At 56.5% G+C, this 115343-nt stretch carries 101 protein-coding genes and 6 pseudogenes (1 of these 107 running past the window's edge); 50 read left to right on the forward strand and 57 right to left on the reverse strand.

Annotated features, from left to right (window positions below; all coding sequences use genetic code 11):
- Positions 1-257 (forward strand): hypothetical protein (locus LB462_RS05610; RefSeq protein ID WP_224506382.1); only part of this gene is annotated, 257 nt, incomplete at its 5' end.
- A 115-nt stretch (positions 258-372) separates the two neighbouring features.
- On the opposite strand, the pseudogene LB462_RS05615 reads toward LB462_RS05610, so the two are convergent.
- The 3 genes and pseudogenes from LB462_RS05615 to LB462_RS05625 form a co-directional block, all read right to left on the reverse strand.
- A pseudogene (locus LB462_RS05615) lies at positions 373-998 on the reverse strand (tyrosine-type recombinase/integrase).
- Between the two features lie 401 nt (positions 999-1399).
- A complete protein-coding gene (locus tag LB462_RS05620) occupies positions 1400-2272 on the reverse strand; it encodes an NmrA family NAD(P)-binding protein (RefSeq protein WP_224506383.1) in 873 nt (290 codons plus the stop codon).
- Between the two features lie 44 nt (positions 2273-2316).
- The gene (locus LB462_RS05625; RefSeq protein ID WP_224506384.1) at positions 2317-2739 is read right to left on the reverse strand and encodes a DoxX family protein; all 423 of its coding nucleotides are present in this window, start codon (positions 2737-2739) and stop codon (positions 2317-2319) included.
- 117 nt (positions 2740-2856) lie between these two features.
- Between LB462_RS05625 and LB462_RS05630 the strand changes: the two genes are divergently transcribed.
- From LB462_RS05630 to LB462_RS05640, 3 genes are all read left to right on the forward strand, one after another.
- The gene (locus LB462_RS05630) at positions 2857-3762 is read left to right on the forward strand and encodes a LysR family transcriptional regulator (protein ID WP_224506385.1); all 906 of its coding nucleotides are present in this window, start codon (positions 2857-2859) and stop codon (positions 3760-3762) included.
- Between the two features lie 2000 nt (positions 3763-5762).
- Positions 5763-6650: a helix-turn-helix domain-containing protein gene (locus tag LB462_RS05635; protein ID WP_370637073.1), complete on the forward strand. Its 888-nt coding sequence runs from the start codon at positions 5763-5765 to the stop codon at positions 6648-6650.
- A gap of 325 nt (positions 6651-6975) precedes the next feature.
- A complete protein-coding gene (locus LB462_RS05640; protein ID WP_224506386.1) occupies positions 6976-8373 on the forward strand; it encodes a cytochrome P450 family protein in 1398 nt (465 codons plus the stop codon).
- Positions 8374-9065: 692 nt separating this feature from the next.
- Here LB462_RS05640 and LB462_RS05645 read toward each other — a convergent pair.
- The gene (locus LB462_RS05645; RefSeq protein WP_224506387.1) at positions 9066-9437 is read right to left on the reverse strand and encodes a nuclear transport factor 2 family protein; all 372 of its coding nucleotides are present in this window, start codon (positions 9435-9437) and stop codon (positions 9066-9068) included.
- A 211-nt stretch (positions 9438-9648) separates the two neighbouring features.
- Entirely contained in the window at positions 9649-9852 is a 204-nt protein-coding gene (locus LB462_RS05650) for a hypothetical protein (RefSeq protein ID WP_224506388.1), read from the reverse strand.
- Positions 9853-10575: 723 nt separating this feature from the next.
- Between LB462_RS05650 and LB462_RS05655 the strand changes: the two genes are divergently transcribed.
- On the forward strand, positions 10576-10887 hold the full coding sequence (locus LB462_RS05655; RefSeq protein WP_224506389.1) for a hypothetical protein: 312 nt from the start codon (positions 10576-10578) through the stop codon (positions 10885-10887).
- A gap of 496 nt (positions 10888-11383) precedes the next feature.
- Here the strand turns inward: LB462_RS05655 and LB462_RS05665 are convergent, their stop codons facing one another.
- The 3 genes from LB462_RS05665 to LB462_RS05670 all read right to left on the reverse strand — a co-directional run bounded on the left by LB462_RS05665 (position 11384) and on the right by LB462_RS05670 (position 13906).
- Positions 11384-12535 carry an alpha/beta hydrolase gene (locus LB462_RS05665; RefSeq protein WP_224506390.1) on the reverse strand — a complete coding sequence of 384 codons (1152 nt, stop codon included), beginning with the start codon at positions 12533-12535 and terminating at the stop codon, positions 11384-11386.
- A 68-nt stretch (positions 12536-12603) separates the two neighbouring features.
- Positions 12604-12729: a hypothetical protein gene (locus LB462_RS31115; RefSeq protein ID WP_255626489.1), complete on the reverse strand. Its 126-nt coding sequence runs from the start codon at positions 12727-12729 to the stop codon at positions 12604-12606.
- A 25-nt stretch (positions 12730-12754) separates the two neighbouring features.
- Positions 12755-13906, reverse strand: coding sequence for a helix-turn-helix domain-containing protein (locus LB462_RS05670; RefSeq protein WP_224506391.1), 1152 nt, complete (start codon positions 13904-13906; stop codon positions 12755-12757).
- A gap of 379 nt (positions 13907-14285) precedes the next feature.
- Between LB462_RS05670 and LB462_RS31385 the strand changes: the two genes are divergently transcribed.
- Complete coding sequence (locus LB462_RS31385; protein WP_370637074.1) at positions 14286-14414, forward strand: hypothetical protein; 129 nt, start codon at positions 14286-14288, stop codon at positions 14412-14414.
- Here the strand turns inward: LB462_RS31385 and gltS are convergent.
- From gltS to LB462_RS05695, 4 genes are all read right to left on the reverse strand, one after another.
- A complete protein-coding gene (gene gltS / locus LB462_RS05680; RefSeq protein ID WP_224506392.1) occupies positions 14407-15603 on the reverse strand; it encodes a sodium/glutamate symporter in 1197 nt (398 codons plus the stop codon). The genes LB462_RS31385 and gltS overlap by 8 nt on opposite strands.
- Positions 15604-15627: 24 nt before the next feature.
- A complete protein-coding gene (locus LB462_RS05685) occupies positions 15628-18708 on the reverse strand; it encodes an efflux RND transporter permease subunit (RefSeq protein ID WP_224506393.1) in 3081 nt (1026 codons plus the stop codon).
- Complete coding sequence (locus LB462_RS05690) at positions 18705-19793, reverse strand: efflux RND transporter periplasmic adaptor subunit (protein ID WP_224506394.1); 1089 nt, start codon at positions 19791-19793, stop codon at positions 18705-18707. The genes LB462_RS05685 and LB462_RS05690 overlap by 4 nt, the downstream gene beginning before the upstream one ends.
- A 266-nt stretch (positions 19794-20059) precedes the next feature.
- Positions 20060-21646 carry a bactofilin family protein gene (locus LB462_RS05695; protein WP_224506395.1) on the reverse strand — a complete coding sequence of 529 codons (1587 nt, stop codon included), beginning with the start codon at positions 21644-21646 and terminating at the stop codon, positions 20060-20062.
- A gap of 407 nt (positions 21647-22053) precedes the next feature.
- Between LB462_RS05695 and LB462_RS05700 the strand changes: the two genes are divergently transcribed.
- From LB462_RS05700 to LB462_RS05730, 7 genes are read left to right on the forward strand one after another with little or no spacing between them, the layout of a single operon-like run.
- Positions 22054-22587 carry a Na+/H+ antiporter subunit E gene (locus LB462_RS05700; RefSeq protein WP_224506396.1) on the forward strand — a complete coding sequence of 178 codons (534 nt, stop codon included), beginning with the start codon at positions 22054-22056 and terminating at the stop codon, positions 22585-22587.
- Positions 22580-22840, forward strand: coding sequence for an MrpF/PhaF family protein (locus LB462_RS05705; protein WP_224506397.1), 261 nt, complete (start codon positions 22580-22582; stop codon positions 22838-22840). The genes LB462_RS05700 and LB462_RS05705 overlap by 8 nt, the downstream gene beginning before the upstream one ends.
- Before the next feature lie 4 nt (positions 22841-22844).
- Positions 22845-23090, forward strand: coding sequence for a hydrogenase subunit MbhD domain-containing protein (locus LB462_RS05710; protein ID WP_224506398.1), 246 nt, complete (start codon positions 22845-22847; stop codon positions 23088-23090).
- Positions 23087-23434 (forward strand): monovalent cation/H(+) antiporter subunit G, encoded by a 348-nt coding sequence (mnhG, locus tag LB462_RS05715; protein ID WP_224506399.1) that lies wholly within the window; start codon positions 23087-23089, stop codon positions 23432-23434. Before LB462_RS05710 ends, mnhG begins: the two co-directional genes overlap by 4 nt.
- Complete coding sequence (locus LB462_RS05720; protein WP_224506400.1) at positions 23431-24129, forward strand: Na(+)/H(+) antiporter subunit B; 699 nt, start codon at positions 23431-23433, stop codon at positions 24127-24129. Before mnhG ends, LB462_RS05720 begins: the two co-directional genes overlap by 4 nt.
- Positions 24130-24150: 21 nt before the next feature.
- Complete coding sequence (locus tag LB462_RS05725; RefSeq protein WP_224506401.1) at positions 24151-24519, forward strand: sodium:proton antiporter; 369 nt, start codon at positions 24151-24153, stop codon at positions 24517-24519.
- The gene (locus LB462_RS05730) at positions 24513-27596 is read left to right on the forward strand and encodes a proton-conducting transporter transmembrane domain-containing protein (protein ID WP_224506402.1); all 3084 of its coding nucleotides are present in this window, start codon (positions 24513-24515) and stop codon (positions 27594-27596) included. Before LB462_RS05725 ends, LB462_RS05730 begins: the two co-directional genes overlap by 7 nt.
- 808 nt (positions 27597-28404) lie before the next feature.
- Here LB462_RS05730 and LB462_RS05735 read toward each other — a convergent pair.
- From LB462_RS05735 to LB462_RS05745, 3 genes are all read right to left on the reverse strand, one after another.
- Positions 28405-28620 carry a hypothetical protein gene (locus LB462_RS05735; protein WP_224506403.1) on the reverse strand — a complete coding sequence of 72 codons (216 nt, stop codon included), beginning with the start codon at positions 28618-28620 and terminating at the stop codon, positions 28405-28407.
- A gap of 183 nt (positions 28621-28803) precedes the next feature.
- Entirely contained in the window at positions 28804-30102 is a 1299-nt protein-coding gene (locus tag LB462_RS05740) for a chloride channel protein (RefSeq protein WP_224506644.1), read from the reverse strand.
- 1108 nt (positions 30103-31210) lie between these two features.
- On the reverse strand, positions 31211-31543 hold the full coding sequence (locus tag LB462_RS05745) for a hypothetical protein (RefSeq protein WP_224506404.1): 333 nt from the start codon (positions 31541-31543) through the stop codon (positions 31211-31213).
- 109 nt (positions 31544-31652) lie between these two features.
- Between LB462_RS05745 and LB462_RS05750 the strand changes: the two genes are divergently transcribed.
- The 12 genes and pseudogenes from LB462_RS05750 to LB462_RS05805 all read left to right on the forward strand — a co-directional run bounded on the left by LB462_RS05750 (position 31653) and on the right by LB462_RS05805 (position 46161).
- Positions 31653-32375, forward strand: a complete 723-nt coding sequence (locus tag LB462_RS05750; protein ID WP_224506405.1) for a GntR family transcriptional regulator — start codon at positions 31653-31655, stop codon at positions 32373-32375.
- 73 nt (positions 32376-32448) lie between these two features.
- Positions 32449-33555 (forward strand): mandelate racemase/muconate lactonizing enzyme family protein, encoded by a 1107-nt coding sequence (locus tag LB462_RS05755; RefSeq protein ID WP_224506406.1) that lies wholly within the window; start codon positions 32449-32451, stop codon positions 33553-33555.
- 1 nt (position 33556) lies between these two features.
- Positions 33557-34741: a mandelate racemase/muconate lactonizing enzyme family protein gene (locus LB462_RS05760; RefSeq protein WP_224506407.1), complete on the forward strand. Its 1185-nt coding sequence runs from the start codon at positions 33557-33559 to the stop codon at positions 34739-34741.
- Positions 34742-34908: 167 nt separating this feature from the next.
- Positions 34909-36573, forward strand: a complete 1665-nt coding sequence (locus LB462_RS05765) for an ABC transporter substrate-binding protein (protein WP_224506645.1) — start codon at positions 34909-34911, stop codon at positions 36571-36573.
- A gap of 66 nt (positions 36574-36639) precedes the next feature.
- Complete coding sequence (locus tag LB462_RS05770) at positions 36640-37593, forward strand: ABC transporter permease (protein WP_224506646.1); 954 nt, start codon at positions 36640-36642, stop codon at positions 37591-37593.
- The gene (locus LB462_RS05775; RefSeq protein ID WP_224506408.1) at positions 37590-38468 is read left to right on the forward strand and encodes an ABC transporter permease; all 879 of its coding nucleotides are present in this window, start codon (positions 37590-37592) and stop codon (positions 38466-38468) included. Before LB462_RS05770 ends, LB462_RS05775 begins: the two co-directional genes overlap by 4 nt.
- Complete coding sequence (locus tag LB462_RS05780) at positions 38461-40494, forward strand: dipeptide ABC transporter ATP-binding protein (RefSeq protein WP_224506409.1); 2034 nt, start codon at positions 38461-38463, stop codon at positions 40492-40494. The genes LB462_RS05775 and LB462_RS05780 overlap by 8 nt, the downstream gene beginning before the upstream one ends.
- Positions 40491-41522: an Ldh family oxidoreductase gene (locus LB462_RS05785; protein ID WP_224506410.1), complete on the forward strand. Its 1032-nt coding sequence runs from the start codon at positions 40491-40493 to the stop codon at positions 41520-41522. The genes LB462_RS05780 and LB462_RS05785 overlap by 4 nt, the downstream gene beginning before the upstream one ends.
- A 1156-nt stretch (positions 41523-42678) precedes the next feature.
- A pseudogene (locus tag LB462_RS05790) lies at positions 42679-42774 on the forward strand (cytochrome ubiquinol oxidase subunit I); the annotation flags it as partial.
- A 22-nt stretch (positions 42775-42796) separates the two neighbouring features.
- Positions 42797-44710 carry an FUSC family protein gene (locus LB462_RS05795; RefSeq protein WP_224506411.1) on the forward strand — a complete coding sequence of 638 codons (1914 nt, stop codon included), beginning with the start codon at positions 42797-42799 and terminating at the stop codon, positions 44708-44710.
- Entirely contained in the window at positions 44707-44910 is a 204-nt protein-coding gene (locus tag LB462_RS05800; protein ID WP_224506412.1) for a DUF1656 domain-containing protein, read from the forward strand. Before LB462_RS05795 ends, LB462_RS05800 begins: the two co-directional genes overlap by 4 nt.
- A gap of 9 nt (positions 44911-44919) precedes the next feature.
- Complete coding sequence (locus LB462_RS05805; protein WP_224506413.1) at positions 44920-46161, forward strand: HlyD family secretion protein; 1242 nt, start codon at positions 44920-44922, stop codon at positions 46159-46161.
- A 124-nt stretch (positions 46162-46285) separates the two neighbouring features.
- On the opposite strand, the gene LB462_RS05810 is transcribed toward LB462_RS05805, so the two are convergent.
- From LB462_RS05810 to LB462_RS05890, 17 genes are all read right to left on the reverse strand, one after another.
- Positions 46286-46690: a hypothetical protein gene (locus LB462_RS05810; protein WP_224506414.1), complete on the reverse strand. Its 405-nt coding sequence runs from the start codon at positions 46688-46690 to the stop codon at positions 46286-46288.
- Between the two features lie 139 nt (positions 46691-46829).
- Positions 46830-49790, reverse strand: a complete 2961-nt coding sequence (locus LB462_RS05815) for an FAD-binding and (Fe-S)-binding domain-containing protein (RefSeq protein ID WP_224506415.1) — start codon at positions 49788-49790, stop codon at positions 46830-46832.
- Positions 49791-50008: 218 nt separating this feature from the next.
- Complete coding sequence (locus LB462_RS05820; RefSeq protein ID WP_224506416.1) at positions 50009-50947, reverse strand: acyltransferase domain-containing protein; 939 nt, start codon at positions 50945-50947, stop codon at positions 50009-50011.
- 9 nt (positions 50948-50956) lie between these two features.
- Positions 50957-51904, reverse strand: a complete 948-nt coding sequence (locus tag LB462_RS05825) for an AEC family transporter (RefSeq protein ID WP_224506417.1) — start codon at positions 51902-51904, stop codon at positions 50957-50959.
- A gap of 4 nt (positions 51905-51908) precedes the next feature.
- The gene (mdcB, locus tag LB462_RS05830; protein WP_224506418.1) at positions 51909-52778 is read right to left on the reverse strand and encodes a triphosphoribosyl-dephospho-CoA synthase MdcB; all 870 of its coding nucleotides are present in this window, start codon (positions 52776-52778) and stop codon (positions 51909-51911) included.
- Positions 52775-53425: a malonate decarboxylase holo-[acyl-carrier-protein] synthase gene (gene mdcG / locus LB462_RS05835; protein WP_224506419.1), complete on the reverse strand. Its 651-nt coding sequence runs from the start codon at positions 53423-53425 to the stop codon at positions 52775-52777. The genes mdcB and mdcG overlap by 4 nt, the downstream gene beginning before the upstream one ends.
- Positions 53426-53435: 10 nt before the next feature.
- Positions 53436-54152 (reverse strand): biotin-independent malonate decarboxylase subunit gamma, encoded by a 717-nt coding sequence (locus LB462_RS05840; protein ID WP_224506420.1) that lies wholly within the window; start codon positions 54150-54152, stop codon positions 53436-53438.
- Positions 54139-55077 (reverse strand): biotin-independent malonate decarboxylase subunit beta, encoded by a 939-nt coding sequence (locus LB462_RS05845; protein ID WP_224506421.1) that lies wholly within the window; start codon positions 55075-55077, stop codon positions 54139-54141. Before LB462_RS05845 ends, LB462_RS05840 begins: the two co-directional genes overlap by 14 nt.
- Entirely contained in the window at positions 55074-55391 is a 318-nt protein-coding gene (mdcC, locus tag LB462_RS05850; protein ID WP_224506422.1) for a malonate decarboxylase acyl carrier protein, read from the reverse strand. Before mdcC ends, LB462_RS05845 begins: the two co-directional genes overlap by 4 nt.
- Before the next feature lie 13 nt (positions 55392-55404).
- Positions 55405-57048, reverse strand: a complete 1644-nt coding sequence (gene mdcA, locus LB462_RS05855; RefSeq protein WP_224506423.1) for a malonate decarboxylase subunit alpha — start codon at positions 57046-57048, stop codon at positions 55405-55407.
- A gap of 103 nt (positions 57049-57151) precedes the next feature.
- Positions 57152-57937, reverse strand: coding sequence for an alpha/beta hydrolase (locus tag LB462_RS05860; protein ID WP_370637084.1), 786 nt, complete (start codon positions 57935-57937; stop codon positions 57152-57154).
- A gap of 553 nt (positions 57938-58490) precedes the next feature.
- A complete protein-coding gene (locus LB462_RS05865) occupies positions 58491-58922 on the reverse strand; it encodes an organic hydroperoxide resistance protein (protein WP_224506425.1) in 432 nt (143 codons plus the stop codon).
- A 3-nt stretch (positions 58923-58925) separates the two neighbouring features.
- Positions 58926-60746 carry a PAS domain-containing sensor histidine kinase gene (locus tag LB462_RS05870; protein WP_224506426.1) on the reverse strand — a complete coding sequence of 607 codons (1821 nt, stop codon included), beginning with the start codon at positions 60744-60746 and terminating at the stop codon, positions 58926-58928.
- A 74-nt stretch (positions 60747-60820) separates the two neighbouring features.
- The gene (gene cydB / locus LB462_RS05875) at positions 60821-61807 is read right to left on the reverse strand and encodes a cytochrome d ubiquinol oxidase subunit II (protein WP_224506427.1); all 987 of its coding nucleotides are present in this window, start codon (positions 61805-61807) and stop codon (positions 60821-60823) included.
- A gap of 5 nt (positions 61808-61812) precedes the next feature.
- On the reverse strand, positions 61813-63219 hold the full coding sequence (locus LB462_RS05880; protein WP_224506428.1) for a cytochrome ubiquinol oxidase subunit I: 1407 nt from the start codon (positions 63217-63219) through the stop codon (positions 61813-61815).
- Between the two features lie 269 nt (positions 63220-63488).
- Entirely contained in the window at positions 63489-65201 is a 1713-nt protein-coding gene (locus LB462_RS05885; protein ID WP_224506429.1) for a thiamine pyrophosphate-dependent enzyme, read from the reverse strand.
- 116 nt (positions 65202-65317) lie between these two features.
- Positions 65318-66571 carry a serine hydrolase domain-containing protein gene (locus tag LB462_RS05890; protein ID WP_224506430.1) on the reverse strand — a complete coding sequence of 418 codons (1254 nt, stop codon included), beginning with the start codon at positions 66569-66571 and terminating at the stop codon, positions 65318-65320.
- Between the two features lie 149 nt (positions 66572-66720).
- Between LB462_RS05890 and LB462_RS05895 the strand changes: the two genes are divergently transcribed.
- The 6 genes and pseudogenes from LB462_RS05895 (at position 66721) to LB462_RS05920 (ending at position 77324) form a co-directional block, all read left to right on the forward strand.
- The gene (locus LB462_RS05895; protein WP_224506431.1) at positions 66721-69552 is read left to right on the forward strand and encodes an ATP-binding protein; all 2832 of its coding nucleotides are present in this window, start codon (positions 66721-66723) and stop codon (positions 69550-69552) included.
- A 256-nt stretch (positions 69553-69808) separates the two neighbouring features.
- Positions 69809-70540, forward strand: a complete 732-nt coding sequence (locus LB462_RS05900) for a sensor histidine kinase (RefSeq protein ID WP_224506432.1) — start codon at positions 69809-69811, stop codon at positions 70538-70540.
- A 138-nt stretch (positions 70541-70678) separates the two neighbouring features.
- Positions 70679-73531 carry an ATP-binding protein gene (locus LB462_RS05905; RefSeq protein ID WP_224506433.1) on the forward strand — a complete coding sequence of 951 codons (2853 nt, stop codon included), beginning with the start codon at positions 70679-70681 and terminating at the stop codon, positions 73529-73531.
- Between the two features lie 233 nt (positions 73532-73764).
- Positions 73765-74556, forward strand: coding sequence for an SDR family NAD(P)-dependent oxidoreductase (locus LB462_RS05910; protein WP_224506434.1), 792 nt, complete (start codon positions 73765-73767; stop codon positions 74554-74556).
- A 612-nt stretch (positions 74557-75168) separates the two neighbouring features.
- The gene (locus LB462_RS05915) at positions 75169-75747 is read left to right on the forward strand and encodes a response regulator transcription factor (RefSeq protein ID WP_224506435.1); all 579 of its coding nucleotides are present in this window, start codon (positions 75169-75171) and stop codon (positions 75745-75747) included.
- Between the two features lie 57 nt (positions 75748-75804).
- Positions 75805-77324: pseudogene (locus LB462_RS05920) on the forward strand (mechanosensitive ion channel family protein).
- Positions 77325-77345: 21 nt separating this feature from the next.
- On the opposite strand, the gene LB462_RS05925 reads toward LB462_RS05920, so the two are convergent.
- The gene (locus tag LB462_RS05925) at positions 77346-77552 is read right to left on the reverse strand and encodes a hypothetical protein (RefSeq protein ID WP_224506436.1); all 207 of its coding nucleotides are present in this window, start codon (positions 77550-77552) and stop codon (positions 77346-77348) included.
- A 411-nt stretch (positions 77553-77963) separates the two neighbouring features.
- Between LB462_RS05925 and LB462_RS05930 the strand changes: the two genes are divergently transcribed.
- Together LB462_RS05930 and LB462_RS05935 are read left to right on the forward strand one after the other, a co-directional pair.
- The gene (locus tag LB462_RS05930) at positions 77964-78431 is read left to right on the forward strand and encodes a DUF992 domain-containing protein (protein ID WP_224506437.1); all 468 of its coding nucleotides are present in this window, start codon (positions 77964-77966) and stop codon (positions 78429-78431) included.
- A 415-nt stretch (positions 78432-78846) separates the two neighbouring features.
- Positions 78847-80220, forward strand: a complete 1374-nt coding sequence (locus tag LB462_RS05935) for a chloride channel protein (protein ID WP_224506438.1) — start codon at positions 78847-78849, stop codon at positions 80218-80220.
- Between the two features lie 1046 nt (positions 80221-81266).
- Here the strand turns inward: LB462_RS05935 and LB462_RS05940 are convergent.
- The 5 genes and pseudogenes from LB462_RS05940 to LB462_RS05960 all read right to left on the reverse strand — a co-directional run.
- A complete protein-coding gene (locus tag LB462_RS05940) occupies positions 81267-81635 on the reverse strand; it encodes a response regulator transcription factor (protein ID WP_224506439.1) in 369 nt (122 codons plus the stop codon).
- A 68-nt stretch (positions 81636-81703) separates the two neighbouring features.
- Positions 81704-82354, reverse strand: a complete 651-nt coding sequence (locus LB462_RS05945; RefSeq protein WP_224506440.1) for a response regulator transcription factor — start codon at positions 82352-82354, stop codon at positions 81704-81706.
- A complete protein-coding gene (locus LB462_RS05950) occupies positions 82347-82706 on the reverse strand; it encodes an ATP-binding protein (RefSeq protein WP_224506441.1) in 360 nt (119 codons plus the stop codon). The genes LB462_RS05945 and LB462_RS05950 overlap by 8 nt, the downstream gene beginning before the upstream one ends.
- The gene (locus LB462_RS31390) at positions 82703-83455 is read right to left on the reverse strand and encodes a histidine kinase dimerization/phospho-acceptor domain-containing protein (protein ID WP_370637085.1); all 753 of its coding nucleotides are present in this window, start codon (positions 83453-83455) and stop codon (positions 82703-82705) included. The genes LB462_RS05950 and LB462_RS31390 overlap by 4 nt, the downstream gene beginning before the upstream one ends.
- Positions 83456-83485: 30 nt before the next feature.
- Positions 83486-83737, reverse strand: a pseudogene (locus tag LB462_RS05960) (CbbBc protein); the annotation flags it as partial.
- A gap of 386 nt (positions 83738-84123) precedes the next feature.
- Here LB462_RS05960 and LB462_RS05965 point away from each other — a divergent pair.
- The 3 genes from LB462_RS05965 (at position 84124) to LB462_RS05975 (ending at position 86102) form a co-directional block, all read left to right on the forward strand.
- Positions 84124-84639 carry a Dps family protein gene (locus LB462_RS05965; protein WP_224506442.1) on the forward strand — a complete coding sequence of 172 codons (516 nt, stop codon included), beginning with the start codon at positions 84124-84126 and terminating at the stop codon, positions 84637-84639.
- 45 nt (positions 84640-84684) lie between these two features.
- Entirely contained in the window at positions 84685-85527 is an 843-nt protein-coding gene (locus LB462_RS05970; protein WP_224506443.1) for an alpha/beta fold hydrolase, read from the forward strand.
- Positions 85528-85772: 245 nt separating this feature from the next.
- Positions 85773-86102 carry a DUF736 domain-containing protein gene (locus tag LB462_RS05975; RefSeq protein WP_224506444.1) on the forward strand — a complete coding sequence of 110 codons (330 nt, stop codon included), beginning with the start codon at positions 85773-85775 and terminating at the stop codon, positions 86100-86102.
- A 284-nt stretch (positions 86103-86386) separates the two neighbouring features.
- On the opposite strand, the pseudogene LB462_RS05980 reads toward LB462_RS05975, so the two are convergent.
- Positions 86387-86497 (reverse strand): annotated as a pseudogene (locus LB462_RS05980) (HU family DNA-binding protein); the annotation flags it as partial.
- 833 nt (positions 86498-87330) lie between these two features.
- On the opposite strand from LB462_RS05980, the gene LB462_RS05985 reads away from it, so the two are divergent.
- The 3 genes from LB462_RS05985 to LB462_RS31120 are packed head-to-tail and all read left to right on the forward strand — an operon-like array spanning position 87331 to position 90260.
- Complete coding sequence (locus LB462_RS05985) at positions 87331-87729, forward strand: plasmid mobilization protein (RefSeq protein ID WP_224506445.1); 399 nt, start codon at positions 87331-87333, stop codon at positions 87727-87729.
- Entirely contained in the window at positions 87729-90110 is a 2382-nt protein-coding gene (locus tag LB462_RS05990) for a conjugal transfer protein TraA (RefSeq protein WP_224506446.1), read from the forward strand. Before LB462_RS05985 ends, LB462_RS05990 begins: the two co-directional genes overlap by 1 nt.
- Positions 90111-90125: 15 nt before the next feature.
- A complete protein-coding gene (locus LB462_RS31120; RefSeq protein WP_255626494.1) occupies positions 90126-90260 on the forward strand; it encodes a hypothetical protein in 135 nt (44 codons plus the stop codon).
- Positions 90261-90580: 320 nt separating this feature from the next.
- Here the strand turns inward: LB462_RS31120 and LB462_RS05995 are convergent, their stop codons facing one another.
- Positions 90581-90772, reverse strand: a complete 192-nt coding sequence (locus LB462_RS05995; RefSeq protein WP_224506447.1) for a helix-turn-helix domain-containing protein — start codon at positions 90770-90772, stop codon at positions 90581-90583.
- A gap of 232 nt (positions 90773-91004) precedes the next feature.
- Here LB462_RS05995 and LB462_RS06000 point away from each other — a divergent pair, with 232 nt between their 5' ends.
- From LB462_RS06000 to LB462_RS06035, 8 genes and pseudogenes are all read left to right on the forward strand, one after another.
- On the forward strand, positions 91005-91385 hold the full coding sequence (locus tag LB462_RS06000) for a helix-turn-helix domain-containing protein (protein WP_224506448.1): 381 nt from the start codon (positions 91005-91007) through the stop codon (positions 91383-91385).
- A 7-nt stretch (positions 91386-91392) separates the two neighbouring features.
- The gene (locus LB462_RS06005; protein WP_224506449.1) at positions 91393-91578 is read left to right on the forward strand and encodes a hypothetical protein; all 186 of its coding nucleotides are present in this window, start codon (positions 91393-91395) and stop codon (positions 91576-91578) included.
- Entirely contained in the window at positions 91575-92468 is an 894-nt protein-coding gene (locus LB462_RS06010; protein ID WP_224506450.1) for an AraC family transcriptional regulator, read from the forward strand. Before LB462_RS06005 ends, LB462_RS06010 begins: the two co-directional genes overlap by 4 nt.
- Positions 92469-92605: 137 nt before the next feature.
- Positions 92606-92758, forward strand: a pseudogene (locus tag LB462_RS06015) (ATP-binding cassette domain-containing protein); the annotation flags it as partial.
- A gap of 56 nt (positions 92759-92814) precedes the next feature.
- Positions 92815-92973 (forward strand): type 2 periplasmic-binding domain-containing protein, encoded by a 159-nt coding sequence (locus tag LB462_RS06020; protein WP_224506659.1) that lies wholly within the window; start codon positions 92815-92817, stop codon positions 92971-92973.
- A gap of 780 nt (positions 92974-93753) precedes the next feature.
- Positions 93754-94572 (forward strand): tonB-system energizer ExbB, encoded by an 819-nt coding sequence (gene exbB, locus LB462_RS06025; RefSeq protein ID WP_224506451.1) that lies wholly within the window; start codon positions 93754-93756, stop codon positions 94570-94572.
- A 12-nt stretch (positions 94573-94584) separates the two neighbouring features.
- Complete coding sequence (exbD, locus tag LB462_RS06030) at positions 94585-95043, forward strand: TonB system transport protein ExbD (protein ID WP_224506452.1); 459 nt, start codon at positions 94585-94587, stop codon at positions 95041-95043.
- The gene (locus LB462_RS06035) at positions 95043-95945 is read left to right on the forward strand and encodes an energy transducer TonB family protein (protein WP_224506453.1); all 903 of its coding nucleotides are present in this window, start codon (positions 95043-95045) and stop codon (positions 95943-95945) included. The genes exbD and LB462_RS06035 overlap by 1 nt, the downstream gene beginning before the upstream one ends.
- A gap of 3 nt (positions 95946-95948) precedes the next feature.
- Here LB462_RS06035 and LB462_RS06040 read toward each other — a convergent pair whose 3' ends face one another.
- The 6 genes from LB462_RS06040 to LB462_RS06065 form a co-directional block, all read right to left on the reverse strand.
- Positions 95949-97538 carry a GMC family oxidoreductase gene (locus LB462_RS06040; RefSeq protein WP_224506454.1) on the reverse strand — a complete coding sequence of 530 codons (1590 nt, stop codon included), beginning with the start codon at positions 97536-97538 and terminating at the stop codon, positions 95949-95951.
- 1 nt (position 97539) lies between these two features.
- Positions 97540-98532 carry a branched-chain amino acid ABC transporter permease gene (locus LB462_RS06045; protein WP_224506455.1) on the reverse strand — a complete coding sequence of 331 codons (993 nt, stop codon included), beginning with the start codon at positions 98530-98532 and terminating at the stop codon, positions 97540-97542.
- Entirely contained in the window at positions 98525-99412 is an 888-nt protein-coding gene (locus tag LB462_RS06050) for a branched-chain amino acid ABC transporter permease (protein ID WP_112531381.1), read from the reverse strand. Before LB462_RS06050 ends, LB462_RS06045 begins: the two co-directional genes overlap by 8 nt.
- 4 nt (positions 99413-99416) lie before the next feature.
- Positions 99417-100121 carry an ABC transporter ATP-binding protein gene (locus LB462_RS06055; RefSeq protein ID WP_224506456.1) on the reverse strand — a complete coding sequence of 235 codons (705 nt, stop codon included), beginning with the start codon at positions 100119-100121 and terminating at the stop codon, positions 99417-99419.
- The gene (locus tag LB462_RS06060) at positions 100114-100851 is read right to left on the reverse strand and encodes an ABC transporter ATP-binding protein (protein WP_210283554.1); all 738 of its coding nucleotides are present in this window, start codon (positions 100849-100851) and stop codon (positions 100114-100116) included. Before LB462_RS06060 ends, LB462_RS06055 begins: the two co-directional genes overlap by 8 nt.
- An 83-nt stretch (positions 100852-100934) precedes the next feature.
- The gene (locus LB462_RS06065; RefSeq protein ID WP_112531383.1) at positions 100935-102140 is read right to left on the reverse strand and encodes an ABC transporter substrate-binding protein; all 1206 of its coding nucleotides are present in this window, start codon (positions 102138-102140) and stop codon (positions 100935-100937) included.
- Positions 102141-102445: 305 nt separating this feature from the next.
- On the opposite strand from LB462_RS06065, the gene LB462_RS06070 reads away from it, so the two are divergent.
- Positions 102446-103357 (forward strand): LysR family transcriptional regulator, encoded by a 912-nt coding sequence (locus tag LB462_RS06070; protein ID WP_224506457.1) that lies wholly within the window; start codon positions 102446-102448, stop codon positions 103355-103357.
- On the opposite strand, the gene LB462_RS06075 is transcribed toward LB462_RS06070, so the two are convergent.
- The 10 genes from LB462_RS06075 to speB all read right to left on the reverse strand — a co-directional run bounded on the left by LB462_RS06075 (position 103358) and on the right by speB (position 112431).
- The gene (locus tag LB462_RS06075) at positions 103358-104470 is read right to left on the reverse strand and encodes an NAD(P)/FAD-dependent oxidoreductase (protein ID WP_224506458.1); all 1113 of its coding nucleotides are present in this window, start codon (positions 104468-104470) and stop codon (positions 103358-103360) included.
- Complete coding sequence (locus tag LB462_RS06080) at positions 104467-105246, reverse strand: carbon-nitrogen hydrolase family protein (protein WP_224506459.1); 780 nt, start codon at positions 105244-105246, stop codon at positions 104467-104469. The genes LB462_RS06075 and LB462_RS06080 overlap by 4 nt, the downstream gene beginning before the upstream one ends.
- The gene (locus tag LB462_RS06085; RefSeq protein WP_224506460.1) at positions 105243-106043 is read right to left on the reverse strand and encodes an ABC transporter permease; all 801 of its coding nucleotides are present in this window, start codon (positions 106041-106043) and stop codon (positions 105243-105245) included. The genes LB462_RS06080 and LB462_RS06085 overlap by 4 nt, the downstream gene beginning before the upstream one ends.
- Entirely contained in the window at positions 106040-106894 is an 855-nt protein-coding gene (locus tag LB462_RS06090) for an ABC transporter permease (RefSeq protein WP_224506461.1), read from the reverse strand. The genes LB462_RS06085 and LB462_RS06090 overlap by 4 nt, the downstream gene beginning before the upstream one ends.
- Complete coding sequence (locus tag LB462_RS06095) at positions 106891-107928, reverse strand: ABC transporter ATP-binding protein (protein ID WP_224506462.1); 1038 nt, start codon at positions 107926-107928, stop codon at positions 106891-106893. The genes LB462_RS06090 and LB462_RS06095 overlap by 4 nt, the downstream gene beginning before the upstream one ends.
- Before the next feature lie 76 nt (positions 107929-108004).
- Positions 108005-109093, reverse strand: a complete 1089-nt coding sequence (locus LB462_RS06100) for an ABC transporter substrate-binding protein (RefSeq protein ID WP_224506463.1) — start codon at positions 109091-109093, stop codon at positions 108005-108007.
- Between the two features lie 76 nt (positions 109094-109169).
- A complete protein-coding gene (locus tag LB462_RS06105) occupies positions 109170-109820 on the reverse strand; it encodes an amino acid ABC transporter permease (protein ID WP_112531392.1) in 651 nt (216 codons plus the stop codon).
- A complete protein-coding gene (locus LB462_RS06110) occupies positions 109817-110485 on the reverse strand; it encodes an amino acid ABC transporter permease (protein ID WP_112531393.1) in 669 nt (222 codons plus the stop codon). Before LB462_RS06110 ends, LB462_RS06105 begins: the two co-directional genes overlap by 4 nt.
- 3 nt (positions 110486-110488) lie before the next feature.
- On the reverse strand, positions 110489-111286 hold the full coding sequence (locus LB462_RS06115) for a transporter substrate-binding domain-containing protein (RefSeq protein WP_224506464.1): 798 nt from the start codon (positions 111284-111286) through the stop codon (positions 110489-110491).
- 83 nt (positions 111287-111369) lie between these two features.
- Positions 111370-112431 (reverse strand): agmatinase, encoded by a 1062-nt coding sequence (speB, locus tag LB462_RS06120; RefSeq protein WP_112531615.1) that lies wholly within the window; start codon positions 112429-112431, stop codon positions 111370-111372.
- Positions 112432-112644: 213 nt separating this feature from the next.
- Here speB and gcvA point away from each other — a divergent pair, with 213 nt between their 5' ends.
- On the forward strand, positions 112645-113691 hold the full coding sequence (gene gcvA / locus LB462_RS06125) for a transcriptional regulator GcvA (RefSeq protein WP_224506465.1): 1047 nt from the start codon (positions 112645-112647) through the stop codon (positions 113689-113691).
- Positions 113692-113700: 9 nt separating this feature from the next.
- Positions 113701-114876: an aminotransferase gene (locus tag LB462_RS06130; protein ID WP_224506466.1), complete on the forward strand. Its 1176-nt coding sequence runs from the start codon at positions 113701-113703 to the stop codon at positions 114874-114876.
- A gap of 35 nt (positions 114877-114911) precedes the next feature.
- Here the strand turns inward: LB462_RS06130 and ggt are convergent, their stop codons facing one another.
- Positions 114912-115343, reverse strand: partial view of a gamma-glutamyltransferase gene (gene ggt, locus LB462_RS06135; RefSeq protein ID WP_224506467.1) — the 3' portion only. Its footprint extends 1299 nt past the window's final position; 432 of the gene's 1731 nt are visible here — the last part of the coding sequence; its start codon lies off the right edge, out of view; its stop codon occupies positions 114912-114914.

Below are 115343 nucleotides of genomic sequence, written 5' to 3' on the forward strand. Positions count from 1 at the left end.
CCCATTCGCGGTGTCGCATCGCCCCGCGCGAAAAACGCATTTCGTTGATCGCGAACGCTCGTATTGTGGTTCTCTTTCCATCCGGTGCGGTCCTTCTGCAGGTGAGGCCCGCTTTGGGCGCGTTGCAGCCGAAGCTCATTGACAAGGTGAAGAGCAGCTTTCCCGGCGTAGCCCCCCGGCATATGCCAGTCCGTTTCCCACCCCCAAGCTGGACATTCAGCCTGCATAAGGCCACCGGCAGCTTTCAGGAATTTTAGCAGCAGGCTGAACGGCTGGATTCAGGGCGCATAGTCGCTTGATCGCAATGTTTGGAATTGAGAAAGTTTCGTTAACGCGTGCAGCCCCACTGTGCGGGGCTGCACGCGCTCAGATTTAAGTGTGCTCAGCTAGTTCCAGCGCATCCTCAATGTCCACGCCAAGGTACTTGACCGTATTTTCGATCTTGGTGTGCCCCAACAGGATTTGGATCGCGCGAAGATTGCCTGTCGCCTTGTAAATCATTGCGGCCTTCGTGCGCCGAAGCGAGTGCGTGCCGTAGTCTTCGCGCCGCAGCCCAATTGCGGTCACCCATTCATCGACCAACCGGGCATACTGGCGAGTACTCAGATGATCGGTGTGGTCGACTCGACTGGGAAAGCGTAGTCGTCGATTGTTCCACCTCGCCGTTCAAGCCATGCAAGCAAACTTGCCCTCACCTCCGCCGTGATTTCGAACTGAACCGGACGGCTGGTCTTTTGCTGGACGACGATGGCTCGAGTTCGAATTTGCGTTCCTGTCACGAGACTCCCGATTTTCATTTTCACGAGATCGCAGCCCCGCAGTTTGCTGTCGATTGCGAGGTCAAACAACGCACGATCTCTCATGCGTCCCTCCCTATCAAGAAAGAAACGGATCGTCCAAATCTGGCGCTGTTTCAGCGGCTTCTTGACACCGACCTTTCGGCCGGCGCTCCACGCCGGACGGCCCAGGGCGGTAGGATCGTATTGTGCAATACCCATTTCAGGTCTCCTTAGGCCAACATTGGCCGTTAGGAGAACGCACGGGCGCAAGTATTGAAGGGGGCCGAGAGCGGCTGGTCCGCTATGGAATGACCAGACGCGGATAGCGGACATTTGGCTTAGGAATCGCGCCTGCGCGGCAAGAAGCCATGGAAATCAGAAGAAAAGGTTGAGCCTGACCGATGTTTTAGTGTTTCGGTCATATCTTTTGAAAGCGGTAACCTATTGATATCACTGGTTCTAACTCAGTTTGCATGCATCATGAAGCAGAAACTACTAAATCCTCTTGGAGAACAGAAGGTCAGGCGGGAGCGGAGGCGCTTCGCGTTGCTTTGAACTGTTGAGCGCTTCCCGCGACACGTCGCGGGATGTCTGCGTCTCATGCTTGATCCGTCCCGGACTTACGCCTTGGCGGCGTTCTGTGCGGCCTCGAATACATCGCGTGCGGACATCGTACCCGCTACATGCTCCGTACCCTCGACGCCGAGGTCCATCCATCCCGCATTCACGGCTTCGTACATTTCTTCGGCAGGTCCGCTGTGGCCTTTCAGGATGCCGAATTGCTCTAACGCTTCCGCCCACCCCGCACGCGGGATTGCAAAGGCTTTCACGTCGAGATTCAGGACTTCGCCCAATTGCTCCGCGACTTCATCCGCAGTGACCATCGAACCAATCTCGACGATGCGCTGCCCTGACCACGCTGGCCCGGTCAAAAGGGTTGCGACCTCCGCGCCGATGTCGTTCGTCGCGACCATGGTCGATTTCCGGTTTGTCGGATTGTAGAAGGCGGGTAGCGTTCCGCCCTGCGCGACCTGCAAGCCGAAAAGAAAATTTTCGAAGAACCCGCCTGCGCGCACAAATGCAATTGGCGATATCAGGTCGCGAAAACCTTGCTCCAGAAGCGATAAGGCCGTGATCACCCCGTGCCCGCGGGTTCTGTTCGCACCCATTGACGAAAGCGCAACCACTCGCGGCGGCGCTGCCTCGGTGAGCGCCTCGACATAGTTTGCAATCACGCCCTTTGCTTCTTTGTAATCGGGCGAGGGTGCCCAGACAGGGGGCAACATGACGAACGCGCCTTCGACGTCTTTGAGCGCTTGCTCGATGGCTGCCGAATCATTCCAATCGCCGTCGACCAGTTCCACGCCCTGGTTCGCCCAGTTAACCGCCTTCTCGCGGTCGCGGACCAGCGCGCGCACCTTCTTGCCTTGCGCTAGCAAATGCCTTGCCGTCGCGCCGCCCACGTTTCCCGTGATTCCCATTACTAAAAACATGCGTTTTCTCCTGATGTTGGGGACAGAGGACTGCCCCAGTTGGTTCAATGGATGAGCGGTAGAATGGCCCGGATTCGGGGGTCACGCAGATAGAGGCCGCCCCAAGTCATCGCGCCCAGAAGCAGCGAAATGATTTCCGGCGGCGACCCCAACTCACCGATGCGGACATGGGCGCAGATCGCGCCTCCCAAAAAGCCCGTCACCAGGATCGCGCCGAGGACGGCGGTGGCCGGGATGGCGTAAAGGATGGCGCAGGCGAGGATGATCGGACCCACGACATGGGTCAGATCCATCGCGAACCCGGTTTCCTGCAACATGCTTGCGATCTGTGCGGGCGCGAAAAGCTGAATAGTACCGTCTGCCAGCAGAGCGATAACGACAAACCCGCTCATTATTCGGCCGACCCACACGGCGCGATGCAAGATCGTAGTTCCAAGTACCTGACGCTGGTTCATAGTTTCGGACACTTGTCATTCTCCGATTAGAATTTCTAACTCGAAGGTTACTGTGTCTCTCAGGTGTGATAAACAACAGGAATTGGAACTCACTGTTCTATCCAGAGTTAACAATACCGAGGCACGAAAATGCAGAACCTCCAACCCATCCTCATTTTCATAACGGTGGCGGAAATGGGGAGCTTCACCCGAGCAGCCGATAGCCTTGGCATTCAGAAGGGAAGGGCCTCAACGGCGGTCCGGAAGCTGGAAGAAAATATCGGTGTCAGGCTCCTGCACCGGACAACGCGCAGCGTGCTGTTGACGGAGGACGGACGCGCATTTCATGCCCGTGCCCGCGATCTGCTTGCTGAAGTCGATGACCTGCACTCGATGTTCGCAGGCGACCGCGTGGCACTCCGCGGGCGTTTACGGGTCGATCTTCCGACCGAGGTGGCGCGCACAACGATCGTGCCGGCCTTGCCCGACTTCATGGCGGCTCACCCCGAGTTGGAGCTGGAAATGTCAAGTACGGATCGGCAAGTCGATCTGGTTCAAGAAGGGTTCGACTGTGTATTGCGGCTTGGAGCCATAGGGGACGAGACGTTGATTGCCCGCCCACTGGGCCTGTTGCGCATGGTCAACGCTGCCAGTCCCGCCTATCTGGCGCGCTTTGGCGTCCCTCGATCGCTAGAAGATCTCCAGCGTCAGGGACATCGGACAATTCATTTTTCGACAATGCTGGGCGCAAGACCCTATGGATGGGAATATCCGGACGGCGGCAGCTACGCGGCGCTTCAGTTGCCAGGTGCGCTACACGTCAACAGCGCGCAAACCTACGACGCCGCTGCCCTCGCCGGCCTTGGCCTGATTCAAGCCCCACTCTTGGGGATTGGCCAATATTTTGAGAGTGGAGCGCTAGTGGAGATCATGCCCGATTTTCGTCGCCGGGCGATCGCCGTTTCCCTCGTCGTAGCACATCGGAGCAATCTGTCGCGCCGAGTCCGCGCATTCATGAAATGGATTGAAGATGTGCTGACGCCGTATCTGGAATAGCGAAACTAAACTTCTTCTTCCGGCCCCGAAATTAATATTCTGAGTTCTGCCGGTCGGCTGCCTGGCGGTTCAACAGAATGCGACTCTGAAACCGGCGACCTTTGAAGTCCGACATGAGATATCCTCAAACTTTTCCGCCTTCTGTCTCCCTAACGCGATCCCAATGTAACAGAACCATTTCCGTAAGGCAGCAAACGGGCAATCGGAACGAATGGCCGCTTTCGGGACGACTCACTTTGCCCGAGAACGGCGAGGATAAGGGCGCAAAGCAGCCATCGCATCAACGCACGTGCTTAAATTCCTGAACCGTCGAGGTGCTTCGTGTCCTCGCCTTCCCAAGGTGGGGTATAGTACGATCCAGATTGGCAGAGGGCATCGGCAAGCACTTCGCCTAAATCAATCTCCATCCGGGATCTCCACTTTCGAACGATGTTTTTATTTCCGCTTTGCCGTTACATTAGTAGATACTGACTGTGCACGATAAACTGTTTGCCTTGTGCCAGGACTGACACCCAAATATCGGGTAATATATTCCCGGCTTACTCATTTACGGCCGTCGGTACGATGCAATCTAACTGCGGCAAATCTAAACGCGTCAGTCGGGTTTGCATCGCAGCAACGCTAGGGCCATCCATGCCATTCTAGAATTCGGAACCGAAGATGACGTGAGTGTTGGTGGACTGATCATTTGATAAGCACTCAATTTTTATGGTTTAATCATTCGGCTTTTGCGTAACTTTTAGTCACCAGACCAATGATTTTTGACTAGGGTACTGAATGCTATTGCCTGGCTGCAACATTCTCAAATCGGATGATGGGGTACACACACTATCGGATCTACGAAACGGTTGTGGGTGGTGCCTATAAGATGCCTGGAGAACTCAACGGTGGCAAAGCTTGTTTCGCTAATTGTGCTTATATGGGCCCCGGTCGTTCTCGCGGCGGTTATCGCATTTGGCTTGCTGCGGAGACGGAGTTTAAAAAAGCGCCGCACACAAGCATCCGCTCCGAAGAAGCCGGAAAATAAATGACGACCGCTTTCGTTCTCCAAAAGTGGAAAGAGGGGCACCAAGCAAGGCAAGTGCTGAGACAGGAATAATGGCTTGATCAGAACCAGCGGCCGAACCGATAGTTTCCTATATATTCACCCCAGGAAGTTCTCGCGCACGGTACTCGTGACGCCACGACACTTTGATTTATTAGTCCACCGCATTACGGCGGATAGGGCAAGCCATGCATGCCCGCCGCCGCGCTTGCAGCCATGAATCTGGCTCCGTACCCAGCAACGTTTTTTGCACAAGGTGGCCCGCCGGCACTCCGTGCTCAAGATTATCACAAAGGTCGCGACCCTGCTGCCGAGCGTCAGATTTTTAGGCGAAGCCGAGCTTCAAACACAATAAGCCAGAAGTTCTTGCTGGTGTTTAGCGGTTGAGGAGTATTCGATGCTTCATCACAACAAATGCGGGTGAATAATGCCTTTGGGTTTCGCCGCCAAGTTCTGGTGCTATGCTTTGCCGTCGGTCGCGTATAAGTGATCCGGTCGGCTCAGTACTCTACACAATGTAATTTTTTGCGCACGTCATGTAACCGTTACGTACTGTGCGAAACTAGCTGTATGTGCTCGAACATTCTTAATCAGCATTGTTCTTTTATCAGCTTTACGAGAGGTGACGATAATGAACGTTTCATATCCTCAAGTCTCAGTGCAAAGATCCTCCGCTTCTGAGTTTGCATCTGCTGAGGCAAAGACACGACGTGGCATGGCTTACGGCCCTGCATCGGGCAGAAATCCTGATGCCTACGGGGAGGTTCCGGCTCACCGGGATACACAGCCAGCCACCTATACCGAAGCCCACAGCGCGGCAATTTCCGTATTTGAATTGAATGTTGAAAAACTGCCTGAAGAATCTCGGTTCGATGCTTGGCGTCGCAACTTTGCTCCCATGGTTGAGCTAACAGGGGTGGACAATGATCCGGCTCCTTTCGTTGGAAAGCAGAGAATGTGGGACCTGGGTCCCATCGCCCTTACCCATATCAAAACGAACGAGCTGAACTTTGCGAGCGTTCGTGGCCATACACGGCGCGACCCACTTGACCATTGGGCCGTGACCCTCGTGCTCAGAGGAACCACCGAAACGTCGATCTCCTGCCGGACCTTCCGCGGAGGTGCGGGAGTTGTACAGGTCCATCCTCTTGGCGGGTCCTTCGAGGGATCCGTTACTGACAGCGAAATGCTGATCTTGTTCGTTCCGCGTGACTTCTGCCCGGAGGTGGCGCGTGTGCTGGGTGCGATAGAGTTCTCGACGATCGACACGGGCATGGGCCAGTTGTTATCAGATTTCCTGCTTGGTCTTGCGCGAAGGCTCGCGAACCTCGAGGTCACCGATCTGGGTAATCTCGCGGCTGCGACCAAGGCTATGATTCTTGCATGTGCGTCACCGACTGCTGACCGCATTCAAGAAGCGGAAGAACCCATTTCGATGGTGCTTCTGGAGAGGGCACGACGCCTGTTGCAGACCAAACTATTTGATGCTGATTTCCGCATCGACGGCGTTGCCCGCGAACTTGGTGTCTCGCGCACACGGCTATATAGGTTGTTCGAACCCTATGGCGGTGTCGCCCATTACCTGCAGCGCCGGCGTCTCATTGACGCGCATGCTGTCCTTGCGGATCCTTGCGATCAACGTCTGATCGTAGATATCGCCGAACAGCGCTGCTTTACCGACGGAGCAGAGTTTAGTCGGGCATTCAGACGCGAGTTCGGCTACACACCGAGCGATGTTAGGGCCGGTATCCATGGCGGTCTGCCGAATCGGCCCGCGACCGATCTCGCCGCGAACTCTCCGGAAGAGCGATTTGGCATACTCTTGCGCAAACTTCACGGATAACGCCGGCGCAGTGCCTGGATTGACCGCATCCGGATTTTGGGACGCTCGGCCTAACGACGGGATTCCCTACCTAATAACTCATAACCCGAATGTGCTATAGACCCTGGTATCAATCGTCAAATGCGATGAACCTGCATGCTTACGGACACCAGCGTAGGTAAGGGAGGATTTTGCTATGAAACGCAGGACTTTTCTCACAGGGAGCGCTACCTCGGTGGCGGCACTATCAGCGCAACCGGTATTGGCGCATTACCAGCCTCCTTTAAATGATCCACCAGCACCCGGCGAATTGGCAGCAACTGCGGCTCGTTTACGCGCCCAATTCATGAAAGATCTTGACCCAGCCTATATCGAGAACGTGATCGTTCCGCATTTCCTGGTGAGCGTTTTCGAGGGTGAGCGGTCGTTTCTTCCGATGATTGATCTTGCACTCACGAAGGAGAACGCTCTTCCCAACGATTTATGGGGTCTTCTGAGCCGGACATGGAGGCCCGCGCCGGAAGATGGCGTGACGGTATTTCTTCAAGGATTGGAGAAGCGAGGACCGGATAACCGTCGCAAGAGGATTTACATGTCGGCGGTAACGCCAGATCTGTACCGTGATAAGTATGGCGGCAAGGTTACAGCGTTTTTTGACCAGTTAATGTCCGAAGCCAATGCGGGACGGCCGCTGATGCGCGTCTACCTGAATTCGTTTTGGGATCTGTACTGGGATTTGCATCTGGGCGTCTCGGGAGACGAGATACCGGAGCGTGTCCGTCAAATAGGCGAGAGTTTCAACACGGTTCTTGCTTACCGAGACCCAACGACGCGCATCGTCTACGAAAATTATATGATCGTGCGATCCCATCTCGAGTTTTTGAAATCATGGATCGACGAAAAGCTCGCCGATATCGCGTCAGGAAAGACCACAGATCCAGAAAAGACGTTCGCGTGGTACTGGATCAAGAACGGCGAAGAGAGCGCGTATTTCAATCACAAGGACGTGGTGTTCGAATGCTTTCACAACTTCGTGGCATTCAGTCAGTGGGGCAATACCATTTACAATATCATGCTTCGTCTGGCCAATGGTGTGGGTGACCCGGATATCAAGGCTTCTTTCAAGCAAACCATGGAGGGTGATCCGGACAACGCAAACGGTGCCCCATTCACGCCGCTCGAGACATTCGTCATGGAGTTGTTCCGGCTGATTTCGCCAAATGGCGGCAGCATTTCTGCGCTTGGGGAAACGCAAACGCCACAATTCGACCGGCACGGTTACATCATCAGCCCCCACACCTCGACGAGCGTGGACCCCGTGCACTGGACGAACCCCAAAAAATTTGATCCTTCACGATATAAGGATGCTCCCACGAGCTCCGACATCGATGGAGCCAAAGCCAAGCAGATCGGTTTTGCCAAATGCCCATTCGACTTGACATCGTTCGATGTCAAAGACGGTCGCAAGGCTGCGCTGCACAACAGTGGGTTCGGTACTGTTTTCGGTGTCGCTGACGGTAAGCAGCTCCCCGTCTGCGACTATGCAGGCTTTGCGCCTTTTGGCTTTGGTTATCGTCGCTGTCCGGGCGAGCAATTGACCATTCAAGCCTTTGAGGATTTTCTGCGAAAGGTTTCGAAAGACAAGATCGAGTTTATGAAACTTAATATTGCCAACCCTGAGCCTTTGCCGATCGGGCCAACAACGGTGATTGGTGATGATATCGGTTTTGCACGCGTCGTATAGCTGGAACAAACTGATGGTCCGGGAGGCATCGTGAACAGACGAACTTTCTTGTCGACCCTGATTGGCGTGGTCACTTTTGCGGCGATTACCAAATCGTGCCAGTTCTAGCCTTGCCGATGGCGGACGTCGAACCGATAACCTCCGATCGGAGCCAGATGAAAGCGCGAAGGGTCACGCCCCTGATGGCACTCCCGTCGAACTAGCGCAGCAACGCAGTACTTCGCGGCGTTATAGCAACTCTCGGCGTCGGCAGAATCGCAGGCACCATCGACGTACCAGACGGCGGCGTGTTTGCCGGACATATCGTGATGTCTGGGCGCGGAGACGCCGTCGCTGTCGCTGGGTCTATTCTCGGCGATGACAGGTGAGGCAACGTGTGGGAGCCGCGTGCCCGCATGCGAGGGAGGAATGGAACTTTTGGCCAATGATGTCATCACCTTGGAGCGTGCGACGGGCGCTGTACATGGCACGTTGTGATTGGCTGCGTAGTCTCGCTGGCACCATCCATTCCGTTAACGTAGCACCTCGACTTCGGCGTAATGCACCAGTCTACAAAGCATAATGTTTAGCCAAATGTGGCTGGCGTCTGGTTTTGGCGCAACGGCGACCTCAGCGTGGTCGTCGGCAATGTGTGCTTTCAGGCGGTGGCATAACTGACCTCAACAGCCGACATGCGGGCGCAAAGCCGCCCCTCACTCCATTATCTTCCAGTATGAGTCTTTGCGGACTACCTTGCCGTCGCGAAATGTGTAAAAGTCACAACCCCGGACTTCCTTTCTCGCCCCATTGATGGTGGTGCCCGTAAGGGTCCATTTTGAGATGCCAGTCTCGGTATCCGAATCTACAAAATGCTCCTCGTTGCCGTAATGAACATCGGGCAGGCCCTCAAAGCGCGTTGCCAGCGCTTCGCGTACCTTCTGTTTGCCCTCGAAACGAGAATCCCCAGGATTGTTTCCCCGCGGCATCTCCAATACACAATCATCAGAAAAGAACGTCATGATGCGAACAAGATCATGCGCGTTGAAGGCCTCACATAGCTCCTTCAGTGTCGATCGAATATCCATCGCCGCGTCTCCACTCAGTCGGTGTGGCTGGCAATAGAACCACAGTGGCCCATAGGGTTCCATTCGCTCATGTTCCCTATGGGAACCTTGTTCCTCGGATAAGCAGATCTTCGTCTATCCCCGGGGATGCATTCTTCGCCCACCGTTCGGCTCAGGGTTAATACGTTTTGGCGGCACTCCCGCGATATGCCTCCAGAGCAAGTCGAATGCGTCAAACTTGCCGGCCGCGGTTCCGTCGGACGATCATGAGCACGATGAGCACCAGACCAATCGCGATCAGCACAATCCCCAACGTCAGGTATTCGGTCGATCCATCTCGATAGCCAACAGCTGCCAGCAGAAAGCCCAATATGATGGCAATCAACCCACCAAGCTTTTTGAACAATGAGATCGGTTTGTCATCGATTGCAGCCATGATGAACCTCCAATTGCTTTATTTCCAAGGATACCAAGACCCTCAAAACGGGTAGCGTGCATGCTACCAGTGCTCGGGTCGTCGCTCAATAAAACGAGCAAGCGAATGTTCGAGGGCACCGCTAAATACACTCAAAGCGAAGATTCGGGATTCCGCGCACGTCACAGCAGTAGCCGGATCGGCTAATTTTCCGGTAGCGAGGTCCTTTCCAGGGAGATCGGCATGCCAAGGTCTTTCGTCAGGGCACTATACCTTTGTGTTATGCTGTCACCTGTCATTGGGCTCGATATCGCCAACGCCGCTCCGCCTGCTCTTACCGTTGGGACAAGCCTGAATAGGGGGCGTCCAATCGTTTGCGGGTTAGATGCCAATCGGTTGAGACAACGTGGCTTTCACGATGTTTGGCGTGTTGGTTGCCGTGGGCGGTTCTTTGTCTATCGGGCATGGCACGCGGGCCGCCGTTTTGAAATCGCAGTCAATCGCCACAACGGCAGGGTCGTCGACTTACGCAGAATTGGTTGATCCGTCCACAACACTCGCGACATTCAAGACATGACGGTTGGGAGTATTCGACATGAGGGACTACAGAACATCTTCAATCATTCAGTATGTAACCGTTACGTACTGTGCCATGTGCTCTGTCTGTGCTGACCTAATCCCATTGAACTAACGGCAAGGGCGGGACAGCCGTTGTTCTGACCACCAATCGTCGTGGAGGAAAGCTTGGGAAAGAATTTGTTTGTATCGCTGGGACTTGTTCTCAGCCTGTTGATGACGCCTGTGGCGCTGCCTACCGCCGCCATTGCCCAGTCCGTCAGTATCACCATCGGCACCAATCTCAACAGAGGCAGGGGAATAACCTGCAGCCAGGGTGAAAGGCTGCTCCGCAATCGCGGTTTCCACAACATACGGCGCATGGATTGCCGTGGTCGGTTCTTTATTTATCGCGCATTACGTGGAAATTCCCGGTTCGAGATTGCCGTCAGGCAAAGCAATGGCCGCGTCGTCGATGTGCGAAGGATTGGAAGGAGATAGTTCAGGTTCGTTCGGTGCGAACCCGGATAGAGGGCCTTCAGAGGCTGCGAGTCCGTAGCCAAAGCGGGGCACTCCTTCCCTCGCAGGCGCTCTTGACCGCATCGACGGCCTATGGCCCCAATGCCATCAGCCGCTACAACCTGTTCCTGCCGCGGCCGTAAACGGGCAGGCCGCCCCCGGAGCGACAGTATTCGGCGGGCTGATTTTGGGCACGATCGTTGGCCTCCTGATGTAAGGGGAACTGTGAAGCGTCAGCTTTTCGGAATTGGAGAGAACCCCGCGCGAAGCTAGGAGACTAGGCAACGGTTCGCCTGATCGATTAGGATCAGAACCTGTTCATTTGGCATTCGGTAGTCGATAACGATGGCCGCCCGCCGACATGCTTGTGATCGATGGCAACCTCCTTGAGATCACCAACCGCATGAACGAGCCATGAAATACCTGGCTGTCGTCACGAAAGATGGCAGAATAAACAAGAAGTCATGAACGTACGGTCCTATCGACGCACCGTGCTTTCAAAGATGCGGATAGGCGCACTCAGGGCGGCTCCCGTCACCGTGCCGATTGCCAGGCCGGCTTCGACGGCGGTAGCACCAAAATTGCCGGGTATGTTTGGATCGGCGTCAGAGAGTGATTGCCCCCTCAGCAGCCGCTCGCCAAAAAGCCGGACGACTTCGGGGCTTGTCGCAAACTGCGTGTGGTTGAGGCTGTCACCGTTGCGCAGCGCACTGAGGTCATACACCGTAATTCCGGATGCCATCTTTAATTGGGCTTTATAGCTTGCGTCTGTAAGGTCCACTCCGCCAACGCGCGTCACTTGCCCAGATATCAGTCGGGAAAGCCGAAGCGCTCTGTCGTTTGCCGACACGAAGATCGATATATGTGGCCGTTCTTGCCCGATGTCGATCAGCTGCTTCCGAAAGACATCGATATCGAGATCCGGCGAAGCGAGAATGACGTCCGTGATCTTGGGCGATATCCGCCTGCCTTGCATCGCTATGTCACGCAGGGCTTCCATCACCGGCCAACTGCCCATTGAATGAGCCATGATCGTGATCTCGGATACGTCCGGGCTATTGACCGCCTGTTGAATGACGTAGCCCAATTCGGAGCGGGAAAAATTGGTGCTTTCCCTATCGTAGTTGTAGTCAAGCAAAGCCCCACGCGATGGCCAGGAAAACAGCACTGGGGTCACCTCGGCGCGTGAGTCGTGGACAATTTGGGCGAAACGAAAGACCGCGTCTTCGAACCGTGTGTTGAAGCCATGCACGAAGATCAGAACGCGCCTGGCACTCACCGCATGCGACCGATACCAGGTTCGGATGTCCCGAACGTTGATGGTGTCTACGGCAGTGGTCACGAAGTTTCGCTCAGGGTCGCCTGGAAGCCGACGCGGCCATTGGATTGTTCCCGGATTGCGGTTGGGCGGAATTGAGACGACGACGTTGGCGAGGTTAAGATCGTGGCCCCGCTCGCCCGTAAAGAATACGCCCTTTTGCGACGTTGGTGCTCGAGTCGTCGCAACCAGCAAATCAACCTTGGCCGCGCCAGACGCCGCGGTGTTGACGGGCGCAAGGACACCCCGGGCCGGTGACGCACATGCCGCAACGCCGCCCACCAAGATGAGCGTGATTGTACGGAGTATCAAAATGCTTCGACTGAACACCAAGTGCCTATCCAATGCGCCATCGACTGCTGGCACTGCGTCTGCGACCGCTAATACAGGAACCAACCAATTCCGATCGCAGCGGCAACACCGATCAGAAACACTACGGTGAACGTGAAGGGCCCGACGTTCACGCCGAGTTTTCTCAACCGCTCGTCCAGATCATCATGACGCATCGAAATCCTCATCATTTCTTGCAGATCAACCGTGAAGCTTGCGTAGCAGCAACCCAAGGCGTTCTTCAGGAGCTGCCGTGGCGATTTCGCCGGCTGGCCTGATCGGCACACCGCTCTTGCAGCCCGCTCTCACTTCGCTTGGCGTATAGCCGAACTCCCTCTTGAATGCCCGGCTGAACTCTGCGCCATCACTGAAACAGCGCTGCTCAGCGATCTCAACAATACGACGTTTGTCGTTCGGGTCCGCTAACGCTGCGTGTGCATCGAGGAGACGCTGATGCTGCAGGTAATGCATCACGCCGCCGAATGGCTCGAACATCCGATAAAGCCCTGTGCGTGAAATCGCGAGGTCACGCCGCAACGCATTCGCATTGAACGATGGGTCGAACAATCGGGATTGCACTATGCGGCGTGCCTTATCGAGCAACACGCGGGCGATAGGTGCCTGAGCCTCGTCGATGTTGCCTGGAGATGGCAGGAGACACGCCCGGATCATCGCCTGAGTCGCGCTCACGAGTTCAGGGAGATTGTCCGCCTCGACCGCTGGCAGCCGCTTGGCTAGTCCGATGAAGTAATCGGACAATAGCCGGCCCATCGCCGTGTCGACTGTGGAGAACTCGGAAGCACTGAGGACATGTGCCACTTCTGGATCGGAATCTCGGGGAACAAAAAGCACCAGCATTTCACTGTCTGTTGCACTCCCTTCAAACCAACGTCCCAACGAATGGACCTGGACTATACCGGCGCCGCCTTGAAAGCTTCCTGCCGGACCAACGGTGCTGATCGAACCGTCGAGTGGAAGGGTCAATGTCCAGTGATCGAGCGCTTCCCTTCGCGTATGACCAGGAACACTTGCAAACTCGAGTGCGCTGGTTCTGATCCGCGAGAATGCCAGACGACCGAGATCCCAGACGGTTTGCTTTCCTTCAAAGCCGCGGGACCTGTCCCTGCATTCGCTAAACTCGAGCATCGACGAGAAGCTTCTGCGCCAGGATTCATACTGATGGTCAATCGGCACGCCGCTGGTATCGAACTTGAACGCGGGAATAGAGAATGCGCCGGAAGGCGACCGCTTCGGTTGCGGAGGAGGGCAGTTGATGGCAGACGCCGCTGCCGCGTGTGCAAAGTTTCGATCGAGCGATGCATCCGATGGCGCGACTTGATCATGCGCGTTCATGATTTCACCATTTGTCGTACCCGGAACAACGTGCAAATCGGTGGCGTCTCATTGTTAGAGACGAGCATAGTAGTACTTCGATCCATTTTGTTGGGGGAAGTACAGGCATGGCTGCTCCAAAAAACCACAAGAGTAAGGTATCGCGCAGTTACAAATGCTCGACTTCACAAGTGTGGCACAACTCCGGCAGTCTGTTCAGTACGTAACTGTTACGAAACGAGTTGCACAAACGGTGGCCTCTCTACCTGAAGGTGTTCGAAATTAGATCGAAGTTCTGTCAGAATTGTCAAAAGCCTTTGCCGACAGCAACACGGCAATCCATTTCGCCCCGGATGATTTCTCGCAGTAGATGATGAACGCGATGAGAATGGGGACACCAATGAATGCGCCCGGCACTCCCCACATGAAGCTCCAGAAGAACACCGAAAAAATCACGGCGAAAGGCGAGATTGCCGAGGAGGGGCTGATCAACAGAGACGTGCCGCTGGCGCTAACCCTGCTCAATTGACGAGAAAGCCGATCGCGAACGCATTTGCGATATCGATGAAAAAAGCTGACACCAGTGGTAGGATAATGAAGGCCATCGGTGCCGCGCCGTGCAGTTTGGTAATGGCAGTCATATTGGCGATGGCAGTTGGCGTCGCCCCAAGGCTTATGCCACTGAAGCCGCCGGCAATCACCGCGGCGTCGTAGTTGCGACCCATCAGCGGGAATACAACGAAGAGTATGTAGGCAATCGCTGCAACCGTCTGGAGCGCGAGGATCAGAAGCAGCGATGGCCCAAGCCCTCCGAGAGTCCAGAGTTGCATGCTCATCAGCGACATTGCAAGAAAGATGCTCAGCGAAAGGTCGGAGACAAGGGCCAACGCGCGCGTCCGCGTCGGCCAAAACAGGGTCGGCATGATCCGCGGAACGACATTGGTCAAGACGATGGCAGACAGGAGGCAGGCGACGAAGAGGGGTAGACGAAATCCCAAGTCAGCCAATAGCTCATCGACCGTGTAGCCGATAAGGACCGCAACGTTGAGGACGAGGATGGTGCGCAGCAGCGTGATATGGTTGAGGTCGTCTTCTATGACGTCGTTATCCCCTAATCCAATCGAAGGGGCAGCGTCAGGACCTTTAAGCTGGTAGCGCGCAATCAAGAGACCAGCGACTGGCCCACCGACAAGACTTGCAATGACAAGACCTAGAGTTGCCGCCGCCACGCCAATCTCCATCGCGTTGGTGAGACCGAAACGCTCGGCAAGAATCGGTGCCCATGCAATTGTCGTGCCATGTCCGCCAATCAGGGACGCTGAGCCCACAAGAACGGTCATGCCTTCGGGCATTCCGAGGGCGGCGGTGCTTCCGGCGGCGATAAGATTCTGGATGACGAGATAGATCAGCGTCAGTCCAAGCAGGATTAGCAGCGGCTTGCCACCGGCGATCAGATCGGCAAGGCGAGCGTTGAGGCCGATGCTGGTAAAAAAGTAGAGGAGCAACAGGTCGCGCGCCGCGAGGTCAAACGAGATCGCAATCCCCAAAACACGATAAGCGAGAAGGGTTGTCAGAGCCGCGAGCAAACCGCCGGTCACGGCTTCCGGAATGTTCCATTGCCGCAGCACCGCGATCCGGCCGTTCAGTCCAGCGCCGATAAAGAAAACGACAATTGCTATCGTCAGACTGACAAAACCTGGAAACTCGATACTTGTCACTGGCGATCGAACCTCATCTGGAGCCTAGGCCGGATTATGTGAAACAGGCCGCATGGTGGTGGCACTGCTCGTCGGTTCCTTGACCCGGAATGCGGCCACATAGAGGGCTGGCAGGAAGACGAGAGTCAGCACAGTTGCCACCAGCAGCCCGCCCATGATCGCGATCGCCATCGGTCCCCAGAAAATGGTCCAGGCTATCGGGATCATACCGAGGACAGTGGATATCGCGGTCAGCATGATAGGACGGAAGCGCGATACGGTGGCATCGATCACCGCGTTCCACACCTCGGTCCCCTTGCCCCGTTCTGTCTCGATCTGTTCGATCAGGATCACGGCGTTCTTCGCGATCAGTCCGAGCAGTGATAAAATACCGAGAATGGCGACGAAGCCCAAAGGCCTGTTGAAGATGAAGAGCGAACCGACAACACCGATGAGCCCCATCGGGACAACGCTCAGCACCAGAAACAGGCGGCTGAAACTCTTCAGCTGGATCATGAGAATAGTGATCATCAGGAACAGCATGATCGGAACCACGGCGATGACCGAAGCTTGGGATTTGGCGCTTTCCTCGACCGTTCCGCCCGGCACGATCCGATAAGGACCGGTTAGGCTTGCGTTGAGCTTCTCGATCTCCGGTTCGAGTTCCTGAACGATGGCTTCCGGCGAGGACCCGGCTGTGACGTCCGCTTGCACGGTGAGCGTTGGAACGCGGTCGCGGCGCCAGATCACGGGAAATTCCTGATCGACCTCGAATGTGGCGAACTGGCTGAGCGGAACGGTCCGGCCGTTGGCGAGCGGGAACTGCAGCGTGCGCAGATTCTCGAGTGATACGCGCTGTTCATCGGTCGATCGGACGACGACATCGATCAGGTAGATATCATCGCGCACTTGCGTCACGGCTGTTCCGGACACCACAGTGTTCAGGGCGGTGGCCAATGCCTGGGAACTTAGACCCAACAGGCGCGCCTGATCCTGGTCTATATGAACTCGTATCGTGCGTGCCGGTTCGATCCAGTCGAAATTGATGCGCTTCAGCTGCGAATTGCCGCCCAGCATCTGCGCTAGGCGTTGGGCGATAGCGCGAACCTCGTGCGGATCGGGGCCACTGACGCGGTACTGCACTGGCCAGCCAACCGGTGGCCCGAGTTCGAGCAGCGAGACGCGTGAAATGGCACTCGGAACCTTTTCCGCCAGTTCCTCTTCCAGTCGCGCTCGCAGCCTCTCGCGGCCGGGAACATCCTTTGCAACGACAACCGCTTGCGAGAAGAACTCATTGGGCAGTTCGACGTTGAGCGGCAAATAGAAACGTATGGCTCCGCGCCCGACATTGGTACTCCAATGGGCCACATCGGGATCATCCTTCAGAAGCTCGTCGAGTTGGTCCGAGGCTTGCTGGCTCGCCTCGATCGAAGCGTTTTGCGGCAGTCTTATATCGACAAGCAGTTCAGGACGATCGGACGATGGAAAGAACTGCCGCGGCACGAATGGAAGTGCCAGAATCGCGAGCACGAAACATGCGAGTGTCAGCCCGATGGTTAGCCAACGCATGCGCAAAGCGACGAGGAGCAAGCTACGGAAAGAGCGAAGAATGATGGAAGGTTTTCCAGGCTCGGTATTCTCCGGCTTCTTGAGCAGGGCTACACCGAGGAGAGGAGAGAAAATCACGGCCCCGAGCCAGGAGACGACGAGGGCGATACTGACAACTGCGAAGATCGAGAATGTGTATTCGCCTGCAGAACTCTGCGCAAATCCGATCGGAACGAAACCCGTTGCGGTGACGAGGGTGCCAGTCAACATGGCAGCTGCCAGCGTCCTGAACGTAAAACTCGCCGCCTCTTCCTTTTCGTCGCCGAGTGCGAGCCGCGTCGTCATGGAATCCACTGTTGTCATCGCGTCGTCCACCAAGAGGCTGAGCGCGATGATCAGGGCGCCTAGCGACACACGCTGCAGATCTATCCCGAAAATCTGCATGACCGCGAACACCATCGCCAGAGACAGTGGAATGGCGAGAGCAACAACGGTGCCCGCGCGGATACCGAGGCTGATGAAACTGACGGCCATGATGATGAGGATCGCCTGCCAGAGCGACGTGGTGAATTCTCCGATGGCATCATCGACGACCTGCGGCTGATTGGCGACAAGCGTAGTGTCGACGCCGATCGGCAGATCCGCAGTGATCTCCTGCATCGCCGCCGTGATGTTGCGGCCCAATGCCAGAATATCGCCGCCCTCACGCATGGAAATCGCAAGGCCCATGGCCGGCTTGCCATTAACACGAAACATCGGCTGCGGCGGATCTGCGTAGGCCCTGTGGATTTCGGCGATGTCGCGCAGCCGGACGAGCCTGCCGTTTGCAACAAAGTTGAGATCCTGGAGATCCTCTTCCGAATCGAAAGCTCCGCTTACACGCAGCGTCAGTCTTTCGTCCGAGGTGCGCAAAGTGCCCGAAGGGCTGACCACATTCTGTGCCTGGAGCGCTGCGATCACGGCGGCCCTGTCGATGCCGAGACCGGCGAGCTGTTCGGTGGAGAATTCGATAAATATTCGTTCTGGCTGGGCTCCAAGCACGTCGATTTTGGAAACATCTGGCACATGCAGCAAGTGCGAGCGGGCGTCATCAACATAGTCGGCAAGTTCGCGCTGGGTGAAACCATCCGCGGTGAAGCCGTATATGATGCCGAATGTATCGCCGAAATCATCGTCAAAGCCGGGCCCCACGATGCCCGCTGGTAACGTCGGTCTAATGTCCCCAATGCTCTTGCGCACTTGATACCAGACGTCAGGGACCTCCGCCGCCGTCGTGGCATCCTTGAGGTTCACGAAGATGGTTGTCACGCCAGCATTGGTAAAGCTGCGCAGAAAATCCACTTCAGGTATCTCCTGAAGCTTGCGTTCCAGCCGTTCGGTAACCTGTTTCAGCGTGTCATCAAGGGTCGCGCCCGGCCAAGCCGCCCTGACGACCATCGTCTTGATGGTAAACGCCGGGTCCTCGTTGCGACCGAGATTGATAAAAGCGGCCGCACCGGCCACGACTACCGCAATCATCGCGTAGATCACGAGTGAGCGGCTTTTCAGTGCCCATGCTGACAGATTGAAGCCGTTCATTGGGTTGACCCAAGCAATCGAACTTCCTGGCCATCATGCAAGGCCTGAACGCCGGCGGTCACGACGACCTCGCCGGGGTTGAGGCCCTGGGCAATGATGACCGTGGCTGGATCAAAGCGAAGCACTTCGACGTTGCGTGTCGACACGGTTTTTTTGTCCTGATCCACGATCCATACTGCAGGCTGTCGGTTGAAGTTGGTCAATGCGGTGGCGGGTATTGCGATCTCCGGCGACGAAGCGAGTGTCACACGTCCGGTGACTGTCGACCCGAGTCGCATGGCCTCCGGCGTATCGCTCAGGCCGACGCGCACCCGGAACGTCCTTGTAGTCGGATCGGCTTGGGGTGCCACCTCGCGAACCCGTCCTGTAGCTTTGACCGCAGGATCGTCGGTCAGGGTGACTTCTATGATAGCCGCCTCCGGCGCCTGTCGCAGCAGCTGCGCCGGTACATCGAATACGGCATCGCGACCATCTTGTCGGGCAACCTGCAGGACCATTTGCCCCGCCTGGACAACTTCGCCCGGCTCGGCACCAACGGCGGTGACGCTGCCGGCGGCATCCGCGTGCAATTCCGTGAAGCTCACGCGATCCTCGGCGTTGTCCAACTGGGCTTGCGAACTGTCGACCTGGGATTGCGATGCCCGCATGGCCTGTTGGGCGGCATCAAATTGGGCGCGTGTTGTAAAACCCTGCCGCAATAGTGTTTCCTGTCTTCCAAACGCGTTACGCGTCTTGACTAGCTGCCCTTCGGCAGCAACCAGGTTGGCCTGTGCGGTGCGGAGTGCACTGATCTCATTCTGGGGGTCGAGTTTTGCCAGGATTTGTCCTGGCTCGACCTGATCGCCAACGTTAACCAAGCGTTCGATCACACGCCCGCCAAGCCGAAACGCGAAGGAAACCTGGCTCTCAGCCTCGACATGGCCGGTAAGGCTGACGCTGTCGCCAAGCTTGCTGTGCTCGACCGTAATGGTCCGTACAGGGCGGATGAGCGGGGCGGGTTGCTTTGTCTCCTCCCGACATCCGGCAAGGATCGTGGCGGCGGTCAAAAGACCAAACAGCGCGCCAAACGCACGCACCCTTCGCATCGACCTATTCACTAAAACCAGCATCCTCATGCACTCCGGGAAGCTCAATTAAATGGGATAAAGCTTATCTGAGAGGCACTTCGACTATAGCGTCTGTCTATGGTTTGTGATTGGTCAGAAATCCCAAATGGGCGCTTGGAATCCCAATTCCAGCGGGAACGCAAGAGATGGCCCGTGGCGGCACGCATGTGCTGTTAGTGCTGAATTCCCTTGATATCGACGTTTTGACATGCTGGTGAAGCGATTGCCCATGCAGTTGCGTCGACTTACTTCGACTTGACCAGCCCGGAAAAGCCGGCGACTGCAAGCAGACTCAAGGCCCAGCCAACAACCGACTGGAAGAAATAGTATTTCAGGATGAACTGGCCGTTGGGTTTTGTGGGATCCGGCCGCCAGTATTCCTTCTGGCCGATCGACAGCACCGGCAACAGGACATCCAATGAATACATGAGCGGGTTGAACTCCGGGTAGCTGGCTGCTTCAGGCTGGTTGAGGAAGCAGGAAAGCTGATTTTCTCCAGTAGTCGCACGTCCAGCGAAAGTCTGGCCGCTTGACGGCATGTAGCGGCTATCGGTTTGCTGGAGACCGCACATGGTCCATTCAAGTGAACGGAGGATGACCGGGCTGTTCGGCTTGATGGCACCATTTTTCTGGGCAAACGCGAACACGCCGATGCCAATCGCCCAAAACAGGATCAGCCACAACAGCGCGAGGAGAGGCTGGCGGCCATAGCGAAGGGTTACGGCCAATATACCATCCGTTGTGGCAAGGGCGACGCGCAGCGCCGGGTTCTTTGCGCGCGCCCGCCGTGCGCGCCGCTGCAGCCGTTCCTTGGTGATCAGGACGGCGCGGGCATCTTCGTCGTGACCCATTTCCCGCAGCACGGTCGAAAGCTGCTCATAGGGTTGCGGCCAGAAATCCGCGCCCCATCGTTCAGGCGTCTGACGAGATAGCCAATCGAGCCTGCTTACCGCGTCGACGGGCCCGCCGATGAACGCGCCATACTGGCAACGGTTCAGGAGCAGATCACCCGTCTTTGGCCAGCTTGCCTGTTCGTCATCAATCGCTCCGATCGACGTGGCCGTCAGGTCGAGCGTACCTTCAACCGATGCACTCTGTCGCAGGAAGAATGCACCATCGACGATTGCACGATTGAGCCTCAATGCGTAGCCGCCAGGCTGCGATAGCGTCGCCGATGTGCAATCGATGTCTCCACCAAAGCGGGCACCCAGTAGGCGGGCCTCGCCAACGATCGTTGCCCCTCGCATGGCGAGGTCACCGCCCGCGACAATGGCATCCCCGTTCAGGGCGACTTCCCCGGGACGCTCGATCTGTGCGCCGACGGCGTTGAGGTCACCGCCAAGCCGGACGCCCGAAAAATTAATGCCCCCGCGGACGTCTGCGCCGCGCAACAGGATCGCACCACGAACCTCCAATCCGCCGGCGTCGAGGACAATGCCTGCAGGCGAGACGATGGATGCACCGTCTATCTCGATGTTACCACCGATGCGTGCCCCGGAGAGACGGATTTCTCCCGTGATAGTCGCGCCGCGGAAGGACAGACCCCCACGCGCTTCGAGACGATCAGCTTGCAATCCGGGCATGGCCGAACCGTCCAGAAAGAGGTTGTCGATAATGGCCGAACGCAGGATCGGCGAAGCTTCGAAGTGGCAGTCCTTGAGACCAATGTCGCGTAGAATCCGGCAACCTTCGAGGTCGAGAATACCGGACACCCATGCACCGCTAAGCCTCAGCCCCTTTTCGTGCAAATGATATTCGCTGTTCCCGAGGATGAGGAAGCGCAATAGCGTCGCGCGCACGGTGCGCGCTGGATCCTCCTGCTCTGGGCGCAAGCCGTCTCCAAGCCTGTCGAAATCTCCCAAACTCAGATGCGCAACGACCTTGGCTTCAGCTGCACTGAGCGGTTGGAAACCAGTGAGGCTGGAGCCAACGGAGATTTCAGGTTCAGTTTTCGGAGGGTTCTCGATGTTGTCATTTCCCTAATCGCATGGCCCAAGGTGTGGCCATTCAAATACATTAACTTCCCGCAGAAGCACTGTGATTGGCATTGAGTCTCAAATCTTGGCTTTAGATGCCATTCGTCGAAACAAAGAGGGCTTTCGACCAAATAAAAATGAAGGATAGTCAACAAATTGGAAGCATTTTTCCGGAACTTTAGCTTATACTAGAGCCGGTTATTATAGAGACCGCCTCCGCCAGTCGGATGGATCATCTCGATTGTCCACAAAGGCCGCTTTAAATGCCGTCAGACCGTCAGACCGATGACAGCAGCGTTTCGCGTTCGGCGCTCGGCTCGATCAGTCTTTGGCTGCTGTTGTTTTCGCTTTGGCTGATCCTGAATTCGAGCCTGGCTCTTCCTATCGTGGTGACTGGCGCGGTGATTGCACTGGTTGTCGACTGGATTTTCATGCGCCGCAGCGGCACATGGTGGAACGTCCTGCTGACACCGCGAAGCGTCCTCCATTTCATCGCCTATACAGGCTTGTTTTTTTTAGAGTTGGTGAAGGCCAACCTGAACATGCTGCGATACGTCTATTCTTCACGCATCGACATTCATCCCGGTATCGTCAGGATCAATATCCGGCTCAAATCGCCGATCGGAAGACTGGCCCTTGCCAATTCGATCGCATTGACGCCGGGCTCACTCGTCATGGCGATAAAGGACGATGCGCTGTTTATTCACTGGCTCGACGTCAAAACCGTCGATCCTGAGATTGCGACCGAAATGATCGCAGGGCCATTCGAGAAACACTTGGGAGAAGTCTTTGGCTGACATTATCCTGCGGATAGCCGGTGCATTGATTTTTATGGGCATCGCCTGCGGTGTGGTGCGGCTTATCATAGGCAGGACCATCGTCGACAGGATCGTAGCGATCGACATGCTCACGGTGATCTCAATTTCGCTCATAGCGCTCTATGCCCATCTATCCGGTCGTTTCGTCTATATCGATGTTGCGCTGGTCTATGGGTTGCTGAGCTTCCTGGCCGTGCTCGCCATTGCGCGCTTCCTCGAACGGAGATCCTAGCGGCATGTTGGAACTCCTCGTCATTCTGGTTTGCGCCGGCATCCTGGTCAGTGGTGTGCTGGCGGTGTGTCTCGGCAATCTGCTGGCAGCGATGATCAGCGCCGGCCTCGCGAGCCTCTTTGCTGCGGTGTCATATGTTCTGCTGGCTGCACCTGATGTTGCGATGGCAGAGGCGGCGATAGGCTCGGGACTGGCAACTCTGATCTTCCTCTACACGATGCGAAGGACCGGCAGCGGGGGGGAGCCATGATGGAACTGATCGGCAGCCTGGTGATCCTGGTGGGCGCTTTCTTTCTTTTTTCGGCTGGGCTCGGACTCCTGCGTATGCCGGATGCCTTTACCCGCATCCAGGCGGGCACCAAGGCGTCGACGCTGGGCAATATTTTGGTACTGGTCGGACTGGGCATCTATCACCCCGATTGGAGCGCCAAGCTGATTCTCGTCGCCTATTTCGTGCTGATGACCAATCCATTGTCATCGCATGCCCTGTCGCGCGCCGCCCACGCAATCGGAACGCCCATGGCTGCCTCCACCATAACCGATGCATTGCGCGACGCGGAGAATGCACACAAGGAGGAGGGCGGCGCAGGATGAAACGTCTATTTGCCATCATCGCCGTGCTGATGTTCGGGGCGATCTTCTTTGGCCTGGTTGGGGGGTATAGCGAACGCCAGACGAGATCGCCGCTCGCCGAATACTATCTCTCGCAGGTTCCGCGCGAACTCGGTGCGCCGAATGTCGTGACAGGGATACTCATCACCTATCGCGGCTTCGACACGCTGGGGGAGGTGGCAGTGCTTTTCATGGTGGCAGCGAGCGTTGGTGTGCTCCTTGCCAACAAGTCTGGCGATAACGCGCAGGTCACCAACGCAGCGAGTATCGACGAGAGCGAGCCGAGCGAACTGGTCCGTACCGGCGCCGAGGTCATATTGCCGCTTATCTTCCTGTTCGGCGCTTATGTCATCATGAACGGGCATCTTTCGGCCGGCGGCGGGTTTCAGGGTGGTGCGGTGGTGGCGTCCGGTGTCATGCTGCTGATGCTGGCGAGCTCTGCAACCCAATTGAATCACGGTTTCCTGAGTGTGACGGAATCGCTCGCCGGCGTCCTTTACGTGTCGATCGGAATTCTCGGTATTGTTTTTGCCGACGGTTTTCTTGATAGCCACATTCTGCCACTCGGTACATTTGGAACGCTGTTGAGTGCTGGGGCAATTCCCCTGATATCGGCCTTGCTTGGCATCAAGGTTGGAGCCGAGCTCAGTGTCGTCATCGATCGGTTCCGGCACTGATATGGCGGGCGAGGTGGGTTGATGGGTCTACCGGTTTCGCAGATATTGCTGGTCACGGGATTTTGCCTGATCCTGATCGGCCTTGCGGGAATTTTCGTCCATCGCAACATTCTGCGCATCATTATCGGTTTTTCGCTGATCGACACCGGCATCCACGTTGTCATGGTGGCAACGGGCTACGTCACTGGCGGCACCGCGCCAATCATCGACGCGGCATTGGATAAGGCCAATGCTGCGACGAACGCCGTCGATCCCATCCCTTCGGCGCTGGTCGTCACGGCCATCGTCATCGGCTTTTCAGTAACCGCGATCATGCTGTCATTCGCAATACGCCTTTACGATGCCAGGAAGACGCTCGACATAGACGCCTTCACGGAGTCGAAATGGTAGAAGCCCTGTTGCAACCGTTGAACATCTTTCTGTTCGGCCTTGGGGGCAGCTTTCTCATCCCACTGCTGTATCGCATCGCCAAACCGTTGCCGGCGGTGATCTTTGTCCTTGCGCTCGCCGGTATAGTTGCCGTTTCGGCTGCCTGCCTGTGGGCGGTTTACCACGGGCAACCGGTGTTGGAGAGCTTCACGGCCGGCAGTGCGCCGCCATATTCGATCAATCTCCGCTTTGGGCCCTGGGAGGGTGTGTGTGCTTTCAGCGTCAATATCGTCGCGCTGCTGGCCGCCTGGCATCTTTGGGATCGGCTACGTCAAAACTATGCGGCGCAATTGCTGTTTCTGCTCTTGATCATGGGCGTCAACGGGATGGTGATGACAAGGGATTTGTTCAACCTTTTTGTGTTCCTCGAAATTGTATCGATAGCGACGTACGGTCTCCTCGGCTTCGATGGTACACCGGCAGCGCTCGCTGCCGGCTTCAAGTACATCCTGGCGACCGTGCTTGCCTCGACCTTTTTCCTGCTGGGTTCGGCCTTGCTGTATCACGTGACCGGAACGCTCAACATTGACGATATGATCGTCGACCGCGCGCTGATAGCCGGACCGATCGGAACAACGGCGTTGCTGCTTGTATTGTCCTGCCTCATCATCGAACTGAAGCCCTTTCCGGCCAACGGCTGGGGGCTGGATGTCTATCAATCCGCCTCGAGCGGTGTTGCAGTACTCGTTTCCGGGGCAGTGTCGGCGGGCGCATTCTTTGCACTCTTCAAACTGCTTCCGCTGTTCGAAAACTACCTTACCCTTATCGCAGTGTCAGGCGGGATAACGTTCCTGTTCTCCAATCTTGCCGGACTGCGCCAGACGAACGTTCAGCGCATGCTTGGCTATTCGTCGATCGCGCAATTGGGCCTTCTCACCTTGGCGCTTGCGTTGATGCGACAGCCTGGTGCCGAAGCGTCAATTCCGCTCGTCGTCGGCGGGCTGTTCGTCAATCACCTTTTGGCGAAGGCTGGCCTGTTCTTCCTGGCAGGCGCCGTCAATCGTCCGCAGGTCGACGACTGGTCCGCACTCGCCGGACGTCCGCTAATAATGCTCATCTTCGCCATTCTGCTCGTTGCCATTGCGGGTCTGCCGCCTTTCCCGGGTTTCTGGTCGAAATGGGAACTCGTGGTTCGCGTCGCGACGGCAGGGCAATATGCTTGGATCGCCGTCATTCTGATCGGATCGCTACTCGAGATCGCATACATGTTCCGCTGGTTCAAGCAGGCGACCCGTGCCGTCGAACAAGGCGCCATTGCTGTCTCGCCCGGGCGTCTACTGCCTGCTGGTTTGTGTGCAGCGTTTCTCTGCGTTTCGGGCTATGTGGCGGCTAATCTTTCAGGAGCGGCCTCGCTATGGATATTCGCACCGCTCGGTGCCGCGGCCTTTCTGTGCCTGTTCGACTGGCTTCCCGGGCGGCTCAAATCAATGCTCATGCTCATACTGGTGCTTCTGCTTGGCATCTGGATCGTTGGTCCGGTCGAGGGCATCAGCCGCCTTTTCGCGGTGCTTCTCCTTTCAGGCGGGCTGGTTATCGCGTCGGCCAGCTTCTATCGCGCGGACCCGCGGCCGGGCTACTATCCGCTGATGGCGTTGCTGCTCCTGTCCATTGCGGCACTCCTGCGTACCAGGACGAGCCTAGAATTCTTCTTCAGCTGGGAGATGATCACGCTCTCTTCCTATTTTTTGATTGCGCGGGCACGCAACGCCCATCCCTATGCCTTGCCATTCCTGTTGTTCTCGATTGCATCGGCCTTTTGTCTTCTCGCAGGCTTTGCCATGGCCGCCGCCGCCAATGGCACGATTGACCTTGCTGCATTCGGGGCTGCAGGGAAGGATGCCTGGCCGGCATTTGTATTGCTGGCCGTGGGCTTTCTCATCAAGGCGGGGGCTGCGGGTGTCCATATCTGGCTCCCCGGCGCCTATGCGGAGGCCGATGATGACCTCTCGGCAATGTTGTCGGCCGTGGTCAGCAAGGTTGCAATCTTTGGCCTGTTCTCGGTCACCTATCTCGCCATCCGCTCGGAAATTGGCCTCGACATGGCGCATGTGATGGGTTGGGTCGGCCTGTTGACGACGTTGTTCGGTGCGGCGATGGCGCTACAGCAAACCGACATGAAACGCATGCTCGCCTATTCGAGCATGAGTCAGCTTGGCTATATCGTGACCGCCATCGCGCTGATGAGCCATCTCGGCTGGGTCACGGCATTCTATCTCGTTGCCAACCACCTGATGGTGAAGGGCATATTGTTTCTTGCCGCTGCCGGCGTCATCCTGCGGACCGGAACACGGCTGCTTGAAGAGAATGGTGGACTGGTTCGCAACATGCCCTTCACCTTCGCTGCGGTCGCTACGGCCCTGATATCGATGTCCGGCCTGCCGCCACTCGCGGGGTTCGGTGGCAAGTGGCTGCTTCTCAGTGCCATGGTGGAAAAGGGCTGGTACGGGCTCGCGGCATTGGCCGTTCTCGCAACCTTCGTCGGCTTTCTCTATATGTTTCGTCTGGCCTACGCAGTTTTTCTCGGAGAACGGAAAGCCAGATTCGAGGCAATTGCGGAGGCGCCGCTAGCACTTCTTGTGCCGCAATATGTCCTGATCATCGCCATCTTCGCTTTGACATTCTTCCCGAAACTGTTCATGGAGCCCGTATCCGCAGCTATCGACCCTGCATTCGCCTCGACGTTGGTTTGGGATGGCATGTCGCTGGAAACGATTTACGGATATTGGAATCCCATACCTGTCATGGCCACTACCGTCGGGATCGCGGCGGCTCTCTTTTTCGTTGTCTGGCTGCGTTACATTTACGGATATCGGCGCGCCCCAACGACCGGCGTTACGGTCTTTTACGCATTTTACCAAACCGGTCTCTCGCGCTTGTTGAGGCCTGTCGCAATAGCATTCTGGCGCGGTATATCGGATTTGACGCTGAGCGCCGCCGGCTCGGTTCGACAGATCTATACGGGCGATGGCCAGACCTACTGCCTCTATGTTCTATGGTACGTCATTGCCATTTACGTGACCGGCACACTTATTCGCTAATTGCGATGCCCATCGCCAGAGTTGATTGGCTGGGGTGCTAAATTCTTCTTTAGTGCGGTGAAAATCGTGCCGCCGCTGCTAGCGGTAATTATTTCTGGCGTCGTCGTTGTTGCGACAATCGCGCCAATGCTCCGCCAGCAAGCCGGCACGCCAATACATTCTCATAACACTTGCCTTGGATGCAGCAGCGTTTTTCACCGAGCTAGGGTCAGTCATGGCGACCGGAATACCCGATAAGACCGCCCTGAACCGCTTCGGCGCGCAATGGGGGATGGAATTCCTTGGGGCACCGCTGAAGCCTACCGACATACCGACTTAGGCTTTAGATCCGAAGTCGCTTTGGTTTGGATAGGAGTTCCGTTCCTGGTATGGTTTCGATCGTCCGCTTTTGGCATTCCGCAATTTTGTTACAATGTCTGCATCGCGGGCGCAAAGCAGTCGTCGTTCGGTGGCTTTCATTCCTGTTTTGCCAAATCATTATTCGGAACGAGAGGAGAAAACTAGCGGGTTTGGAGTCCCTATCTTTTTAAGGCGACGATTGAATACGCACTACGCAACAGGCCTTTAATCGGAATTGTAGACATTCAAGCTACAATCCAAAATGCTCGATATTCGCCTATTATCGGCATTTTCAAAGGAACGGTTGTTGCTGCGCGGCAACATTGTACAATGCCGATTTGGCAGGTCAGCAAAGATCGAGCACAGGCATCATTGTACGAATTCTCGAGAATATTCGTTCAAGCCGTATAAACTCGATTGTACGGCTAAGTGTGAGTGGGTGCAGCGTTCTCGATATTTGATCCCATTCTCATTTCCTGGAGGCACGATCAGGCGTATTGCGATTCTCGGAGCAGGGTCCGTCGGTGGCTATTTTGGGGCGCGACTCGCCGCTGGCGGTGATGAAGTGCAAGCCTAAAAGCCGCACCCGTCCGTCTACCAGCTTGCCGTTGCCAGGCTCGGTGTTGCCAAGGAGCGCATCTTCTTTCAGTCCTCGAATTTTTGGGATGCCGTTGGCGCGTCGCATTTCGGATTCCAGGTCGCATGGTGCAATCGCTACGATCAGCGGTTTGATCGCCTGCCAGCACCGCCCGACGCAGTCATCAAGAGCCTGGCGGAACTACCGCTCCTCATTGGTATAGTGTGAGCAGAGATTTCTGCCGACATTGGCGCATTTTTGTCGCCTCGTCTGATTGAAGCGCTGATGGATTTATCCGGCCAGCGGTGCTGGCTCCGCCCGCTTGCGCCGAATGGCATCAGCGATGAAGACCCGGGACAGGGCGTGGTAGAGCGGTTCGCGCGAAATCATCCGCGCCGTGCCATAGCCTAGCATCGACGTGCACATCAGCGCGATGACGCTGTTATGGCTTCCCGTCATTTCGAGAATGATGACAAAGGCCGTCATCGGTGCCTGCACGACGCCGGCAAAATAGCCCGCCATGCCGAGGATTGCCGCAAGACCGATATTGCTGCCGAGCAATTGTCCAACGGCGCTGCCGAAACCGGCGCCGACCGAAAGCGAAGGCGCAAATATGCCGCCGGGAATTCCGGAGACCATCGACAGAAAACCCACCAGTAATTTTTCGAGAAAATAGTACCAGGGCAGGGCATTTCCCTCCACCGCGCCACGAGCCTGTTCATAGCCGGTGCCAAAGGTCATTCCGCCAGACAAAATGCCGACTAAGGCAACCGCTACTCCGCAGGTGACAGCCAAGAGGATCATCCGGTCGAGCGGCTTTGATATCGCCCAGCGGCGGATCCTGCGAGAAGCCTTGAGTGCGGCCGCGCTGAAGCCAGCACCAAAGGCGCCGCCGCCAACGCCGCACAGGATCACCAGGAGCCAGTCGGAAAACCCGGTCGATGCGCCAGCCGATTCGCCGAAATACGTATAATTGCCGACAAGCGCGATGGCCGCGAGACCCGACAGGATAACCGCCGTCAGGACGAGACCATTGGCACGCGATTCATAAGATCGTCCCATCTCCTCGATGGCAAAGACAATGCCGGCGAGCGGGGTGTTGAAGGCTGCAGCGACGCCCGCAGCTGATCCGGCCACGATCAGTCCGCGCGCATGGGCCATTCCACCCCACCGTGCCGCCTGCAACATCAGTGATGCACCCACCTGAACGGTTGGTCCCTCGCGACCGATGGACGCGCCACAAAAAAGACCGACGACGGTCAGCAGAATTTTGCCGGCGACCATCTTGAGGGAGAGCAGACGGGCACGATCGTCATCATCGGTCAGATGCCTTGCTGCGATCGTTTGCGGGATGCCGCTCCCCTGGGCATTTGGAAAAAACCGCATCGCCATGAAGGCGCAAAAGCCAAAGCCAAGCGGTGTGATGATCAATGGCACAAATGTCGTCCCGCCATATGTCCCGGTCATGAGGTGAAAGAGATGTTGCGCCATATCGGCGAGTTTTGCGAAAGCGACACTGATGACACCAATTGCCAGAGCCCCGGCCCAAAACACCAGTCGCGGCCGCCAAACCCGCCTGTTTCCCCACATCGCCTGAGACCGGCGCAGGACAGAGTTTTTTCGGTAGATTGGGCGCACAATGGATCCTGAACTTTACGCGACGGCAATGTCTATCGGCGGTTCCACTATCACAGGAGGCCCTAGGGTGCCAGCACGGATGGGTATGGGTGGTGCCGGCGTCAGAGCGCGGTGACCAAGCAAGATCGGCAATTTGGACGGGTGTTCATAACCGCTGACATGGCCAATCTCCTGTTGGACACATTATGATATTCCCAGTCAAAGGTTCCCGGATTTTGCCGAATGGTAGTGAAAGTGTTGGCGGCCAAACTCGCCAACGCCAATCGGCTCGAAGCGTGAGTGAATATTCCCGTCGTAGTTCGAGCCATCAGTCCTTGTCTCAACGAGATCTCAGGTCTTTAGATTGTCGTGCTTCGGGGTGAAGTTGAAGAGAAATAGCACTGTCGCCGGTTCGGATTGGTTCAAGGCGACGGACCGACGTATTCGGCCCTTGGCCCGAAACAAATCTGGCCTTGGATCGGAATTGGTAACCGCGTAAAAAATTGTCTACGCCATATTCACCCAGCCGTTCCGCGGCGCGGCCAATACCTTGGAGAGCAATTTTATTGTTGCTTACCTCAATGAACGACATTCTGCTAAGCAACTTTGATATGCGCTAGAAGGCATGGTGGCTAGAACGCACGGTAAAGAGAAATACAGCCGACATGGGACTGAAAGGCGGTTTGCGCGGGTATTGCGATATGCCAAGTGAAGGTAACTCCGATCACCGACCGCCTGTCCACGTTCTTCACCGGTTCGCCAACGGCGGGCTGGTCAGCAAAAGATTCGAGAGCAGTTCGGCCAGTGTAAACTTGTTCCATGCTGTACAATTTGTAACATGGGGCTTGGTGTTTATTACGGCAGCGACGATCCCGGTCGAAGACAAGAGATCGTTGACTGGTTCTCCTAGATGAGCGATTTCCCGAAGACAAGATGCTGTTGGAACTCGAATACCGACTGATTGAGGAACGGTTACAACGAAAGCTTGGCTACGAGGTTTAGAGTATGTCCAATCTATACCTGAACATTTCGGCTGAGATGCGCAAATGCGGCTTCGTTCAAGGCTATTCCATAGGCGGTGTCACTCTGTTGCTGATCCAAATGTGATCAGACCGACAGCCAATATTGCGCATAGAATTCCAAAGGACTGAATTAAAGTTAGCTTTTCGCCAAAATAAACCAGGGCAATCAGATTGACTGCTATCAACTGGATGACAGCCGATAAGCTGAATGCCGATGCCATTCCGAATTCCCGCACCAACCGCAGCATGATCAGATTACCCACGGAGTATAAAACGATCGTGAGCACCAATTTGAACGTGCTTGGGCCCATTGCCCAAGACTTCGCACATGTTGCGGCGAGCAGGAAAGTAGCCGTTGAGGCGGCCAGCTGAATGGAGGCAGTGAGAGTCACGTCAAACTCCGAAACACAGGGAGAAAGGCAAACCATATTCTACGAGATTTGTTATTGCAATATTGTCGACAATCTGATTTTCTAAATACGCGCACAGGATTTTCAGCCAATGAGTGGAACTGATTTTGATCCGATAGTCGATACCACGCGGCGTGCAGAGATTGTCTCTTTGCTCAGGCGAGCTATCCTCACCGGCAAGCTGGAGCCGGGACAGAAGCTGAACGAGCTTCGCATATCCGAGCAAATGCGGGTCAGTCGAGCGCCCCTGCGCGAAGCAATGCGGGAACTGGTTCAGGAAGGTATCCTCACCAGCATTCCATACGCGGGTACCTTTGTCATCGAGGTTACGGTCAAGGATATCGAAGAAGCCTATTCGCTCAATCAGGTGCTGGACGAGTTCGCCATAGAAAAGACCTGGCCCAACAGGACAGAGCAGTTTTTTGACGAGCTCGACCGTCGCCATGATGCTGTCAAACAGGCTACACGCGAAGAGGATACGACCCGGCAGATCGAAACCGCGCTCCAACTGCACGGACTGATCTATGAGTGGGCGGATCATTCATTGCTGCTCGACACATGGCAGCGCCTGACGAGCCGGCTGCAGATGTATTTTGCCCTGCATCAGCGCGCGCGAAACGAGCCAGTTCCGTCGGTGGACGTCCATGAAGAATATGTGCGGCTGCTCAAAGGCAACAACATGAAGGCTGCCCAGCGCCATGCCCGCGCTCACATCGGCCTCGACTTCGAGGAGCTTGTTGCCTTCGCAAGGAGCCTTGAGAAACGAAACGCCGGTAGTGAGCCGGTTGGGCGTTCGGCCGGCGGAAAGGGTTAAAACTCCGACGCCTGATTGCTGTCAACGCTGGCCGGCTGTTCTTCCATTTACCAACCATAGGATCAAATGCGCCGTGTATATCAAGACCATCAAAGCCTACCGTATGATGCAGCCCTTCGTTGATGGCCGCTACAACATGTCAAAGGGGCGCGGAGCGGATGGATTTGACGCGGTCATCGTATCGATGAGTTCGAATACCGGACTCACCGGCTGGGGCGAAATGGCTCCCTTGGGAAATTTTTACTCGGCTGCCTTTGCTGCCGGCGCTCAGGCCGGTGTGATAGAGATCGCGCCGCATCTTCTTGGGCAGGATCCGCGCGCGCTAGCCCGGATCAACAGGCTGATGGATACGGTATTCAAGGGCCACCCCTATATCAAATCCGCTTTGGACATGGCGTGTTCTGACCTGACGGCACGTGCGGCAGACGTGCCGCTTGTCACCCTGCTCGGTGGCAGGGAAAGCGATATGGCTGATCTATACAGGGTCGTCACCCACGGCCCTGTTGACGCGATGATTGCCAATGCAAAAATAATAGTCTCCGAAGGCTTTCACCGTCTCCAGGTCAAGGTGGGTGGCAACGTTCATGACGATATCGAACGTGTCACCGCGGTCGCCGCGTCGGTTCCGAAAGGCACAGTCATCTTTTGCGATGCCAATGCCGGCTGGTCCGCGTATCAGGCGCGGCAATTCGCCGATGCGACGCGGGAAATCGACTACACGATGGAACAGCCTTGCGTCACGATTGATGATTGTCTTTCGGTTCGGCGTTCACTCAACAAACCCATGGTGCTCGACGAATCCGTCACCTCGCTTGAGGAGATGCTGGATATTCATCGCAAAGGCGCTGCCGACGGGCTGACATTGAAAATCTCCCGTCTGGGAGGGGTAACCAAAACACGCCAGATCCGCGATCTCGCGGTCGATCTGGGTTTTATGGTCACTGTCGAGGATACGGGCGGAGCAGAAATCGACACCGCTGCCATGGCACATCTGTCGCTCTCAACGCCAGAGGAACGGCGACTTCACGCCATCGCCTTTCATGAATGGGTCACCGTCCGTACGGCCAGGAACGCACCGCCCGTCATCGGCAGCCGGATTGGTATTCCCGATGGTCCCGGCCTTGGCATCGATGTCGACCCGGGCCTGCTCGGTAAGCCTTTTCTCGAATTGAGCCAATGACATGAAGATTCGCCGCATCACAGCAACGCCGATCAACCTCACACTCGAAGCACCATACGTCTGGGTGTTTGGCGAACTCGACGGGTTTTCGCCGACAATTGTCGAAGTCGAGACAGAAGATGGGCTGATCGGGCTTGGTGAAGCACCAAGTGCAGCGGCTGCTGCGGTCATTACGGAAACGCTGGCGCCGCGGCTGATCGGGCGGGACGCCTTCGATATCGCTGGTGCGGAAAATGTTTGTCTGCCGTTTTGGACCGGCGTTCAAAGCATCAATGACCGCAATCGCATCATGGCATTCGGGGCAATCGAGATGGCGCTATGGGATCTGCGTGGCAAGGCCTGGAACCAGCCGCTCTACCAACTGCTTGGTGGCGCCGTGCGCAAGGAGATACCTTTCACAGACTATTTCTCGCTGCGCGGAGACGGACCGGAGAAGAGAGGCGAGAAGACCGCCGAGGAAGTTGCAGACTATTGCGTGGAACTGCACGAGACATATGGGACTACCTTCTTTGAAGGAAAGTTCTCGACCGAGGACCCGAACGTCTCCCTGCGAATGCTCGAACTTATTCGAAAGAAGCTGGGCAACGATATGATGCTACGCATAGATTCCAATCAGGCCTATTCGCTTGCGACAGCACGCCAACTGATACGTCCGCTGCAAGAACTCAACGTTCGCAACTGGGAGGACCCGGTCGCGACGATCGAAGAAATGCGCGAATTGCGCCGCCATTGCTCGATTCCATTTTCGACACACAATATCGACATTGCCCGTGCTGTAGAGTTACGGGTACCCGATGCAATCGTCGGCAATCCGGCAGTACATGGCGGAATTGGCAGGCTCATCCGCTTCATTGGCGCTTGCGAACACGCCGCGATCGATTTCTGGTGCTACAGTGGTGACTCCGGTATCGGCAGCGCCGCATATCTTCATCTATGCGCTGCGTTCGGCTGGATCAGGGAGCCCAACCAATCGCTGTTTCGCATGCAACTGACTGACGTCATCGAAGGCGGACCATTCTCGCCCCGCAACAATGTGGTCGCTGTCCCGGAAGGCCCGGGTCTCGGCGTAACATTGGTACGCGACAGACTGGCAGCCTGCCACCGCGATTACGTGGAGAAAGGCCCGAAGAACAAATATCATGATCCGGCAAAACCGAGAGCATACCGTCGCCTGCCCTTGAACTAAGCAATGATTTGTTTCGTACAAAATACCGGCATTGAAGACCGGGAGCGTCGACAATCGGAGGAAACGGGATTTTAATCGTGTCGGGCTTGGACGGACCGGCAAGTCGGCGACCAAGGCGCCGGGAAATAGTCGTCCGCTAAAAACCAGAGCACAGGGGAAGACCAAAAATCATGAAGAATTACCGAATTCTCGACATTCTCCGGCGTGGCCGGACTGATCTCGAAAATCATCTGATCGACGGGCTTGTTGACGGCAGGGTCAGCCGTCGCGAATTCATTCGTCACGGCAGCCTGCTCGGTCTGTCGTTGCCCTTTCTCGGAAGCGTCGGGTTCGCCGCAGGTTTCGGCGGTATGCCAAGCCTGGCGCGTGCGCAGGGAACGCCTGGGGCGACCATTCGCGTGGCGAGCAGCGTTCCTGCAGCCGCGATAGAACCAGTCAGCGTTGCCGATGCTGGCGGTCTGTTGATGCTGCAGCAGGTCGGCGAATTTCTCTGCCTCGACGGTCCCGATCTTGTTTTGAAGCCGATGCTGGCGGAGAGCTGGAAACCGAACGACAAGGGCGATGTCTGGACATTCACCCTGCGCAAGGGCGTCAAGTTCCACAGTGGCGGCGAGATGAAGGCCGACGACGTGGTGGCAAGCATTGACCGGCTCGCCGATCCGGCCAATTCGTCCAATGCGTTGTCGGTATTCACCGGCTTCCTGCAAAAGGGCGCGACGAAAAAAGTCGATGACTATACGGTCGAGTTCCATCTGGATGCGCCGAACGGCAATTTCCCGTATCTTGTGTCGTCCGACAACTACAACGCGATTATCATACCCGCGGACTACAAGGGCGATTTCGAAAAAAATTTCAATGGGACAGGACCGTTCAAGCTGGAGAAATATACGCCGAAGGTCGGTGCTTCGTTCGTCAGGAACGATGACTACTGGGGTGAGAAGGCGCTGCCGGAGCGTACGGAATTCACTTTCTTTGGCGATATCCAGCCAATGATCCTCGCTCTACAGGGCGGACAGGTTGACGTCATCAACCAACTGCCGGTATTGGCGGGTGTTGCTCTGCTCAACGATCCGAATGTCGAAATTCTCAGTCTCAAGTCAGTCGCACATCACCAGGTCCACATGCGCACGGACATGGATCCGTTCAAGGACGCGCGTGTGCGCCGCGCTATCGCCTTGAGCATTGACCGGAACAAGCTGCAGAAGGGATTGATGCGGGGACGCGCGTCGCTCGGTAATGATAGTCCGTTTGCTCCAGTCTTCCCTTCGACGGATACGAGCCTCGCGCAGCGTCAGCAGGACATGACGCAGGCCAAACAGTTGATGGAAGCTGCAGGTGTCGGCAAAGGCTTCAAGGTCACGCTGACGACGGAGCGCTATCTGGAAATTCCGGAATATGCAGTTCTCATTCAGAACGCGGTCAAGGAAATCGGGATTGATGTCGAACTCACCATCCTCGATCAGGGCGCATATTACGGCGACGCTGTTTTCGGCAAGTCGAACTGGCTCGATTCGGTCATGGGTATCACCGACTATGGCCATCGGGGCGTTCCGAATGTCTATCTGTCGGCACCTCTGAAGAGCGATGGAACGTGGAATTCGGCGCACTTCAAGAATGCCGAATATGACCAGTTGGTCTCCGGCTACATTGCGGCTCTCGACCTTGAAAGTCAGAAACAGACGGCCGGCAAGATCCAGCGCCTGCTTCTGGAGGAAACGCCGGTCATATTCGGTTATTTCTTTGACTATCTGACTGCTGCGGCAAAGGGGGTCACGGGAGTGCAACCGACCGCGATGTCACAGAACTATCTCGACCGCGCGTCGAAGGCCTGACCGGGAGGAACGGACTTCCTGCAACAGCCAGCTCCCGTGGGAGCTGGCTAACCAAGGAGCGCAGCCATTCTCCCCTTCCTGTTAAGACGCATTGCTTTGTCGCTTGTGACGCTGTTCCTGCTGAGCATCATGGTGTTTCTGGGCGGTCAGGTGCTGCCCGGAAACGTCGGCCGCGCCATATTGGGACCGCTCGCCGACATCCGCGCCGTCGACGCGCTCAACCATTCGCTTGGCCTTGATCGGCCGCTTCTCGTGCAATACTGGGATTGGATCTCAAGTTTCGTCCGGGGCGATATGGGAACGTCCTATATCTTCAGGGCGCCGGTGGCGCCATTCGTCATCGATGCGCTTGGCAATTCCATGAAGCTGGCACTCGTCGCGTTCGTCATGGTCGTGCCATTGGGAATACTCGGCGGCATCATCGCAGCCTTGAACGTCAATCGGCCCATTGATCGCATCATCAGTCTTGGTGGACTGTCGGCAACGGTTTTGCCGGAATTCGTTACCGGCATCATCTTCATTCTGATTTTCGGCGTCTGGCTGCATTGGCTGCCGATAGCCGCCACGTGGCCAAAGAACGCGGGATTTTTCACGCAGATTTACTATCTGATCCTGCCGGCGCTTCCACTTTTCCTGGTGCTGTTCGGCTACATCGCCCGCATGGCACGCTCCGGCATGATCGAGGCGCTCGATTCCGATTACACGCGAACAGCCGTCCTCAAGGGACTGCCTTGGCGCGTCGTCATATGGCGGCATGTCCTGCGCAACGCGCTTCTTCCAACAATCACTGTTATCGCCACGCAAACCGGGTATCTGATCGGCGGTCTGGTCGTTGTCGAGACATTGTTCCGCTACCAGGGGATAGGCTCGCTGATCTTCACGGCGGCGCGCGGCAAGGATTTTCCGATCCTCGAGGCCGGTATTCTGACAATCGGTATCGTCTATTCCGTCGCGACGCTGGTTGCCGACGTTCTCTATTCAGTCCTAAACCCGCGTATTCGGTTGGGGGCAGAACAATGAGCGCAATCGGAGCCAAACAACCCGAGCTGCCGAGTTCCAGCACGCGCGGCCCCGTGGCTGAAGTACTGGTCTCACTCAGCCTTTCCGGGTCATTCCTGACCGGACTCGTGATCGTGGCTTTCTGGGTCTTCTGCGCGCTGTTTGGCGAACACTTCACGCCCTACGATCCGCTGGCGGATGACATCATCAACTCGCTCATGCCACCTTCGGCAGAACATTGGTTCGGAACCGATCAGCTTGGCCGCGATGTCTTCTCGCGCGTCATCGTCGGCTCTCGCGACATTCTGACCGTGGCTCCGCTTGCCACATTGCTGGCTACGGTCGCAGGCACGACACTCGGCCTTTTTACCGGCTATTTCCGCGGCCTGGTCGATGACATTATCAGTCGTGTCCTCGAAGCGTTCATGGCGATCCCGGTTGTAATCGTTGCCCTTCTTGCCATCGTTGCGCTCGGTACTTCCAAGTCCACGGTGATCATTGTCATTGGCCTGAGTTTTTCGCCGATCATTGCTCGTACGGTTCGCTCGGCGGTGCTTTCCGAACGCGAACTCGACTATGTGGCGGCCGCGCAACTGCGCCGCGAAAGCGCATTGCACACGATGTTCGTCGAGATCTTGCCCAACGTGGTGCCGCCGATCCTCGTTGAGACGACTGTCCGCCTCGGTTACGCAATCTTCGCGGTTGCGACCTTGAGTTTCATGGGTTTTGGCATTCAGCCTCCTTCGCCGGATTGGGGCCTGAGTATTTCCAGCAATTACGGAATGATCGCGGGCGGGTTCTGGTGGACCGTGCTGTTCGACGCGCTTGCCATCGCTTCGCTCGTCGTCGGCGTCAATCTGGTGGCCGACGGAGTTCAGGGAGCTCTCAATGACTGAACCCACCATCAAGGAGAACGCGCTTGAACTGCACAACCTTTCCGTGGCTTATCGTGTGAGTCGGCGCAATCGGGCCGTGCTTCGAGACCTCAGCCTGACGATTCGTCCTGGAGAGGCCTATGGTCTCGTTGGTGAGTCGGGCTGTGGAAAGTCCACAGTTGCGCTTTCAGTCGTGCGCTACCTGCCGAGGAACGGCGTCATCACCGTGGGAGAAATCTTTCTAGGGGGCCAGAACGTCATGAAGCTCGACGGCGAAGCGCTGCGGCGGATGCGCGCCGAAAGTGTTTCCATGGTCTATCAGGATCCCGGCAAGGCGCTCAACCCGTCCATCCGTATCGGGCCGCAACTGACCGAGATTTTCGAATTGCGCGCCATTTCCCGACAAATGGCTTCGGACCAGGCGATTGCCATGCTGAGCAGGGTGCGCATCTCCGATCCAGTACGGGTGATGCAGCGATATCCGCACCAGCTCTCGGGCGGCATGCAACAGCGCGTCGGTATCGCCATGGCGCTCGCGAATGACCCGACGATGCTGATCCTCGACGAACCGACCACTGGGCTCGACGCGACAGTCGAGGCCGAAGTGCTCGATCTGATTGGCAGGCTTCGACAGGAGCTGTCGGCTTCCATCCTTTTCATCAGCCACAACCTCGCTGTTGTCTCACGCATGTGTGACCGGGTCGGTGTGCTTTATGCCGGTATGCTGGTGGAAGAAGGGTCAACGGAGGAAGTCTTCAACAATCCCCGGCATCCGTATACGGTTGCATTGCTCCGTTGCCTGCCGCGGGGCGGACAGCGCAAGGATCAGATACGGCTGGATACAATTCCGGGATTCCTTCCACCCCCCGGCGCGACAATCAATGGTTGCGCTTTCGCTGACCGATGCGCGCTCGCCGACGCGAGGTGCCACAATGAACTGCCGCCGCTACACGATCTTGGCGGGCGGCTGTCCCGTTGCCATTATCACGAGAAAGCCCAGTCGCTGCCACGAACGACACCCGGCAATATCTCAACTTCGTCCGCGGCCGCCTTGCTCGAACCTGTCTTGCGAATTGAAGGACTGAACAAGACCTACGCCAGCCATGGCCACGCCTTGCGGGCGGTGAACGACGTGTCGCTCGATCTCCTGCCGGGTCAGACGCTTGGTCTTGTTGGCGAATCCGGAAGCGGCAAGACGACCTTCGCCCGCCTGCTCCTCGGGCTTATTCCTGCCGATGCCGGCGGTACCATGCAGCTTGAGGGCAAACCGCTTGCTCCCAAGCTCGAAAGCCGAACTGCCGATCAGGTGAAGGCGATGCAGATCGTTTTTCAGAACCCGGATTCGGCGCTCAACAGGTCGCATTCTATCCGGCACATCATGGGGCGTGCCCTGCACACACTCGCGGGTCTTAGCGGACCAGCATTACGCTCGCGCCTCGTCGATCTTGTTCATTCCGTTCGGCTGACAGAGCGACATTTAAGCGTGAAACCGCGCCAGCTTTCCGGCGGTTTGAAACAGCGGGTGGCAATCGCCCGCGCCTTTGCCGGTGATCCTCGTATTGTCGTCTGCGACGAACCCACATCCGCACTTGACGTCTCGGTTCAAGCAGCAATTCTGAATCTGCTTGCCGATCTGCAGATGAAAGAGAGCGTGAGCTATATCTTTATATCGCACGATCTGGCTGTGGTTCGCTATCTGTCGGATCAGATTGCCGTGCTGTATCTCGGCCGGATCTTGGAACTTGGACCCTCCGAGCGTGTATTCTCCGGCCCCCACCACCCCTACACGGAGGCTTTGCTCTCGGCTGTGCCGAAACTCGATGAGAGCGAGCGCGTCCGCGTACGACTGGACGGAGAGATTCCCAGCGCCATTAATCCCCCATCGGGGTGCGTTTTCCACACGCGCTGCCCACGCAAGATCGGTGCAATTTGCGAGGTGGAGGAACCCCCGCTGTTCACTGCGGAACCGGGTCACACGATCCGATGCCACATTCCCTATTTAGAACTCGCAAGACTGCAAAACGCGCAAGAGGAAATAAACGCATGACTGATTTGAGAGAGTTGACATTCGCTGAAATTGAATCCTTGGCGGCGAAGGCCCTGATCTCTTCAAACGTCAGCATTGAAAACGCCTGGGCAGTTGCCAGATCGATTGCGGCCGCCGAGCGCGACGGGCAGGCAATCGTCGGTCTTTCCTACCTGCCAACTTATTGCGACCACGCGGCATGCGGCAAGGTAGACGGCCATGCGCGGTCCCATCTCGAAAATCTTTCGCCCGCTGTTCTCCGGGTAGACGCTGCAACCGGATTTGCCCACCCCGCAATCGTATTGGGCTTGCAACCATTGGCCGAAGCAGCCCGGAAAAACGGCATTGCTGCATTGTCCGTCGGTAATTCCTATGCGTGCGGATCGCTTGGCTATTTTGTCGAAGAGTTGGCTCAGCAAGGCCTTATTGCGCTAATGGCCGCGAACGCGTCGCCGTCGATAGCGCCGTTTGGCGGGAAGACTCCCTTCTTCGGCACGAACCCATTGGCGTTCGGCGTCCCACGTGAAGGACGCGAGCCGCTTGTCATCGATCAATCCTCGAGTGTGGTTGCCAAAGTAGCGGTGATTGATGCCTATAATCGCGGCGTAGCGCTTCCCGACGGTTGGGCGATCGATGCCGATGGCGTGCCGACCAACGATGCGGCTGCCGCGATGGGGGGCAGCTTGTTGCCGATCGGCGGTTACAAGGGTTTCGGTCTTGCCCTGGTGGTCGATATTCTGGCAGCGGGGCTCACACGGTCGCATTGGTCGTTCGAAGCGTCGTCATTTGGCGATTGCGAGGGGGGCCCACCCAGAACTGGCCAACTGATCATCGCGCTTGATCCAAAGGTGTTCGCAGGTGCCGGCTTTGCGGCACGGTTGGAGTTGATGTTGAGTGCGGCTCAAGAAGCACCCGCCGTGCGCCTTCCCGGCGATCGCCGCATCGAAACGCGCAGGAAGCACGGCACAGCGATTCAGGTTCCGGCGACTGTGGTCGAAACTGTCGAGCGATACACGAGAGAGGGATCGCCCCATGCTTTAAAAGGCTGATGCCGATTCGGCCGGTCTACCAGTAGAGCGGGTTCGAGTTAAAAGCGGTCGGACCGCATCATGAACAGATCAAAATCTGTCCACCGATCACTTCGAGCTCTGCCAATCCCTTAATAAGTGCTGTCTCGGTCCGCAGCTTTTGGGCCGACACCTCACTCCGATTTTCGCAACATCTCTCCGAAACAATTCTCCCGTAAGCTGACAACCGACGTAATGATCCTGACCGGGCTTAAATGAATGAGTGTCCGAGCCATAAGAATTTGCTTTGGTTGATTAAAAAGCGGCATCGCTGACTGACTCAGGCTGTCTGACAATTGGCGTCGACAAAAGCACTTTGTCTCACCCTCCATGAGGTATCTAGCAAAACGGGCTACCGTGGGTCGCAGTTTGCTAACAGAAAATCAATTCATGGACATATCCATTTCCGGAAAGTGTCGAAGCCTTCGAACGGGCCGACGCGGGGCGCCCACAAGACGTGAAATACAGATCGCAATGCGCTGATAATTTGGAGATGAATGACGTGAGCTGGACACCGAACGGAAAGCATCTGATCGTCGGAGAATGGGTCAAACCTCTACGAGGCCACTGGCGAAGCATTCTAAACGATCATTTGCTCGGCGAGGTAGTGTTCGGGCCGCTCGTGTCCTCGTGCGAGTTCGTTCTGCGGATGACGTGGTCAATCTCGTCAAGGGCGATGCTAGTTGCGGAGGAACGTATAGATGGTGCAACGGAACTGCAGTCCCGATTGGAAACATTTACGATTGTATCTAAATCCTTCGCGACCATCCTCCAAACCACGACAAGCGAGCGAATGTGAACGCGCAGGCTCGCTTCTTCAACTGTAACATCTGGCCAAACGAGACCAACCAGGTCTCTGCACTGGCGATCACCCCCGCTCGTTCAGTCAAGGCAATCGATATACCACCGTCCGACCCTATCTTTGGGGGCTTGCGGCCATAGTTAGTAATCGTTCGGAGGCAAATAGGCGAAAGTTACCAAACATAAAAGTTCCCCAGCTGTGTCGTTGCACTCTTTAAACACCTTTTTTGCAAATATTAACACCAAGACATGGATATCAGTGGATTATAACGGTCACGTTTTCGCCGTTCGACCCGAGCCAGACAATTAATCCGGGACTTAGAGAGGTACTGTGCTGATGGACACCACAGCTCTGTTGCTGTCCCGCATCCAATTCGCGGTGACCATTTCCTTCCACATCATCTTTCCCGCCTTCACCGTCGGGCTCGCCGCCCAAGGGTCGGAGTGAATCGATAATGCAGAGTGGTGCTACTCCTTCGTTGATCGATCAAAGGCTCATCACCTTCGTAGGATTTCCCGTTCAGGCATGGAGCTTTGCAGGTCGAACATGGTTGTCGTTAATACTGGCGCTGTTCGTGGCGTTTTGGCTTGAACTCGAATCCCCCGCATCGGCAGCGCTCACGGTTGCCTCTCTATCTTTCCCGTCGCGGGGCCAAGGTTTGGAAAAAGCATTCTATCGCGTGATCGCCACGATTATCGGTGTGATCGCGTCCATCGTCATCACGGCGCTCTTCTCGCAGACAGGATGGCTGCTTCTGTTCGTACTTGCCACTTGGGTGGGCCTTTGCGTCTACATGGCATCTCTATTTGATGGTTTTCGCACTTATGCAGCCGTTCTATGTATTATTACGGTCTGTCTTATAGCTGTAGAGCAGCTAGACACACCGCAAAATGTATTCATCCTTGGACTCCAACGTGGCGCCGCGATTGTCATCGGTATTCTATCGTTGTCATTGATAAATGCCGTGTTTTCCGCGCCCAATTATTACCCTGTAATCGCCGACAGACTTGAGAACTTGCGCCGCGATATCGCGGAGTTGACGAAAAGGTCGATCGCTGGAGACTCGATTGCACTCGAGACAGTTGGGGCACTACTTCACAGAATCACCGCCCTCCGCCCTGAGATTACTACACTCAGCACGGAAACGAGCGTTGGTCGAAATCGAAGCGCTGCCGCTCGAACGACAATGGTTGATCTCATCTTTGAATTGGCTGCGGCCCGTACCGTCGCTTCACTCAGGGCCGCCGTCCAACCCTTGTTGAGTGATGATCCAGCGTCTCATGCTGACCGAAATGCCACGGAGAAACGTTTCTTCAATCTTAAAATGAGAGCCATGAACTGGATGGTCTCGGAGGCATGGCGGCGCGATTGCTCCGTTTCCGCAAGTATCAGGGCGCTGCGTCAGGGAATGCTTCCCCTAAATTCACGACGGGCACCTTTCTATAGGTCACATCGCATTGCCCTCGAGAATGGTCTGAGAGCCTTCGTATATTTTGGCCTGGCCGCGCTGGTATTGGTCATAGCGGGATGGCCGGCGACAAACGTCTCACTGGCGTTCGTGGGCATCTTAATAGGTCTCTCGGCGATGTCGTCAGATCAGTCTGCGGCCTCGATGCTAGCACTTTTTGCCGTGCCTTTTGGTTGTCTACTCGCCGGTATCCTTGAATTTGTTGTACTAAACGGGGTGACCGCGTATCCATTGCTCGCGATTGGGTTCTTGCCGTTTGTAATTTTTCCTGCTCTTCTAATGACAATACCAAGCCCAGGACTGATATCCTTCGCGCGTAGCAATCTCGTATTCACAGTCGCGATTTTTTCTCCGAGCAATCCGCAGAGCTATGATCCCCAGTCGTTCTTGTATGCCAGTCTTTTTCTCTGCGTGGCCGCGTTCCTGCTTTTCGCTTGTCAGCAACTCCTTCCACCCCTTTCTAGGTCAGCCAAACTGCGTCTCCTCCTAGCGGAAGCTCGGAAAGATCTCATGGAGATAGCTGCACGGCCGCGATACAATCGAACACGAGAAGAGCCAATGTTCCTTGATGCGGTCCGGATCGGGCAGATGGTGGGATTGGCCGGTGAGGCATCAACCGATCGCGAGCATGTTGATCAGGCAATCGCATATTTTGACCGTGCATCTGCGCTCCGGCTCGCCTACACGGCTTTGGAGATACTGCCGCCTAATATGCCAGAGCACTTGCGCAATCAGGCAATGTCTGCGCTAACCGAAGCGAATGGATTGTCTCTACAAATTGTGGCGTACGAGCTCTCCCAGATAGACGATGTTTCAACTGGAGATGCTGCAGCTGCGCTGATGGTCGCGGGCATGATTCTCGAGCACGAGCTAATATCGTATGAGGATAATGGTCAATGACGCCGCGCTACTATGATCTCGTGATCGGCGGCGTGATGCTGTCCCCAATCTTATTATACGCATGTTTCGGCTTAGCCGCTGCAGTTTCACTTAGGCCAATTCTGCGTCGCATCCGGTATACACGGCTTTTTGTGAGCCCATCCATCGCCGAGTTTAGCCTCTACGTCTCGATTTTCTGCCTGATAACCCTGTTGGCCTAGGAGATACCAATGACAGTTCTCACAACTGAGGCGGCCGAACTAGGAAATCAGGCAAGGCCAGCCGGAGCCGCGGCACTCGAACCAACATCGTCGGATCGCCCCATGTCCTCAATGTTCCACCACAGCGCTTGGCAACGCTTGCAAGGGCCGGCGCAATGGGCGGCCAAGTTGGTCCTAACGCTTATCATAGCCGCAGCGGCCGTCGTTCTAGCGGTGATGACTTGGCAATATTATGTGACTTCACCTTGGACGCGCAATGGAGTAGTCCGCGTGCAGGTTGCAAGTGTAGCACCTCAGGTTTCTGGAAAGATCTCCGAGATCCAAGTCGTTGACAATCAATTTGTCCACCAGGGTGATGTTCTCTATTTAGTAGATACCGCGAACTTCGAAATAGCTTCCCGGACAGCCCAGTCGCAAGTGAACCAGACAGCCGCGGACCTTCAGGTTAAACAGGCGGAGTCTGATCGCCGACAACGCCTCTCAACAGTTGCGACCACGCCGGAGGAGCAACAGATCTATGCTGGCAGCGCTGCCCAGGCAAAGGCGGCATTCGAAGCAGCGACCCAGCAGCTTTCACTCGCGCAGATCAACCTCGAGCGCACGAAGGTAAGAAGCCCCGTGAATGGATTTGTCACTAATTTGTTGCTGCGAGTAGGCGATTACGCGACAGAGGGCTCCAGTAACGTCTCAGTGGTAGATTCGGACAGCTTTTGGATTGACGGCTACTTTGAAGAGACCAAGCTTTCGCAAATTTGTGTTGGCGACGCGGTAGAAGCGAAACTTATGAGTTACGCCCAACCCGTTACCGGACACGTAGATACCATCACACGCGGGATCAGCGTTACAAACGCTGCAGGTGGAATTCAAGGCCTGCCGACCGTGAATCCAGTCTATACTTGGGTACAACTCGCCCAGCGAGTGCCTGTCCGGATAGTCATCGATAGAGTGCCCTCTGGCGTGCCACTCGTCTCGGGTATGACCGCAACAGTCACGGTCAAGCCATCGGTCGCCTCTGAGACTGATAGCTGGTTCGAAAGGCTTCGAAGCCGTTTCGAGAAGGTTCCTGAGCTCTTTGATCCTCCGATGCCGAGAGAAAATTGTGCAGGCACCGGCCTGTTGCAGGGAATCCCTGTTGCGGAGTCATTGCCTACGGAGCCGGAGCTACTTGAACCAACACCAAAACAGATCGATCCCGGACTTGTTCCAGGTATCGATAAGTCTCCGCGCCTTAAGAAGATTCTAGAAAATTAGAAATATCCGATTGTTGCGCGCCGAGTTATCAACCTTAATCTGAGCATCATCTATTCGGAGGATTTGGCCATGCGGGACGACGAGCTGCGAATTTCGGGTTGACCGTATTTCGCGAGCAGCTGCTTCAAGCAGCATCGATGTGTTGTCCGTTGAAAGGAATTTGACTTAACGCGACGGCTCCGGGCAAATGACGGTTTCCTGTCAGTTGACGGAGAAGATGATGCTGCCGTCGGCTGCCCGTTCGGCATCCACGATGTCCTTCACGTGCTGCGGCTTTTCGACCAGGTTCTTGTTCGAATTGATCCACGACTAATGTGCTGAGTTCCGGCGTCGCTATGGGGTTTTCGCCCACACCGGTTGTATCGTCGAACTTTGCGTTGTCGTAGTTCTTGAGATACCCCACGGCGAACGGCTTGTTGTAGTTGAGAAGCGTTATCTTGATTGCCGGGCCGCCGTTCGTAGTGAGGCTGTCAGCATGGCAGACGAAATGGTGGAAGCGGCTGCAAAGGATGCGAGAGTTGCGAGGCACGTCATTGTATTGTCTTTCTATTGTGAAAGATACGACCTTTCTTGAAAGAGTATAGTTTTTAGATTTCGGAGTTTTCGCGTAACATTGCTGCAACCGCCAAAATCAATGTAACAATAAGACGTACGGGAAAGTTGTCCTTTTAGTTTTCCCCTCCTGACGCTTTTGAATGTGCGTCGGTGCGCGTCAGCTCTTCCAATAGGAAAACGAACGACTCGTAAGGTCGACCGGTTGCATGACGTAGACCCATTTCGCAGGTCCGGTTCGATGAAATGTATGCAGAGGCAGGTGTTTCATCCAACCCAGCCTTTTCCTCGCGGGTGGCGGACAAAACGATCTCTGGATGCAAAAGTCCTCGATCACCGGCTGTCCCACAACAAGTGGTGCCAATCGGTACGAAGACGTCGTCTGCGAGCTTCGACCCGATCTCCCGCAGAGTTTTGTTGAGACCGAGATGGGTCATCGAACAAGTGGGATGCATGGCGATGCGGTCTAGTTTCGACTGCACCTGGAGATCGGGCAACAGATCGTGGCACCATTGAATGACGTCTATGAATTTGAGTTGATCGTGTCGGGCCTTGCGCTCCTCATCGAGATAGCGCGCGACATCCTCAGCGATGCCGAGGGTACACGACGCGGCATCAACGACTATCGGTAGTTTTCCGCCGTTACTCCACCGCCACATGGCGTCCGCAATCGCCGACGCCATATAGGAGTGCGCCTTATGATAGCCCTTTGAACTGAATGGCGTTGAGCAACAGAGCCCGGCGACGTCGCCGGGTATCCATAGAGATCGTCCGGCGCGCTTTGATAACTCAACGAGCGTTTCTGGTAGGGATGGCTGATGATGTTTATCAGGGTCACGGCCGAACATGCGGTTGATGCATGCTGGGAAGTAGACCGCCGAAGCGTTCTCTATAGAGGTTTCAGGTAGCCTCCGCGCGGGTTTTGGCATCGGGCCCGGAACGGCCGGCATCAGGTCGTTTGCGATGGCCGATCTGGCAAGCGTGGTAATTCCCGTCAGAGATTTGACGCCGATCACATTGGACACGATCTCGGCGGCAGCAAGTCCGCCACGCGCCATTTTCTCCACGGTACGCCACCGTTTAGCTAAGGAAAGCGCGATGTCCTCTTCCCGTTCGCTTCTTTGCATATGACGGAATTCGCGCATCAAGGCCCCGGTGTTAATCTCGATCGGGCAGGGGATCGCACAGGTGCCGTCACCCGCGCATGTTTCAACGCACATGTACTCGTATTGAGCTTGTAGCTCTTGCAGCACGGCCGACCCTTCCGGCTGTCTTGCCATCTCTCGTCTCAGAGCGATGCGCTGGCGTGGCGTGGTCGTGGCATTACGGCTCGGGCAAACGGGTTCACAAAAGCCACATTCGATACATTGGGTTGAGTTCCGAACATTCTCGATGGCCGGAATCGACTTGAGCGACTTGAGATGAATGCCATTGTCCCTGGTGAGGATGACGTTCGGCGCGAGGATGCCCTGAGGGTCTGCCAGCTTCTTGATCCGCCACATCATGTCTGTGGCCTTGCGGCCCCACTCCTGTTCGACGAATGGTGCCATATTAAGACCCGTTCCATGCTCGGCTTTCAGGGATCCGTCATATTTCTTCACGATGAGGTCGACCAACTCGGTCATAAACGCCGCGTAACGCTTCTTGCTCTCATCTTCCTCGAGGTTTGTGACGAGGTTGAAGTGAAGGTTTCCGTGAGCAGCGTGGCCCGCCACGCCGGTACCGAAACCATGCTTATCCATTAGAGCCTGAAGATCGTGCGCTCCCTCCGCTAGCCGAGCGGGCGGGAAACAAACGTCTTCGGTGATAAGCATTGCTCCCTGGGGGCGTTGCTTTCCTACGAGGCCGAGCAACCCCTCGCGTACGTGCCAAGCTAGTTCTACGGCCTCGGCGACACTGGTAAATGTCAATGGACTGATGAGCTTCTGGTCAGCAACCAGTTCGGTTACCTTGCTCTGGACTTGCATAAGTTCTTCGTCGTTGTCCGCCCCAAATTCCACGAGCAACGCGGCTGCCTTTGGGTCCAAGGTGGTCCAATAGCTTGGCGTTCCGGGAAAGGCTTTTCCCGCCGCCACGAGGGCGGGAGCCACCATCAGCTCCACGGCGGCGGCGCCGAGTGCTACGAGCTTGGGAACAAGATTGACGGCTTCGTCTATAGTGGAGAATGGCAGCCAAGCCACTGACGTCACGGCCGGCACCGGGACAGTCGACATCACTGCTTCCGCAATGAAACCCAGTGTGCCTTCCGAGCCGACCAGAAGTCGTCTGTAGATTTCTAGCGGCGTAGCCCCATCGAGCAGGGCAGCGATGTGGTAGCCATGGGTATTGCGGATAGAATATTTCTGCCGGATTCGCTTGACCATCGTCTCATCGGCCAGAAGCTCTGCCCTCAGGTCGAGCAATCCTCGCGCGAACTCGGGTTCAAGTTCGAGGAACCGGGCTTCGGCTCCCGGCGCGGCCGTATCGAAAACATTTCCGGACGGCGTGAGGATCGTCATGGATTCGACGGTGTGGTACGCATCGCGCTCCAGAGTACAGCGCATGCCGCCAGAGTTGTTGGCTATAACGCCTCCGATGGTACACGCAGCTTCGCTCGCCGGATCGGGTCCGAGCTTCCGCTTGTGTTTGTGTAGCATCGCGTTCGCGTGAGAGAGGATCAAGCCGGGTCTCGCCTTGAACTTCTTTCCGCTATCTAGCACAGAGCCGCCATACCAATGCCGTCTGACGTCGATGAGGATGTCGTCGGACTGAGACTGACCGTTGAGACTGGTCCCGCCCGCCCGGAAGGTTGCGTGACGACCCGTGTCCCGGCAGAAGGCAAAAACCTTTGCCATCTCCTCGACATTTCGGGGCATCACTACGACCTGAGGGATGAGACGGTAAGGGCTTGCGTCGGATGCATATCGAACGAGATCAATGAGACGGTTGAGTACACGGTCCTTACCGAGCAGCCTGACCAAGTCGTCTTTTAAGACTTTCGGGGTTCCCCCGACAAGTGACTCTGGCACCGCGTCATTCTGACTAGGGCCGGCTGGGCGACCGAAAAGCGCTGCGTCAGCTTCGAATAGTTTTTTCATCCGAGATTGCCCCACGTGCGAGATTGAAGGATTATTCGCACGGTCGGGTCACCCACGAGCGGCGCGATCCAGCTCGCCCTTTGATACTGCGGTTGGGAACTGAACACTCCGAGGATCCGTCGCCTCTGAACTCTTAGCCAGTTTAGAGATGCATAAACTTGCAAAGGACACCTTGGAGCGGCTATGTGGGCGATCACCACCGGATATTGACCGCTATATCAGCGAGATGCCCATTTCGAAATCCACGATTTCGCACCGTCCATCGTCTTGAAATCCTCGAGACAACGGCTCGGAACGTTCGGAAAGCTCGTCGCCGCCATCTCACTCAATGCGTGGCCTGGTCCAAGCTCCAGAAAGGCGGTCGCGCCGTTCTCAACGCAGGCCTGCAGGTTGTCCGCCCATCGGACGGTGTGCGAGATCTGCGCTGCCAGCTTGTCCAATCCCGAATTCAAACCTGACACGCTGGCTCCATCGATTCCGCTGATGAGTCTAGCCCCGGCCGGTGGTGGGTATGTTTTACGTTGACCTTCGAGGACGCTGCGAAACCTCATGGATACCTTAGATAGAAAAGGTGTGTGCGACGCGACTTCGACAGGCAGCCGGCTAACGCGCGCTGCATGCGCGTCTGTCGCTGCCTGCATAACCGCTGCCAGGAAAGCCTGCCCGCCACCGACAACGAAGGCATCGCGCGGATTTATGATCGATATGTCCCCGCCATGCTTTTCACACAGTCGCCGGACCGTCACGTAAGGGAGACCTCTTATAAAGACCAAGCCATCGCCCGTTACGCTAGCTGCGGACATTAACTCGGCTCGTCGCGCGACGAGTTTCAGGGTATCGATGTGACGGAACACACCAGCTGCGCCCCAGGCGGCAACCTCTCCGACGCTGTAACCGGCGTATACAGTGCGCGGCGGGATGCTCGCATGTAACTCATTGATCGCCGCGAGCGTCTGGAGAGTGCAAAGGATTTGGGCAGTTCGATTTTCGAAGACCTCGTTTCCGGCCTCTCGCTTCACCATGCCACGTGGATCGATGCCGTTAAGTAGCATGGTCGCACTGGCAAACAAATGGCTCGCCTTTGCGCTATCTGCGGTTAAGGCGAACATGTCGCGGTGCTGGTTTCCCTGGCCGGAGCATATGATCGCGAACGTCATCTTGAGGACCTATCGGGGATAGAGGAGGATGATCGCTATCGGAAGCGTGATGACGCTAAATACCGTGCTTGCAATCACCATCGATCCGGTTGCTCCTGAATCGAGCTTGTAATTGACTGCGAACAGGATGCCGAAGAAGCCCGATGGGACGGCCGCGAGCAGTGCCGCGATTTTCGCTGTGTCGGATGATATGGGCAGAGCAAACACGAGCGCCGCCGTGGCGAGTGGACGGAGGATGTTGGCGAAAAGCGTAGCGTTGACGACCTTCCAACTTAGCTGAAAGGCCTGTGAAGAAAGAACTACCCCTGTGAGGAAGAGGGCGACGCCAGGTGCCGCATGTCCTATTAGCAAAAGCGAAGCTTGAGCAATCTCTCCGACTGGAAAGCCACATAGAGAGTAAATGATGCCCAGGGCGGGTGCAATGACGATGGGTTTGGTGAGCGCATGAAGCAACGGCTGCAGGATGTTGGCTTTCTGTCCGGAACCACTGTCGCCCTTATGAACGTTCATTTCGACGAGGACCAAAGACAGTGGGCTTATCAGAATTGATCCACTGGCGATGGCGACTGCCAGTGGCACCGTCCCGGACGCGCCCACGATATCTGCCAGAATTGGTAGACCGACTCCCGCCAAGTTCGGAAACGCGATCGTCAGGCCTTGTAGGGAAGCGTCCGGCTTTCCGATCTTGAATATCCGTGTCTGGAGGAAATACCAGACGAAGAAAACGACAAGCATCATCCCGCCCAGAAGAAAGAACAGTGGCGCTTGGCTTATGAGCTCGGCTCGCGGCGCCGAGGCGGTCGCCGCGAAAAGCGATGCGGGAAGTGCGAAATTCATCACGAGCACATTCAACCCGTCCACATGATGGTTATCGACGATGTTGTTACGACCCGCCAGGTAGCCAAGCGCCATCACGAAAAAGATCGGTGTGAGCGCGAGTAAAATTGTTTCGGCCATCCCTCTAGGTTCCCTCTATCTCATCGACGAACAATGTCATTGCAAGGAGGTCAGCCGCTCCACCTGGACTAAGCGATCTGGCAATGAATTCTTCGTGGATTGATTGTGCTTGGAGCCGCCAGCAAGCGGCGGCGATTCCACCTCGTGCGAGAAACAGACGAGCCGCCTGCTGGGCATATAGGAGTCCCTGCTGTCCGCCTCTGTGCAGTAGGTTTGTGTCATCCAACGCCGCGATCAATGCAAAGCAGGTCTCGACCCTTTGTGCCTCCGGATCGTTCGGTAGTTTGAGCCGGGAGGCACGTAACGCGGGAAGCCCGATGTTGTAGATGCTCGGGAAACCGTTGGCAGCCTCGGAACGCGCGCCGCCCACACCATATCGAAGATTTGCTTGCGCACCGTGGCTATCGGCGAGTCTTGGTCCCGCCAGGATGCTTTGCCCCCAGAGTTCGTGGACTGTCGACCCAAGGGGAAATCCGAAGTCGACGACGCCATTGGCTCTTGCACCCGCAGCCGCGCATAGCAGGCCAATACCAAAGATCGCTCCTCGATGGGTGTTGATACCCCCGGTCGCCGACAGCATGGCAGTCTCGGCTGCAATTCCGATGGACCTTAGATGCGTCATTTGGCGTGCACCCGCGCCGGCGATCACAAGGGAGCGGAAATAAGGCTCAATAGCTGAAGCGCTGTAGCGAAATGTCTCGGCATCCATATCTCTATGGCTTCCGGAGTCCACATGGCTGACAAGGCCCGGCTTGGGCCATGTTTCCAACTCCTGCAGGAGGCTTTGCGCCGCGAGGGAAGCTATGCCACGCGAGTTGACATTCAAGCGTGAGAAAGTTTCGAAAACGGAGACGGGGCGGGGAAGGGCATTCATGACAGTCGCTCCCCTGCGGTGAAACGACGCCCGTCGAGAAGCGCAACGCCTTCCATAGATTTCACCAGGACATCGGTCCCACCTGGTAGAAATTCGCGCCAGTTGGCGGCAAGCCCATCGCGGCGGATAAACTCGCCGTCGATACGACTGGGCGAATTATCCTCAATCTTGGAAATCTCGGAAGATAGCAGCTCCATGTCAGCCGAGGACGGGACGTGAAACAGCAAGTCGATGTCCGAAGATAAGGTGAGGTAATCGAGACCGGTCAAGGCCTGCCAAGCCAGGCTGCCGAAAACCTGCAGCTCGATACCGCGGTGCGCGGCGAAAAACTCCAGTTCGTCGAAAATCTGCTGCCATTGCCTTGGCGCTTGCTCGCGAGCACTAGCGAGCGATAACGGCTCTTGGATTGTCAGAATGTCTTGGTCTTGAACGATAAACGGGATACGCCACTTCCCTAGCGAGGGTGGGAGGGGTAGGCCAAGTGCGATACCATGTGTTTCGTAAGAACTAGGCCGACGCGAGATCAGCGGCCATCCCTTGTGAACCCAGGATCGGATCAGCGGATCGACCTGATCTGACCCAAGTTGCCGTTCAAGAACGACATCCCACCTTGATGGCTCGAGATAGATCAGGTCGTGACGCCTCATTGGCCGAAGCTTAGGACTCGCGTGCGATGGCATAGACCCGCTCCGCAATCTCCGCCGCTTTGGTGCGGCCATGCCGTTCGACGCCGAGAAGGTCGCGTTTGTCATCCGAGCCAGGGAGATCGGCGAGTAGCGCCGCAAGCTGGCTCGCCAGTGACTCCTGCTCGTTCCATATGAAATGCACAGCGCCTGTCTTTGCCAGGTTGTCCAAACCGGGTGCGAAGATCGCAGTCGTCTTGGCCTTCTCTTGCAGAACCTCGATGGACAGCTTTGTCACCTTCGACATCGACGCGAGGTCCATCACGGCAGGCTCAGCACCCGGTAGTGCGACCAGAACCCGAGTGGCAAGCGCTGTAGCGAGAAATGCACCCGCGGCGGAATGGCCATAGAGGATACCAATCGTCGGGCGACCGTGAAGATCGGCGAAGATCAGGCATTTGGCGAGGTGAGCCAGGAACTCGTTTAGGCCAAGCAACTCGTCACGCTTGCTCATTTTTTGGCTATCGCTGTCCACGATCACGAGGATCGGCCCCGTTCCCGAATGGTCGTCGAGGATATGGCGGGAAAGAGTGGAAGCCTGGTCAATGCCCACGGCCGTTCGGTCCGAGACTCCGACGACAAGTGCCTGCTGCCCGCTGGCAAGCGGTGCAAAGCCGTAGAGTAGACCATGATCGGCTTTGATGCTGTGTCCGTCAGGGAAGAGCGATGCGAGGATGTCAGCGAGCTGCATGGTTGGGTCTCCGTATTTTTTGAGCGGCCGCTGTGAACTGGGCATAGGTCATCTCCGGAATGGCAGCGGCGTCATCGACGCCCATGGACCTCCAGATATCGATCGCGTCAGCCGATGTTCCGAACTGTTGAATCCGCCATTCGAGGCGTGCCTGCTCTTCGTGCAATGTTTGGAGAGTGAAGGGCCGAGTGTCGGCCAGCAGACTGAGCGCGGTCTCCCGGAAGTCTTCGATTGTGTCGTCGACGAAGGCATCCGTTCCGCCGATCAGTCGGCGATGCTTGCCGCCCATGGTGCGCCAGACAAGTGCCCGATCTTTTGAGTCGAATTCCTCGACGCCGCGGTTCGTCTCTATTACTTCAGGTCCCGAAACCGAGATGCGGCCTTGTTCGGAGACCGCGAGAGCAGAGCAGCACCCGGCAATCAGTCCGCCACCGCCGTAGCAGCCAGCTCGTCCGCCAATCAGACCTATAACTGAGACGCCGGCGATCCTCGCCTCGATGACGGCGCGCATGATCTCGGCGATCGCCAGTTCCCCGGCGTTCGCCTCCTGCAAACGGACGCCTCCAGTGTCAAACAGGATGAGGACGGGTATCGACCCGATGTCGCGGGAAGCCCGCAAAAGGCCGGTGAGCTTCGCGCCATGGACCTCGCCGAAGGCGCCGCCCATAAAGCGACCTTCCTGCGCTGCGACGAAAACGGGCATGCGCTTGATGAGGCCGCGTCCGACGATCATGCCGTCGTCGAATTGCTCGGGAAGATCGAAGGATTTGAGATTTGGACTCATCTCGCGTTCCTGGGGGCCCAGAAATTCCTTGAAGCTGCTCTCGTCGAGTAGTTGCGAAACACGCGTACGAGCCGAGGCCTCATACCAACTGACTTGTCTGGCGCCGGTGGCCTGTGGGGCGGTGTTTGTTGAGACGCTCATTGCTCTGTTTTCTCCATCAGGCGCAGCGCCTGTGACAGACGAAGGGACACGGTGTCGGGTCGCGCGCCACCGTCGTTGATCGAGAAGCGCAGGCCACCTGTCGGGAACCGTTCGACGAAACCATCGACAACCGCCTTCCAGACGGGATCGAACCCTCGAACCGTGGTTCGGATCTTGACCACGCATTGCTTTTCGGGGAGGGCGCGCTCGACTAGAACTTCCAGATTTCCGGAAGCCACGACGCCGGTTATAGCCAGCTTCGTGTTGCCGGTGGCTCTTTCCGCTACTTCATGAGTAAATGTGAGGTCTTGCATCGTAGGGCTCCCTTCACCAGTTGCGAAATTTGGAAGGCGGGGCGTAAAGGCCGCCCGACCATCGAACGATGTCTTTGATGGATCGCGCCGCCAGCAGATTGCGGTCCGCTTGAAGCGGATCTATGCCGAGGTCTTCGGGTCGCTGGATGACCCCCCGGTCCCTAAGCTGGTTGACCATCGACTTGTCGCGTCCGCGGCCCACGTCTGTGTAGCCGGCGACGCCGCGGATAGCCTGTTCGCGCTCGTCCGGGTCCCGGCAAAGCAGCAGGTTCGCGATGCCCTCTTCTGTCACGATATGGGTGACGTCGTCGCCATAGATCATGACTGGCGCGAGATCGAGGTTGAGTTTTTCGGCGAGGGCAATGGCGTCCAGCTTTTCAACGAAGAGGGGGACGTTCTTTTCTCCGAATGTCTCCCCGATCTGAACGACCAGTTTCCGGCCGCGGCGCAGCGCGGGCAATCCTGCGGGGTCCGCCTCCTTTCCTGCTTGCAGCCAGGGCTCGCTCGGATGCCGTCGGCCGCGAGCGTCCGATCCCATGTTGGGAGCGCCGCCGAAGCCCGCTATTCGTGTCGTCGTCACTGTCGACGAGTTTCCAGCCAAGTCGATCTGGAGCGTCGAACCAATGAACATGTCGCAAGCGTAGAGGCCCGCGACCTGACTGAAAGCTCGGTTCGAGCGAAGAGAGCCGTCGGGCCCGGTGAAGTACACGTCGGACCGAGCCCTGATGTAATCGTCCATACCGACCTCGGAGCCGAACGAATGTATCTGTTCCACCCACCCGGATTCGATCGCTGGAATGAGTGCGGGATGGGGATTCAATGCAAAATGACTGGCAATCCTCCCCTTCAGCCCTAACGCTTCGCCGAACGTTGGCAACAGAAGCTCGATTGCAGCCGTGTTGAACCCAATGCCGTGGTTCAGGCGCTTTACGCCGTAGGGCGCGTAGATGCCCTTAATGGCCAGCATTGCTGTCAGGATTTGGGTCTCGGTTATAGCCGCCGGATCACGGGTGAAAAGTGGCTCTACGAAGAACGGCTTGTCAGCCTTCACCACGAAGTGGACGCGGTCCCCGGGAATGTCGACACGCGGGACATTTGCGACGATTTCGTTGACTTGCGCAATGACGACACCGTCCTTGAAAGCAGTCGCTTCGACGACCGTCGGCGTGTCTTCGGTATTCGGTCCCGTATAGAGATTGCCCTCCCGATCGGCGCTTACAGCGGCAATCAGAGCGACGTTGGGCGTCAGATCGATAAAGTAGCGGGCAAATAGTTCGAGGTAGGTGTGCACCGCCCCGAGTTGAATTTTTCCGCCGAATAGCATTTGCGCAATGCGGGCTGACTGTGGACCGGAGTAGGCATAATCCAACTTGGTAGCCACGCCGCGCTCAAATAAGTCGAGGTGCTCGGGGAGGACCACGCCCGACTGCACCATATGCAAGTCGCTGATGAATTCCGTATTCACTGCCAGGAGCGCAGAGCTGAGCAGGTCAGCCTGTTTCTGGTTGTCGCCTTCCAGGCAAACTCGGTCGCCTTTACAAATGACGGCCTCAAGCAAACGAGTGGCATCCTGGGCATCGACGATTTTTCCGGCTGACAGTTTGCGGCCCGCCTCGATGCGTTGATCCCTGGCGTCGCGGTTCTTATGCCACTGCATGCGAAACTCCTGCATTTGGAAGGTGGGCCATGAGATTCCTCGGTGTTGACCGAATTGCGGAATTAGGGGCTGCCGCTTGGCGACAGCCCTTTCGTGGCGTGATCTATTTGCTGCTGACCGTGGTTTCGTCGGCGGCCTTGCGCGCGGCTTCCGTGATGATGGCCGCCACTTCCTTCGGATGCGACTCGTATACCGAATGGCTTGCACCCTTAATTTCGATCGTATGGCTCTTGGCGCGCTTGTAATACCAACGCTCAAGATCAGGGTTGATAATCTGGTCATTGCCGGCAACCACAGCCCAGCTAGGCTTCGTCTTCCAGGCGGCAGCGGTCAGTGGTTGGGTGAATACGCCGGCTGAAGCAAGGACCTGCGAGCGGGCACCGAACAGTGCCTGTTCTCGGGGAAGGTCAGGAGCGAACAGTTTCGGAAATTGCTCGGGGTCGAGATAGGTGTAGCCATCAGGGGTTTTCTTGATCGCACCCGGGGTCTTAGCGAGCACGCTCGGCGTCTTCTTGCCAAGCGAGCCCTCATCCTCACCGACGTCGGGAGCGTGGGCGGCGATGTAGACCAGACCCACGACGGATGGGTGGACACCCGCTTCGGTTATAACCGAGCCGCCGTAGCTATGGCCTACGAGGAGAGTTGGACCATCCTGCATGTCGAGGACGCGCTTGGTGGCGGCTACGTCATCGGTGAAAGAACTCTCGGGTTCCTGCACGATGGAGACGTGGAACCCTTCCTTCGTCAGAATTTGGAAGATTGGCTTCCAGCCAGACCCATCGACCCATGCGCCGTGAACGAGAACGATGTTTTTAATTGGTTCCGCGGCAGCCGGCTTTGCAAGTGTTGCCAGCGGAAGGAGTGCGCCAAGAGCTAGGCATGCGGTCATATTTCTCATGATCAGGTTTCCTTTGTAGCTGATGTTGGGAGGCTCTCGCCGATCCGGTTTTTAATCGAGTCTAATGTCGCAAATTCGTGCATATCGGCGGAACACGGCGGCCTCGTTCGCCGTTGAGCTGACCGAACCTAGAAAGTAAAAACACCTTGCAGGCATATCTGCTGCCGACGACATCGGCCGTGAGTTGAAGATTAAGCCAGCTTCGACCGGAGCGTAACCAGATCATTGTATAGGTATGCCCAGACTCAGCGGTAGGTTCGCCGATTGGCAGGACCGCAGCGTGCAGCTACTCGGAACGAGGTTGAGATAGCGCACCATTCTTCACTCGCGACAGCAGACCTTGAGAAGGCCACTATTGGCAACTGGCTTCCCGTGCTGACGTCGGCATCTGGCGCGGTTCGGGGGTCAGCATTGTCGGTCCGTCGGATGGCAGAGCGCAGGCAGCGAGCAGGCACTCCCCCATTAGCGACTGCTGATCAGAGAGACACCTCAAACGCCATAATACTGTTCGACGGGAGCACGTCTTGGTTATGAGTCAGAGGGATCAGGGTTTCCCTGATTGGGTGATCTTTGTCACCGGGACGTTCCCGCGGATTGCGTTGGAATAAGGACATATAGCGTCAGCCCGTTCGACAAGCTCGTTTATCACGTCTATTTCAACCCCAACAACCGTGATGTGCAGCGTTACCGAAAGGGCGAAAGTATCGCTCGGAGTCTTGCTCAGCCCGACTTCACCTACTACCGTTATGTCGCCGTCAGGTATGTGGCGGCGACTTTCGCGAGCCGCTCGAAAGAGCGCGTTCTCAAAGCAGGCTGCATACCCTCCAGCAAAAAGCTGCTCGGGATTGGTGGCGCCGCCCTTGCCACCCAGCGAAGCCGGCATAGCGAGCGCTAGATCGAGAATGCCGTCATCGCTTTTGATCATGCCATGACGTCCGCCAGAGGCCGTGACTCTAGCCGTATAGATGGCTTCCATTTTCTACTCCATCGGGTTCGTTGGTTGCGGGTTGACTGGCAGCTTGACGTGGAACGCAGCGCCGCCCGAAGGATTGGCTCGCGCCGATATTTTTCCATCATGGGCTTCCACGATAGACCTGCAGATAGCGAGTCCCATTCCGATACCGTGCTGCTTTGTCGTATGGAAAGGCTTGAAAAATTGCTCGCCATCGCCAGCGAACCCGGGACCGTTGTCCAGGCAGTCAATTTCAACGGCGTCGTTGTGCAGACGGGCGCTTATCCGAACAAGTCGATCAGACTTTTTGTGTTGCGAGAGAGCCTGAACGGCATTGACCATCAAGTTGATGATAACTTGCTGGAGCTGGACGGGGTCGCCTTGTATGGGCGGGATGCCGTGTTCAACATCCAGTATGATCTCCACACCATTGCGACGCGCGCTGGACTCGACATAAGCGAACGAAGCGGAAAGGAGATCGAAACAATCCACGGCCTCGAGTGTCGTGCTACCGCGTTCGAACAGTGTTCGAACGCGGGCGACGATATCGCTGGCTAACTGCGCGTAACCCACCATCCGACGTGCGTTCGCGGTAGCTTTTTCGATGTCGGGTTCATCTCTGTCTATCCAGCGCAGCAGTGCCCCACCGCTTGCAACGAGCGCACCGAGTGGCTGGTTTACTTCGTGTGCGATCGACGCTGCGAGTTCACCGGCGGTCGCGACCCTTGCAACATGTGCTATCTCGATTTCGTTCTGCTTCAATCGCTCGGCGTTTCGGATTGCCGCTGTGACGTCCATAATCACCGCGGTGTAGGCGGTATCCAGTGGCTGGCTCTTCTGTCCCAAAACACGGAGGTGCTTTACGCGGCCGTCGTCAAACTTCAGGCGGAATTCACCCTCGATTTCAGGCGATCCATTTCTCAGCTCTTGTCGCAGCCGTTCGACGCCGGGCCGATCTTCTTCGTGAATACGAGATAGAAGGAGCCCGAAGGACGGCTTCGTTTCTACGTCGTACTCCAAAATTCGGTATGTTTCATCAGACCAGAACAGCCCGTCGGTATCGAGTTCGAACCCGAAACTGCCGATCTTGCTCAGTTCTTGACCTCGTTTCAGGTAGGCCTCGCTAACCTGCAGCTTATTTTCAGCATGCTTTCGCTCTTCGATATCGAAGATGGCTCCATACCAGGCGACGATGTTCCCGGTCTGGTCCTTGCAAGGCGTACCGATGCTCACACACCATCGATAACCGAGCCTGGAGTTGCCGACCCGCGCCTCGTATTGACCTTCGGCCCCGGTTAAGAGCATATAGCGCCAGTATGCCTCTATGCCTTCGCGGTCATCGGGATGCACGCCGTCTCGCCAGCCCCAGCCAACTGCATCCTTGAGCTCCTGACCCCAAAAATCCAACCACCGGCGATTGGCATAGTCCAGATAGCCATCGGGCCTAGTCCGCCAGATCATCGCTGGTATCTGTTCAAGCGTTCGCTCGAATTCTGCCGCAATACGATCACTGGCAAACTTTTGGGTAATCGTAGTATCGGCTTCGACTCCAATTAGCAGCGTTCCGGACTGCGAAGTGGCGGCACGGAAAACATGCCACCTAAACTGCTCGTCGCCGCTTCTGATGCGAAACAGAACCTCCTTTGGGGAGTCCTCGTGGGTCAGCGCGCGAAGGTGTTGGGTGTCAGATGTATGCAGGAGGCCTTGCCACCCAGAATCTAGAAGTGAGCTTCGGTTTATGCCAGAGATAGAAGTCCAGTGTTTGTTGAGATAGACGGCCTTACCTTCCGGATCAAGCCGAAGCACGAGTGCCGGTAGATGCTCCAACGTATCTGACAGTTCATGCATGGGCGACAGCCTCGGACATGAGCCGCGACGTGCTCGACGGCGGCCGACACATGGCTTGCGACTGGAGCAGGTACTTAGTCATATCCTTCCTCCTCGACGGCCTTGCCCTTGAACAACCAGTAGACGACCATTGTGTAAATCAGCGTGAGTGGGAAGACAAAAATACCCGCGCCCCAGAACAGAAACGATAGACTAGAGCGGGGAGCGGCCGCATCGTTGAGCGTGATCGAGAAGGGGATGATGTACGGATAAAATGAAGCTGCTAGCGTCGCGAAGGCTGAGATAAATAGGGTCACTGCACCTATGAACGGAAGCGCGTCGAATTTGTTGCTGCAGCCGCGGAAAATCAGGAAGCATCCGAAAACGCCGAGAACTGGGAATACGACGAGCCCGGGCCGCTCGATCCACCTGGTCATGACAGGCAATTCCATTGCCAACGAAAAGAAGAACGCGATCACGACAAATGCAATGACACCGATGAGCAGTTTGACAATTTGGCGATAAGCCGCATCGCGCAGGTCACCCTCGGTCTTCTTCACGAGCCATGTCGCCCCGAGCAAAGCGTAACCGAGACATAGTCCGATCCCGCACAGGATTGAAAATGGAGTTAGCCATCCGAGAGGCGTACCCGAATAGCGGCCAGCAGCATTGGGTATTCCAACAACCATCGCCCCCACTGCCGCGCCCTGCACAAAGGTGGCAACGATCGATCCGGTCGTGAACCCTGCGTCCCACAGCCATTTTTTGGTGACGCTCTTTTCCCGGAATTCGAAGGCGACGCCGCGGAAGATCAATGCGCCCAACATTAGGATCATAGGCAGATAGAATGCGCTGAGTAACAAGGCATATACGACAGGGAACGCACCGAAGAGTATTGAGGCGGTCAGGATCAACCAAGTCTCGTTGCCATCCCACACAGGGGCGATTGAGTTGAGCATCTGTTTTTTGTGTTTGGCGTCCCGAACGAACCCGAACAGAATACCGACACCGAGATCAAAACCATCCAAAAGAATGTAGAGCAGTAGCGTGAGGCCAAGGGCGGCCGTCCAGAACTCAACCATGTCAGTCACTCCGCAGGGCTGGGCGGTGTGCCGGGGCTACCACCTGTCATTGCCAAAGGCCGTTTGAAATTTGCCCCGTCACCGATTGACTCGGTTGCCTCAGCTGGGCCGATGCGTAGCAGTCGGTACACATAAATGACCCCCGCAACGGAAATGATGCTGTAGATGACTGCGAACAGAGCGAAGCTGATGGCGACTTGGCCAACTGTGAGCGAGGGTGTTACGGCATGCTCTGTTCGCAGGAGGCCGTAGACGGTCCATGGCTGTCGTCCGACCTCCGCCGTGAACCATCCGGTCAGCGTGGCGATAAAGCCCAAGGGAAAGCTGAAAAAAACCGCCCACAGCAATAGCCTTTGTCCGCTCAAGCGCCGCTTGTAGATGATCCATGAGCCATACCACGCCAGCGCCAGCATGATTAGTCCGCAACCCACCATGATCCGGAACGCGAAGAAAGGGATTACGACAGGTGGACGCAGATCCTTGGGAAAGCTCTTCAGGCCAACTTCTTCCGACGTAAAACTCATCGACCCGATTAGGCTCCCAAGATATGGGATAGTGATCGCGTAGGAGTTTGACTCAGTGGCCTCGTCAGGCCATGCGATGACGACCTCCGACGCCGGCTGCTCGTTCTCCCAGCGGCCCTCGATTGCGGCGAACTTCGCCGGCTGCTTGTCGTGCACATACTCCCCGGTCAGGTGTCCAAAGAAAATCTGGATCGGTACAAGGATGGCGGCCAGACCGAGGCCCATCCGCATCATGGAAATTCCTTCCGCTTGAAGACGTTTATCGATGAGGTACCATGCCCCGGTCGCCGCTATGCAGAAGGACGTTGTCACATAGGCAGCCAGAATCATGTGCGGGAAGCGAACCCAAACCACGGGACTGAAGATGATTGCCGACCAGTCCGTGGCGATGAAGATGCCGTTCGCGTCGATCTCGTAGCCGACCGGCCACTGCATCCAAGAATTGTTGACCATGATCCAGAACGATGAGAGGCTTGTTCCAAGCGTGACCATGGCGCAGGCGAATAGGTAGACCCAGGCAGGCACACGGTTTCGGCCGAACATCATGACGCCGAAGAAGCTGGCTTCTAGGGCGAATGCAGTGAAGCTTTCATAGCCTAGAAGCGGACCCTGGATAGGGCCGGTGCGCATCGACAGCTCGCTCCAGTTGGTGCCGAATTGGAAAGCCATGACGATTCCTGTCACGACACCCAGACCAAAGGCGATCGCGAATATTTTGAGCCAGAAATCCGAGAGACGGCGATAGATGTGACGTTCAGTGACGAGGTACATTGCGTTCAGCACCGTCAGCCACGCCGCCAGGCCAACCGTAAAAGCCGGGAAAATTATGTGAAACGAAACGGTAAAGGCGAACTGCAGTCGTGATAGAAAAAGCGCAGTAATTTCCATGGGTTAACCTCCGTTGTCGTAGTTATCGACCTTGGCCCGTGTTCGTGTGCTGGCGGCCGCACTTCGCGGCATCAACCGGCTCATGCCGGCGTCCTCGAATTTCGAATTCCAACGGCGTAATGACACCAATCGGGTCCGTTGCGTGCTGTTCGCTACTATCCCTAAGAAGTCCCGTAAGCTTCTTGAGGGACGGCGACCGCCCGTCACCGCGAGATCTGAAAGCGTGTAGATGTGGGGCCTAGGGAGAAGCCAGGCGCTGGCCACCGCAGTTAGATATTCTCGGTGACCATTTCCCAAACATCGTGACCCTTACCCTTGAGGATGGCCCGGGCGCTGTAGACGGCCATTCCGACCACGGCTTCGGGAGAGACGAACGGCGTCGGCGGGTTGACCAGCTGCATTGGGTTCACCTTGACGTCCAGAAGAGCCGGACCGGGCTGGGCGAGCCATTCTCGGATGGCACCGTCGAGGTCATCGGCCTTCGTAACAGTGCGACCCCAAAGACCCATTGCGGTCGCAACGGCACCGAAGTTGGGATTTTCGAGGTGAGTGAAGACGGGTACAAGCCCCGCAGCCTTTTGCTCGATATCTACAAAGCCGAGCTTCGAGTTGTCATAGACCACAAGTTTAATCGGAAGCTTTTCCTGTACCGTCGTGAGAAGATCGCCCATCAGCATTGTCAGACCGCCGTCGCCGCAAAGGGCAATCACCTGGCGGCCGGGTTGGGCCTTCTGAAGCCCCAGTGCCGTAGGCATCCCGCCCGCCATTGTTCCGTGGAGCATGCTCGCGAAGGTCCGGCGCTTGCCGTCCGTCTCAATATGCCGCATCATCCAAACTGCTGCTGTTCCATCGTCAGCGGCGAACAGGGCGTCTTCCGCGGCCAATTTGTTGATTATCTTGGTAAGATATGTGCCCGATATCTTCTCGTTCTTTGACGGAGTTTCGGCATCTGCCGCCTTCTTGTCCTCTTGGTAGCGGTTGATGAACTCACGCATGAAGGTTTCATCACGGTGTTGTTCAAGACGGGGAAGCAGCGCCTCGAGTGTAGCTTTGATCGTTCCGACGACTCCAATGGTGACCGGATGTCTGCGGCCGATATGGGTCGGATCAATGTCGATCTGGATGATCTTGGCTTTGTCAGGGTAGAATTGCCTCCAGGCAAAGTCGGCTCCCAAGAGGAGAAGAACATCACAGTGAAGCACTGCCTTGTAACCAGCGGCTCCGCCGATCATGCCCGTCATTCCAACGTTGTACGGGTTGTCATGAGACACGAAGTCCTTGCCGCGAGAGGTGTGGGCCATGGGTGCTTTCAACCTAGCGGCCATCGATACAATAGCGTCATGTGCGCCTTCGCATCCAGAACCAGCGTATATCGCAATGTTGGTGCTTGAGTTCAGTATGGTCGCGATCTCATCGAGATCGTCCTCGCTTGGGCGAATAACCGGCACCCTTGCGTGGACACTGTAGGGGGGCTCATCATGTACCGGTGCGTCGGCTATGTCCGCCGGCACCACAAGTACAGCCACACCGCGGCGCGTTAGAGCGGCCTGGCAGGCGGCGACGATCTTACGACGGGCCTGTTCGGGGGTCGTAATCATGTCGCAGAATACGCTGCAGCCCTTGTACACTTCAACCAGATCGACCTCCTGTATCGACTGAAATCCGAGGTCACTTCTGAAAATCTGCGTCGCGATCAAGATGACGGGCGCACGATTACGGTTGGCTTCGTAAAGACCATTGATGAAGTGCAGACTACCCGGGCCGCATGTTCCCGCGCACGCAGTCAACCTGCCCATCAACGACGCCTCGGCCGCGGCGGCGAAAGCGCCAGCCTCTTCATGGCGCATGTGCACCCAGTTGATATCGCTTTTGTCGATCGACTGAGCGATCTGGTTCATTGTGTCGCCAACAATCCCATAGCATGTCTTGACTCCCGCGTTTTGCAGGGTCTCGACAAGCATCTCCGCGACTTTCTTGCTCATTGGGTATTCCTCTTGTTAGTGATCAGCTAAAAATTCAAGTTTTTGCACCATCGTCCGGACGCAGGGGTTCGCTTCCCAAACGCAAGTTCCGATGAACTCCTGGTCTCGTGTGCTCGCTATGAAGTCAGGTCGTCAGGCCGCAGATATCGATAGACGCATCGTTCGAACTGCTCGTACCGTTTCATCAGACCCGGTTCGCAAAACGGAAGCGACTGGCTCATGAATACCGCTGCGACATTCGATGTCCGATCTATCCAGTAATGCGAATTCAGAACGCCAGCCCACCCGACTGACCCGGCACCTCTCATTCCCGGGATATCATCTTCGTTGCGTAGAAAACCAAAGGTGTGTGTATGGCGGGTACCAGGGAAGGGATCGACATCTGCGGTAACTGGAGCGCACGACACCATCCTTGAGAATGAAAGGCCGTTCATCTGGTCAGTAAACATCTCATCTATGGACGCCGATGACAGGATGCGATTGCCGTCTAGCTCGCCGCCGTTTAGGAATAGCCTCAAGAATCTCAGATAGTCCGGCGCTGTGCTGTATAGCGCAGTGCCCATGCCGTAGAATTCCGGATGAGAGGGCGGATCCATCAGGACCTCGGCAAACTCACCGTCCGCCGACCTGCCTGAGACAGCGCAAAGATTGGTCCGCGCTACATCATCCACCTCGAAATAGGTATTGCGGAGGCCGAGGGGCTCGAAAATTTCCTCAGTACAGAACTTGTCAATTCTGCGACCGTCCACTGCTTCCACAACGAGGCCCAACCAATCGATGCTCGGGCCATAGCCCCATCGGGTGCCCGGCTCGGACATCATCGGATAGCACATCGATTGGAGAGTTCCATTGATGATGCTGGGATGGCCTGTCCTTTCGATATATTCAGCCACATTCGGATTCCAGAATTCGTATTCCAGCCCCGATGTATGCGTAGCGAGGTGTCGTACTGTTGCCTGTGCCTTGGGGGGTCGTAGGATCGCTTTTCCGTCCTGATATCCATCCAGAACACCAATTTGAGAGAACTGAGGTACGATGTCGGCGACTGGTGTGTCTGGGCCTAGCAGGCCCTTCTCGATCAACATCATGATAGCTACGGCGCAGTAGGGCTTCGACATCGAAAAGATTCTGAATACCGTATTTTCGTCTGCGCGCAGTCCCGGAGCAGCATCGCCCGAGGCTCCTGAGAATCTAACTCCGTCGCTATCACAGACCATCGCGACGAGAAATGGAGCGTCCCCCATGGCTACGCTGAAGTCGACAATCCGCTGGAGCTCCAAGGATCCCGTCGATGGGAGGCTCCCGTGCGGTTGCAATATGGTTAGCTCGTTGAGCCCGTTGGCTTCGAAAGCTTCTTCGAGCGACAACATGTCCGTGTCTCCCTAACCGAGTTTCCGCGGTCTCGCCCTACTTGACGAAACCGCTAGTGACTGCTCGACAGTAGGTGAATATTTCGACCTCAAGTGAGTCGTGATATGTTAATTATTGCAAATCGCCGCTGAGGAGGCTCTGGATCGTAATGAACTCCGACGAACGTGGCATCGCACATTTCGGCCCGTTTACCCTCAATGTCGCTGAGCGGAGCCTGACTAGGAATGGGTCGATCATCCCGTTGGGCGCACGCGCGCTGGACATTCTGGTAAATTTGGTTTCCAGAGCCGGAACGATTGTCAACCGACACCAGCTGATGGATCTAGTATGGCGTGATGTGACGGTCGAGGAGGCTAACCTCAGGGCGCAGATGACCACACTTAGACGAACTCTCGGCGACGGAGAGGGCGGCAGTCGGTACATCGTCAATGTTCCCGGCCGAGGCTACAGTTTCGTCAGCCATGTCACGTGGTCCGTCGAGCGCGGTCTCCGCGAAAGTCAAAAGGCCAGGCCGACGCATTCAAATCAGATGCCACCATCTCCTATCGAAAATCTGATCGGCCGTGCTGACGCGGTCCGCGATCTGACGGAAAGTTTGCTGGCAGACCGATTCGTCACCGTGGTGGGAGCAGGAGGGATCGGCAAGACGACTGTCGCAGTCGTCGTAGCAGATCAATTCTTGAAAAGGGGTAATTTGGTTTATTTCGTCGACCTGAGCACAGTTCATGACCACACGGACATATCCTCGGCCATAGCGTCAGTATTGGAATGCCCGATGACAGGATCGGATGCAGATTTCGCGGTCGTTTCCTTTCTCGCCGGAAGAGACGCGTTGCTCGTTTTAGATAATTGTGAGCACGTTTTAGAGGGCGCTGCACGGATTGCAGTTAGGATACTAGAGGCATCGCCAAACTTGAGGTTGCTGGCAACAAGTCGGGAGCCTCTTAGGGCCTCAGGTGAAACGGTCCATATTCTTTCACCTTTGGACATCCCCGTGGAAAGTTATTTGTTGGCTGGGGAGGCGCTCAAGTTTTCTGCCGTGCAGTTGTTCATGGAACGGGCAGTATCGAGTGGTTTTGACGGTCCTCTTTCTGATGACGATGCGCCGTTCGTGGCAGAGTTGTGCCGCCGCATGGACGGTATAGCGCTCGCTATCGAACTTGCTGCAAGCCGGGTTGGTTCGTTCGGCATAAGGGGCACTGTCGAGCTTATTTCAGCAGGAACTGAACTTTCAGTCCCGAACAGGCGAGGGGTATCACCTCGCCACCAGACGCTCCAGTCAATGGTGGCGTGGAGTGTAAACCTTCTCTCCGAAGCGGATAGGCGGTTTCTGTTAAGGCTCTCTGTTTTTGTAGGTCTATTCACCCTCGAAGCCGCCGCCGCGGTTGCCGGTGATGAGCAAGACAGGCGTGAAAGTGTAAATTCAGTTATAGCTTCACTTGTCGAGAAATCGCTGGTTTTTGTAACGCTGGCACAGGGAAGTATTTTTTATCGTCTGCTTGAGACAACGCGCGCCTACGCAGCCGTTGCACTACCTAGCAAGGAAGAAAGCATGAGAATTGACCATCGTCATGCTGCCTACTATTCGCAGTTCCTCTCTACGGTCTCAGAGAAAGTCGCAACAAACGCTAGGGGGACTGCTTCCTTCAGCCCACATCTCGGCAATCTGGCCAAAGCGCTTGCTTGGTGTTTCTCGGACAACGGTGATACGGCGATAGCAGTCAATCTCGTGGCGAACGCAGCCTATGTTCTCATGCAGTTGTCGCGGTTCAACGAATGTTATCGATGGTGCTCGCGTGCGCTGGAACTGCTTCCTGGCGACCAAGCCGGCGGCCCCCTGGAGCTTCGGCTTTCGGAAGCGCTCGCGAGTTCCGCCATGTATTCTTTGGGCAACCGGGATGAAACGAAGGCCCTATTGGAGAGGGCCCTGGCGCAAGCCGAGAAACTGAACGACGATCGTCGTCAGCTGAATATGCTGAGCGAGCTGAATTTCCTCTATGCGCGACGCGGGGACACTCAAGCCGCGCTTAAAACTGCGCAGCGGATATCGATCATTGCAGGCAAGCTCGGAGTCGTCGAAGACGAAGTCGCAGCAGAAATAATGCTAGCAGTTGCGTGCCATCATGCGGGCGATCAAGCCGGTGCATTGCAACATTGTCAAGCCGGGTTTCGGGCCGCACAAGAGGGAGGCTACGCCCAACTTGATCTGATCACGGAGGCCCGCGGTCGATTTATGTTCGCTAGGGCTTTATGGCTTTGTGGGTTCCCCGATCAAGCGCTCAGCCTGGCACGAGAGAAGATGAAGGAGATGGCTCAATACGCTCACCACATCTCCTTTTGCATAGGGTTGACGTACTCCATCGCGTTGTTTGCATGGTCTGGCAACTTTGACGAAGCCGAGAGTGTCTGCGAAGCGTTGTTGACTCACGCTGACAAGCACGCGGTCGCCGATTTTCATTCAATCGCTCAGGCCTTCAAAGGTTGGGTCTATGTCGAGACTGATCGATGCGAAGAGGGCACGGAGTTACTTCGGACATCGCTGCAGGCGCTTCATGCTCAGGAATATTTCACCCTCACGCCGATGATACAGTGTTACCTCGCCAAGGGACTTTCCAACTTGGGCCAATTCGACGAAGCCGAGGCTACCGTGGAGCAGGCCATCAATACAGTCTACCAGATCGGCGACTTCAAGACTTTACCCGACCTCCTGCGAACCCACGGCGAAATTTTGTGCGCCCGGTCTGGACACGATTTTGCGAAAGCCGAGGACCAATTCCGAGCGTCTATCCGCGAAGCACGACGCCAGTCAGCGATAGGTTGGGAAATGAAGGCGGCCATCCAGTTGGCTGGCATGCTACACGGACTCCAGCGTGATGACGAGGCCCATAAAGTGCTGCGAGGCGTCTATGATCGGTTCACCGAGGGTTTTGATACAGCGGACCTCGTCATGGCGAGGACAATTCTTGGCCAGACGCAGTAGGCCGAGCATTGCGACTGGCGGCTAATTTGCAGTTATTTGCAACGTTGGACTCGCAAAGCCTGGGCGGTGCGGACAAGCTCCCAGCACCTGCCACCATATCCGAAAGCACTGTGGTGTCTGCAGCGGGGTATGGGAGTGTCAAAAGTCGATTGGCCGTGAGAGGTTCCATTTGCTCCGTGTGTGAAACAAGTGCTTTCCCCGCATTTGGATCGAGTGGGCCACTTTAGGGTGCGCTGTTGATCCGAGGAGTACGCAAATGCACGATCCCCTGCCGATTGACGCTCGCCTGTGCGCGACATTCTTGGCTCATGAGGTGAATAAATCCGCCTCTGCTGTTCTTATCAACGCGGAAGCTGCCTTACGCTGGCTGGATAAGGGCCCCGCTGATGTCATGCGCGCACAAAAGTCTCTTCGACTCTTGATCCGCAACACGGAGCGTACATGCGAAATCATCAGCCGATTCCGGGACCCGTCGTGGCTTCTGCGTTCAGACCGTGAAGCGGTCAATGTCAATGACATCGCAAATGGCACCCTGTCGCTGATGTTTTCCGAAATTGCAGATGCCAGCATCCGGGTCGAGAGAGATTTCTGCCAGAGCCTCCAGCTCATTTCGGCGGATCGCGCACAGCTGGAACACGTCTTCACGAATTTGATCGCGAATAGCATCGACGCTATTCGCGCGACGCGGCGGCGAGCGGGATATCTGCGGGTAGGCACTTATCAGGTCGACCAAGGAGGAGTGTTGATAGCGATCGAGGACTCCGGCGAGCCAATACCGGCTCACCACGTGGATCACGTTTTTGACCTCCTGCATACGACCAAGCCGTATGGATCGGGGGTTGGTCTGGCTATCTCCCGAGCAATCATAGACAATCACGGTGGACGCATCTGGGCCCGAAGAAATGATTGGGGTGAGGGAAGCACATTCCGCATGATCTTGCCGGGTGTCGGCCATGCCTCAGCAGAAGCGGCGGATAACGAATCATGAGCCCACTAACGGCGGTCTATTTTGGCGCAGGACGTCCGCGATGAGTCGTCCGAGCAGTCGGTTCCATAGGCGGAAAAAAATGATAGGATCGGATTTGGGGAGCTGATGATCGCACCAGTTGCGCTGGAGTAGTCGAACATGAGTGTACGACTTGTTTCGCAGGAAGACGCGCGTCTATTCGGTCCGTTTCGGTTCGTAAAAGCGCAGCGATCGCTGACGCGCGAAGGTATTCCTGTCCTCATCGGAGGGCGGGCGCTGGACGTTCTCGGGGTGCTGCTAGACAATCCCGGAAGCGTGGTGAGCGGGCGCCATTTGATCGAACAGGTCTGGAAAGGCGTCACAGTGGAGGATGCAAATCTTCGCACCCAGCTAACCGCGCTCCGCAAGGCTTTGGGCGACGGAATCAACGGGTCGAGGTACATCATCAATGTTCCGGGCCAAGGTTACTTGTTTGCTGCTCCCGTATCGGGCGACAAGTTGGATAAAGAGACAGGATATCAGGCGGCTTCCGAACCCGCACAATATGGTGCCCTTCCGAAACTACCTCGTTCGATCGTGGGGAGAGACGAGATAGTTGGAAGGCTTACTTCCATGCTGACCTCACGCCGGTTTGTGACTTTAGTGGGTACTGGCGGAATAGGAAAGACGACCGTCGCGATCGCAGTTGCGAATTCGCTTGTCAGTGCGTGCAAAATGGGCGTTTTCTTCATCAATCTGCAAGCTATAACGAACGGTGCGGACGTCTCCAGCTTCATCGCCTCCTCTGTCGGGTGTTTCATTCAGGGTTCGGACCCCGAGCAGTCTCTACGCACGTTCCTGTCCGGGCGCGAAACGTGCCTAATTCTCGACAACTGCGAGCATGTGATAGAGATAGCCGCTCCGTTGGCCCAGCGTCTCCTCGATGGTGTTCAATCACTGTCGATACTCGCCACCAGCCGCGAGGCCCTTAGGGTCAGAGGCGAGAATATTCTTTTGCTGCCGCCTCTGGGCCTCCCCGAGGACGGACCGATGACTGCGTCAAAGGCACTTGCTTCACCAGCAGTGCAGCTATTTATGGAAAGGGCCGCAACCGGAGGCTTTGCGGGGAGACTGACCGACATCGATGCCCCTCTGGTGGTCGATATTTGCAGACGTCTAGACGGGATTGCCTTGGCGATCGAACTGGCTGCCAGCCGCGTCGGGTTCTACGGAATACGTGGAACTCTAGAGCTGTTGAACGAAGGAAGCGGTCTACAGCTTCTGGGCACACGGACCACCTCATCGCGACACCAAACGCTCGAATCTCTTCTCGACTGGAGCGTCAAGCTATTGGCCCCTCACGAGCGGACCATCCTTTTCGAACTGGCGATTTTCGGCTCCGATTTCACCCTGGAGGATGCAGACGCGGTCGTTGGGAAGGACGGCGCGCACGCCGATGTTAGGGCTGCAATAGCCAGCCTGGTCGAAAAGTCATTGGTGCAAAATTCCTCCGATTTGCAAATGGCGAAATATCGAATTCTCGGTGTAACCCGCGCTTATGCCATGGAAAGACTCGAAACTACGGGTTTCAAAGGCCGGCTTGCCGAGCGCTTAGCCAATCACTTGAGAGACTTTTTAACACGTCTTCAGGGGCCACAGGCTGCCGATTGCTGTGACGAACTTTGTGCTTATCACATCGGAAACATACAGATTGTCCTGCCCTGGTGTTTCTCGGAAGAGGGCGACAAGGTATTGGGGATCGAAATCGCCGGGAAAGCGACTCGCCTCTTTATGGCGAAATCGCACTTTGCGCTCTGCCATCACTGGTGCAGAGAGGCCTTGAATGCGCTTCGCTCCGAACATGAGGGGACGGCGTTCCACCTTAGCTTGCTCGAAGCTCTGGCCCGATCTAGTATATATGTGAATGGCGGCAGGGAAACGAGGGTATTGATCCAGAATGCACTGGACCTCGCACGGACACGGCGGGACGACAAATGCCAACTCAATCTCCTGGCCGACTTGAACGTATTCCTCACCCGCCAAGGAGAATTCAGCGCCGCGTTGGATGCAGCGGAGCAAAGCTTTGCTGTCGCCAAAAAAATACAGGGGCGCAGTGAGACGATCCTGGCGGAATGGATGTTGGCGGCGTCATACCACTTGGCTGGCGACCAGTACGCGGCCATTCAGCATGCTGAGATCGGCCAGGCGCTGGCCCGCATCGAACCTCCGGTCAAGCTCGATTTGTTTCAGGAGGCGAGAGTCCGGTTTGCATTGGCGCGCTCTCTTTGGCTCCACGGTTATCCGGATCGGGCTCTCGCTGCGGCACGGCTTGCTGTTGCAGAGAGCGCTAAGAACCCTGAACACGTCTCGTACTGTCTGTCGTTGATATATGCGACACCCGTATTTCTCTGGTCTGGCAAGTATGATGAAGCCTCACCTTATATCGAGATGGCCATCACTCAGGCGACCAAGCAGGGCTTGAGCGCCTTCAGGTCGCTTGGGCAAGCGCTAGCGGGGGAGCTTTTGGTTTTAACTGGCAAACCGTATCTCGGCGTAGAGGTCTTAAGAGAGGCAATCGATGGTATGCAGGCCAACCGCAATGACATCGTGGTCTCCACGACGTCTGCTGTTTTAGCAAATGCTCTGGCTGCCTGTTCTAGGTGGAACGACGCGCACGCCGTTGTCGACGCTGCCATCTACGCCGCGGAGCGCCGTGCGGAGAAGATATGGATGCCTGACCTGCTCATGGCGAAAGCGGGGATCCTTTTGCGGCAAGTCAATCCGGCAATACCCCAAGCTGAGGCATTGCTGATGCGAACTATGGTGCTTGCGGAACAGCAGTCGGCTCTTAGCTGGCAGCTGCGGGCTGCAATTCCCTTAGCGAGATCATGGACCGTGGCGGGTAAAAGGTCGCAAGCAATCGAGCTGCTTACTGTCCTTCTGAGCCGTTTCACAGAGGGCTTCGAAACGTCCGATCTAGTTTGCGCACGCATGATGCTGGCATCCTTGCAGACCATCAAAGCCACCGCGTAAGGCAGACCGCACACTTTCTGCCGTGTTTGCGACGATGTCACTCTCTCACTCAAGGAACTCCCCACCGCCTGTCGGATTTGCACCTTTTTGCAATACTGAACTCGCTACATCGGCCTAGCGGCGTCACTTTGAACCGATGAGAGCCGTCGTGAATGATTACGAGCTTCAGGACGGGAACAACGCCCCCAAACACGAAAGCTCATTATCCAACATACAATCAAGGAGAAATCGGCATGGATTTGCAACTCGCTGGCAAGACAGCCTTAGTTACGGGCGCGACCGGCGGGATCGGCCTCGAGATCGCGAGATCGTTGGTTGCCGAAGGCGCTAGCGTAGTCATCCCTGGCAGAAACAAACTGCGTTTGGCAGCCGCTGTTAACAACATCGGACTCAGCAGCGGAGGAAAAGTTAGAGGAATCGACGCTGACACATCGACTGCCGCGGGAGCCGCCGTGGTTGCCGAGGAACTGCCCGAAGTGGATATTTTGATCAACAACCTGGGAATATATGAGGCAAAGCCTTTCGCAGAGATATCCGACGAGGATTGGCTCCGTTACTTTGAGGTCAATGTAATGGGCGGTATTCGGCTATCTCGCGCTTACCTTCCCGGGATGCTGAAGCGGGACTGGGGGCGGATAATCTTCATCTCGAGCGAGTCAGGCCTGATGACGCCTTCCGTCATGGCTCATTACGGCATGACGAAAACAGCGCAGTTGGCCGTCTCTCGCGGATTGGCGAACGAGACCAGGGGCACGGGCGTAACTGTCAACGCAGTCCTGCCCGGCCCCACACGCTCGGATGCGAGTATTGAATTTCTAAGGTCGCTGTCGTCAAATCCGGAGGCAAGCGAAGCCCAAGTCGAGAGCGAATTCTTCAGGACACATCGTTCGATGTCTTTGCTCCAACGGCTCATATTGCCTGAGGAGATCGCCGATCTAGTGGCCTTTGTGTCGAGCCCGCGTTCCGCTGCAACCAATGGAGCCGCGATACGGGCCGACGGGGGAGTCATCCCAACCATTGCCTGAAGTCTCCACTGTGCCGAGCCCGTCGAGGTACAGTGGGAAATTTGTCACTACAACCGGGGCGACTTGAACCGGTACCGCGGCATCGTTAGGTCCCGGTTCGACCCCGTGTGACGTATCGAAAAACAATGTATCGCCGAGCAAGGCGCCGGCAATCACCACGCAAGCGCACAGTGTGCCCGCCCTGGAACAGACGGGTGAGCGCTTCTGTGCGGACGATGGTTCTTGGGCTCGATCCATAGCTGTGCTCCGGCGTCTTTAGGACGCGTTCAAGGGGTCGGGTAGGAAGCCCGAAGTGAAGTAATGCCTCAGATGTCCCAGGACGGCCGTATCGGACAGCCGCTGTCGTCATTGTGCCGAACGAGATTTGGTCCGATTTTTCGGCACAAGAATTGGATATCAGCAGCGTATTATCGGCCGCATCTATACAGTGGTCTAGGTTGGAAACGTTATTGGTCGAGACCCAACCAAGTAATGGAACACCAGCTCCGTTCGCGGTTCAAGCCACGCGCCGGTTCACAACTGCCAATTCGGCGTGGCCTACCTGCATCTAAGTATAGTGTTAGGTCCTTGGCGCACCGGCTAACCTCTATATCCAAACGAAGGAGGTCCGACATGTTTATGCCACCACCTGCCATGCCAAAATCGCCGTTCAACCAGAACGTATGCTGTGTTCTGGTCGCCGATCCAGCAATCGATCGCAATTCAGACCTCGTCCGGCACCTCGTCCGCAGCGGCTACTTCGTCAAACTGTCGACGACATTGGAGGAGAGTCGCTCATTTATCTCTTCAATTCCGATTTCTTTTGCGTTGATCGAGCTTCGCTTTCAGGATGGCGACGGATTCTCGTTGATCGAGGATGTCCGAAAAAACAACCCGAATTCACGTATTCTGGTCCACAGCGCGTTTTGCAATATTTCAGTCGCGGTTCACGCCGCCATGAGGGGAGCAACTGACGTCCTGCCGAAACCGATCAAGACCGAGTTTGTGCTGCAGCTTCTGCTTGGACAGTATTGCAGCAAGGCCCTTCTTCCAGATGTGCTTCCCTGCCCAAACGCAGTGCGTAAGGAGCATATCCGAACTGTGTACTCAGCATGCAACCACAACGTAGCGCGGGCGGCGCGCGCGTTGTCCATGCACCGACGGACACTTCAAAGGTTGCTCGAGCGGACCGAGATGTTGGTTTCCCCTTGATAGCCGCAATTCGTCCTGCAGGGGTAGGGCGACATGCTCAGATCGTGATAGAAACAAATGTTCCAGAATTTGAGTTGGTCTCAGGCCATCGTTGATCCTACCGTTCAGGCGGGGACGCTCGCTGTCGTGGGGGTTTTTACCACGCGTGTCGGTATGCGCGGCTTTCCCAAAATAAGGTTCGCTGGCCAAGTGTTCTTCTTCGTGGCGCTTACCGTTCTCCTCCTCTATCACGGGATCGTTCCTTACCAGGAAGAACCTCAGGCTTCCGAGGCGTTCGAACGCATATTCATTGCGTTGGCAAAGATCATCTGGTGGATCTATGCCGCCTCAGCCCTCGTCGGATTTGTTCGGGTGTATCTGAGGTTCGAGGGCCAGCCAAGGGAGGGACGGCTTGTCCAAGACCTTGTCGTCGGACTCATTTATCTCGGAGCAACACTATCGGTCGTAGCCTATGTCCTCGGGGTACCAGTTGGAACGTTGATCGCGACGTCGGGAGTATTCGCAATCATTCTCGGCCTAGCGATGCAGAGCACCCTAAGCGACGTTTTTTCTGGGATCGCACTCAACCTTGGTCGGCCGTATTCAATCGGCGACTGGATAGTCCTGAATGACAAAATCGAAGGGAGGGTTGTGGAGACCAACTGGCGATCCACCCATCTTCTGAACTCAACGAACGATCTCGTCGTCCTTCCGAACAGCTTTCTGGCGAAGGTCGGTTTGACAAATCTCAGCAGTCCGGACCGCAGCCATGGCGTCAGTCTGGAAGTGGAGGTAGCTCCAACGACCATGCCCAGTATGATATCGGCCGTGATGACATCGGTGCTGCTCAACAGTACAAAAAGCCTGCCTGAACCTCCGCCGACTGTACAGATCAAAGGTATCACCGCAACTGCGCTTGAACTCGAGCTGTCGTTCCGCGTACGGGACATTTCAGAGGTTCCAGCAGCGAAGAATGAGTTATACGACCTACTTTACAGGCACCTGAGAGCGGCAGGTTTGGTACTTGCTGGCGCCGAGGCGGCACAGAGTACCCCCGGCGATAGAATCGAAACCACAACCCAAAGAAAGAAAACACCACTCTCGCCTTTGAATGCCGTTCCGCTGTTCTCGTCGCTCACCGATGAGGAGAAGGAAATTCTGGCGCGCTCTATGAAACGGCGATCCTTCAAGAAAGACGAGCACATTATCGAACAAGGCGATACTGCCTCATCGTTGACGATCGTTCGCGCCGGAGCTGTGTCGCGCCATGCGGCAGGACGGAACGAGGGAGACGGAAGTCGGACGGTTGGCTCCTGGTGAATACTTTGGCGAGACAGGGTTTCTTCTCGGGCGTCGGGGAGGCGGCCACGCTTCGTGCATTGACCGCAGTTGTAGTCTACGAGATTGATCAGTCTAGCCTTGCCCCTCTGCTGCAGGAACGAGCAGCTTTAGCGGAAGAACTCGCGTTGACGTTGTCACACCGTGTTGAGTACGGTCTGTCCCTTACAAACAGGGGCATGACCCAGAAGGGCAAATCCGTCCCGTCGCTAGTTGCTAGGATCAAGAGCCTCTTTGAGGTTCCGCAAAGCGAACTGTGAGGCCTGTGAGAAGCGCTAGCCTTACGGGTTGGCAGAGAGCTCGATTGAGCGCCGGTAGTCATCCATTCGCTTGGTGAAGCTTTCCTTGTCGTCAAGATTTGAGCTTCGCTCGCGAGCGAGCCCGCAATGGAATGTGTACCTGCTGCCGGTCAAAGGGTTCGCGAACTGAAGAGCCATGACTACCTTGTCATCGGAATCGCTGAAGAAGGAGTGGATCAAGGTGAACATTATGGTCTCCGTGGTTCGTGTTTGCTTTCCCGTATCATGCCTGTGAGGCCCGCCGGCCGTAACCATACTTGGGTCTAGGTAAGCCCTGCCGATGATAGGACACGCCCCCGGCTAGGATAAAAAAAGAGGCCATCCAAGGGCGAAGGATGGCCTCCAGTGGGTCGCGGTCCGCAGACTTCGACGCAGGGGAGCAAGTCGAAGTCTGAAATCGGCCGAGGCTAAGGTCGGCCACCCGCCTCATTGGGAGGAGAGGGATGAGGCGGTGAACAAAGACTACGGGGAACGGGGCGCGGCCGAAACTATACTAAGGTCGTTAAGGACCTAAACGCTCATCTGATATCGCGCCGAGTATTTCTCAACCAGGATACGGACGTCGCTCAATCCGAGCCTTTCAATCACATGGAGAACATCATGCTTGTCAGAAATCTCATCGCTGCCACTGTACTTGGGTCGGCCCTCTGGGCAAGCGCGTCGCATGCTGAGGGCGTCGCGGTCGGCAAACTCGATTGCGATGTGTCTTCGGGCATAGGCGCGATCGTTGGATCGAAGCAGGATGCGACCTGTGTATTCCAGCCATCAGGACAAGGCGCGGCCAGCCAGTATACGGGAACGGTCACAAGCTTCGGCCTTGACGTTGGCACTATCGATAAAGCGCGTCTGATCTGGCTTGTGTATGCTCCGACACATGGCCCGCAAGGCGGACTTGAAGGCACCTATCGCGGCGTGGAGGCAAACGTCAGCCTTGGTCTGGGCGTCGGAGCCAACGCGCTGGTCGGAGATGGCAGAAATTCGTTTACCTTACAGCCGCTGTCCATTGAAGGGGAACAGGGTCTAAACCTTGCCGTAGGCGTCTCCGAGTTCAAACTTCGTGCACTTTAGCTGCGTGAATGGGCGTTCGAACTTCAAGAATGGACTTGGCCAGGATGAAGGGCTGGGGGAGGCAGCGGCGGTGCACCCCCAAGGGCACATCAATCGCGGTGACACGTGTTGTTGTAGTTGTTCTTTCACGGACAACAGGAACGGGTGGCGGGAGTTCGAAAGGCGATCATTTAGCCGCCGCCGGCTTCTCTATGAAGCCGCACTGATACCGCGCAGTGATAGGCTATGCGCAAGCCGCTACCACCGGAAGTTCCGAGGACGCTTACGACCGACATCGACAGAACCAACAGGATCACGAACAAACAGTTGCTCGCGGCAAAGGACGTACACCGACGCTCATTGGGATTGGGAAGGCTCGGGGCCATCGATCTCCCATCTTCACGGGTCGTCGGCTTAAACAGATGAAGGACCCGTCATGGCCGACACCGAGCCAAGAACGATGGAAATCAGTGTCGGGAATGATGTGCAAGGCATACGGGCGCGCCTGCTGCGATGGCTCGTCCTGCGAAGCGAGGCGGCCACGCTTGCCATTATCTACTCCGTGGCCACTGGGGTTCTCTCCGGGTTAGCTGGGATGGCGCTGGCGCTTGTGCTGCACTGGGTGCAGCACAGGGCGTTTGGCTACAGCCTTGCAATAGTGACCGGCCCAGAGAGCTTTCTTGAAGGTGTCTCTTCGGCATCCAAGACCCGGCGTATTGCTGTCCTGACAGTCTGTGGGCTTATTGCCGGCCTCGGCTGGTATCTGCTCCGCAGATTCGGTCGTCCGCTAACGAGCGTCAGTTCTGCGGTCAAAGAATCTACGAACTTGATGCCAGTCGCGGAAACAATGATCCACGGTTTGCTCCAGATGGTCACTGTGGCGATGGGGTCGCCGCTCGGCCGCGAGGTCGCCCCGCGCGAGTTGGGAGCGCTTCTCGGGCAGCATGTTGCACGGTGGGGCAAAGTGTCGGACGAGGATTTCCGACTGCTCGTGGCATGCGGGGCGGGTGCCGGCCTTGCTGCAGTCTACAATGTACCGACTGCCGCGATGGTCTTCATTCTAGAAGTGCTAGTCAAACGCGTCAGCCTGAAAATACTGCTGTACGCAGGTACCAGCTGTACCACCGCCGCTTGGGTCGCTCGTGCCGCGCTTGGAGCTGATCCGCAATATTCTATTCCCGCCTATGGAGTCGACGAGCCTCTCGTGCTGTGGAGCCTGGCTTTCGGCCCTCTTCTGGGCGCGGCCGGCTATGCATTCAGTAGGTGGACGGAAAAATGCACGCGAGCCGCGCCATTGAAAATATCGCAGGTGTGGAAGAGTGCCCTTGCGTTCTTAATTGTCGGCATCATATCGACGGTCCTTCCACAATTGCTCGGCAATGGAAAAGGTCCGGCCGAGCTTGCCTTCTCCGACAACCTTTCCCCTGGGCTAGCTTTGCTGCTAATTGTCGCGAAGCTTCTGTCGCTGACGCTCGTTCTCAGGGCCGGGGCGAGAGGAGGGCTGTTGACACCTGGGTTCTCGTTGGGAGCCTTGATTGCGATAGCCATTGGCGGGTTGATGCAGCCATGGATGACTTTCGCCACTGATGGAACTCTGGCGATCGTCGGCGCCGCCTCATTTCTTTCGTCATCAATGGCGATGCCTTTCACGGCCATCTTCCTCTCGATGGAGTTTTTGGATGCACCGCTGCCGTTTCTGCTGCCCATCACGATTGCAGTTGTCTCCGCGTCGGCCGTGCGATTGGCCCTCAAATCTGCGTTGGAGCGGCGGGCGGCGGCTACACCAATGGCGTTTACACCCTCTCGTTGATCAAGATCCATTTTCCCAATCTCGTTGTCCGCCTACCGGGGACATCGTGCGCTAGGCTGATTCCGAGCAGGGCTAACCTTTACAGCAATGGGCAACGGTGCTGTCATGGGAACCGAAGTGTCAACCGGACCGAGATCCGGTGACTTCAGCGGAAGTTGCAGGATTGGGATGTTGCCTGAAATGGAGAAGGTCGTGGACATGTGCTTGCCCGGCTGATCCATGATGAGGATGGCGTGCGCATCATCATCTACATGGTCGTCTATCCGGTGAGATGCTACGTAGGGTCTTATCGAGGTCGCGGATGACGGGGAAAGAGACTCCCGCGGTGATGGCGTTCCGTAAAAGCGCCAGGCTGGCGTAGCGTCATCTTAAGGTTCAACAGGTGTTCGCGAAGAAGCGAGTAGCCTTGTTCCCACAACGCCACACGGGTACGGTCGAATATCGACCTATAGCGAGCCTCGCTCTCCTTGAGCGTCTTATTGATCGAAAGCAAGGTGAGGAGTGGGGTCTCCGTTTTGAGGAGCAGCTTTGTGGTAACGGATAGTGCCGCGAGCGCGACGATCAACCGAACGATCGATTGAAAGTCGACGTGGGCAAGCTTTAACAAGATTGGGCGAAGATAGGAGCCGACGCCAATGAGCGCGAGCGTGCTCTCGGCTTGCGTCCGTCGTCGGCGGATGAAACCCGAGCAGTCGGAGTTTTACCGAGGTGCGGGCGCCTACTGATGCGCATTTCTTCAGCTTCGAAACCTGTTTCACTTCCGTAAGCCGAAATGACAACGCCTGTCTTGACGGTCCTCGCTGGCCCGAACGGGCAGGGAAATCCACGATTTACGAGATCATCACTTCTTTCTACTTTGCGGTGGTTGGGAAACTTGGGCGCAGGCAGGTTAAAGCCGCGTTCAATTGTCTTGGTGGCGTGCCCTTGTTACCGCCATCACCCTAAACTCGTATGAGCCTTGCTGCGGCGGGAGCCCGAAGACACAGATTGTCGAGCCAACATCCCGCTTTGTAAAATCGTAGACTCCGCCGCAACACCCGCACCTATCAGCGGCGAACGGCTAACTCAAGGCAGTTGATTAGCGTATCGATATCTACGGGCTTTCCTAATACGGCGAGCGCGCCGCCGCTCATGGCGATGGCTCTCGTACGCTCATCTTTATAGGACGTCACGAAGATCATCGGCGGCCTGCCGGAGTGCTTGTTAAGTTCAACCTGTAATTCGATGCCACTAAGACCGGGCATTTTGACATCGACAAGCATGCAATCAATTTCCGAGCGTGGTTCGAATTCCAGGAACTCTTCCGCAGAAGAAAACAGCTTGCATTCGTAGCCGCAGGATTTGACCAGGTCGTCCATTGCTTCTCGGATCGTTTGGTCGTCGTCTACGACCGCTATGGTGGGAACTGGGGGCAAAGCACCAACCTTTTTAATTTCTTATGACCAACTTATTATGCGCTCGAACCTGGCTACACGATACCATACTAAGATACAGGTGGGTGGCTCGACCCGGCCATGATCTCCGCCTTTTTCACAAGGTCGACTACGGTGCGGGCTTCCATTTTCCTCATGACATTCCCGCGATGAAGCTTCACGGTCACCTCGCTGATACCCAACTCGAAAGCGATCTGTTTGTTCATCAAACCCCTGATTACACAGCCCATTACTTCGCGTTCTCTTGGCGTAAGGGTCTGTGCCAATGAGGTGACCGCGTCGTTCTGGGCGTTCTGCTGTCGGCGAACCATGTCCCGGTCAATCGCGGTTGCGACCGCGTCGAGGATATCCTGGTCTTTGAACGGCTTTGTCAGAAAGTCGACAGCGCCGGCCTTCATCGCCCTCACGCTCATTGGTATGTCACCAAACCCCGTCATGAAGACAATCGGCATCTTGTTGCCGATCCGCTCGAGCTGGCCCTGGAAATCGATACCGCTGACACCGGGCAGCCGGACGTCCAGAAGAATGCAGCCATGTCTGCTGAAATCTGCCTCAGCCAAAAAAACCGACGCGCTTTCAAATGCCTGCGCTTGAAAGCTCATTGACAGGAACAGGTCCATCAGCGCTTCCTGCATCGATGGATCGTCATCTACGATGAACACGACCGGCTTGTCCTTGGGGCGATTGCGAATATCAGGCATGTTCTACCTCTGGCGTGATCAGCAAGTGCACTTCAAACATGGCCCCGCCGTCGGGATGGTTGCCGCCGTCTAACTTTCCACCACGGGCCTCCAGCCTGCTTGGACAAATCGAGATGGCCATTCCCATGCCCGCACTTTTGGTGGTGAAGAAGGGGGCGAAGAGCTTGTCTTTCGCCTGATCGGTAATACCGGGTCCGGTGTCGCGTACGGTAACGCTGATGCGCTTTGTATCGAGCTGGTCAGTTGCCAGGGTGATGGTACGCTCATCGCAGGCTGCCTCGGCTATAGCCGGTATCGCATTCGTGATGAGATTGATCAAAACCTGCTGCAGCTCAATTTTCACGGCGGTCACGGGCGGAACTTTCTTCGAGATTGAAAGCTCACTGCCGTCCCGCTTCGCTGAAGCTCATGCTCCATAAGCGCTAGCGTTTCATTGAAGAGATCATCGCCATTGACCCGCTCCAGCTTGCCGTTTTCATGAGATAGGAACCCTCGAGTATTCTGTAGGATCTCGCTGGCCCGTTGGCTGTCGCGGATAATCCGTTCCGCCGATCTGGCCACAGCGTGTAAATCCGGTGGCTCGCGACCAAGCCACCTCAGAAGCGTTTGCGCATTGACGACGATCGCACCAAGCGGCTGATTGAGTTCGTGGGCAAGGGATGCCGACAAAGCGCCAACGGTTGCTGCCTTCGATGTCTTTGCCAATTCCGCTTGAGCTTCGGCATGCGCTTTCGAAGCCATTTCACACTGGGTAGTGTCGACCATGCTGACCACCACCCGATTAAAAGCCGCCGGGTCTTCGGGAAAACTTATGCTGAGCAAGACCAGCTTCTCGTCGCCGTTGTCCGCCCTCGCTTCGACTTTGTCCTCAAAGACCTTCTCTCGATCCATGATCGCCTGAAGGAAGCTGAGGAACTTTTCCTGCCCTGGAATGATCGATCGCCGTAGCGCATCGACCGATCCGCCCTCCGGACCGATCATTTCGCGCGCCGCCTCGTTCGAGTTGACAACCGTGGTCAACCCGATGCAGTGATCGAGAAATGTCGGATTTGCCCGGGAATGGGCTTTGAGGTCATCGACGCCCTGGGCTTTCAGTTCCATGAGATAGACGCGGAGTTTTGAGTAGTCGCGTTCCCAAAGAGCGACGCGTGTTATCGCCTTCGCGCCGTTTTCACAGAATTCGAAGGACGACGTGTGCTTCGGGTCCGGCCAGGCGCAACCCAGGCAGTCGAAGTCTTCGGGCTGGTTTGCCTTTAGAAGCGTCGGACTACCCTGCGCGACGACCTGCTGATGCGCCAGTGTCTTGGCGGCGGCTTTCCATGCGTCCCAGCCGCCGGCGGGGTGATAATACTTCTCAATACCTGGGGGACGGTTTTCCTTCATCTGCAGGCTCCTTGATGCTCGTCGTCAACTTGATTGTCGGGCGAAGGATAGCAACGCCTTTGTTGCGACGACACTATACTCTGGAATAGGGCGATTGGAGGGAAAAGGCCGCCTCCGGGCGGGGTTGAAGGCGGCCTTTTTGGCAGACCTTAGGATCAAGTCCGCGCCATGGGCGGGGGAGGGAACGCCAGGGCATTTAATCGCCGTCGAGGGTAGGCGATGAGGAAAAGCTAGTCCGGATCGACGTGCCGCGACACTACACTTAGGTACAAGTCGTACTGTACCTGCGAGCGATTCACGATCGGTCACGGGCGTGGTTATTTGGAGCGCGATTAAAGAGCCACCGATGTCGGTTGACTCACAGCTGAACAGCCAAGGAGCCTGAAATGGACAGAGATGTAGCCGCCGCCCGCAGAGTTCTTCCGCTTAAAACGCCGACCGATCTCGGATCGAACTCGGCAAAGGAAATCGCAGTAGCGCTCACAGCGCTCTTGGCTGATACCTTTACTCTCTATCTCAAGACCAAGAACTTCCACTGGCACGTCTCGGGCCCGCATTTTCGCGACCACCATCTTATGTTGGATGAGCAGGGCGCGCAGATTTTCGCGATGACGGACGACATCGCCGAACGCGCCCGCAAGATCGGGGGTACCACGCTTCGATCCGTCGGGCACATCGCCCGTCTGCAAAGGCTCCTCGACAACGACGCCGACTTCGTCACACCGGACGACATGCTAGCCGAACTTCGCGACGACAACGAGCAACTCGTGGTCATCCTGCGACAGTTGCATGAACTGACTTCGTCAGCGAATGACCATGCGACGACCAGCCTCATCGAGAACTGGATCGATGAAACCGAACGGCGCCACTGGGTCCTTTTCGAAACCACACGGCGCGCCTGACGGCCGCCGCAGAACTCACAACGTCAACTGCAAAGAAGAGCAATCATGAGCGATCATTTCATCAAGACCAAAGACGGCGTCGACATCTTCTATAAGGACTGGGGTCCGAAATCCGCCCAGCCGATCGCTTTTCATCACGGATGGCCCCTGTCGTCCGACGACTGGGATGCCCAGATGCTGTTTTTTCTCCAGCACGGGTATCGGGTCATCGCCCACGATCGACGTGGCCACGGGCGCTCCTCCCAGGTGAGCGAGGGGCACGACATGGATCATTACGCCGCGGACGCATCGGCCGTCGCTGAGCATCTCGATCTACGCAACGCCGTTCACATCGGTCATTCCACGGGCGGCGGCGAAGTTGCTCGCTATGTAGCGAGGTTCGGCGAGCCACAGGGCCGTGTGGCCAAGGCCGTGCTGGTAAGTGCCGTGCCACCGTTGATGGCAAAGACGGAGGGCAACCCAGGTGGGTTGCAGATGGAGGTCTTCGACGGCCTGCGCGGCGCACTTGTGGCAAACCGCGCCCAGTTTTTCCTCGATCTGCCAACTGGGCCGTTCTACGGTTTCAACCGGCCGGACGCGAAGGTATCCGAAGGCGCTATCCGCAACTGGTGGCGCCAGGGAATGCTGGGCAGCGCCCAGGCCCACTACGAGGGCATCAAGGCGTTCTCCGAGACTGATCAGACGAACGATCTGAAAAGCATCTCCGTTCCGACCCTTGTGCTCCACGGGGACGACGACCAGATCGTGCCTATCGGGATATCCGGTCAAATCTCCGTAAAACTTCTGAAGAATGGCAAGCTGAAGATCTACAAAGGCTATCCGCACGGGATGCTAACGACGCATGCGGACGTCATTAATCCCGATCTGTTGTCGTTCGTCCGGGAATAAATCGGGCAAGATAAGTCCTCCGCGGATCATCGGGTTGATCTTCAACTCGCAGGCTGGAAAAGTCAAAAATCCAATACAACAGGGAGGCGCGGTGAGGTTCACATCGATCCACCGGGAGATAGCATGAAGGGGCAAGCAGCGTTGTATGACGGAGCAGTCCAATATGGTCCATTCCGGTTCATCCGGGGCCAGCTCGCTCACGCGCGACGAAATATCGATGCTGCCAGGTCGAGCAGGTCAAAGCGATGACGAACACCCTGATCAACTACATCCAATTCGATGAAGCCAACAAGACACTCACCGGCAACATTGCCTCCCTGGCCTTCGACATCGAGATCACCGGTGAAGCCTTCGCCAGTGACAATGAAAAGGCACCCATCTTCCGCATCTACGGCATGACACCAAGGGGCCGCCACATCGAAATCGGCGGCATCTGGGAAAAGGAAAGCCAGCTCGGCAAGCCCTACCTGACCATGAGCGTCAATACCGGCCACGCCAAGCTCAATGCCAACCTCGGCCGCTACCCCGGACAGGATGACGAAACGCTGCTAGCCATCATCCCCTGGAGGGACTGATCAGCCGGACGGGCCCCCGCTTACCAAGCGGGGGCTTCCCGCGCTTGGGCCTCCTTGGTCCCGTCGATCTCCAGAAGGGGCAACAAGCAAGACAGATCCAAAGTTCTCCCGGTTTGCGCTTGCTCATGACTAAATGCGGCTACGAGCTTTCCCGGACAGATTGATGTCGAACTGACCGAGGTGGAAAGGCGAGGAGGGCCATCAACTCATCTCGTTCCGGCCAAACGGGGGCCGAGCTTCGAAAAAGTGCGTACCGGCGCGGTTCTTCTCGTGTCTGGGCAGTACTTGTTCAGCGCATCCTTTAGGGCTTTGGCCGGGATAAAGGTGAGCTTGTTTGCCGCTGCGATCTTTATCTTCTCGCCCGTCGATGGATTGCCGTCTTCACGCTCCGATGTTGCCTGTCGGGTAGGAACGACCCGTTGCCGGTCGCTCCTCCCTAAGAACTGTATGTGCGAGTTTCCCCGCCTACAGCTCAAGCCTCCGCTAAGCCCTGTTTGACCCGAGCCGCCAGTTCCTGTGTATTGGTAGAGTATGCGGATTCACCGGGCCGATCCGTAATTTCCGATGGCAGACAGCGCCTTGCAGCGAATTAGCTGTCCCACATCGGATCAAACGGATTCGCTTCGGCTCGAATTTTTGCAGTGGCGACGACTAGGAACGTCGGATGCATGGAGTAACGTGACAAGCGTTGTCTTTCCCGCTCCGCCTTTGTTGCTCACCGCCGCGTAGGTTCTTGCCATGGTCGCGTCCATATTCGTGCTGACGATAAACCCATCATGCATCGGAATGACCGATCGGCGCAAGTCAAAACTGAATATATTATATTCCTCCTTAGGGGTGAGCGCTTTCGGCATTCATTCGCGGAATACAGTGTGGAATATATTCCACACCGCATAAATACACGGGTCAAATGCATGTAGTTCACATACAGAGTGGATGTATTTTCACTCTATATATAGAGACAAAGCAATTGCTTAGCGCGAGTTGGTCCAGCGGTAAGGCATTTGGCGTAAGGTGCTGCTTGCGCAATCCGCTTCGGTCAGACCGGACGGATGGAAGGTCTCGATCAGCAAGTCACAGCGATGAACCCAAGGCGATGACTTGAAAAAATGTTACCGATTCGGTACTGTTGGTTTTGGCAGGATACGCAAATTTGTGATACAAATTTGCTGACGATCGACGGACGAGCCGTCGATGAGGCCTGCGGCCGGCTTCAAGGGAAGGTCCGATGGGTGCGTTTGCGAGCGATGAGACCAGGCGGGAGCGCAGAGACAAGGTCGTCCATGCGCGTTTCAGCGCGACCGAAATCGAGCGGATCGAGCGCGCCGCACAAGCTGCTAGGATGACCGTCTCGGGGTTCTTGCGCTCTCTCACCTTGGAGGGAGCAGGGGTGCGTCCGTTCTTTTCCGATGCGGACAGGGCGGTGCTTTCCCTGCTTCTGACTGACGTCAAAGCCGTCGGCGTCAATCTCAATCAACTGGCGCGAGCACGCAACAGGGGTGGAACGGGTCAGTCGCAAGAGGAGAAAGGAGTGATCGATGATGTTCAACGCGTCGTCGCCATCGTGCTGTTCGAACTGCAGGCCTTTGCCGCGCGCGGCGCTCACAGACGCGGCGGGAGCGTGTGATGGAGATTTTCCTTGGCGCGTTCACGGCTGAATGGGAGCAGCGCAAGGCAGCCTTCCTCCATGATCTGACGCCCGGGCGCCGCACCTCGCCGGAAGAGGATGAGCGCCGCCGCCGGGGCGGGGTTGCCCCGTCGACAGGGCCAACCGGAGTGGCAAAGCCATCGGGCTTTCGGTTTCTGACGGGAGGGAAAGGTCGTCCGGGCAGCGTCCAGCGGCGCGCCGACCGGCCCATGCGCGCACGCTTCGCCGGTCTTGCCTCGGGGAGTCAACCGGCCGTCGTCAAAATGGCATCGTTTGGTGGCGGGTCGAGGCTCGGTGCGATGGTCAACTATGTCTCTCGCAATGGCGCCATTGTCGTCGAGAACGAACGGGGAGACCACCTTCGTGGCCGTGACCAGCTCTCTGCCGTTGGTGACGAGTGGGGTCACCTGATGAAGAACCGGGCTGAGAGCCGGGATATCGGGTTGTTCGAGATTTCCGTCACGGAAGGGCGCCGTGACGGTGAGGAGGGTATCGAACGGGCGCGCGCGATCGTGAGACAGGGCCTGGGCGACCGCGCTTTCGCTTTGGCAGTGACCATGCGGCCCGATGGCAGCGGGTTCGATATTGAAGGTATCGCCGTGCTTCGAAGTGCCCGGGGCGAGCGATTGAGTGCCGACGAGAAGGCAACGGCGATCGTTCAACGACGCCTTGACGACGCTCGTAGCGGAGTGGCCGGCAGCGCAAGCTTCCGGTTCATCGGTTATGGTAATGGAACGGATTATGGCAGCGGTCGGCTGCGTTCGCTGGTGGAAGCACACAAGGGCAAGGTGTGCGATGAGCAGGGGCGCGAGATCGGTGACCGCAAGCGGGCGGGAGACCTTGTTCAGCTTGAATGGCGCGGTCAGCTCCATAGCCGCAAACCGCGCGATGTCATGCACCTTGTCCTGTCGGCGCGCGCCGGAACCGATGCGCCGACCTTTCGCGAAGCGGCGCGGGATTTCCTGGGGACGCAGTTTGCCGGGCACCGTTATGTGTTCTCACTTCACGATGCTGCAAGTGACCCGAAGGCGGAGGAAACAGGCGGCAAGCGGCCGCACGTTCACGTCCACGCCATCATCGCCATGCGATCGGACGCAGGTGACAGGATCGAGACGACAATCCCGGCCTTTCGGGAGTGGCGGCTGACAATGGCGGAAAAGGCGCGCGCGCACGGCATCAACATGGAGATGACCGATCGCCGTGATCGCGCGAGCCCCCCTGCTTACTCGAAAAATCAGGTCCGGCCGATGAACATGATAGGTCGCACGCAACACGAAGGTACAAGCGCCTCCGCGCAACGCCGATACGACACAAAACGCTCGGATAAGGACAGCTTCCCGCGCACGCCTCACAGCGAGGCGTATGCCCGAACGGCGCAACAGGAATGGCATTCTATCGGCAGTTCCGCGCTATTGCCTACGCAGCAAGATTTTGCCGGGGCTCAGGTAATCCGGTTTGAAGCCCACCCCGCGCGAGCCGAAAGAAAGGCGGTCTGGCAAGGCCAGCCGTCAAATTCTAGCTCACAATTTCGAACATATATGGTAAAGTTGGCGGCGCTTGTTTCGCAGAACGATGATATGCGGCACATGACCCGGCCTGAATTCGAAGCCTACGAAAGACGCGTGGAGACTGCACTCTTCAAGGCGGCGCGCTCTTTGCCACCGCATGAACAGGATGGGTTTGAGGAAATTGCCAAGGCGGCGAGGGAACACGTCAATGTGCGCCGCGAAATTGTCGACATGTTGGAACAGCGCGATCGTGATGCTGGCGACGCGCCGGGCCGCAGCTTAAGCGTCAATGAGCGGGAAGACGAGAAGCTGCGATGGAATAATGCTGTCGAGCGCCACGGGTTTGCGGCCGCGGAGGTGGCGAACAGACACCTGGTGGAAATCGAGCAATCCCGGGAAGCCATCAGCCGAGCCGAGGCGGATAACCAGGATCCGGGCAATGTCAGGGCGATGAAACAGGAACTCGAAAATCAACTGATCAAGACCGCTGAGCTTGGCGCGAGCGGAAACGCCCTGATCCGGGAAGTAGCCGAAATTGATGCGGATCTGAAAAACGCGCTCCAGGCTGTGGAGCGTGGGCGACATAAAGCTGAGCGCGAGCGCTCCCCGTCGGGCTCAGAGGCAAACGAAGTGCCTGAAGTGTCACTCCGGAGTACTGCAAACGCAGAATTGACGCGGGTACGTGACGACCAAAGCCACGATGCAAACGGTCAGAAGCCCGAGCAGATGGCAGGTTCCAGTGGCGATACGACGAGGGGTTACCCTGCCAAGCAGCATGTGCCGCGCCTGGAAGTACTGCAGCGGGAAGCTGATAAACAACGAGCACGCGATCGCGATGATCGAGACCGGTAGGAGGAGGGCAATGCCATGCGTGACGAGAGGCGGATCATCGTCGTAGAGGACGACAGCAAGAGCAACGATGGATGGGCGAAAGTGTTCAGCACAGTCATCCTCGTTGTCATGGCGGTCGCATTGTTCGACCGCGGGCTGACAATGGCCTGAGCGGCAGTCGTTGGCTGGTTCAACTAAGACCTTTTGGGGAGCGGCCGCGCATTGCGACGACGTCCGGGGGCACCAAGAACCATTTCAGGACATCTCATTCGCTTCTATAATTGACACAAAGCCCAGTTTTGTGGGGCTTTTGCCATTCATGGGCTTCCAGTTAGTACCAAGACATCCCAGATTTTTGTTGGTATATTTTCCGGTATTCTTCAACACACCGACAAATCAAGCAAAACCAGATACCAACAATGTCGTTGTTATGCGCAAATATCTTTATTGGCTTGCAGTATCAATTTGGCAATTAGTTCAACTGCGGCGAACTATGTCTCGGCGAGCAGATTAGCCGGGGCAATTTCTAGGGCTTTTGCAAGAAAGTACAAGTTATCAAGACTGACATTGCGGACGCCGCGTTCGATGGCCGAGACATTCGTGCGATGCATTTCCGCACGGAAGGCCAACTCATCCTGACTGATACCCAAAACCTTACGCTGCGCCCTTATATTGTGCGCCAATGTTTTTCGTAAGGGTGAGGGGCGGTCTCGTTTCACGAGGTCGAATTTGTCAATATTCACTCTTTATAGCGACAGAGTTTATGGCTACATTACGATTATTGATTCCGCGGTGGCTGTAGCGGCGGACCGACGGGCAGATGCATTTGGTGATCAAATTCAGTCGATTGTTGCTCGATGTTGGGGTCTCTAGCAGGAGCGCATCGCGACACATTCACCGCACGGGGAGTGACAGATGCAGCACCGGAAGATCCAGCTGACGGAAAGGCGGCCGCACCCGCGTGAGCCGCAAGCGTCTGCGGGCGAGGTGCCGCATGCTGCTGATCTTTATGTCGGGCGTCAGGTTGCCGCCGTGCGCATCCATTCGAATGTGACGCAGGCCGAGCTTGCCCGCGCTGTCCAGGTAAGCCCGCAGCAATTGCAAAAATACGAGAACGGCAAGAACCGCATAAGTGCGTCCATGCTGTTTGAAATCGCAACATTCCTCGGCGTGCCCGTCAGCCGTTTTTTTCAAGGTCTGCCTGGAAATGAGAAGCAAAGCGGCGAGGTGGCCTCGCTTCCCCGTCGACGAGCGGATCACTTTCATAGCAAGCAGCGAGGGGCGCCGGCTGATTGAAGGGGTGATGCGGCTGCCTCCCCGCACACGCCGCCGCGTATCCTCGTTCATCGCCGCTTTGGGGGAGGAACTGGCAGCTCTGAACGGCGCCATGGCGTGCCCGCTGCCGAAGACAGAAAAAGGGTATGGCAAGGCACCGGACACATATGGGGCAGGGCGGACGGGTTCTACATCCGATGAGGATCGGGGATGAACATGGCGATCTCCGAGCCGCCCGCCTTCAAGGTTGGTGACTGCAGGACAATCTCCCGTGACAAGAGGTCATGGCATCGCCTCGAGGCCGACCTTGTCCGGCGCAGCGGGCTTGCCAAGGAGGAGACGGCGATCACCTCCAGCCGTCACGTTGTCCTTCTCAATGTGCAGGGCAACTGCGAGCGCGGCGAATACTTCATAGATGGCAGGAACGCCGGGTTTGTACCGCGAAAGCCCGGCGCAATCCTGTTTGTTCCCGCGGGATGCAGCTGGCGGGGCTGGGAAGCTGGCGCCTCGACAGCCGCCTATCTGGCAATCCAGGTCAAACCGGCACATGTGGCAGAGCTTCTTGCCGGGGTGCAGCTCGACGCGCTGCCGTCGCTCTCGCCGGATCTCGGCTTCGAGGATCCCATCATCCTGAACGCAGCGCGCGGGATAGGCGCAGAGATCCGTGACCGCAATCCTCTCAGCGCCATGCTTGTCGAGAGCTATACGGCGACGATCTTCGCCCAGCTGATGCGCAGGCAAAGATATCCGGCTGCTGTCCGCAAAGGCGGGCTCGCCCCGATGAACCTTAACCGGGTGATTCAGAGAATTGATGATGACCTCACGGCTGACTTGTCGCTTTCGCAACTGGCCGACCTTGCCGGTTTGAGCGTTCCTCACTTCTGCCGGGCGTTCAGGCAAACGCTTGGCTGTCCGCCCTATGCCTTCATTATCCGGCGCAGGATCGAGCGGGCAAAGGACTTTCTGCGCCATTCCTCCATGCCTGTCACCGATATCGCCCTGTCGTGTGGCTTCTCCAATTCAAGCCATTTTTCCAATGCCTTTCGCCGGGAAGTGGGCACGACCCCCGTGGCATATCGCGGCAGCTGGCCGGGCAAAGCATAGCAATGTTTTACTGATCAGATTTCGCACCTGCATCAATTTACTGCAAGCATCCTCGCGCTGGCTGTCGCATCTTCGCGAAGAACAAGCGAGGGTCTCCAGTGCATACGCAATCGGATAACGGTAAAATTCAGCCCCTCATTTCTGACATCAACGCCCCGCTGCGCGTCAAAAATCTGAAGAAGCGCTTTGGGACGCTCGAAGTCCTCAAAGGGATTTCCATGACCGCGCAGCGCGGCGATGTCATTTCCATCTTGGGAAGCAGCGGTTCTGGAAAAAGCACGTTTCTGCGCTTTGGACTGGCAGATTACTCTGTCTGGAAGGCATTTCTGGAGTCCAAGATGGTGCGATGGCTGTGCTCTACGGCCCCAGAATTTCGGGCGGCCTTTTCGGTCCAGGTGTGGGCATCGGATTGCGGAAGCAGGACAAGCAACTTGCCGAGCTCTACAATAGCGCGATCGGAGCAATCGAGGTGGACGGATCGTTGAAAGCGATAAGCCTTAAATGATTTGGAGCGGATTTGGTGTCGAACTGAACCAATTTCGGCGACGGATTGGCAAGCGCTTTTAACTTCCTCCGAAGTATCATTCTTGACTTTACCGAAAATGAGTAACTCCGCACGAAACATGGTCTGCGCAATTGGGATCCAAGTGAGCGATTGACGACTTCGGCGCTGGCCATCGCTCGATCTTGCAACGTTCGAGGTCTGGGAAGGGGCGGAGCGGTCGATTCATGGGCAATTCCTTTGCTCCAATAAGCTATCGCTATCGCTACGAAGTCGCGCTTCGAATTCGAATCCACCACTCTATATGTCGGCTATCGTCTTAGCCGCCTCGGTGACGTCGTTGTCAATGTCGTGCTGTCCCATTTCTTTGGTGATGCGATCAAAGATCTGGGCGCCGTGCTTGACAACGCGGTGAAGCCTGGCTGCCTGAGCCGGACTTGAATCAGGGATCTCCAGAGTTTTAGAGACGTCATCTGGCGATCTGCCTCATGAACTTCATCAGCGAAACCATCCCGTCACCCGATTCAAAAAATAGTTGATTATTTTAGTCATAAATACTAAGCCGCTACCAACCGAAGATTGCGCCGCTCAACGGAGGCTAGGTTGATCGACGAGCCAGGGCCGTTTGCAGCGAATGTAGTGAAGGATTGCGGAGCGATGCGACCAACCCCCAAAAAGCATTCAACAGCCGGCAATTTTGCTGCGGTATTGAGAATAGGAGCTTTGGGATGTGCGCTGGTCGTGTGCGGTCCGACTGCATTAATAGCCTATGCTCAAGACAATATGGCTCCAGCGCCTCAGAACGAGGTTGCACCGCAGCCCCTACAGCAACCAGAGATAACCCAGTCGCCAATCATGCAGCCAACTGCACCAGTGGAGGGGAATCAACCTGGTCATACGAATGGGACGCTGCCACATAATCTTTCGCCCTGGGGCATGTTCATGGCCGCCGACTGGGTGGTCAAGTCGGTGATGATCGGTCTCGCTTTTGCCTCGCTGGTCACCTGGACTGTCTGGCTGGCGAAGACGCTTGAGCTTGCCGGAGCAAGAGTGCGGGCCAATCGCGCGCTCAACGCCATCGGCAGTGCTCGCACGCTGCTCGAGGCTGAACGGTCGCTCGAGGGCCGCGGCGGCCCGGGCGCATCGCTTGTCAACGCGGCACGAGAGGAAGTGCGTCTTTCCCGTGAGGTTCAAGGATATGCGAACGCCGATGGTTTGAAGGAGCGCGTCGCCTCGCGCCTGTCGCGCATCGAGGCCCAAGCAGGGCGTCGCATGAGCCGCGGCACAGGAGTACTGGCAACCATCGGTTCAACTGCGCCCTTCGTCGGGCTTTTCGGCACGGTCTGGGGCATCATGAATTCGTTTATCGGCATTTCAGAGTCCCAAACGACGAATTTGGCAATCGTTGCGCCGGGCATCGCAGAAGCGCTTCTCGCCACAGCGATTGGACTCGTCGCCGCCATTCCGGCCGTTGTGATCTATAATGTTTTCGCCCGGTCGATCACCGGCTACCGGCAGCTGCTCGCCGATGCGTCGGCGGGGGTAGAACGTCTCGTCAGCCGCGATGTGGATTTTGCCACGGTGCCCGCTGCTGCGGAGTAGGGAGGAGCGACAATGGCTGGTGGCATCAGGCACAGCGTATCGGATGACGAGCTTCAGGAAAATCACGAAATCAACGTGACGCCGTTCATCGATGTCATGCTGGTCCTGCTTATTATTTTCATGGTAGCGGCACCGCTGGCGACGGTCGATATCAATGTGGATCTGCCAGCCTCGACAGCAACGCCCGCGACGCGTCCCGAGCAACCGCTCTACCTGACGCTCAAGGAAGACAAGTCTATCGCAGTCGGCAACGAAACGATTTCGCGCGAAACGCTTGGCAGTTTTCTGGATCAACGTACGCAGGGCGACAAGGAAACCCGGGTCTTTCTTCGTGCCGACCGGGCAGTTGACTACGGCGCCTTGATGGATTTGATGAACGGACTGCGCGACACAGGTTATCTCAAGATAGCTCTTGTCGGTCTGGAAAGTGTTCCTTCTCGACCCGCACCGACCGGTGAAGGCGTACAGTAGTGCATCAGCAGACAACAACTGCAACCAGAAGAGGTTTCCTGCGTCCAGATTGGCGCGAGATTGGTCTTTGGTCGGTTGCGGGACTGGCGGTCATCGGCATTCATGCGGGTGCTGCGTGGTATGTTCAGAACTATCAACCTGAGACACCCGCAAGCGATATTGCCGCCGCGGTAATGATTGACATGGAGCCATTGCCGGCACCAGTGGTGCCAGAACCGGTTAAGGAAGAGCCGCCGGCCGAAGCTGAGCCAATCAAGCCGGATACCATGGAACAGGAAGCGGCAGCGCCCGAGCCTATCCCGGATGTGCAGCCGGAACCCGAGCCAATTAGTCCATTGGAAGAACTGATTCCGGATCAGCCTGAACCTGAGGTGGCCGAAGAGCCCCAGCCGGAACCAGAATTGACCGACCCGCCCGAAGAACAGATCGAAGAGGTCGTGGAACTGCCAAAGGTAGAAGTGCCGCTTCCGGTGGTTCGTCCAACACCGAAAAAGCCCGACGTTCCGAAAAAGCAGGTTACCGAGAAGGTCGTGCAGAAGCCAGCGAAGAAAGCCAGCACCGCGACAGTCCAAGACGCGACGCCCCGGGAAGCAAAACAGCAACCAAGTGTTTCGAGAGCAGCGTCAGCGCGGCAATCGGAGACCTGGCGTTCAAGGGTGCAGTCTTATCTGGCGCGCAGAGCAAACCGCGCCCGTGCGGAAGGGCAGGGTACCGTCAGGATACGCTTTGTGGTTACCAATGATGGCGCGATCGTTTCGGCTAGTGTCGTCGGAAGCTCCGGCGTGCCTCAGTTAGACCAGAGCGTGCTTGAAACCATTCGGCGGGCGTCCCCAGTTCCGTCAGCGCCCGATGGAGTTGATGTATCGCGGCAAAGTTTTACCGTACCATTTCAGATAAGGTAGCCACTAACCCCTCGTGATCATGTCTGCGGCCTTTTCGGCGATCATGATCGTTGGTGAGTTGGTGTTACCCGAGGTGATCGACGGCATGATCGAGGCATCGGCCACACGCAGACCTTGAATGCCTCGCACGCGCAATTGCGGATCGACGACCGAGTCGGGATCAGAACCCATGCGGCAGGTGCCGACGGGGTGAAAGATGGTCGTGCCAACGGCACCGGCGGCTTCGACCAATTCCTCTTCCGTTTGATAGTCGGTGCCGGGTTTGAACTCTTCCGGATTGAAACGCTGCAATGGCTCTTGCGCCACAATATTGCGCGTGATGCGGATCGAGTCCGCCGCGACGCGGCGATCGCTTACTGTTGTCAGATAATTTGGCTGTATGGCTGGCTGCAAGCGATGATCCGGTGACTTGACGTGTACGGAACCGCGGCTTTCGGGACGCAGATTGCAAACGCTCGCCGTGAATGCCGGGAAGGAGTGAACGCTTTCGCCAAACTTTTCCAGGGAGAGAGGTTGCACATGATATTGCAGATTGGCTGTCTCAAAAGAGGGGTCTGACCGGGTAAAAACGCCAAGCTGGCTCGGCGCCATCGACATGGGTCCCGAGCGGCTGATGAGATATTCCAGCGCAATCGCAGCTTTGCCAAGAAGGCGGTTGGCTTTCTCGTTGAGCGTAGGAATTCCGGTAACCTTGTAGGCACAACGCAGCTGCAGATGATCCTGAAGGTTTTCTCCGACATTGCGCCGTTCCAGGACCGTTTCAATACCTGCACTCTGCAAGATGTCGCCGCGACCGATGCCTGACAGTTCGAGAATATGTGGGGAGCCGATTGACCCCGCGGCCAGAATGACCTCGCGCCTGCATTGGATCGAACGGATCGCCCCGGCCTGTTCGAATTCAACACCTTTAACGGCCAAATCCTGCAGGATCAGCTTTCGTACATGCGCTCCGGTTTCAACCTTGAGATTAGGACGTCCCAGGGCAGGGCGCAGAAAAGCCTTTGCCGTGTTCCAGCGGATCCCGCGCTTCTGGTTGACCTTGAAATAGGAGGAACCTTCGTTGTTGCCGCGATTGAAATCGTCAGTACGAGGGATGCCGGCAGCTTCCGCAGCATCGCGGAATGCATCGAGGATATCCCAATGCAGACGCGCTTCTTCCACGCGCCATTCGCCACCAGAACCATGGAAATTGTCGGCGCCGAGATAGTAATCTTCAGACTTCTTGAAGTAGGGAAGGACATCATCCCAACCCCAGCCGCTACAACCGTCCTGTCGCCACAAATTATAGTCGCGCGCCTGGCCGCGCATATAAATCATGCCGTTGATCGAAGAGCAGCCACCCAAGACCTTGCCACGCGGATAACTGAGCGAGCGGCCATTTAACCCCGGTTCTGGTTCAGTGGTGAAGCACCAGTCCGTGCGCGGATTGGAGATGCAATAGAGGTAGCCAACGGGAATATGGATCCAGTGATAATTGTCCTTGCCGCCTGCCTCGAGCAGCAGCACGGAGACATCCCTGTTTTCGGAGAGACGGTTGGCGAGCGTGCAGCCGGCAGTGCCGGCTCCGATAACGATATAGTCGTAGGTTGACATTTCAGTTGTCCGGCTTGCTCTCGAGTCTTTTGCCGAAGCGCGAAGCATACAGCTCGCCGATGATGCCACGCCGAAATACAAGCACGCACACCATGAAGATGATGCCGGTGATCACGGTGACCGGAAACTCCGAAGTCGCGAGATAATTTTCGAGGGCGGCCACAAGCCCTGCACCAAAGATCGGTCCGACCAGCGTGCCAATGCCGCCGAGCAATGTCATCAACACGACTTCTCCAGACATCTGCCAGCTGACATCGGTGAGCGTGGCAAACTGGAAGACGATTGCTTTCAAACCACCCGCAAGACCGGTCAAGGCGGCAGACATGACAAAGGCAGCGAGCTTATAACGTGCAACCGAATAGCCAAGTGAGATCGCGCGCGGTTCGTTTTCGCGTACGGATTTGAGGATCATGCCAAAGGGCGAGTTGATGATGCGCCAGATGATGAACATGCCAATGAGAAACACGGCAAGCACGAAGAAATACATGTTCAATGGCTGATTGAGGTCGATGAAGCCCAACAAGTAGCCGCGCGGTACCCCCTGAATACCGTCTTCGCCATGGGTGAAAGATGCCTGCAGACAGAAAAAGGCAAACATCTGGGCGAGTGCCAGCGTGATCATCGTCGAATAGATGCCCTGACGCCTTATGGCAAAGAAGCCGATGATCAACCCGAGGATAGTTGCACCGAGTACACCGACAAGAATGCCGAGTTCGGTCGGAAGACCCCATTCCTTGACCGCATGTGCCGTGAAGTAAGCAGCGCCACCAAAGAAGGCGGCGTGACCAAAGGAAAGAATGCCGGTGTAGCCGAGGAGAAGATTAAAGGCGCAAGCGAAGAGTGCGAAACAAAGCACTTTCATGAGGAATACCGGATAAAAATAGAAAGGTGCGAGAACAAGCCCGATGATCCCGAACAGGATCAGCGTTGTTTCGAGCGTCAAAAGGCGTGGCTTCGGTGCAGATGTAACTGTCGCTTGCGTCATATCATACATCCTTTCCGAACAGACCCGCGGGTCGGACAAGCAGGACTATTGCCATGATGACGAAGATGACGATGCTGGACGCTTCCGGATAGAACACTTTGGTTAGACCCTCGAAAATACCGAGCATATAGCCGGTGATGATGGCACCTAGAATGGAGCCCATACCGCCAACAACGACCACGGCAAAGACAACGATGATCATGTTCGATCCCATGAGCGGGCTGACCTGGTAGATCGGCGCCGCCATAATACCCGCGAGCCCTGCAAGACCTGCGCCGAGACCGTAGGTGAACGTCAACAGGAGGGGCACGTTGATGCCGAAAGCACGTACCAAAGTTGGATTTTCGGTCGCTGCGCGCAGATAGGAACCAAGCCGGGTCTTCTCGATGAGCAGCCAGGTCCCGAGGCAGACGACCAGCGAAGCAATGACAACCCATGCGCGGTACTTTGGCAGGAACATGAAGCCAAGATTAACACCTCCAGCCAATGCGCTAGGAACCGCATAGGGCTGTCCGGCCGCGCCGTAGTAATAGCGGAACGTGCCTTCAATCACGAGTGCAAGTCCGAACGTGAACAACAGCCCATAGAGGTGGTCGAGGTTGTAAAGGCGTGACAGCGCGACCCGCTCGATGAGCGCGCCCGCCAGACCCACAACCAAAGGAGCAAGGATCAGCGCCGGCCAGTAACCGATGCCGAGCTCCGCGAGCAAAAGATAGCCGACGAAAGCACCCAGCATGTACTGTGCACCGTGTGCGAAATTGATGACACGCAGCAAGCCGAAGATGATTGCGAGGCCAAGGCTGAGCATCGCGTAGAATGAGCCATTGATGAGGCCGATCAGCAATTGGCCGAGGAAAGCCTGGAGGGGAACGCCGAAGATCATGGTCATGTCGTCAGACTCCCAATGCTTCGTTGAGCATGGTCATGCGGTCGGGCAGCTCCCTGACGTGGAAATTGTCGATTATCTTGCCATGGTCCACCACATAGAAGCGGTCAGCGACCTTGCTGGCAAAACGGAAATTCTGTTCGACCAGGAGAATGGTCATGCCGCGCTGTTTCAACGTCACAAGCACTTCGCCGATACGTTGGATGATGACCGGTGCAAGGCCCTCCGTCGGTTCGTCCAGAAGCAGCAGCTTGACGCCTGTGCGCAGAATTCGGGCAATGGCCAGCATCTGCTGCTCGCCGCCAGAAAGCTTCGTGCCAGGGCTGTTGCGTCGCTCCTTGAGGTTGGGGAACAGGTCGTAGATCTCGTCAATCGACATGCCGCCCTTGGCGACGATCGGCGGAAGATTGAGGTTTTCATCGACGGATAGCGTAGCGAATATGCCGCGTTCCTCCGGCACAAAGCCGATGCCTGCATGGGCGGTGCGATGCAACGGCACGCGCATCATGTCCTTGCCTTCGAAGGTGATCGTCCCTGTGCGTTTGCGGATGATCCCCATGATGGAGCGCAGCGTTGTCGTCTTGCCGACACCATTGCGGCCAAGCAGGGTGACCGTCTCGCCTTGGTGGATATCGAGATTGATGCCGTGCAAGGCGTGACCTTCGCCATACCAGGCATGCAGGTCCCGGACGGAAAGCAGCGTGTTACTCATGTTCGGTCCCCATATAGGCAACACGCACGCGCTCGTCCTGACTCACGGTGCGATAATCTCCGGAGGTGAGGATTTCGCCCCGTTGCAGCACCGTGACTTTGTCGCAAAGGTCAGCGACGACCTTTAGATTGTGTTCCACCATCAAGATCGCGCGGTCTCTCGCCACCTCGCGAATGATATCCGAGACGATGTGCACGTCTTCGTGGCCCATGCCGGCCATTGGCTCGTCCAGCAACAGCACTTGCGGATCCAGTGCCAGCGTCGTGGCGATTTCGAGTACACGCTTGCGGCCATAGGACAGGTCGGCGGCGAGGTGGTTACGGGCATCTTGAAGGCCGACAGCCTCGATCAATTCCATGGCTCGTTCGTTGAGACGGTTCAGTGATCCCATCGGCAGCCAGAACTGGGTCGACAGTCGACCGGGGCGCTGCAGGGCAACGCGGACATTGTCGAGGATTGTCAGATGCGGAAACACTGCCGATATCTGGAACGAGCGCACAAGTCCCATTCGAGCCACCTTGGCCGGATCCGTCTTTGTGATGTCTTGGTCGAGTAGTGTGATCGTTCCGCTTGTCGGTTGCAGAAATTTGGTCAGTAGATTGAAAACTGTGGTCTTGCCAGCACCGTTCGGGCCGATCAGCGCGTGCACCTTGGCATGGTGCACATCGAGATCGACATTGTTGACGGCAACGAAGCCACCAAAGTCACGGCGCAGACCGCGGGCGGACAACACCACCCGCGAATCTTGACCTCCAGAGGCGCCGGGAGAGGATTGGCCTCCCCCGAACGCTGCATCATTCAGCGAAGCAGTCATTACTTGACCAGCGGGCAGCCGCTTTCGGCCGGCTTGATAAAGGCTTCGTCACCCGGGACTGTGGCCAGAACCTTGTAGTAATCCCAGGGCGCCTTGCTTTCATCCGGCTTCTTGACTTCCATCAGATAAACATCGCTGAACAGGCGGCCGTTGGGACCAACCTTCGCACCGCGGCCAAAAACGTCATCGACCGGCATTTCATGCATCGCCGCCGCGACTTTCTCGGTGTCGTCGGTACCAGCCTTCTGAATGGCCTTCAGATATTGCGTCACGCCCGAATAGGTTGCTGCCTGAATCATGTTTGGCATGCGGCCCGTACGCTTGAAGAACTTCTGTCCGAACTCACGGGACTGATCGTCGCGATCCCAGTAGAAGCTTTCAGTAAGGGTCAGGCCCTGCGCCGCCTCGAGACCGAGACCATTCACTTCGGCCAGGGTAAATAGCAGCGCTGCGAGGCGCTGACCGCCGGACACGATGCCAAATTCAGCTGCCTGCTTGATGGCATTGGAGGTATCGAGACCGGCATTGGCGAGACCGATGACCTTTGCGCCGGACGATTGAGCTTGCAGCAGGAACGAGGAATAGTCGGTCGTTGCCAGTGGATGGCGAACCGAGCCGACGACCTTGCCGCCCTTGGACGTGACGAATTTGGAGGTCTGTTCCTCCAGCGAATAGCCGAAGGCATAGTCTGCCGTCAGGAAGAACCAGCTGTCGCCGCCTTGGGCAACCAGCGCGCCGCCAGTGCCGACCGCCTGCGAGTGTGTGTCATAGGCCCAATGGAAACCGTAAGGCGAGCACTGCTTGCCGGTGAGTTCCGTCGTGGCCGCACCGGTCACTAGGTCGATCTTCTTTTTCTCTTTGGAAATGCCCTGCACGGCAAGCGCCACCGAGGAAGTCGTCAGTTCCATGATGCTATCGACCTGTTCGGTGTCATACCACTGGCGGGCGATATTGGAAGCAATATCCGGCTTGTTCTGGTGATCTGCGGTGATGACCTCGATCGGTGCATCCAGCACCTTGCCACCGAAATCCTCGGCAGCCATTTTCGCTGCTTCGTAAGACCATTTGCCGCCAAAGTCCGCATATACACCGGACTGGTCGTTCAGGATGCCGATCTTGACCTTGCCATCGGAAATCTCGGCGCTTGCTGCAGGAATGACCGTGGCTGCCATCAGGGCAGCAGTTGCAATTGCTAGTAACTTCATTCGTATCTCCTCCCAAAGAATGACCGCTCACAGGATCATCGCATGATGGCTGTCGCGGACGGAACGGTTCAAATTGAAAACGTCAATAGAGATGCCGCGGATCCCGCCCGCATCCCGCTAGTTGTCTATCCTCCTCAATCCAGCTTTGGCTTTCCAAGCCGGACAATACTCATCCCCATGATTGCGCTGTTTCTTCCGACCGGCAACCATGATGTCGAAAAAACTCTAACATTGACAAATAGGTACACAAACATCTATTTGTGCACATAATAAGTACAAAAATGTACATTCACTGAAAGAGTGCCATGCGGCAGTTTACCTGGGACGATCTGCAATATTTTCTCGCCGTTGCGCGTACCGGACAATTGACCACTGCGGCGCGAAGACTGCGCACCAATCATGTCACCGTTTCAAGAAGGATAGACCGGCTGGAAGAAGCCTTGTCGGCGCGACTGTTCGAGCGCAACCCGCGTGGTTATATCCTGACGGCGCTCGGCGAGAAGCTTATCGAGTCTGCCGAAATTGTGGAGCGCGAGGCCGATCGATTCCAGAACGAGGCTTCCGGGGGAACGATTTCCCTGAGCGGCGTCGTCCGCCTCAGTATATTGGAAGGGTTTGCCAATTTCTTCTTGGCGGACCGGCTGCCGCTGATGGCGCAGTCTTATCCAAGTCTTTCCATTGAAATGGTGACGATCCAGCAGATCGTGTCGCTCTCGCGGCGCGAGGCGGATTTGTCGATCACGCTGCATGCGACACGGACAGGTCCGTACCATCAGGAAAAGCTGATGCCCTACCGCCTGTTCATCTACGGATCGAAGGACTACCTCTCACGTCATCCGGAGATCAGACAGCAGTCAGACCTCTCCAGTCACCAGTTCATTGGCTATATCGAAGACATGATCTTCACGCCGGGCCTCGACTACATGCGCGAGATCTTGCCGGGGTTGCGCGCCTCATACCAGAGTTCCAGTATTTTCGCCCAGCTCAGCGCGACACGATCAGGCTTCGGGCTGTGCATCCTCCCCTATTACATCGCCTGCAATTACCCCGAGTTGGTGCCGGTCATGCCAAAGCAGCTCCATCTCAACCGGGACTATTGGCTGATTTGCCACGAGGATATTGTCAGCACGCCGCGCATCCGCGTTTTGAGTAATTTCATCAAGTCCGAACTGGAGAACCAGACTGAGATATTTGCTGGTCAATCGCTTCTGGCGTGATCAGCCAAAGCGGTCGGGCGATAGTTTTGCGAGGAGTGCTTCGATGGCCCTTTCCGGATCTCGTCTCGCAATGAGCGCCGCTGCGAGCGTCGAGAGTGCAGGGGAGGTTTGAATGCCGTAACCGCCCTGACCGGCGAGCCAGAAAAAGCCATCGACCTCACCGTCGAAACCGGCCACGGGCGTCCGGTCCGGCGCGAAAGTGCGCAAACCCGCCCAGCTGCTCTCGACACGGGTGACCGGTATAGTGACGGCTTGTTCGAACCGATAGAGGCCTTCGGCGAGGATCATATCGACGACATAAGCATCATGCGGATCAACCGGTGTCTCATCGCAGGGTGAAACGAATATTCGTCCCCCATCGGGCTTCATGTACCAGGCTTCATTCACGTCATCCACGAGCGGCCAGCTTCTGGTGTCATGGCAGTCCGGAGCGGGCAATACTGCAATGGACCGCCGCATGGGCGTTAGTCCAAGCGGGCGAGCGCCGAAGAGTCCAGCAGTGATATCTGCCCACGCACCCGATGCGTTGACCACGGTTTTGGCGTGGAATGTGCGGTCGCCCGTCTCAACCTGCCATTCACCGGCGACCCGGTTAGCGCCAACAACTTCGCATTTTGTGTAAAGTTGAACGCCCAACCCGGTTGCTTTCCGCAGCCAGCCCTGATGCAGAGCGTTGACGTCGATATCCCATGCGTCGTCCTGGTAGCACGCTGCCTTGACATGATCGCGATTAAGGATCGGAACCATGTCAATGGCGCGATCGATATCAATCGCCTCTATTCCAACCCCATTGCGGACAAAGTCTTCGCAAGCCTCAATACCATCTTCGCCAGCGACGGTTAGAGACCCGCGCCCGGTCAGCAACGGCGCTGGAAAAAGGCCGACATCGCGCTGTTGGAAAAGCGGTGCGCTGGCTTGGTTCAATCCACGAATAACATCATTGCCGTAGTTGGGAAGGAAGATGGCGGCAGAGCGACCGGTCGAGTGATATCCAGGCTGGGTTTCACGTTCAAGAATCACGACCCTATGTGTGTCGGCCAATGCGGCTGCGACACCCACACCGGCGATGCCCGCGCCAATCACAAGGACATCAGTTTCGATTATTTCGGTCATGCTGAACCCAGGTCTCTAAGGTAGGGATTGCCGGTGATGGATACGGCGAAGGCGCCAGGATCGATATCCGCAAAAATTAAACTTTCCGCATCATCGCTGCAGGCCGCGATCAGACTGCCATCGGGCGCGGCAATTCGTGAGTTTCCAGCAAACGTAAATCGTTCGTCAGCACCAGCATGATTGATGTAGGCGACGAAAATCTGGTTCTCGAAGGCGCGGGTTTGGATCATGTGATTGGCGATGAACGTTCCGGAAGGGCCGGCAGGAAGAGCTGTCGGCACAAGCACGGCGTCGACGCCGGCAAGGGCGAGACGGCGGACGTTCTCTGGGAATTCCACATCGTAGCAGATCAGCATGCCGAGCTTCAGACCGCTCAATTCGACAATACAACTAACAGGTGTTTCCGGCTTGAAGAGCGATCGCTCATAATCGCCGTAAAGATGCGATTTGCGGTAGATCGCAGGTGTGGCGTGGCCATCGACAAATGCAGCGCTGTTATAAACGTCCGCGCCAACACGCTCTGCAAAACCCGCAACGATGGCGATGCCATTTGCCGACGAAATGGCTTGCAATGCCTTGATCTGGTCGCCATTCGCCGTTTCAGCCAATGCGGTGATTGCGTCTCCTGCGCCATAACCCGTGATGCAAAGTTCTGGCGTAATCAAAAGGTCAGCACCGCCTTCAGCCGCCTCAACAGCCGCTCGTTCGATGCGCCCGAGATTGGCCTGCACGTCACCGGAGACCGATTGCATTTGCAGAGCTGCGACACGCATCATGATTCATCCGACGCCATTGCGCCGAGCAGCTTGGGCAGATCGCCGAACTTCGCGACCAAAGAGAAGATGACGGCAGCGGTGAAAACGAAAAGTATGGTCACGGACGCCATTGTCGGCGTGTAGCCGTAACGCAGTGCATTGAAGATCTTGATCGGCAGCGTTTCCAGTGTGAAGCCAACGGTCATGTACGCGACGATGTATTCGTTGAGCGATAACACGAAGGCGAAAGCGTAACCCGATACGAGATAGGGCAGGATCAGCGGCAGCACAACCGTGCGAAAAATGGTTCTGTCATTGGCACCCATTGTGGCGGCTGCTTCGACAAACGAGCGGTCGATAGCCGAGAAGCCGAGCGATAAGGTGACCAATGGCAGAGTAACAAAAAAGATCGCGTGTCCGATGACCGCGGTCCACGGCTGGCCATAGAAACCTGTTGTCGCCCAGAAGGTCAGCAGCCCGAGTGCCGTGATGACCGGAGGCAGGGTGAATGGCGCGATGCCAAGGACCTGAAATATGTTCGCCCACGGCGCGATGCGACGCCACAGAAACCACGACAACGGGAGGGCAATCAGGACGGCCAAGGCGGCGGAGGTTGTGGCCAGAATCACCGAAGCGACAAGGGCAGCACGCCATTCGGGATTGGTAAATATCTCGCCGTACCAGCTGAGGGAAAAGCCTTGCGGTGGGAACGCCAGAGTTTGCTTGGCATTGACCGATACGCCAGCCACGACGATCAGCGGCAAGCTGAGGAAAAGCCCAATGAGCAGGAAGTAAAATCGCTTGAGCCAATGGGTCATGCCTTTTCTCCCTTGCGGCCGATGAGCAATGTCAATGCCACGAGGCCGAGCGTAACCAGCACAAGAAAAACAGCCATCGCCGCGGCAAAGGGCATATTGGACTGATAGATCGCCTGATCGGTGATGAGAACCGAAAGCGTCCAATGTTGCGGCCGGCCGAGGATCTGCGGCAACAGGTACGAGCCGAGCGCGAAGATGAAAACCATGATGAGCGTCGCCATGATCGTATTGCGCAGCGCAGGCACCAGTACGTTGAAAAAGGCACGGATGGGCGAAGAACCAAGTGTTCGCGCCGCCTCCATCAGAGTGGGATCGAGGCGAACGATGGCCGGGTAGAGCACGAGGATCGTGTAGGGCAAAGCTTGATAGACCATACCTGTCAGCACGGCGCCGAAACTCGGGAACAGCGCGACGGGCTGCTCAAGAAGCCCGATCTTTACGAGCAAATTGCTGAGGCCTGCCGTGCGCGAAAGCAGCGTTGACCAGGCAAACCCGATAATCACCTCCGACAGCGAAAGCACCGAGAGAAGTCCGACAAGCCAGATCACCTGCAAGCGCCGTGTCAGCCGCGAAAGCAGGTAAGTGAAGGGCAGTGCCAGCACGACGCAGCAGATCGCGACGGTCACTGCAAGCATCAGTGAAAAGCCGAGTACGCCCCCGAAGAACGCGGTGAGGAAGCGCTCGTAGTTGGAGAAGACGAATGCCGGTGTGTAGAAGCCGCCTTCCTGCCTCTGAAAGAAGCTGACGGCAATCATCGTGCCAAAAGGCACAACGAAGAAGATGAGCAGCATGCCGGCAGGAAAGAACAGGGGCCCATAATCGGCGATGGATTGAGGTGGTTCGCGCTTCATTGCTTCAGCACCACGCAGACATCAGGGGACAGAGCGATACCTACGGCCTGGCCGGCAGTAACCTCGGGCCGTTCGCGCGGGGTTGATACGGCAATGATCTGCTGGCCGCCGGCTTCGACAAACGTTTCGATTGTGCCACCCAGATCGCGGACGAAGGTGACTGTTCCATCGATGGCACCATTGCCGGGTGCTGTCAGGTGGACGTCTTCGGGGCGCACCGAAATCGTGGCCTTCTGTGCGCCGGCGGGCAGGACAATGCCTTGAACCCGATGGCCTAATATGGTCGCCGCACCGGAACTGTCGACTTGAGTTTCGATCAGATTTGTCGAGCCGATGAAATCCGCAACGAATGTATCGGCTGGCTTGCGGTAAATTTCGATCGGTGAGGCCGCTTGCCGGATATGGCCGCCATTCATGACCACGACCGTATCGGCCATGGTCATCGCCTCGCGCTGATCATGAGTCACGACAATGGTGGTGATGCCGAGCTTTTGCTGAAGCTGCCGTAGCTCCACTTGCATGGCTTCGCGCAACTTTGCGTCCAGCGCAGAGAGCGGCTCGTCGAGCAGGAAGATCTTCGGCGACAGCGCCAGAGCCCGGGCGATAGCGACGCGTTGACGTTGGCCACCGGATAGCTTCGACACCGGCCGGTCGCCATAGCCGGGCAAATGGATCAGGGTGAGCAATTCGTCGACACGCTTTTTCTGCTCTTCGCGGGATGCTCCGCGAATGCGCAGTGAGTAGGCAATATTTTCACCGACACTCAGATGCGGAAACAGCGCCAGCGATTGAAACACCATTCCAAGATTCCGCTTGTGCGTAGGAACGTCCGTAATATCGGCTCCGTCGAGCAGGATAGTGCCATTCGTGGGGTCTTCAAGTCCGGCGATCATGCGCAACAGCGTGGTCTTGCCGCAACCGGATGGTCCAAGCAGGCAAACAAAGGTACCGTGCGGCACCGACAGATGCACATTGTCGACCGCGGTGAATGCGCCGAATTGCTTGGTGACATTGTTCAAAACCAGTCCGGACATAAGTCCCCCGTCTCTTTGGTTGTGTTTTGGCGGCCCCACCCCTTGCAGCAAGCAAAGAATGAGGCCGCGCAGTGTATTAACCGACGATCAGCTCAGTCCATTTCTGATTCAGCCAGTCGGACTTGGTCGTATAGAGGTCATAGCGCGGAATGATCGGCTCGATATCGGAAGATACAGCCGCGAATTCCTTGTCGCTCAGATCGAGCAGTTCGCGTTTCACTGTCGGAGAAGTACCTACCTTGCGCGACAGCGTCGCCTGAATGGCAGGCTGGCTCATGTAGTCGATGAAAATATGTGCTTCGTCGACTTTCTTCGATGCGCGCGACAGAGCCCAGCAGCCGGAGTCCTGAACGCCGCCTTCCTTGGGGAAGGTGGAACGAACCGGATGACCCTCGGAGGCAGCGAGGCCCGTCACATCGTGGTAGTACTGACCCATCGGAATTTCGCCGGACTTCAGCGATTGTTCAAACTGGGCTTCATCGCGGTACCACAAGCGAACGTTGGGCTTGACCTCTGCAAGCTTATCGAAGGCCTTCAGCAGGCCTTCTTCCGTATCGAGGGCGTTGGTGCTGCCAAAGAAGGTCTTTGCCGTTATTTCCAGGAGGAAGGAGTTCGACACCAGTGCAAGCAAGCCAAGCTTGTCAGCGTTGGCCTTGTCCCAGAAAGCCGCCCATGATGTGGGCGCCTCTTTGTAAACATCGGTGTTGGTAACGAGCGTGATGTACCATGAGACGGCGCCGATACCCGCGACGGAGCCATCGGGGTACTTGTTGACGAAGCGGTCAATGAGGTTCTTTGAATTCGGAATCTTTGCCAAATCGAGCGGCGTCCAAAGTTTGGTCGTCTGGCCCTTCAGCATTGCCACCTGCGACATCATCGAGACGTCGGCGGGAGCGGCTCCAGCTTTTGCAGCCTGCTCAAGCTGGACGAGCCAGGCTTCGCCTGTCGGCTCCGCGACGGATTCAACTGCAATGCCTGTCGCCTTGGTGAATTCCGGAAAGATGTTCTTGTCGAACGAGTCTTTGAAGTAGCCGCCATAGACGCCAACCTTCAGCGACTTGTCCTGCGCGCGCAGGATGTTTGGCATTGCCAGAACGGCGGCACCCATCACGCCGGCGCCGAGCACCGTGCGGCGACTGATGCTCTTCTTCAGAAAAGTGTCCATTGTCGTCTCTCCTTTTTAAAAGCCAGTTTACTGGCCGATTTCCCACTTCTGTTTTTGTCTGATGTTCAGCTGTCGTTCAATGCTGACGAGCGGTCCGGAGCTCCAATATCTTTGTATAACGCGTCAGCGGATAGCACAGAACAAAATAGATCAGCGCTACCAATCCATAGACCGTGAAAGGTTCGAACGTTGCATTGTTGATTGCATTCGACGTGCGCACCAACTCCTCAAAACCAATGATCGACGTTAATGCAGTGCTCTTGATCAACTGCACCAGAAAACCGACCGTCGGTGCCCGTGTAATCGCGAACGCTTGCGGCAGGATGATGAGCCGCAGCTGCGCTATATAATGCAAGCCGAGGCTGCTGCCCGCATCCCACTGGCCGCTTGGCAATGATTGCACACCGCCGCGCCAGATTTCGGCGAGGTAGGCACTTGCACAGAGCGTCAGTCCAAGGACTGCGGCCGTCCACGCTTCAATACGGAAGCCTAGCAACGGCAGGCCGAAGAACAACAGGAACAACTGCATCAGCAGAGGCGTGCCCTGAAAGAGGCCGATGTAGTATTCCGCCGCTTGCCGAAGCCAGCGCCGCTTGGAAATTCGCAGCAGGAGAATCGCAATCCCGACAGTTGCACCGCCGGCGAAGGCGACGATGGATAGCAGAACCGTCCAGCGGGCAGCCAGCAGCAGATTGCGCACGATGTCCCAGAAAGTGAATTCGATCATGCCATGCCTCCGGCGATCGCGCGTCGTCCCCCAGCAAACAACAAACGGCGAAGGCCGATGCTCATTCCGAGATAGACCAGGGTCACGATGAAATAGGTTTCGAAAGCGCGGAAAGTTCGCGCCTGCAGCATGTCCGCCTCGTAGGTGAGCTCGCGCACTGCAATCTGCGACACAACCGACGACTCCAGCATCATGATGATGATCTGGCTGGTCAGTGCCGGGAAAATGACTTTCAGTGCCTGCGGCAGCACGATCTTGATGAATACGAGCCACGTCGGCAGACCCAGCGCCGCCGCAGCTTCCCTCTGACCTTTGGGTACGGCGTCGAGCCCGGAACCAACGATCTCGGTGGTATAGGCGGTCATGTTCAGCGTCATCGCCAGCATGGCGGCAACGACCGGATCAAGACGAATGCCAAACCGTGGCAGCCCGAAGAAAATGAAGAAGAGCTGCACCAGAAATGGTGTATTGCGAATGAGCTCGACATAAGCCCCGATGGCTTTGCGCAAGACGGGGTAGCGGCTGCGCTTGGCCGCGGCCCCGAATATGCTCAGGATGACCCCAGCAACCGTGGTGACAGCGATCAGAAAGATCGTCATCGCCGCGCCGCTGGCGATCATGCCGATTGCGCCATTCAGCCAGCCAAAGTCGAGCGCATAGCCCACAGATCAATCCTTGAGGTTTTCAGGATTGAGCGGTGTCTTCAGCCAGGCTTCCGAGCTCTTGTTGAGGCTGCCATCGCTCAGCATCTTGGCCACGGTGTCGTTGATGGCCTGCTTGAGGCGATCCTCTTTCTTGTTGAGGGCTATGTGTGATGGCGATGTCAGCAGCTGGAATTTCTGCTCGGGAGCCAGAGCCTCCTGACGCGCAAGAACCTGTGCACCGACATCATTGCCGACTACCATCAATTGAGTCTGGCCGGAAATGAAAGCCTGGATCACTGAGTTGTAGTTGTCGAAGCGCTTGACGTCGGCCGAAGCCGGAACCACCTCGGTCAGCGACGTGTCTTCCAAGGTGCCACGATTTACGGCAATGCTCTTGCCCGCAAGATCGTCCTTGTTCTTCACGTCAAGGGCCTTCGGACCGATAACGGCAATATAGTAGGGCGCATAGGCTGCTGCAAAATCGATGACCTGTTCGCGCTCTTTGCTGTAACCGACGCTCATAAGCAGATCGACGCGATGCTCCGTCAAATAGGGGATGCGGTTCTGTCCAGTAACACTGACTGGAACAAGCTTGACCTTTAGGGCATCGGCGAGTGCCTGGGCAACGTCCATGTCATAGCCCTTAAGCGTCATGTCGGCGCTGGCGGAAGAGAAAGGCGGGAAGTCGGCAAAGACGCCGACATTGAGGACGCCCGCCTTGGTGATGTCGTCGATCGCGTCGGCATTGGCCGCACCTATGCTCGCTCCGCTGATCAGCAGCAGGGCGGCAAAGGATGATCGCAGTGTTGTGTAGATTGTCATTTTATTCCCCTTCGTTGTTATTGTGATTGATGAGGACAATTCGGCTTTACGGCATTTATCGCCTCATCAAGGTTCTGGATGCATCAGCGCTTGCCCTGAACGAACGGGCTGAAAACCATCAGGCTGAGGATTTCGAACAGCACCTGAGCACCCGCATGGGCTGTATTCGTCGTCGCATCATACTGTGGCGCGACTTCCACCACGTCACCGCCGACGAGGTTGATACCCTTGAAGCCGCGGATAAGCTCGAGCACTTCGCGCGTCGTCAGGCCGCCGACTTCCGGAGTACCTGTGCCCGGTGCAAAGCTTGGGTCGAGGCTGTCCACATCGAAGGAAAGGTAGGTCGGACCATCGCCGACAATTTTTCTCGCCTTTTCGATAATAGCGGGTATGCCAAGACCGGTTACTTCTTCCGCATGAACGACCGTCATTCCGGATTCGTAGGAGAACTCCCACAGATATTCTGCTGATCCGCGAATGCCGATCTGGATCGTACGGCTCGGATCGAGCACGCCGTCGAGGACCGCATTGCGGAACGGACCGCCATGATGGAATTTGGTCTGATCGAAGGCGCCGCCCGTATCGCAATGCGCATCGATATGGATCATGCCCACCGGGCGCTTCTTGCCGACAGCCTTCATGATAGGATGGGTAATCGAATGATCGCCCCCTACTGAAAGCGGAACAACGCCGGCCTCGACGATCTGGTTGATGCGACGTTCAATGTCATCATGGCTCTGCTCGAGCCTGTAACGGCTGGCAAAAGGCACATCGCCAATGTCGGCAACACGCAGGTCGAATACAGGCGCGCATTCAAGAACGTGATTGTACGGACCGATGCGCTCAATGGTCCGGAGCGCTCGAGGGCCGAAACGCGAGCCAGTGCGATTGGTTACGCCGAGATCCATCGGCACGCCAACCATGGCGACCTGGAGATTGCCGAAATCCGGATTGCTGGAATCGACGGGCATATGGGGAGCGGTCAGAAAGGTCGGCATGCCCGAATATGGCGCTAGGCGCGTACCGCTTTTTGAAAAGATCTTGTCTGCGACCTTGCGGAATGTCGGATCAAACAACTCACCGCCATGGCTCTCGCCATATTTAGCGCGCAGTTCGTTCAGCTTTTTCTCATCCCAAGATGCCATGACAAGTATCCCAATGTCGTAAAGTGCGCGGGGATAAGACGGATTCGGCGTGTGTTGCTGATAGATATCCGTCGTTGCCTGTTCCCCGGGCATTTTGCCTCGTTGGACGTATTATCGTTGCAAAAGGCACAGAAAAGCAATTGACATTGTTATAGCTTATTGTGTGAATAAATCTCACATGACTTTCCGACAATTGACGGCTAATGGAATCCTATGACGCAAGGTCGCCTGCCCCCGCTGAACCCGTTGCGCGCCTTTGAGGCGACTGCCCGGCATGGCTCCGTGACTGCCGCAGCGCGTGAACTTAATGTTACACACGGCGCAATCAGCCATCAGATAAAAGCGCTGGAGGCTACTCTCGATGTCCAGCTGTTCGAACGTGGCGCCCAACGTCTCAAGCTTACGCCGCAAGGGGCGCTTCTCTTGCCGACAGTATCAAAAGCATTCGAGGATATTGCCGCGACGACTGCGCTGATCAAGCGCCCGACGACGAGCGGTGAACTCACGGTGACCTGCGTACCCGCGCTGCTTTCGCTTTGGCTCATCCCGCGCATGAACCAGTTTACCGAGCAATATCCGGACATCAGACTGACGCTGATTGCGTCGAACGAGTCAGATCATCTGCACTCGTCGGATGTCGATGTCTGCGTGCTTTATGGTCATGGCAATTGGGCCGACTGTTGGATAAGGCTTTGGACGACACTCAAGCTCTTCCCCGTCGCAAGTCCAACGCTGCTCAATATGCGGCCTCTTCGTTCCGTGCGCGATCTGCGCAATCACGTTCTCCTGCATGGCGATGATGGACGGGAATGGAACACTTGGCTGGCCGCAGCCGATGCAACCGAGCATGCCCGTGGCGCACAGCATTTCATGAGCGATGCGCGCCTTTCGACGGAAGCGGCTGTTTACAGCCAAGGCGTTGCGCTGGGCGATACAATCACCGCCAGCCATCTCATTGCCAAGGGTGAACTGATCGTCCCATTTGACCTAACCGTGCCGGCAAACAACGCCTTCTACGTCGCCTGCCGCAATGAGGTGCGCAACGCACCGATCGTCAAGGTTTTCATCGATTGGCTGTTTGCCTCGCTGGAGACAGATACAATCACCGAACCGCAAACCTCGGCGCGTCGGATCATCCGGCCACGCAACGGCAAGGTCAGTACTCAAGAGCGTCTGGCCACCCCTCCATCCATCCCGACGACACGCCCGAAACGGCTGGATCGCGCGCTGAAACGCCGCGCAAAAATCGATATTCGATAGGACATTCCGATGACTGTTGCTTTACTCAACCCGCTTGTCACCCGCTTGTCGCCCCCGCCCATACCGGCTGTGCAGGCATGGGGCAAATCCTATGATGGCAGTCTTGGCCCGTTGATCGACCTGTCTCAGGCCGTTCCCGGCTACCCGCCGCATCCGGATATGCTGCGCTGGCTGGGCGAAGCTGCGTCATCGCTTACCTACACCAATTATGGTGCGATCGAGGGTGAGGCAGCTTTGCGCGAGGCCTACGCGGCACACGTGTCCGAGCTCTATGGTGCAGAGATTGCCGGTGGCAACATCCACATCACATCAGGTTGCAATCAGGCGTTTATCTGCGCAGTGATGGCTGTTGCGGCAGCGGGTGATACGGTGCTGATGAGCAATCCGTTCTATTTCAATCATGAGACGACGCTGTCGATGTTGGGAATCAAAACGGGCTTCATCGTGTGCGATTCTGCCAATGGTTTTGTTCCCACGGTGAATGCCGTCGAACGTGCGCTGACACCTGGCGTTCGCGCCATTGCTCTCGTGACACCTAACAATCCGACGGGTGCTGTTTATCCGCCAGCACAGTTGAAAGCTATTTTCGACGTCTGCCGGAAGAATGGGCTTTGGCTGATTCTGGACGAAACCTACCGCGATTTCCTACCCAACGACTTCGGCGCTCCGCATGGTCTCTTGAGGGAGGAGGGCTGGCAGGAAAATTTGATCCAGCTCTATAGCTTTTCGAAGTCCTTCTGCATTCCGGGACATCGGCTAGGCGCGCTGACTGCCGGCGAAAACGTCGTCGAAGAGATAGCCAAGATCATGGACAATTTGCAAATCTGCGCGCCGCGTGCCGCGCAGGGCGCCGTAGCACAGGCCTTGCCGGCGCTCGTTCAGTGGCGGGCAGGTAACCGGTTGGAAATCGAAGCGCGCGCCAGGGCATTGTCCGAAGTGATGACAGATCTTGACGGCTGGAAGCTCGAAGCAATGGGCGCTTATTTCGCCTTCATCCGCCATCCTTTCGAAGACCGGTCATCGACCGAGGTTGCGGAGCATCTCGCCAAGAAGGCCGGAATTCTCAGTATTCCCGGCGAATATTTTGGCGCAAAGCACTCTCAATTCCTGCGTTTTGCCTTCGCCAATGCCGACGCCGAGACCATCCGGCAGCTACGTGGCCGGATGGTCGATATCAGTCTGTGAACTAGCGATGGCGATCAGTCCGCCAGCTTGGTAAATCAGTAACCCAGTGCCGCTCCAGAACCTGATCGACTGTCTATAGCGCCGTTGTAGCGTGCGCCTTTGCCTGCTTCGATGTCGGTGAGGCTCTCGCCGCCAACCAGAATACCGGCGGCCTGCCCCCAGATCGTCCAGTCCTTGTCGATCTCGACATCATGGCCCATCTCGGTGAGAATTTTGCGCGTGTCAGACGAGAGGGCATAGGGCTCCATATAGACCTTGTCCGGTAGCCATTGGTGGTGGATACGCGGCGCGTCGATGGCTTCCTGGATATTCATGCCGTGATCTATGACATTGATAATGGCTTCGAGCGTGATCGTGATGATACGTGCGCCACCGGGACTGCCAATGACCATGAAAGGCTTGCCGTCCTTGGAAATGATCGTCGGGCTCATGGAAGAAAGCGGTGTCTTCTTCGGCTGAATGGCATT

This window comes from Phyllobacterium chamaecytisi (genome assembly GCF_020164455.1).
Lineage (GTDB): Bacteria > Pseudomonadota > Alphaproteobacteria > Rhizobiales > Rhizobiaceae > Phyllobacterium > Phyllobacterium chamaecytisi.

Coding starts and splice junctions, on each gene's coding strand:
- LB462_RS06010 (WP_224506450.1), top strand. CDS start 91,575: ATGAACATGGCGATCTCCGAGCCGCCCGCCTTCAAGGTTGGTGACTGC.
- LB462_RS05880 (WP_224506428.1), bottom strand. CDS start 63,219: ATGGAAATTACTGCGCTTTTTCTATCACGACTGCAGTTCGCCTTTACC.
- LB462_RS05985 (WP_224506445.1), top strand. CDS start 87,331: ATGGGTGCGTTTGCGAGCGATGAGACCAGGCGGGAGCGCAGAGACAAG.
- gcvA (WP_224506465.1), top strand. CDS start 112,645: ATGACGCAAGGTCGCCTGCCCCCGCTGAACCCGTTGCGCGCCTTTGAG.
- mdcG (WP_224506419.1), bottom strand. CDS start 53,425: ATGAGGCGTCACGACCTGATCTATCTCGAGCCATCAAGGTGGGATGTC.
- LB462_RS05840 (WP_224506420.1), bottom strand. CDS start 54,152: ATGCAGCTCGCTGACATCCTCGCATCGCTCTTCCCTGACGGACACAGC.
- LB462_RS05750 (WP_224506405.1), top strand. CDS start 31,653: ATGAGTGGAACTGATTTTGATCCGATAGTCGATACCACGCGGCGTGCA.
- LB462_RS05945 (WP_224506440.1), bottom strand. CDS start 82,354: ATGCCTGATATTCGCAATCGCCCCAAGGACAAGCCGGTCGTGTTCATC.
- LB462_RS06055 (WP_224506456.1), bottom strand. CDS start 100,121: ATGAGTAACACGCTGCTTTCCGTCCGGGACCTGCATGCCTGGTATGGC.
- LB462_RS05760 (WP_224506407.1), top strand. CDS start 33,557: ATGAAGATTCGCCGCATCACAGCAACGCCGATCAACCTCACACTCGAA.
- LB462_RS05900 (WP_224506432.1), top strand. CDS start 69,809: ATGCACGATCCCCTGCCGATTGACGCTCGCCTGTGCGCGACATTCTTG.
- LB462_RS05645 (WP_224506387.1), bottom strand. CDS start 9,437: ATGGATATTCGATCGACACTGAAGGAGCTATGTGAGGCCTTCAACGCG.
- LB462_RS05905 (WP_224506433.1), top strand. CDS start 70,679: ATGAGTGTACGACTTGTTTCGCAGGAAGACGCGCGTCTATTCGGTCCG.
- LB462_RS05735 (WP_224506403.1), bottom strand. CDS start 28,620: ATGCGACGCGCCAACGGCATCCCAAAAATTCGAGGACTGAAAGAAGAT.
- LB462_RS05870 (WP_224506426.1), bottom strand. CDS start 60,746: ATGCATGAACTGTCAGATACGTTGGAGCATCTACCGGCACTCGTGCTT.
- LB462_RS05815 (WP_224506415.1), bottom strand. CDS start 49,790: ATGAAAAAACTATTCGAAGCTGACGCAGCGCTTTTCGGTCGCCCAGCC.
- LB462_RS05780 (WP_224506409.1), top strand. CDS start 38,461: ATGACTGAACCCACCATCAAGGAGAACGCGCTTGAACTGCACAACCTT.
- LB462_RS05795 (WP_224506411.1), top strand. CDS start 42,797: ATGCAGAGTGGTGCTACTCCTTCGTTGATCGATCAAAGGCTCATCACC.
- LB462_RS05860 (WP_370637084.1), bottom strand. CDS start 57,937: ATGACCGCATGCCTAGCTCTTGGCGCACTCCTTCCGCTGGCAACACTT.
- LB462_RS05895 (WP_224506431.1), top strand. CDS start 66,721: ATGAACTCCGACGAACGTGGCATCGCACATTTCGGCCCGTTTACCCTC.
- LB462_RS05845 (WP_224506421.1), bottom strand. CDS start 55,077: ATGAGCGTCTCAACAAACACCGCCCCACAGGCCACCGGCGCCAGACAA.
- LB462_RS05730 (WP_224506402.1), top strand. CDS start 24,513: ATGGTAGAAGCCCTGTTGCAACCGTTGAACATCTTTCTGTTCGGCCTT.
- LB462_RS06100 (WP_224506463.1), bottom strand. CDS start 109,093: ATGGACACTTTTCTGAAGAAGAGCATCAGTCGCCGCACGGTGCTCGGC.
- LB462_RS05630 (WP_224506385.1), top strand. CDS start 2,857: ATGCAGAACCTCCAACCCATCCTCATTTTCATAACGGTGGCGGAAATG.
- exbB (WP_224506451.1), top strand. CDS start 93,754: ATGGCTCCAGCGCCTCAGAACGAGGTTGCACCGCAGCCCCTACAGCAA.
- LB462_RS05930 (WP_224506437.1), top strand. CDS start 77,964: ATGCTTGTCAGAAATCTCATCGCTGCCACTGTACTTGGGTCGGCCCTC.
- LB462_RS31120 (WP_255626494.1), top strand. CDS start 90,126: ATGCGTGACGAGAGGCGGATCATCGTCGTAGAGGACGACAGCAAGAGC.
- LB462_RS06070 (WP_224506457.1), top strand. CDS start 102,446: ATGCGGCAGTTTACCTGGGACGATCTGCAATATTTTCTCGCCGTTGCG.
- LB462_RS05820 (WP_224506416.1), bottom strand. CDS start 50,947: ATGACGTTCGCGATCATATGCTCCGGCCAGGGAAACCAGCACCGCGAC.
- LB462_RS05650 (WP_224506388.1), bottom strand. CDS start 9,852: ATGGCTGCAATCGATGACAAACCGATCTCATTGTTCAAAAAGCTTGGT.
- LB462_RS05915 (WP_224506435.1), top strand. CDS start 75,169: ATGTTTATGCCACCACCTGCCATGCCAAAATCGCCGTTCAACCAGAAC.
- LB462_RS05925 (WP_224506436.1), bottom strand. CDS start 77,552: ATGTTCACCTTGATCCACTCCTTCTTCAGCGATTCCGATGACAAGGTA.
- LB462_RS06040 (WP_224506454.1), bottom strand. CDS start 97,538: ATGTCAACCTACGACTATATCGTTATCGGAGCCGGCACTGCCGGCTGC.
- LB462_RS06065 (WP_112531383.1), bottom strand. CDS start 102,140: ATGAAGTTACTAGCAATTGCAACTGCTGCCCTGATGGCAGCCACGGTC.
- mdcA (WP_224506423.1), bottom strand. CDS start 57,048: ATGCAGTGGCATAAGAACCGCGACGCCAGGGATCAACGCATCGAGGCG.
- LB462_RS05775 (WP_224506408.1), top strand. CDS start 37,590: ATGAGCGCAATCGGAGCCAAACAACCCGAGCTGCCGAGTTCCAGCACG.
- LB462_RS05725 (WP_224506401.1), top strand. CDS start 24,151: ATGGGTCTACCGGTTTCGCAGATATTGCTGGTCACGGGATTTTGCCTG.
- LB462_RS31385 (WP_370637074.1), top strand. CDS start 14,286: ATGAATGCGCCCGGCACTCCCCACATGAAGCTCCAGAAGAACACCGAA.
- LB462_RS06085 (WP_224506460.1), bottom strand. CDS start 106,043: ATGACCCATTGGCTCAAGCGATTTTACTTCCTGCTCATTGGGCTTTTC.
- LB462_RS06130 (WP_224506466.1), top strand. CDS start 113,701: ATGACTGTTGCTTTACTCAACCCGCTTGTCACCCGCTTGTCGCCCCCG.
- LB462_RS05740 (WP_224506644.1), bottom strand. CDS start 30,102: ATGTGGGGAAACAGGCGGGTTTGGCGGCCGCGACTGGTGTTTTGGGCC.
- mdcC (WP_224506422.1), bottom strand. CDS start 55,391: ATGCAAGACCTCACATTTACTCATGAAGTAGCGGAAAGAGCCACCGGC.
- LB462_RS06075 (WP_224506458.1), bottom strand. CDS start 104,470: ATGACCGAAATAATCGAAACTGATGTCCTTGTGATTGGCGCGGGCATC.
- LB462_RS05670 (WP_224506391.1), bottom strand. CDS start 13,906: ATGAACGCGCATGATCAAGTCGCGCCATCGGATGCATCGCTCGATCGA.
- LB462_RS06050 (WP_112531381.1), bottom strand. CDS start 99,412: ATGACCATGATCTTCGGCGTTCCCCTCCAGGCTTTCCTCGGCCAATTG.
- LB462_RS06115 (WP_224506464.1), bottom strand. CDS start 111,286: ATGACAATCTACACAACACTGCGATCATCCTTTGCCGCCCTGCTGCTG.
- LB462_RS05635 (WP_370637073.1), top strand. CDS start 5,763: ATGTGGGACCTGGGTCCCATCGCCCTTACCCATATCAAAACGAACGAG.
- LB462_RS05700 (WP_224506396.1), top strand. CDS start 22,054: ATGCCGTCAGACCGTCAGACCGATGACAGCAGCGTTTCGCGTTCGGCG.
- LB462_RS05975 (WP_224506444.1), top strand. CDS start 85,773: ATGACGAACACCCTGATCAACTACATCCAATTCGATGAAGCCAACAAG.
- LB462_RS05785 (WP_224506410.1), top strand. CDS start 40,491: ATGACTGATTTGAGAGAGTTGACATTCGCTGAAATTGAATCCTTGGCG.
- LB462_RS06090 (WP_224506461.1), bottom strand. CDS start 106,894: ATGAAGCGCGAACCACCTCAATCCATCGCCGATTATGGGCCCCTGTTC.
- LB462_RS05620 (WP_224506383.1), bottom strand. CDS start 2,272: ATGTTTTTAGTAATGGGAATCACGGGAAACGTGGGCGGCGCGACGGCA.
- LB462_RS06080 (WP_224506459.1), bottom strand. CDS start 105,246: ATGATGCGTGTCGCAGCTCTGCAAATGCAATCGGTCTCCGGTGACGTG.
- LB462_RS05865 (WP_224506425.1), bottom strand. CDS start 58,922: ATGGAAGCCATCTATACGGCTAGAGTCACGGCCTCTGGCGGACGTCAT.
- LB462_RS05805 (WP_224506413.1), top strand. CDS start 44,920: ATGACAGTTCTCACAACTGAGGCGGCCGAACTAGGAAATCAGGCAAGG.
- LB462_RS05710 (WP_224506398.1), top strand. CDS start 22,845: ATGTTGGAACTCCTCGTCATTCTGGTTTGCGCCGGCATCCTGGTCAGT.
- LB462_RS05800 (WP_224506412.1), top strand. CDS start 44,707: ATGACGCCGCGCTACTATGATCTCGTGATCGGCGGCGTGATGCTGTCC.
- speB (WP_112531615.1), bottom strand. CDS start 112,431: ATGGCATCTTGGGATGAGAAAAAGCTGAACGAACTGCGCGCTAAATAT.
- LB462_RS05910 (WP_224506434.1), top strand. CDS start 73,765: ATGGATTTGCAACTCGCTGGCAAGACAGCCTTAGTTACGGGCGCGACC.
- LB462_RS05935 (WP_224506438.1), top strand. CDS start 78,847: ATGGCCGACACCGAGCCAAGAACGATGGAAATCAGTGTCGGGAATGAT.
- LB462_RS06005 (WP_224506449.1), top strand. CDS start 91,393: ATGCGGCTGCCTCCCCGCACACGCCGCCGCGTATCCTCGTTCATCGCC.
- LB462_RS05640 (WP_224506386.1), top strand. CDS start 6,976: ATGAAAGATCTTGACCCAGCCTATATCGAGAACGTGATCGTTCCGCAT.
- LB462_RS06020 (WP_224506659.1), top strand. CDS start 92,815: ATGGCTGTGCTCTACGGCCCCAGAATTTCGGGCGGCCTTTTCGGTCCA.
- LB462_RS05990 (WP_224506446.1), top strand. CDS start 87,729: ATGGAGATTTTCCTTGGCGCGTTCACGGCTGAATGGGAGCAGCGCAAG.
- LB462_RS05965 (WP_224506442.1), top strand. CDS start 84,124: ATGGACAGAGATGTAGCCGCCGCCCGCAGAGTTCTTCCGCTTAAAACG.
- LB462_RS05690 (WP_224506394.1), bottom strand. CDS start 19,793: ATGCGAAGGGTGCGTGCGTTTGGCGCGCTGTTTGGTCTTTTGACCGCC.
- LB462_RS05720 (WP_224506400.1), top strand. CDS start 23,431: ATGAAACGTCTATTTGCCATCATCGCCGTGCTGATGTTCGGGGCGATC.
- exbD (WP_224506452.1), top strand. CDS start 94,585: ATGGCTGGTGGCATCAGGCACAGCGTATCGGATGACGAGCTTCAGGAA.
- LB462_RS05885 (WP_224506429.1), bottom strand. CDS start 65,201: ATGAGCAAGAAAGTCGCGGAGATGCTTGTCGAGACCCTGCAAAACGCG.
- LB462_RS31390 (WP_370637085.1), bottom strand. CDS start 83,455: ATGGAACTGAAAGCCCAGGGCGTCGATGACCTCAAAGCCCATTCCCGG.
- cydB (WP_224506427.1), bottom strand. CDS start 61,807: ATGGTTGAGTTCTGGACGGCCGCCCTTGGCCTCACGCTACTGCTCTAC.
- LB462_RS06000 (WP_224506448.1), top strand. CDS start 91,005: ATGCAGCACCGGAAGATCCAGCTGACGGAAAGGCGGCCGCACCCGCGT.
- mdcB (WP_224506418.1), bottom strand. CDS start 52,778: ATGAATGCCCTTCCCCGCCCCGTCTCCGTTTTCGAAACTTTCTCACGC.
- LB462_RS05890 (WP_224506430.1), bottom strand. CDS start 66,571: ATGTTGTCGCTCGAAGAAGCTTTCGAAGCCAACGGGCTCAACGAGCTA.
- LB462_RS05970 (WP_224506443.1), top strand. CDS start 84,685: ATGAGCGATCATTTCATCAAGACCAAAGACGGCGTCGACATCTTCTAT.
- LB462_RS06095 (WP_224506462.1), bottom strand. CDS start 107,928: ATGTCCGGACTGGTTTTGAACAATGTCACCAAGCAATTCGGCGCATTC.
- LB462_RS31115 (WP_255626489.1), bottom strand. CDS start 12,729: ATGCGTCATGATGATCTGGACGAGCGGTTGAGAAAACTCGGCGTGAAC.
- mnhG (WP_224506399.1), top strand. CDS start 23,087: ATGATGGAACTGATCGGCAGCCTGGTGATCCTGGTGGGCGCTTTCTTT.
- LB462_RS06105 (WP_112531392.1), bottom strand. CDS start 109,820: ATGATCGAATTCACTTTCTGGGACATCGTGCGCAATCTGCTGCTGGCT.
- LB462_RS06045 (WP_224506455.1), bottom strand. CDS start 98,532: ATGTATGATATGACGCAAGCGACAGTTACATCTGCACCGAAGCCACGC.
- LB462_RS05825 (WP_224506417.1), bottom strand. CDS start 51,904: ATGGCCGAAACAATTTTACTCGCGCTCACACCGATCTTTTTCGTGATG.
- LB462_RS05685 (WP_224506393.1), bottom strand. CDS start 18,708: ATGAACGGCTTCAATCTGTCAGCATGGGCACTGAAAAGCCGCTCACTC.